Origin of the sequence: Xanthobacter sp. SG618, from assembly GCF_012932745.1 — a bacterium.
Classification (GTDB): domain Bacteria; phylum Pseudomonadota; class Alphaproteobacteria; order Rhizobiales; family Xanthobacteraceae; genus Xanthobacter; species Xanthobacter flavus.
Genome location: NZ_JABBHL010000001.1, coordinates 334,109 through 448,237, shown reverse-complemented (window position 1 = coordinate 448,237; position 114,129 = coordinate 334,109). Strand labels below are relative to the sequence as shown.

104 protein-coding genes and 1 tRNA gene (2 of these 105 only partly in view) are annotated in these 114,129 nt (G+C 67.9%); 77 read left to right on the top strand and 28 right to left on the bottom strand.

Annotated elements, in window-relative coordinates:
- Together FHT36_RS02165 and FHT36_RS02160 are read left to right on the top strand one after the other, a co-directional pair.
- Positions 1-542: the 3' portion of a gamma-glutamylcyclotransferase family protein gene (locus tag FHT36_RS02165; RefSeq protein WP_246701978.1), read on the top strand. The gene continues 274 nt to the left of window position 1, outside the view; only the last 542 of its 816 coding nucleotides appear in the window; its start codon lies beyond the left edge, outside the window; its stop codon occupies positions 540-542.
- 94 nt (positions 543-636) lie between these two features.
- On the top strand, positions 637-1,593 hold the full coding sequence (locus tag FHT36_RS02160) for an AEC family transporter (protein WP_169120725.1): 957 nt from the start codon (positions 637-639) through the stop codon (positions 1,591-1,593).
- Between the two features lie 17 nt (positions 1,594-1,610).
- Here FHT36_RS02160 and FHT36_RS02155 read toward each other — a convergent pair whose 3' ends face one another.
- Positions 1,611-2,789, bottom strand: a complete 1,179-nt coding sequence (locus tag FHT36_RS02155) for a UbiH/UbiF family hydroxylase (RefSeq protein ID WP_169120723.1) — start codon at positions 2,787-2,789, stop codon at positions 1,611-1,613.
- 194 nt (positions 2,790-2,983) lie between these two features.
- Between FHT36_RS02155 and FHT36_RS02150 the strand changes: the two genes are divergently transcribed.
- From FHT36_RS02150 to FHT36_RS02090, 13 genes are all read left to right on the top strand, one after another.
- Positions 2,984-3,739 carry a TerC family protein gene (locus FHT36_RS02150; RefSeq protein WP_169120721.1) on the top strand — a complete coding sequence of 252 codons (756 nt, stop codon included), beginning with the start codon at positions 2,984-2,986 and terminating at the stop codon, positions 3,737-3,739.
- Positions 3,736-4,491 (top strand): SDR family oxidoreductase, encoded by a 756-nt coding sequence (locus FHT36_RS02145; protein ID WP_169120719.1) that lies wholly within the window; start codon positions 3,736-3,738, stop codon positions 4,489-4,491. The genes FHT36_RS02150 and FHT36_RS02145 overlap by 4 nt, the downstream gene beginning before the upstream one ends.
- 68 nt (positions 4,492-4,559) lie before the next feature.
- Positions 4,560-5,534 (top strand): quinone oxidoreductase, encoded by a 975-nt coding sequence (locus FHT36_RS02140; protein ID WP_169121468.1) that lies wholly within the window; start codon positions 4,560-4,562, stop codon positions 5,532-5,534.
- 186 nt (positions 5,535-5,720) lie between these two features.
- Entirely contained in the window at positions 5,721-7,931 is a 2,211-nt protein-coding gene (locus tag FHT36_RS02135) for a bifunctional (p)ppGpp synthetase/guanosine-3',5'-bis(diphosphate) 3'-pyrophosphohydrolase (protein ID WP_169120717.1), read from the top strand.
- A gap of 26 nt (positions 7,932-7,957) precedes the next feature.
- On the top strand, positions 7,958-8,728 hold the full coding sequence (locus tag FHT36_RS02130) for a pyridoxine 5'-phosphate synthase (protein WP_169120715.1): 771 nt from the start codon (positions 7,958-7,960) through the stop codon (positions 8,726-8,728).
- The gene (gene acpS, locus FHT36_RS02125; protein ID WP_169120713.1) at positions 8,725-9,132 is read left to right on the top strand and encodes a holo-ACP synthase; all 408 of its coding nucleotides are present in this window, start codon (positions 8,725-8,727) and stop codon (positions 9,130-9,132) included. Before FHT36_RS02130 ends, acpS begins: the two co-directional genes overlap by 4 nt.
- Positions 9,133-9,289: 157 nt before the next feature.
- Positions 9,290-10,042 (top strand): signal peptidase I, encoded by a 753-nt coding sequence (lepB, locus tag FHT36_RS02120; protein ID WP_029558371.1) that lies wholly within the window; start codon positions 9,290-9,292, stop codon positions 10,040-10,042.
- Positions 10,012-10,749 carry a ribonuclease III gene (rnc, locus tag FHT36_RS02115; RefSeq protein WP_169120711.1) on the top strand — a complete coding sequence of 246 codons (738 nt, stop codon included), beginning with the start codon at positions 10,012-10,014 and terminating at the stop codon, positions 10,747-10,749. Before lepB ends, rnc begins: the two co-directional genes overlap by 31 nt.
- Positions 10,749-11,888 (top strand): GTPase Era, encoded by a 1,140-nt coding sequence (era, locus tag FHT36_RS02110; protein ID WP_246701977.1) that lies wholly within the window; start codon positions 10,749-10,751, stop codon positions 11,886-11,888. The genes rnc and era overlap by 1 nt, the downstream gene beginning before the upstream one ends.
- A gap of 110 nt (positions 11,889-11,998) precedes the next feature.
- Positions 11,999-12,577 (top strand): flavodoxin family protein, encoded by a 579-nt coding sequence (locus FHT36_RS02105; RefSeq protein ID WP_169120709.1) that lies wholly within the window; start codon positions 11,999-12,001, stop codon positions 12,575-12,577.
- 105 nt (positions 12,578-12,682) lie between these two features.
- The gene (gene glmU / locus FHT36_RS02100) at positions 12,683-14,053 is read left to right on the top strand and encodes a bifunctional UDP-N-acetylglucosamine diphosphorylase/glucosamine-1-phosphate N-acetyltransferase GlmU (RefSeq protein ID WP_169120707.1); all 1,371 of its coding nucleotides are present in this window, start codon (positions 12,683-12,685) and stop codon (positions 14,051-14,053) included.
- Positions 14,054-14,202: 149 nt separating this feature from the next.
- On the top strand, positions 14,203-16,026 hold the full coding sequence (gene glmS, locus FHT36_RS02095) for a glutamine--fructose-6-phosphate transaminase (isomerizing) (RefSeq protein ID WP_169120705.1): 1,824 nt from the start codon (positions 14,203-14,205) through the stop codon (positions 16,024-16,026).
- A 118-nt stretch (positions 16,027-16,144) separates the two neighbouring features.
- Positions 16,145-17,323 (top strand): diguanylate cyclase, encoded by a 1,179-nt coding sequence (locus tag FHT36_RS02090; RefSeq protein ID WP_169120703.1) that lies wholly within the window; start codon positions 16,145-16,147, stop codon positions 17,321-17,323.
- Between the two features lie 12 nt (positions 17,324-17,335).
- On the opposite strand, the gene FHT36_RS02085 is transcribed toward FHT36_RS02090, so the two are convergent.
- Positions 17,336-17,788, bottom strand: coding sequence for a YbaN family protein (locus FHT36_RS02085; protein WP_246701976.1), 453 nt, complete (start codon positions 17,786-17,788; stop codon positions 17,336-17,338).
- A gap of 17 nt (positions 17,789-17,805) precedes the next feature.
- A complete protein-coding gene (gene recG, locus FHT36_RS02080; RefSeq protein ID WP_169120699.1) occupies positions 17,806-19,899 on the bottom strand; it encodes an ATP-dependent DNA helicase RecG in 2,094 nt (697 codons plus the stop codon).
- A 143-nt stretch (positions 19,900-20,042) separates the two neighbouring features.
- Here recG and FHT36_RS02075 point away from each other — a divergent pair, with 143 nt between their 5' ends.
- From FHT36_RS02075 to FHT36_RS02065, 3 genes are all read left to right on the top strand, one after another.
- Complete coding sequence (locus tag FHT36_RS02075) at positions 20,043-20,702, top strand: protein-L-isoaspartate(D-aspartate) O-methyltransferase (protein ID WP_169120697.1); 660 nt, start codon at positions 20,043-20,045, stop codon at positions 20,700-20,702.
- A gap of 100 nt (positions 20,703-20,802) precedes the next feature.
- Positions 20,803-22,077: an alpha/beta hydrolase gene (locus FHT36_RS02070; RefSeq protein WP_229644614.1), complete on the top strand. Its 1,275-nt coding sequence runs from the start codon at positions 20,803-20,805 to the stop codon at positions 22,075-22,077.
- 389 nt (positions 22,078-22,466) lie between these two features.
- Complete coding sequence (locus tag FHT36_RS02065) at positions 22,467-23,471, top strand: M23 family metallopeptidase (protein WP_246701975.1); 1,005 nt, start codon at positions 22,467-22,469, stop codon at positions 23,469-23,471.
- Between the two features lie 68 nt (positions 23,472-23,539).
- Here FHT36_RS02065 and FHT36_RS02060 read toward each other — a convergent pair whose 3' ends face one another.
- The 3 genes from FHT36_RS02060 to FHT36_RS02050 all read right to left on the bottom strand — a co-directional run bounded on the left by FHT36_RS02060 (position 23,540) and on the right by FHT36_RS02050 (position 27,837).
- Positions 23,540-25,048, bottom strand: coding sequence for a carboxypeptidase M32 (locus FHT36_RS02060; RefSeq protein ID WP_169120693.1), 1,509 nt, complete (start codon positions 25,046-25,048; stop codon positions 23,540-23,542).
- A gap of 205 nt (positions 25,049-25,253) precedes the next feature.
- A complete protein-coding gene (locus FHT36_RS02055; protein WP_029558383.1) occupies positions 25,254-25,589 on the bottom strand; it encodes an antibiotic biosynthesis monooxygenase in 336 nt (111 codons plus the stop codon).
- A 40-nt stretch (positions 25,590-25,629) separates the two neighbouring features.
- Positions 25,630-27,837 (bottom strand): TonB-dependent hemoglobin/transferrin/lactoferrin family receptor, encoded by a 2,208-nt coding sequence (locus FHT36_RS02050; RefSeq protein WP_246701974.1) that lies wholly within the window; start codon positions 27,835-27,837, stop codon positions 25,630-25,632.
- Between the two features lie 381 nt (positions 27,838-28,218).
- Between FHT36_RS02050 and FHT36_RS02045 the strand changes: the two genes are divergently transcribed.
- Genes FHT36_RS02045 through FHT36_RS02035 form a run of 3 tightly spaced genes read left to right on the top strand, consistent with a single transcriptional unit; the run spans position 28,219 to position 30,940 of the window.
- Entirely contained in the window at positions 28,219-29,079 is an 861-nt protein-coding gene (locus tag FHT36_RS02045) for a hemin ABC transporter substrate-binding protein (protein WP_407077057.1), read from the top strand.
- Positions 29,076-30,161, top strand: a complete 1,086-nt coding sequence (locus FHT36_RS02040; RefSeq protein WP_210257533.1) for an iron ABC transporter permease — start codon at positions 29,076-29,078, stop codon at positions 30,159-30,161. Before FHT36_RS02045 ends, FHT36_RS02040 begins: the two co-directional genes overlap by 4 nt.
- Positions 30,162-30,163: 2 nt before the next feature.
- Entirely contained in the window at positions 30,164-30,940 is a 777-nt protein-coding gene (locus tag FHT36_RS02035) for a heme ABC transporter ATP-binding protein (protein ID WP_169120689.1), read from the top strand.
- 36 nt (positions 30,941-30,976) lie between these two features.
- Here the strand turns inward: FHT36_RS02035 and FHT36_RS02030 are convergent, their stop codons facing one another.
- Complete coding sequence (locus FHT36_RS02030; RefSeq protein ID WP_169120687.1) at positions 30,977-31,450, bottom strand: peroxiredoxin; 474 nt, start codon at positions 31,448-31,450, stop codon at positions 30,977-30,979.
- A gap of 259 nt (positions 31,451-31,709) precedes the next feature.
- On the opposite strand from FHT36_RS02030, the gene FHT36_RS02025 reads away from it, so the two are divergent.
- From FHT36_RS02025 to FHT36_RS01975, 11 genes are all read left to right on the top strand, one after another.
- A complete protein-coding gene (locus FHT36_RS02025; protein WP_169120685.1) occupies positions 31,710-35,207 on the top strand; it encodes a DUF3971 domain-containing protein in 3,498 nt (1,165 codons plus the stop codon).
- A gap of 302 nt (positions 35,208-35,509) precedes the next feature.
- Positions 35,510-37,651, top strand: a complete 2,142-nt coding sequence (locus tag FHT36_RS02020; RefSeq protein ID WP_169120683.1) for a sodium-translocating pyrophosphatase — start codon at positions 35,510-35,512, stop codon at positions 37,649-37,651.
- Between the two features lie 95 nt (positions 37,652-37,746).
- On the top strand, positions 37,747-38,376 hold the full coding sequence (locus FHT36_RS02015) for a trimeric intracellular cation channel family protein (protein WP_169121463.1): 630 nt from the start codon (positions 37,747-37,749) through the stop codon (positions 38,374-38,376).
- Between the two features lie 61 nt (positions 38,377-38,437).
- Entirely contained in the window at positions 38,438-39,736 is a 1,299-nt protein-coding gene (locus tag FHT36_RS02010; RefSeq protein WP_210257532.1) for an NCS2 family permease, read from the top strand.
- A 321-nt stretch (positions 39,737-40,057) separates the two neighbouring features.
- Entirely contained in the window at positions 40,058-40,489 is a 432-nt protein-coding gene (gene secG, locus FHT36_RS02005) for a preprotein translocase subunit SecG (RefSeq protein ID WP_169120681.1), read from the top strand.
- A gap of 117 nt (positions 40,490-40,606) precedes the next feature.
- A complete protein-coding gene (locus FHT36_RS02000; RefSeq protein ID WP_024279177.1) occupies positions 40,607-42,235 on the top strand; it encodes a CTP synthase in 1,629 nt (542 codons plus the stop codon).
- Between the two features lie 224 nt (positions 42,236-42,459).
- On the top strand, positions 42,460-43,332 hold the full coding sequence (locus tag FHT36_RS01995; RefSeq protein ID WP_169120679.1) for a VOC family protein: 873 nt from the start codon (positions 42,460-42,462) through the stop codon (positions 43,330-43,332).
- A gap of 132 nt (positions 43,333-43,464) precedes the next feature.
- Complete coding sequence (gene sugE, locus FHT36_RS01990) at positions 43,465-43,782, top strand: quaternary ammonium compound efflux SMR transporter SugE (protein WP_169120677.1); 318 nt, start codon at positions 43,465-43,467, stop codon at positions 43,780-43,782.
- 212 nt (positions 43,783-43,994) lie between these two features.
- Entirely contained in the window at positions 43,995-44,861 is an 867-nt protein-coding gene (gene kdsA / locus FHT36_RS01985) for a 3-deoxy-8-phosphooctulonate synthase (RefSeq protein ID WP_169120675.1), read from the top strand.
- Positions 44,862-45,050: 189 nt separating this feature from the next.
- Positions 45,051-46,421 carry a glutamate--cysteine ligase gene (locus FHT36_RS01980; protein WP_169120673.1) on the top strand — a complete coding sequence of 457 codons (1,371 nt, stop codon included), beginning with the start codon at positions 45,051-45,053 and terminating at the stop codon, positions 46,419-46,421.
- Between the two features lie 203 nt (positions 46,422-46,624).
- Positions 46,625-47,551: a DMT family transporter gene (locus tag FHT36_RS01975; RefSeq protein WP_169120671.1), complete on the top strand. Its 927-nt coding sequence runs from the start codon at positions 46,625-46,627 to the stop codon at positions 47,549-47,551.
- A 5-nt stretch (positions 47,552-47,556) separates the two neighbouring features.
- Here the strand turns inward: FHT36_RS01975 and FHT36_RS01970 are convergent, their stop codons facing one another.
- The 5 genes from FHT36_RS01970 to FHT36_RS01950 form a co-directional block, all read right to left on the bottom strand.
- Entirely contained in the window at positions 47,557-48,756 is a 1,200-nt protein-coding gene (locus FHT36_RS01970) for an amidohydrolase family protein (RefSeq protein WP_169120669.1), read from the bottom strand.
- A gap of 104 nt (positions 48,757-48,860) precedes the next feature.
- Complete coding sequence (locus FHT36_RS01965; protein ID WP_169120660.1) at positions 48,861-49,634, bottom strand: ferredoxin--NADP reductase; 774 nt, start codon at positions 49,632-49,634, stop codon at positions 48,861-48,863.
- An 18-nt stretch (positions 49,635-49,652) separates the two neighbouring features.
- Entirely contained in the window at positions 49,653-49,985 is a 333-nt protein-coding gene (fdxA, locus tag FHT36_RS01960; RefSeq protein WP_169120658.1) for a ferredoxin FdxA, read from the bottom strand.
- 292 nt (positions 49,986-50,277) lie between these two features.
- The gene (locus FHT36_RS01955; RefSeq protein WP_348644365.1) at positions 50,278-53,823 is read right to left on the bottom strand and encodes a molybdopterin cofactor-binding domain-containing protein; all 3,546 of its coding nucleotides are present in this window, start codon (positions 53,821-53,823) and stop codon (positions 50,278-50,280) included.
- Positions 53,820-54,308: a (2Fe-2S)-binding protein gene (locus FHT36_RS01950; protein ID WP_169120656.1), complete on the bottom strand. Its 489-nt coding sequence runs from the start codon at positions 54,306-54,308 to the stop codon at positions 53,820-53,822. The genes FHT36_RS01955 and FHT36_RS01950 overlap by 4 nt, the downstream gene beginning before the upstream one ends.
- Positions 54,309-54,613: 305 nt before the next feature.
- On the opposite strand from FHT36_RS01950, the gene FHT36_RS01945 reads away from it, so the two are divergent.
- The 23 genes from FHT36_RS01945 (at position 54,614) to FHT36_RS01835 (ending at position 76,891) form a co-directional block, all read left to right on the top strand.
- Entirely contained in the window at positions 54,614-56,095 is a 1,482-nt protein-coding gene (locus tag FHT36_RS01945; protein WP_169120654.1) for a 6-hydroxynicotinate reductase, read from the top strand.
- A 70-nt stretch (positions 56,096-56,165) separates the two neighbouring features.
- Positions 56,166-57,101: a UPF0280 family protein gene (locus FHT36_RS01940; RefSeq protein ID WP_169121460.1), complete on the top strand. Its 936-nt coding sequence runs from the start codon at positions 56,166-56,168 to the stop codon at positions 57,099-57,101.
- Positions 57,094-57,678 (top strand): amino acid synthesis family protein, encoded by a 585-nt coding sequence (locus FHT36_RS01935; RefSeq protein WP_029558411.1) that lies wholly within the window; start codon positions 57,094-57,096, stop codon positions 57,676-57,678. Before FHT36_RS01940 ends, FHT36_RS01935 begins: the two co-directional genes overlap by 8 nt.
- Entirely contained in the window at positions 57,675-58,259 is a 585-nt protein-coding gene (locus FHT36_RS01930; protein ID WP_169120651.1) for an amino acid synthesis family protein, read from the top strand. Before FHT36_RS01935 ends, FHT36_RS01930 begins: the two co-directional genes overlap by 4 nt.
- Before the next feature lie 52 nt (positions 58,260-58,311).
- On the top strand, positions 58,312-59,508 hold the full coding sequence (locus FHT36_RS01925; protein WP_169120649.1) for an ABC transporter substrate-binding protein: 1,197 nt from the start codon (positions 58,312-58,314) through the stop codon (positions 59,506-59,508).
- A gap of 269 nt (positions 59,509-59,777) precedes the next feature.
- Complete coding sequence (locus tag FHT36_RS01920; protein ID WP_169120647.1) at positions 59,778-61,667, top strand: ABC transporter permease; 1,890 nt, start codon at positions 59,778-59,780, stop codon at positions 61,665-61,667.
- Positions 61,667-62,449, top strand: a complete 783-nt coding sequence (locus FHT36_RS01915) for an ABC transporter ATP-binding protein (RefSeq protein ID WP_169120645.1) — start codon at positions 61,667-61,669, stop codon at positions 62,447-62,449. Before FHT36_RS01920 ends, FHT36_RS01915 begins: the two co-directional genes overlap by 1 nt.
- Positions 62,446-63,150, top strand: coding sequence for an ABC transporter ATP-binding protein (locus FHT36_RS01910; RefSeq protein ID WP_169120643.1), 705 nt, complete (start codon positions 62,446-62,448; stop codon positions 63,148-63,150). Before FHT36_RS01915 ends, FHT36_RS01910 begins: the two co-directional genes overlap by 4 nt.
- Positions 63,151-63,153: 3 nt before the next feature.
- On the top strand, positions 63,154-63,693 hold the full coding sequence (locus tag FHT36_RS01905; protein ID WP_169120641.1) for a MarR family winged helix-turn-helix transcriptional regulator: 540 nt from the start codon (positions 63,154-63,156) through the stop codon (positions 63,691-63,693).
- A gap of 312 nt (positions 63,694-64,005) precedes the next feature.
- The gene (ahpC, locus tag FHT36_RS01900; protein WP_024279157.1) at positions 64,006-64,569 is read left to right on the top strand and encodes an alkyl hydroperoxide reductase subunit C; all 564 of its coding nucleotides are present in this window, start codon (positions 64,006-64,008) and stop codon (positions 64,567-64,569) included.
- Between the two features lie 168 nt (positions 64,570-64,737).
- Positions 64,738-66,327, top strand: a complete 1,590-nt coding sequence (gene ahpF / locus FHT36_RS01895) for an alkyl hydroperoxide reductase subunit F (protein WP_169120639.1) — start codon at positions 64,738-64,740, stop codon at positions 66,325-66,327.
- 25 nt (positions 66,328-66,352) lie between these two features.
- Complete coding sequence (locus FHT36_RS01890; RefSeq protein ID WP_169120637.1) at positions 66,353-67,261, top strand: LysR substrate-binding domain-containing protein; 909 nt, start codon at positions 66,353-66,355, stop codon at positions 67,259-67,261.
- A gap of 153 nt (positions 67,262-67,414) precedes the next feature.
- Positions 67,415-68,992: an ATP-binding protein gene (locus FHT36_RS01885; RefSeq protein ID WP_169120635.1), complete on the top strand. Its 1,578-nt coding sequence runs from the start codon at positions 67,415-67,417 to the stop codon at positions 68,990-68,992.
- Entirely contained in the window at positions 68,989-69,609 is a 621-nt protein-coding gene (locus FHT36_RS01880) for a response regulator (protein WP_169120633.1), read from the top strand. The genes FHT36_RS01885 and FHT36_RS01880 overlap by 4 nt, the downstream gene beginning before the upstream one ends.
- Before the next feature lie 107 nt (positions 69,610-69,716).
- Entirely contained in the window at positions 69,717-70,211 is a 495-nt protein-coding gene (locus FHT36_RS01875) for a heme-binding protein (RefSeq protein WP_169120631.1), read from the top strand.
- A 115-nt stretch (positions 70,212-70,326) separates the two neighbouring features.
- A complete protein-coding gene (greA, locus tag FHT36_RS01870) occupies positions 70,327-70,803 on the top strand; it encodes a transcription elongation factor GreA (RefSeq protein WP_169120629.1) in 477 nt (158 codons plus the stop codon).
- Between the two features lie 151 nt (positions 70,804-70,954).
- Complete coding sequence (locus tag FHT36_RS01865) at positions 70,955-72,079, top strand: LacI family DNA-binding transcriptional regulator (RefSeq protein ID WP_210257531.1); 1,125 nt, start codon at positions 70,955-70,957, stop codon at positions 72,077-72,079.
- Positions 72,076-72,750 (top strand): amino acid ABC transporter permease, encoded by a 675-nt coding sequence (locus FHT36_RS01860; RefSeq protein ID WP_169120627.1) that lies wholly within the window; start codon positions 72,076-72,078, stop codon positions 72,748-72,750. Before FHT36_RS01865 ends, FHT36_RS01860 begins: the two co-directional genes overlap by 4 nt.
- A 13-nt stretch (positions 72,751-72,763) precedes the next feature.
- Complete coding sequence (locus FHT36_RS01855) at positions 72,764-73,417, top strand: amino acid ABC transporter permease (protein ID WP_169120625.1); 654 nt, start codon at positions 72,764-72,766, stop codon at positions 73,415-73,417.
- Positions 73,418-73,481: 64 nt separating this feature from the next.
- Positions 73,482-74,297 (top strand): transporter substrate-binding domain-containing protein, encoded by an 816-nt coding sequence (locus FHT36_RS01850; RefSeq protein ID WP_169120623.1) that lies wholly within the window; start codon positions 73,482-73,484, stop codon positions 74,295-74,297.
- Between the two features lie 242 nt (positions 74,298-74,539).
- Positions 74,540-75,319 carry an amino acid ABC transporter ATP-binding protein gene (locus tag FHT36_RS01845; protein ID WP_281408732.1) on the top strand — a complete coding sequence of 260 codons (780 nt, stop codon included), beginning with the start codon at positions 74,540-74,542 and terminating at the stop codon, positions 75,317-75,319.
- A 4-nt stretch (positions 75,320-75,323) separates the two neighbouring features.
- Positions 75,324-76,244, top strand: coding sequence for a 2-dehydro-3-deoxygalactonokinase (locus tag FHT36_RS01840; protein ID WP_169120621.1), 921 nt, complete (start codon positions 75,324-75,326; stop codon positions 76,242-76,244).
- A gap of 17 nt (positions 76,245-76,261) precedes the next feature.
- Positions 76,262-76,891 carry a 2-dehydro-3-deoxy-6-phosphogalactonate aldolase gene (locus FHT36_RS01835; RefSeq protein ID WP_169120619.1) on the top strand — a complete coding sequence of 210 codons (630 nt, stop codon included), beginning with the start codon at positions 76,262-76,264 and terminating at the stop codon, positions 76,889-76,891.
- On the opposite strand, the gene FHT36_RS01830 is transcribed toward FHT36_RS01835, so the two are convergent.
- The 3 genes from FHT36_RS01830 to FHT36_RS01820 form a co-directional block, all read right to left on the bottom strand.
- A complete protein-coding gene (locus tag FHT36_RS01830) occupies positions 76,888-77,670 on the bottom strand; it encodes an FCD domain-containing protein (protein WP_169120617.1) in 783 nt (260 codons plus the stop codon). The genes FHT36_RS01835 and FHT36_RS01830 overlap by 4 nt on opposite strands.
- 175 nt (positions 77,671-77,845) lie before the next feature.
- Positions 77,846-79,537, bottom strand: a complete 1,692-nt coding sequence (gene lldP, locus FHT36_RS01825) for an L-lactate permease (protein WP_169120615.1) — start codon at positions 79,535-79,537, stop codon at positions 77,846-77,848.
- Positions 79,538-79,887: 350 nt separating this feature from the next.
- Positions 79,888-80,034, bottom strand: coding sequence for a hypothetical protein (locus FHT36_RS01820; protein WP_169120613.1), 147 nt, complete (start codon positions 80,032-80,034; stop codon positions 79,888-79,890).
- A 64-nt stretch (positions 80,035-80,098) separates the two neighbouring features.
- Between FHT36_RS01820 and FHT36_RS01815 the strand changes: the two genes are divergently transcribed.
- The 4 genes from FHT36_RS01815 (at position 80,099) to FHT36_RS01800 (ending at position 83,859) form a co-directional block, all read left to right on the top strand.
- Complete coding sequence (locus FHT36_RS01815) at positions 80,099-80,371, top strand: phage terminase large subunit family protein (protein ID WP_169120611.1); 273 nt, start codon at positions 80,099-80,101, stop codon at positions 80,369-80,371.
- 4 nt (positions 80,372-80,375) lie between these two features.
- Positions 80,376-80,645, top strand: coding sequence for a phage tail assembly protein (locus FHT36_RS01810; RefSeq protein ID WP_169120609.1), 270 nt, complete (start codon positions 80,376-80,378; stop codon positions 80,643-80,645).
- Between the two features lie 134 nt (positions 80,646-80,779).
- A complete protein-coding gene (locus FHT36_RS01805) occupies positions 80,780-83,203 on the top strand; it encodes a hypothetical protein (protein ID WP_169120607.1) in 2,424 nt (807 codons plus the stop codon).
- Between the two features lie 275 nt (positions 83,204-83,478).
- Positions 83,479-83,859 (top strand): hypothetical protein, encoded by a 381-nt coding sequence (locus FHT36_RS01800; RefSeq protein ID WP_169120605.1) that lies wholly within the window; start codon positions 83,479-83,481, stop codon positions 83,857-83,859.
- An 885-nt stretch (positions 83,860-84,744) separates the two neighbouring features.
- On the opposite strand, the gene FHT36_RS01795 is transcribed toward FHT36_RS01800, so the two are convergent.
- Both FHT36_RS01795 and FHT36_RS01790 read right to left on the bottom strand, forming a co-directional pair.
- A complete protein-coding gene (locus FHT36_RS01795) occupies positions 84,745-85,971 on the bottom strand; it encodes a site-specific integrase (RefSeq protein ID WP_169120603.1) in 1,227 nt (408 codons plus the stop codon).
- Positions 85,972-86,127: 156 nt separating this feature from the next.
- A tRNA-Ser gene (locus FHT36_RS01790) sits at positions 86,128-86,217 on the bottom strand.
- A 353-nt stretch (positions 86,218-86,570) separates the two neighbouring features.
- Between FHT36_RS01790 and FHT36_RS01785 the strand changes: the two genes are divergently transcribed.
- From FHT36_RS01785 to FHT36_RS01760, 6 genes are all read left to right on the top strand, one after another.
- Complete coding sequence (locus FHT36_RS01785) at positions 86,571-87,431, top strand: septal ring lytic transglycosylase RlpA family protein (protein WP_169120601.1); 861 nt, start codon at positions 86,571-86,573, stop codon at positions 87,429-87,431.
- Between the two features lie 169 nt (positions 87,432-87,600).
- On the top strand, positions 87,601-88,839 hold the full coding sequence (locus FHT36_RS01780) for a D-alanyl-D-alanine carboxypeptidase family protein (RefSeq protein WP_169120599.1): 1,239 nt from the start codon (positions 87,601-87,603) through the stop codon (positions 88,837-88,839).
- Positions 88,836-89,498 (top strand): dTMP kinase, encoded by a 663-nt coding sequence (gene tmk, locus FHT36_RS01775; RefSeq protein WP_169120597.1) that lies wholly within the window; start codon positions 88,836-88,838, stop codon positions 89,496-89,498. The genes FHT36_RS01780 and tmk overlap by 4 nt, the downstream gene beginning before the upstream one ends.
- Positions 89,495-90,526 (top strand): DNA polymerase III subunit delta', encoded by a 1,032-nt coding sequence (locus FHT36_RS01770; protein ID WP_024279130.1) that lies wholly within the window; start codon positions 89,495-89,497, stop codon positions 90,524-90,526. Before tmk ends, FHT36_RS01770 begins: the two co-directional genes overlap by 4 nt.
- Before the next feature lie 44 nt (positions 90,527-90,570).
- Complete coding sequence (metG, locus tag FHT36_RS01765; protein WP_169120595.1) at positions 90,571-92,124, top strand: methionine--tRNA ligase; 1,554 nt, start codon at positions 90,571-90,573, stop codon at positions 92,122-92,124.
- Positions 92,125-92,216: 92 nt separating this feature from the next.
- Positions 92,217-92,726 carry a hypothetical protein gene (locus FHT36_RS01760; RefSeq protein WP_169120593.1) on the top strand — a complete coding sequence of 170 codons (510 nt, stop codon included), beginning with the start codon at positions 92,217-92,219 and terminating at the stop codon, positions 92,724-92,726.
- Positions 92,727-92,735: 9 nt separating this feature from the next.
- On the opposite strand, the gene FHT36_RS01755 is transcribed toward FHT36_RS01760, so the two are convergent.
- Entirely contained in the window at positions 92,736-93,317 is a 582-nt protein-coding gene (locus FHT36_RS01755) for a biotin transporter BioY (protein WP_169120591.1), read from the bottom strand.
- A gap of 166 nt (positions 93,318-93,483) precedes the next feature.
- Here FHT36_RS01755 and FHT36_RS01750 point away from each other — a divergent pair, with 166 nt between their 5' ends.
- The 3 genes from FHT36_RS01750 (at position 93,484) to FHT36_RS01740 (ending at position 96,193) form a co-directional block, all read left to right on the top strand.
- The gene (locus FHT36_RS01750; protein ID WP_169120589.1) at positions 93,484-94,260 is read left to right on the top strand and encodes a TatD family hydrolase; all 777 of its coding nucleotides are present in this window, start codon (positions 93,484-93,486) and stop codon (positions 94,258-94,260) included.
- Positions 94,261-94,277: 17 nt separating this feature from the next.
- Complete coding sequence (locus FHT36_RS01745) at positions 94,278-94,817, top strand: CoA-binding protein (protein ID WP_169120587.1); 540 nt, start codon at positions 94,278-94,280, stop codon at positions 94,815-94,817.
- Positions 94,818-94,888: 71 nt separating this feature from the next.
- Positions 94,889-96,193, top strand: coding sequence for an O-acetylhomoserine aminocarboxypropyltransferase (locus tag FHT36_RS01740; protein WP_169120585.1), 1,305 nt, complete (start codon positions 94,889-94,891; stop codon positions 96,191-96,193).
- 56 nt (positions 96,194-96,249) lie between these two features.
- Here the strand turns inward: FHT36_RS01740 and FHT36_RS01735 are convergent, their stop codons facing one another.
- Positions 96,250-97,149 (bottom strand): LysR family transcriptional regulator, encoded by a 900-nt coding sequence (locus FHT36_RS01735; RefSeq protein ID WP_169120583.1) that lies wholly within the window; start codon positions 97,147-97,149, stop codon positions 96,250-96,252.
- 97 nt (positions 97,150-97,246) lie between these two features.
- Between FHT36_RS01735 and FHT36_RS01730 the strand changes: the two genes are divergently transcribed.
- Positions 97,247-97,687, top strand: a complete 441-nt coding sequence (locus FHT36_RS01730) for a CidA/LrgA family protein (protein ID WP_169120581.1) — start codon at positions 97,247-97,249, stop codon at positions 97,685-97,687.
- On the top strand, positions 97,674-98,369 hold the full coding sequence (locus tag FHT36_RS01725; RefSeq protein WP_169120579.1) for an LrgB family protein: 696 nt from the start codon (positions 97,674-97,676) through the stop codon (positions 98,367-98,369). The genes FHT36_RS01730 and FHT36_RS01725 overlap by 14 nt, the downstream gene beginning before the upstream one ends.
- On the opposite strand, the gene FHT36_RS01720 is transcribed toward FHT36_RS01725, so the two are convergent.
- Positions 98,366-99,448, bottom strand: a complete 1,083-nt coding sequence (locus tag FHT36_RS01720; RefSeq protein ID WP_169120577.1) for a COX15/CtaA family protein — start codon at positions 99,446-99,448, stop codon at positions 98,366-98,368. The two genes, FHT36_RS01725 and FHT36_RS01720, sit on opposite strands and share 4 nt — an antisense overlap.
- Before the next feature lie 144 nt (positions 99,449-99,592).
- Between FHT36_RS01720 and FHT36_RS01715 the strand changes: the two genes are divergently transcribed.
- Positions 99,593-99,805: a DUF2842 domain-containing protein gene (locus FHT36_RS01715; protein ID WP_169120575.1), complete on the top strand. Its 213-nt coding sequence runs from the start codon at positions 99,593-99,595 to the stop codon at positions 99,803-99,805.
- A 124-nt stretch (positions 99,806-99,929) separates the two neighbouring features.
- On the opposite strand, the gene FHT36_RS01710 is transcribed toward FHT36_RS01715, so the two are convergent.
- From FHT36_RS01710 to FHT36_RS01700, 3 genes are all read right to left on the bottom strand, one after another.
- Positions 99,930-101,399, bottom strand: a complete 1,470-nt coding sequence (locus FHT36_RS01710) for a hypothetical protein (protein ID WP_169120573.1) — start codon at positions 101,397-101,399, stop codon at positions 99,930-99,932.
- Positions 101,400-101,483: 84 nt separating this feature from the next.
- A complete protein-coding gene (locus tag FHT36_RS01705) occupies positions 101,484-102,554 on the bottom strand; it encodes a rhomboid family intramembrane serine protease (RefSeq protein ID WP_169120571.1) in 1,071 nt (356 codons plus the stop codon).
- A gap of 53 nt (positions 102,555-102,607) precedes the next feature.
- Entirely contained in the window at positions 102,608-103,429 is an 822-nt protein-coding gene (locus FHT36_RS01700) for an enoyl-CoA hydratase (protein ID WP_169120569.1), read from the bottom strand.
- Between the two features lie 105 nt (positions 103,430-103,534).
- Here FHT36_RS01700 and FHT36_RS01695 point away from each other — a divergent pair, with 105 nt between their 5' ends.
- From FHT36_RS01695 to rpsI, 3 genes are all read left to right on the top strand, one after another.
- The gene (locus tag FHT36_RS01695; RefSeq protein ID WP_407077056.1) at positions 103,535-103,975 is read left to right on the top strand and encodes a PaaI family thioesterase; all 441 of its coding nucleotides are present in this window, start codon (positions 103,535-103,537) and stop codon (positions 103,973-103,975) included.
- 198 nt (positions 103,976-104,173) lie between these two features.
- Positions 104,174-104,635, top strand: a complete 462-nt coding sequence (gene rplM, locus FHT36_RS01690) for a 50S ribosomal protein L13 (RefSeq protein ID WP_168457757.1) — start codon at positions 104,174-104,176, stop codon at positions 104,633-104,635.
- 1 nt (position 104,636) lies between these two features.
- A complete protein-coding gene (gene rpsI, locus FHT36_RS01685) occupies positions 104,637-105,116 on the top strand; it encodes a 30S ribosomal protein S9 (protein ID WP_038193505.1) in 480 nt (159 codons plus the stop codon).
- Between the two features lie 81 nt (positions 105,117-105,197).
- On the opposite strand, the gene FHT36_RS01680 is transcribed toward rpsI, so the two are convergent.
- Complete coding sequence (locus FHT36_RS01680) at positions 105,198-105,548, bottom strand: cupin domain-containing protein (RefSeq protein WP_169120567.1); 351 nt, start codon at positions 105,546-105,548, stop codon at positions 105,198-105,200.
- A gap of 190 nt (positions 105,549-105,738) precedes the next feature.
- Positions 105,739-106,062, bottom strand: coding sequence for a hypothetical protein (locus FHT36_RS01675; protein ID WP_169120565.1), 324 nt, complete (start codon positions 106,060-106,062; stop codon positions 105,739-105,741).
- Between the two features lie 185 nt (positions 106,063-106,247).
- On the opposite strand from FHT36_RS01675, the gene FHT36_RS01670 reads away from it, so the two are divergent.
- Positions 106,248-107,045, top strand: coding sequence for a hypothetical protein (locus FHT36_RS01670; RefSeq protein ID WP_169120563.1), 798 nt, complete (start codon positions 106,248-106,250; stop codon positions 107,043-107,045).
- A 103-nt stretch (positions 107,046-107,148) separates the two neighbouring features.
- On the opposite strand, the gene FHT36_RS01665 is transcribed toward FHT36_RS01670, so the two are convergent.
- Positions 107,149-107,340 carry a hypothetical protein gene (locus tag FHT36_RS01665; RefSeq protein WP_024279109.1) on the bottom strand — a complete coding sequence of 64 codons (192 nt, stop codon included), beginning with the start codon at positions 107,338-107,340 and terminating at the stop codon, positions 107,149-107,151.
- Between the two features lie 244 nt (positions 107,341-107,584).
- On the opposite strand from FHT36_RS01665, the gene FHT36_RS01660 reads away from it, so the two are divergent.
- Complete coding sequence (locus tag FHT36_RS01660; protein ID WP_169120561.1) at positions 107,585-108,727, top strand: AI-2E family transporter; 1,143 nt, start codon at positions 107,585-107,587, stop codon at positions 108,725-108,727.
- A gap of 72 nt (positions 108,728-108,799) precedes the next feature.
- Complete coding sequence (locus FHT36_RS01655; RefSeq protein ID WP_169120559.1) at positions 108,800-110,287, top strand: sensor domain-containing diguanylate cyclase; 1,488 nt, start codon at positions 108,800-108,802, stop codon at positions 110,285-110,287.
- Positions 110,288-110,302: 15 nt separating this feature from the next.
- On the opposite strand, the gene FHT36_RS01650 is transcribed toward FHT36_RS01655, so the two are convergent.
- Entirely contained in the window at positions 110,303-112,099 is a 1,797-nt protein-coding gene (locus tag FHT36_RS01650; RefSeq protein WP_169120550.1) for a chloride channel protein, read from the bottom strand.
- A gap of 3 nt (positions 112,100-112,102) precedes the next feature.
- Positions 112,103-114,129, bottom strand: the 3' portion of a protein-coding gene (gene parC, locus FHT36_RS01645; protein WP_169120548.1) for a DNA topoisomerase IV subunit A. 211 nt of this gene lie beyond the right edge of the window; only the last 2,027 of its 2,238 coding nucleotides appear in the window; the start codon falls outside the window, past its right edge; its stop codon occupies positions 112,103-112,105.

Sequence of the window (114,129 nt, the reverse complement as noted above, 5' to 3'; positions counted from 1 at the left end):
CCGCCCTCGGCATCCGGCCGCGCATGCCGGGCGAGGAGCCGGGCAGCATCAACGGCGTCATCTTCCCCGTGAAGGACGAAGCCGAGCTTGCCGCCTTCGATGCCCGCGAGGGCGGCTATGACCGGGTGGAGCTGGACCAGGCCCATGTGGAGGCCATCGACTGGGAGGGCCTGCCCCGCGTCGGCAAGATCTGGGTCTATGTGCCCAAGGAGTCCGCCGGCAAGGGGCCGGCTGATCTTCAGCAGCCGGACGTGAACTTCCCGCTGCTCCAGTCCTATATCGACGTGGTGATGCAGGGCTCGCTGGACGAGGGGCCGGACTTCGCGCGCGAGCTCATCGAGACGACGCTCGACTGGAGCCCCTTCTGGCTCGATGACCGGCCCATCGCCCGCCGTGCCTGGGCCGACACGCCCCGTTCCGGCGCCATCGACCGGCTGCTTGCGACGGTGGAGCCGGCGGCGAGCCAGTTCCGCAACCGGCTCTATCCGGAGCTCTATGCCGTGCGGCATCTGATGGGCAAGGCCGCGACGCCGCCGCGCTGATCGGCGCTCGCGCTTTTCATCTGTCGCCGGGATTTGTAGGAAGGGGGCACCCCGTTGCCTCCCTCCTCCGCCTTCCGGCCAGCTTCCGGCGATCATGAGCGACCTCTTCGGCCTCGCCTTTCCCTTCTTCGGCCTGATCCTCCTCGGCTATTTCTGCGGCCGCAGGGTGAAGCTGCCCGAGGCGGGCCTCGCCTGGCTTTCCTTCTTCATCATCTATGTGGCGCTGCCGGCGCTGTTCTATCGCATCGTTGCGCAGACGCCGTTCCACGAGCTGGCGAATCCCGCCTTCATCTTGGCCGTGCTGGCCTCCACCGCCACCATGTCCCTGCTGGCGCTGGGCGTCGGCCTCTGGTTCCGAAAGGGCAATATCGGCGAGGCGGCCATCGCGCTCACGGCCGGTGCCTATGCCAATGTGGGCTATATGGGCCCGGGCCTGACGCTCGCCGCCTTCGGACAGGCCGCCGCAAGCCCGGCCGCGCTCATCTTCGCCACCGACAGCGTGTTCTTCTTCACGGTCGTGCCGCTGCTGATGGCGACGCGCGGGCGGGGAGAGAGCCTCGGCCACACCTTCGTGCTCATCGCCAAGAGAGTGCTCACCCACCCCTTCAACATCGCCACGCTACTGGGCGTGCTGGCGGCGGCGCTCGAATTCAAGGAGCCGGACGCCCTCTCGCGGATGCTGGACTATCTGAAGAACGCGGCCGCGCCCTGCGCCCTGTTCACCCTCGGCGTGACCGTGGCGCTGCGGCCGCTGAAGCGCGTGCCGGTGGAACTCGCGCCGCTCCTGAGCCTGAAGCTGTTCGTCCACCCGTTCGTGGCTCTGGTCTCGCTCTCGGTGTTCGGGCCGTTCTCGCCGGTGTGGGAGCATACGCTTCTGCTCATGGCCGCGCTGCCGCCCGCGCTGAACGTGTTCGTGCTGGCGCGGCAATACCATGTGTTCGTGGAGGAGGCGTCCACCGCCGTCCTCCTCGGAACCCTATCGTCGGTCGTGACGGTGACGCTGATGCTCTATTTGCTGCGCGAGAACCTCATCCCGCTCAGCCTTTTTTGAGGCTTACGCGGCAAACCTCATGCCGCCTTGTCGCCGATGCCGAGGCGCATCAGCCTCCGCCGCAGCGGGCCGACGCGATCAAGCAGATAGAGGCCGAAGCCGCGCACGCTCTGCACCGGCACAAGATCGGACAGGAGCGAGCGGTTGAGCAGGTCCACGGCGGTCATGCGGCCGCTGATGTCGCGCTGGCGCTTGTCCGCATAGCGGGCGAGCACCTCCCGGCTGCCGGGATCGCGGCCCGTCGCGACCGCATCCGCTGCGAGACTGACCAAGGCCGCCGCATCCCTGAGGCCGAGATTCAGCCCCTGCGCGCCGATGGGCGGCATGATGTGGGCGGCTTCGCTCAGCAGAGCCACACGGTCGCCGACGAGGCTTTCCGCCGTCTCCGCCGCCAGCGGGAAGGCGCCGCGGCCGCCTTCCATCTCGAACCGGCCGAGCACGGAGGAGGCGCGCGCCTCCAGCTCCCGTGCCAGCACTTCGTCGCTGAGGCCGAGCAGGCGGATCGCCTCGCGCTCGGTGACCACGCAGACGATGGAGGAGCGGTCGCCCGTGAGCGGCACCAGGGTGAAGGGGCCGCTCTCGGTGTGGAATTCGGTGGAGGTGTCCTCGTGGGGCCGCGTGTGTTGCACGGTGGCGGTGAAGGCCACCTGCGGATAGGCGCGGTTGCGCATCTTGATGCCGGCGGCGGCCCGCACCGTGGACTGGCGCCCGTCCGCCCCGGCGACCAGACGGGCGGCGAGGCTCGTTCCATCCGCCAGCTTCAGAGTGACGGCATCCGGCCCGAAATCGATGCGCTCCACGGAGGTGCGGGCGATGTGGAGGTTGGGCATCTCCATCGCCGCGGCGAGGAGGCCGTTGCGCAGGGCGTCGTTCTCGATGTTGTAGCCGAAGGCGTCGAGGCCGATCTCGGCGGAGCGGAAGGTCACTTCCGGCGCGCGGACGAGCCGGCGCGTGGCGTCCGCGATGCGCATGTCGCGCAGCGGCGCGGCACGGGGCGCGATCTGCTCCCACACGCCGAACTCTTCCAGGATGCGCACCGAGCCTTCCAGCAGCGCCGTGGTGCGGTGGTCCGCGCCGCGATCGGGGCCGGTGACGAGCGCGGTCGAGACGCCCCGCGCGGCGAGGCCGATGGCGGTGGCAAGTCCGGCGGGACCCGCGCCGACGACGACCACCTCGTGCATCACGTCGTGTTCCATCGCTGCCTCCTCATGGTCGGATCCCGGGACACTAGAGCCGACTTTGCCGCGGCGAAAGCTGCGGAGATGCCGCGGATACGTGCGGGACGCGGCCGCGGACCAGCGCGTGCGCGCCTGGTGTTGCTGTGCTTCGCACTTGCAGTCGCGCCGCGTTCCGATCAGCCTTCGCGAATCTGGGGCAGGGGAGCGCGCCGATGTTGGACTGGATCACGTCGCCGGAAGCCTGGGCGGCGCTGGTAACGCTGACGGCCATGGAGATCGTGCTCGGCATCGACAATGTCGTGTTCATCTCGCTGGTGGTGCAGCGCCTGCCGCCGGCCGAGGCGTTGAGGGCGAGGCAGATCGGCCTTTCCGCCGCGCTCCTGTTGCGCATCGGCCTGCTGTTCGCCCTCTCCTGGCTCATCGGCCTCAGAGAATCCCTGTTCACCGCGTTCGGGCATGAGTTCTCCTGGCGCGACATCATCCTCATCGGCGGCGGCGCATTCCTGATCGCCAAGGCGACGTCCGAGATGCACGGCGCCCTCGAAGGCGAGGACGAGCCGAGCGAGGAGAGCGTGGCCGGCGCCGCCAAGCGGGCCTTTGCCGGGATTGTCGTGCAGGTGATCCTGCTCGATCTGGTCTTCTCGGTGGATTCCATTCTCACCGCCATCGGCATGGCCGAGCACCTCGCCATCATGGTGCTGGCCGTCATCATCGCGGTCGGCATCATGTTCGTGGCCTCCGGCCCGCTCTCCGCCTTCATCGCCACCCATCCCACCACCAAGATGCTGGCGCTCGCCTTCCTGGTGCTGATCGGCGTGACGCTGGTTGCCGACGGCTTCGGCGCCCACATCTCCAAGGGCTACATCTATGCGGCCATGGCCTTCTCGGTGATGGTGGAGGTGCTGAACGTCGCCGCCGCCGGTAGGCGCAAGCGGCGGATCGTGGTGCACAGGGGAGGCGAGCAATGAACGCGGACAAGGTTCTGCTGGTCACGGGCGGCAGCCGGGGCATCGGCGCGGCCTGCGTGCGGCGCGCGGCCGAAGCCGGCTACGGGCGCATTGCCATCAACTACACCCGCGACGCGGCAGCGGCGGACGATGTGGCCGCCGAGGCGCGGGCGCTCGGGGCGCAGGTGCTGGTCGTCAAGGGCGACATGGCCCGGCCGAAGGACATCTCGCGTCTCTATGAGGAGGTGGACGCCAATCTCGGTGCCGTCACCGACCTCGTGAACAATGCCGGCATCACCGGCCGCGCTGGCCCCTTCGCCGATGCCGACCCGGCCGAGATGGCCCGCGTCATCGATCTCAACGTGACGGGGGCGATCCTCGTGGCGCAGCAGGCGGTGCGGCGCATGTCCACCGCGCGGGGCGGCAAGGGCGGCGCCATCGTCAACATCTCCTCCATGGCGGCGACGCTCGGCTCGGCGGGCGAATATGTCTGGTACGCCGCCAGCAAGGGCGCCATCGACAGCTTCACGCTGGGGCTCGGGCGTGAGGTGGCGCGCGAGGGCATCCGGGTGAATGCCATCGCCCCGGGCCTCATCGCCACCGACATCCACGACACGAGCGGTGTCGTCGGGCGCCTGGAGCGACTCGCGCCCTCCGTCCCGATCGGCCGGCCCGGCACGGCCGAGGAGGTGGCCGAGGCGGTGCTGTTCCTGCTGTCGGAGGCGGCGAGCTATACCACGGGCGCGGTGCTCAAGATTTCGGGAGGCCGCTGACCGCGCTTGCGGCCCACTCGGCCCGCCCTATGATCCGGGCAATCTCGGGAGGATAGGGGTTGGTGGTCATGGTCCATGCGGTTCAGGTGCATCAGACGGGCGGTCCCGAGGTGCTCACCTATGAAGAGGTGGTGGTTCCCCCGCCGGGGCCGGGCCAGGTGCAGGTGCGCCACACCGCCATCGGCCTCAATTTCATCGACGTCTATTTCCGCACCGGCCTCTACAAGGCCGCGACGATGCCCTTCATTCCCGGCAATGAGGGCGCCGGTGTCGTCGAGGCGGTCGGTCCCGACGTGACCGATTTTCACCCCGGCGACCGCGTGGCCTATGCCATGACCATCGGTGCCTATGCGGAGCTGCGGAACGTTCCCGCCGCGGCGCTGGTCCACCTGCCCGCCGCCATCGACGACCGCACCGCCGCGGCCATGATGCTCAAGGGCATGACGGCGCAGTATCTCGTGCGCCGCACCCACCACATCAAGCCGGGCGACGTGATTCTCGTGCAGGCGGCCGCCGGCGGCGTTGGCCTCATCCTGTGCCAGTGGGCCAAGCACCTCGGCGCCACCGTGATCGGCACCGTCGGCTCGAAGGACAAGGGCGAGCTTGCCCTCGCCAATGGCTGCGACGAGGTGATTCTGTACCGGGACGAGGACTTCGTTCACCGGGTGAAGGAGATCACCTCCGGCAAGCTGTGCGACGTGGTCTATGACGGCGTCGGTCAGGCGACCTATCCCGCCTCCCTCGACTGCCTGAAGCCGCTCGGCCTGTTCGTCAGCTTCGGCAACGCCTCGGGCGCCATCAAGAACTTCGACCTGCTGCACCTGTCGGCCAAGGGCTCGCTGTTCGCCACCCGCCCGACGCTCGGCACCTTCGTCGCCAAGCGGGCCGACCTCATCGCCACCGCCAACGACCTGTTCGAGGCGGTGCTGACCGGCGCGGTGAAGATCCCGATCCACCAGACCTATGCGCTGAAGGATGTGCAGAAGGCGCACCGCGACCTGGAAGGCCGCAACACCACCGGGGCGACGCTGCTTCTGCCGTGAGATTGGCGCCTCCCTCTTCCGCATGGGGAGGGGGAGGCAGGCGGATCAAGGCATGCGCGACATTCCCACACCCATGCAGTGACAATGGCTTGCGCATCCCGCCCCTCCTCATGATATCTACGGTTCAACAAGGATGGGGCGGTCGCGCTGACCCGCTCCGCCGTGCTGCGACGGATCGTTCCGGCCATGATGCGCCAATACGAACTCGTCGAGCGCGTTCGACGGTATAATCCCAACACCGACGAGGCGCTGCTCGACCGCGCCTATGTCTACGCCATGAGGGCGCACGGCAGTCAGCTGCGTGCGTCCGGCGATCCCTATTTCTCCCATCCGCTCGAAGTCGCGGCGATCCTCACCGATCTCAAGCTGGACGACGCCACCATCGTCTCGGCCCTGCTGCACGACACCATCGAGGACACCAGCGCCACCAAGGCGGAGATCGAGCGGCTGTTCGGCCACCAGATCGCGACGCTGGTGGAGGGGCTGACCAAGATCAAGAAGCTCGACCTCGTCTCCAAGCAGGCGAAGCAGGCCGAGAATCTCCGCAAGCTGCTGCTCGCCATCGCCGACGACGTGCGGGTGCTCCTCGTGAAGCTCGCCGACCGCCTCCACAACATGCGCACCCTGAAATGGGTGCCGCCGGAGAAGCGGGACCGGGTGGCGCAGGAGACGCTGGACATCTACGCGCCGCTGGCTGCCCGCATGGGTATGCAGGACATGCGCGAGGAGCTGGAGGATCTCGCCTTCCGCCAGCTCTCCCCGGAAGCCTATGAGAGCATCACCACCCGCGTCTCCGAACTGCGGCAGTTCAACGGCCCGGTGGTGCAGGAGATCGAGCGCGAGCTGAAGGACGAACTCGCCCGGCGTGGCATCGTGGCCGAGGTCAAGGGACGCGAGAAGCGGCCCTTTTCCATCTGGGGCAAGATGGAGCGCAAGGCCATCGGCTTCGAGCAATTGTCGGATCTCTACGGCTTCCGCGTGCTCGTCTCCTCGGTGGAGGACTGCTACCGGGCGCTGGGCGTCGTCCACACCAAGTGGGCCATCGTGCCCGGCCGGTTCAAGGACTACATCTCCACCCCCAAGCCGAACGACTACCGTTCGCTGCACACGACGGTTGTCGGCCCGCGCCGCCAGCGCGTCGAAATGCAGATCCGCACCAAGGACATGGAGGAGATCGCCGAATACGGCATCGCCGCCCATGCCCTCTACAAGGATGCCTCGGGCGCGCCGGGGGAGATGCTCTCCCACGAGAGCCGCGCCTATGCCTGGCTGCGCAAGACCATCGAGAACCTGTCGCAGGGGCTCTCGCCCGAGGAATTCCTTGAGCACACCAAGCTCGAGCTGTTCCACGACCAGGTGTTCTGCTTCACCCCCAAGGGCCGACTCATCGCCTTGCCGCGCAAGGCGACGCCCATCGATTTCGCCTATGCGGTGCATACCGACGTGGGCAACACGGCGGTGGGGTGCAAGATCAACGGCACCATCGCGCCGCTGGTGTCGGAACTGAAGAACGGCGACGAGGTGGAGATCATCACCTCCAAGGCGCAGACGCCGCCGGGGGCGTGGGAAACCATCGCCGTCACCGGCAAGGCGCGCGCCGCGGTGCGCCGTGCCACCCGTGCCGCCGTGCGCGCCCAATATGCCGGCCTCGGCCGCAAGATCACCGAGCGGGCCTTCACCCGCGTCGGCAAGCCCTTCACCGAAGATGCCGTGGCCAAGGCGACGCCCCGGCTCGCCCGCGCCTCGGCGGAGGACGTGTTCGCTGCCATCGGCCGGGGCGAGATCAAGACCGACGATGTGATCCGCGCCGTCTATCCCGACTGGGTGCCGCCCCGCCCCGAGGAGCGGGCGGAGCGCGCCGCCAGCGGCGAGGGCTGGTTCGAGCTGAAGCGCGGGCACAACCTCAAGTTCAAGATTCCCGAGGGCACCACGTCGGAACGGCTGGACGCCATCCCCATCCGCGGTATCAATGGCGACCTGCCCGTGCGCTTCGCACCGGATGGGGGCGCTGTGCCCGGGGACCGTATCGTCGGCATCCTCACGCCCGGCGAGGGCATCACCATCTATCCGATCCAGTCGGCGTCGCTGCAGGGCTTCGAGGACGCGCCCGAGCGCTGGCTGGACGTGCGGTGGGACGTGGACGAATTGTCCGACGGGCGCTTCCCCGCCCGCATCATCGTCACCGCCCGCAACGAGCCCGGCTCGCTGGCGCAGATCGCCGGCGCCATCGGCGACCGGGGCGGCAATATCGACGGGCTGCAGATGCATGCGCGCTCGGCCGATTTCCACGAGATGGTGATCGACGTGGAGGTGTTCGATCTCAGGCACCTCAACGCCATCATCGCCGACCTCAAGGCCCGCGAGGTGGTCTCGCAGGTGGAGCGCGTGAACGGCTGAGGCCGGCGCGGACGGGAGCAAGCGAAATGGCGGTGCTGAAGCCGGTGCGGCTCGGGGTGAACGTCGACCACGTGGCGACCGTGCGCAACGCGCGGGGCGGCCTCCTGCCGGATCCGGTGCGCGCCGCTCTTCTCGCCGCCGCTGCGGGGGCAGATGGAATCACCGCCCATCTGCGCGAGGACCGGCGCCATATCCGCGATGCCGACATGGCGCGGCTGAAGGCCGAGATCGACCTGCCGCTGAATTTCGAGATGGCCGCCACGGAGGAGATGGTGGGCATCGCCGTCTCCGTCCGCCCCAATGCCTGCTGCCTCGTGCCGGAGCGGCGGGAGGAGCGCACCACCGAGGGCGGGCTCGACGCGGCAGGGCTCGCCGCCGAGCTTGGTCCGCGCATCGCGCGGCTGAAGGCGGTCGGCATCCGCGTCTCCCTCTTCATAGCGGCGGAGGAGCGGCAGATCGCAGCGGCGGCCACCCTCGGCGCCGATATCGTGGAACTGCATACCGGCGGCTGGTGTGACGCGGTGGCGGAAGGCCGCACGGCGGAGGCCGAGGCCGAGTTCGCGCGGCTGAAGGCCGGGGCGCGGCAGGCCCACGCCCTCGGACTGGAGGTCCATGCCGGCCACGGACTCGACTACGCGACGGCCGAACGCATCGCGGCGTTTCCCGAGATCGTGGAGCTGAACATCGGCCATTTCCTCATCGGCGAGGCCATCTTCGTCGGGCTGGAGGCGGCCATCCGCACCATGCGGGCGGCCATTGCCGCCGGGCGGGCGGCCGCACAGGGCGAGGCGGCATGATCCTCGGCATCGGCTCCGACTTCTCGGACGCGCGCCGCATCGCCAAATCCATCGAGCGGTTCGGCGACCGGTTCCTGAACCGCGTCTTCACGCCCGTCGAGCGGGCGAAGGCAGATCGACGCAAGCTGAGGGCGGAGACCTATGCCAAGCGCTTCGCGGCCAAGGAAGCCTGCGCCAAGGCGCTGGGTACCGGGCTGAGCCGGGGGGTGTTCTGGCGCGACATGGGGGTCGTCAACCTGCCCTCTGGCCAGCCGACGCTGGTGCTGACCGGCGGCGCGGCGCGGCGGCTCGCGCAGATGGTGCCGGACGGGTACGAGCCGCATATCCACCTCTCCCTCACCGACGAGGGACCGCTCACCGCCGCCTATGTCATCATCTCGGCGGTGCCCCGCTCCGGCGCCTGACGCTGGAGGAGGTCGAGGGCGTGCGTTGCCGGGAGGCCGGGAAGCCTCTATAGGGGCGGTCTTGCCTGTCGAGACCGGCGCGCATCTGCCGGTATCTCCTCAGTTTCGGCGCAGTTTGTCGTACCCTGCGCCTCATTTGGGAAACCTTGGACACCCGATGACCGCGACCAGCGATTCCAAGAAGGACGGCGGCTTTCTCGAAACCGTCCGGGTGATTGTCCACGCGCTGCTGATCGCGCTGGTGATCCGGACCTTCCTCTTCCAGCCGTTCAACATCCCCTCCGGGTCGATGAAGGACACGCTGCTGATCGGCGACTACCTGTTCGTCTCCAAGTACAGCTACGGCTATTCCCACTTCTCGATTCCCTTCTCGCCCAACCTGTTCTCCGGCCGCATCTTCGGGTCCGAGCCGACCCGCGGTGACGTGGTGGTGTTCAAGCTGCCGAAGGACAACGAGACCGACTACATCAAGCGCGTGGTCGGCATGCCCGGCGACAAGATCCAGATGATCAACGGTCTCCTGCACATCAACGGCGTGCCGGTGCAGCGCGAGCGCCTGTCGGACGTGAGCGAGGACGACGGCTCCGGCCGCAAGGTGCCGGTGAAGCGCTGGCGCGAGACGCTGCCGAACGGCGTCTCCTACGAGACGCTGGACCTGGTGGACAACGGCTTCTACGACAACACGCCCGTCTATGAGGTGCCGCTCGGGCACTTCTTCATGATGGGCGACAACCGGGACAATTCCGCCGACAGCCGCGTGCTGAGCCAGGTGGGCTATGTTCCGTTCGAGAATCTCATCGGCAAGGCGCAGCTGATCTTCTTCTCGATCGACGAGGGCGCTTCTGCGTGGCAGGTTTGGACATGGCCTTGGACGGTGCGATGGGATCGGCTGTTCACACGGGTACACTGAACGGGGCAGGGCGGGATCTCGCCCATCTCGAGGAGCGGATCGGCTACCGCTTCCGCGATCGCTCCATCCTTGAGCTGGCCCTGTCCCACATCAGCGCCGTGAAGGGCGAGGCGCCGCGCCTGCGCTCCTACCAGCGGGTGGAATTCCTGGGCGACCACGTGCTCGGCTCGGTGGTGTCGCACATGCTCTATCTCGCCTTCCCGGAAGGCGAGGAGGGGGAATTGTCGCGCCGGCTCGCCGAGCTGGTGCGCGAGGAGGCCTGCGCGGAGGTCGCCGAGGACATGGACCTCGGCCCGTTCATCCGCCTCGGCCCCGGCGAAAGCCAATCCGGTGCGCACAAGCGCCGCGCCATCCTCGCCGACGTCGCCGAGGGCGTGGTGGCGGCGGTGTTCCTCGATGGCGGGTATGAGGCGGCCCACGCTTTGGTGGAGCGCTTCTGGCGTCCGCGCCTGGAGGCCCCGCGCCGGCCGCTGCGCGATGCCAAGACCGTGCTGCAGGAATGGGCGCAGGCTCGCGGCCTGCCGCCGCCCGTCTATCGCGAGGTGATGCGCTCCGGCCCGGACCACGCACCCCGCTTCACCGTGGCGGTGGACCTGCCCGGCCTCGTCTCGGCGCAGGCGGATGGCGCCTCCAAGCAGAATGCACAGAAGGCGGCCGCTGCCGCCTTCCTCGTCCGTGAGGGCGTTTGGGAGAAGGACGAGGCCTGATGGCACCGAGGAAGAAGGCGGGCGCCGACACGGCCGCCCTGGATCAAAACCCTGCCGTTGCGGAAGAGGAAGCCCTCGCCGCCGCCGCGTCGCAGGAGGATGTCGCCGAAGAGGATATCGCGGAGGATGAACTCCTCGATGATGATCTTCCGGAGGACGATCTTCCTGAGGACGACGAGGAGGTCGATTTCGACGACGAGCTGGACCGGGAGGAGCGTGGCCCCCTCGCGCCGCTCGAAGGTCCGACCCGCTGTGGCTTCGTCGCTTTGCTCGGCGCGCCCAATGCCGGCAAGTCCACGCTGACCAACGCGCTGGTGGGCACCAAGGTGTCCATCGTCTCGCACAAGGTGCAGACGACGCGCTCCATCGTGCGCGGTATCGCGCTGGACGGCGCGGCGCAGGTGGTGCTGGTGGACACCCCCGGCATCTTCGCGCCCAAGCGCCGGCTGGAGCGGGCCATGGTGTCGAGCGCCTGGACCCATGCCGCCGACGCCGACGTAATCGCGCTGCTGGTGGATGCCAACCGCGGCCTCGATGAGGATATCGAGGCGCTGCTCGGCCAGCTGAAGGACATCCGCAAGCCACGTGCCCTCATCCTCAACAAGATCGACCTGATCCGCCGCGACAGCCTGCTGGCGTTGGCCGCCGCAATCACCGAGCGGGTGCCGTTCGACCGGGTGTTCATGGTCTCCGCGCTCACGGGCGATGGCGTGGTGGATGTGCGCCGCTGGTTCGCCGAGACGGTGCCGCCCGGCCCCTGGCTCTATCCCGAGGATCAGGTTTCGGATGCGCCCATGCGCATGCTCGCAGCCGAGATCACCCGCGAGAAGATGTTCCTGCGCCTGCACGATGAACTGCCTTACCGCTCCACGGTGGAAACCGAGAGCTGGAAGGAATTGCGCAACGGCTCCGTCCGCATCGAGCAGACGATCTTCGTGGAGCGCGAAAGCCAGCGGAAGATCGTGCTCGGCAAGGGTGGAAACACCATCAAGACCATCTCGACCGAATCCCGGAAGGAGATCTCCGAGATCATCGAACAGCCCGTGCATCTCTTCCTGTTCGTGAAGGTGCGCGAAAGCTGGGCGGATGATCCCGAGCGCTACCGCGAGATGGGGCTGGAATTCCCCAAGGGCGCCTGAGCACGCTGTCGTGCGTTTGCGAAAGCGCAAGGCTGGATTGCGATCTTACGGCTGGATGTGGGCATCCATGCACGGCATAACCGGTGGCGAACCCAACGGGGAGACGTGTCATGTCCAAGCCAGTCGTCGCGATCGTGTATCACTCGGGCTACGGCCACACCAAGGCGGTGGCTGAATCCGTGCTCGCCGGCATCAAGGAAGTCGATGCGGTCGAGGGCGTCCTCGTCTCCGTGGACGAAGTGGACGAGAAGTGGGACGTGCTGGACGGCGCCGCCGCCATCATCTTCGGGGCGCCGATCTACATGGGCAACGTCTCCGCCGGCTTCCAGGCGTTCGCCGAGAAGTCCTCCAAGCGCTGGTTCGAGATGAAGTGGAAGGACAAGCTGGCCGCCGGCTTCGTCAATTCCGGCGCGCAGAACGGTGACAAGCACCAGGGCATCCATGCGATGTTCGGCCTGTCGCAGCAGCACGGCATGGTCTGGGTGGGCCTTGGCCTGCATCCCGGCAACAACAATTCCAAGGGCTCGCTGGAAGACCTGAACCGCCTCGGCGGCTTCGCCGGCGCCTATGCCCAGTCCAACATCGATGAAGGCCCGGACGTGGTGCCGCCCGCCACCGACCGCCGCACCGCCGCCCATCTCGGCCGCCGCGTCGCCGAGGCGACCCTGCGCTGGACCCGCGGCGCCTGAGAATCGCCATCTGCGGCGCGCTTGCGTCTCGCCTTCTCCCCGCTTCCGCTTGCTGCGGCGGCGGGGTAATGGGGGGCGGAACGCTAGCGCCGCGGAGGAATCGCGATGAGTGACCGGAGCCTGCTCGTGGTGGTGCTCGCCGCCGGGGAAGGGACGCGCATGAAGTCGCGCCTCCCCAAGGTGCTCCACAAGGTCGCCGGCCGCACCATGCTTCATCATGTGCTGGCGGCGACCCGCGCCGCCGGCGCCACGCGCACCGCCGGCGCCACGCGCACCGCCGTGGTGGTCGGCCCCGGCCGCGAGGATGTCGCCGCAGAGGCGACTCGCATCGTGCCGGACGCGCAGGTGTTCGTGCAGACCGAACGGCTCGGCACAGCCCACGCCGTGCTCGCCGCCCGCGCCGCGCTGGAGCAGGGCGCCGACGATGTGCTCGTGCTCTATGCCGACACCCCGCTGGTGCGCCCCGAAACGCTGGCCCGCCTGCGCGCGCCGCTGGCCGAGGGCGCTGCGGTCGCCGCGCTTGGCTTCGAGCCGGAAGATCCCACCGGCTACGGCCGCCTCGTCACCTCCGGCGACGAACTCGTCGCCATCCGCGAGGAGAAGGACGCGACCGCCGCCGAGAAGGCGGTTCGCTTCTGCAATGCCGGGCTGATGGCGCTCTCGGGCAAGGAGGCCCTCTCCATCCTTGACCGGATCGGCAACGCCAATTCCAAGGGCGAATATTATCTCACCGACGCCGTGGAAATCGCCCGTGCAGACGGGCGCTCCGCCGTTGCGGCGAAGGCGGACGTGGACGAGGTGGCCGGCGTCAACAGCCGCATCCAGCTCGCCGAGGCCGAGGCCATCCTGCAAAAGCGCCTGCGCCTGTCCGCCATGGCCGAGGGCGTCACGCTGATCGCGCCGGAGACGGTGTTCTTCTCTGCCGACACCGTGCTCGGCCGCGATGTCATCGTTGAGCCCCACGTGGTGTTCGGGCCGGGCGTCACGGTCGGCGACGATGTGGTGATCCACGCCTTCTGCCATCTTGAAGGCGCGCAGCTTGCGCCCGGCGTCTCCATCGGCCCCTATGCGCGGCTGCGGCCGGGCACGCGGCTGGATGAGGGCGTGCGCATCGGCAATTTCGTGGAGACCAAGGCCGCCCATATCGAGAGCGGGGCCAAGGTGAACCACCTGTCCTATGTGGGCGATGCCCATGTGGGCGCGGGAGCCAATCTCGGCGCCGGCACCATCACCTGCAATTATGACGGCTTCTTCAAGTATCGCACCGAGATCGGCGCGGGGGCCTTCATCGGCGTCAATTCCGCCTTGGTGGCTCCGGTGACGATCGGCGCGGGGGCCTATGTGGGGACGGGTGCCGTCATCACCTCCGACGTGCCGGAAGATGCGCTCGCCATCGCCCGCAGCCGGCAGGTGGTGAAAGAGGGCTGGGCCAAGGATTTCCGCGCCGCGCGGGCCGACGCGAAGAAGAAGGGCTAGCCTTCGCCTGACACCAACGGAAAGGCGATGTGATTCCGGCCTTGGCTCCTTGCGGGTTAGGAACGGTCCATTCAGTTTTTGCAGTGCACCTTGGGCGCGACTGTCAGCCGGGCCCAATCAGGGCGCCACCAACATCGGAGCTAGATCGCATGTGCGGGATCGTCGGCATTCTGGGCAAGAGCGCCGTCGCGGACAAGGTGGTCGAATCCCTCCGGCGCCTGGAATACCGCGGCTATGATTCCGCCGGCATCGCGACACTGGAGAACGGGCACCTCGAGATCTGCCGCGCCGAAGGCAAGCTGCGCAATCTCGAGAACAAGCTCGACAAGCACCCGCTCAAGGGCCACGCCGGCATCGGGCACACCCGCTGGGCGACCCACGGCAAGCCCTCCGAGCGCAACGCCCATCCCCACGGCACCAAGCGCGTGGCGGTGGTCCACAACGGCATTATCGAGAATTTCCGCGAGCTGAAGGAAGACCTCAAGGCCGCCGGCGTCGTCTTCAGGAGCGACACGGACACCGAGGTCGTCGCCCAGCTGGTGGACCGCGAACTGCTCTCCGGCAAGGAGCCGGTTGCGGCTGTTGCGGCGGTACTGCCGCGCCTCAAGGGCGCCTTTGCGCTCGCCTTCCTGTTCGACGGCAAGACCGACCTGATGATCGCCGCCCGCCGCGGCTCCCCGCTCGCCATCGGCTACGGCAATGGCGAGATGTTCCTCGGCTCGGACGCCATCGCCCTCGGCCCGTTCACCGATCGGATCGCCTATCTGGAAGAAGGCGACTGGGCCGTGCTCACCCGCGAGGGCGCGGAAATCCGCGACGAGACGGGGCGCATCGTCGAGCGCGCCGTGCAGAAGGTGCCGGCCGGTGCCCTCCTCGTGGACAAGGGCAACCATCGCCACTTCATGGCGAAGGAGATCTACGAGCAGCCGGAGGTCATCTCCCACACCTTCGGCCACTATCTCGACCTCGCCGACGAGACCGTCTCGCTGCCCGAGCTGCCGTTCGACGCCAAGGAGGTGCAGCACATCTCCATCACCGCCTGCGGCACGGCGCTCTATGCCGGCGCGGTGGCGGAATACTGGCTGGAGCGTTTCGGCCGCGTGCCGGTCTCCACCGACATCGCATCCGAGTTCCGCTATCGCGAGACGCCGCTGGCACCGGGGGGCGTCACCATCGTCATCTCCCAGTCGGGCGAGACGGCGGATACGCTCGCTTCGCTGCGCTACGCCAAGGAGTGCGGGCAGAAGGTGGTGGCCGTGGTGAACGTGCCCACCTCCACCATCGCCCGCGAGGCGGACGTGGTGCTGCCGATCCTCGCCGGTCCGGAAATCGGCGTCGCCTCCACCAAGGCCTTCACCTGCCAGCTGGCGACCCTCGCCTGCCTGTCCGTCGCGTTCGGCCGCGCCAAGGGGGTGCTGTCGGCGGAGGATGAGCACAAGCTGGTCCGTGCCTTCATGGAAGTGCCCCGCCTGATGACCGAGGCGCTGAAGCTCTCGCCCGAGATCGAGGTGCTGGCCCGCACGCTGGCAAAGGCGCGGGACGTGCTCTATCTCGGCCGCGGCACCAATTATCCGCTGGCACTGGAAGGCGCGCTGAAGCTCAAGGAAATCTCCTACATCCACGCCGAGGGCTATGCCGGCGGTGAGCTGAAGCACGGCCCCATCGCGCTCATCGACGAGAAGATGCCCGTGGTGGTCATCGCCCCCCATGACCGCATCTTCGACAAGACCGTCTCCAACATGGAGGAGGTGGCGGCGCGCGGCGGCAAGATCATCCTCGTGACCGACCCCAAGGGGGCGGAGGCCGCGCCGGTGAATGCGGTTCAGAAGCTGATCCTGCCGGAGATGCCGGCGACCGTGTGCCCCATGGTCTATTCCATCCCGGTGCAGCTGATCGCCTACCATACGGCCGTCATCATGGGCACGGACGTGGACCAGCCGCGCAACCTCGCCAAATCCGTAACGGTGGAATAGGCGGTGACGTTGCGCAATCCGCCCGCAGGCGTCTGAAAAGTGTTGCGCCGGACCTCGATTCGGCGCCTTGATTCTCTGAGTTTAGCCAACGCTTGAGCTTGGGTCCGGACGCCGGTCGATGCCTGCTGCGACCTTCCCGATCGTCATGAATGCCGTAGTGGCGGCGCTGTTCGCTGCGAGCTACCTCGCGCTGGCGCTGCTGCACCGTGGCAATACGGCCCCCCTGTGGTTCGCCGCCAGCTTCGGCGCCATCGTCATCACGCCGCTCGCGTTGCTGGCGCAGTCCTACACCGGCTGGGTGGTCTTGTTCGCGCCGGTGATCTACCTGTCCTTCGCCGCCTGCCTTATCCTGATGGTGCCGGGACTGGCGGTGCTCTATCGCAAGCCCATCCCGTGGGGGCTGGTGACGGTGCTGGGCATCGTCACCGTCGTGAGCGCCGCGCTGGCGCTGCAACTGCCGGTCAACACGCTCGTGCGGGTGGTGAGCTACCAGACGCCGTTCGTGCTCGCGACGGCGGCGAGCTGCTGGGTGGTGCTGCGCGACAGCCCCCGCCGGCTGCGTGATCTTCTCCTCGCCGGCCTGTTCGCGCTGCTGTGCATGCACGTGCCCCTCAAGGCCGCGCTGGCGATCAGCCTGCACACGGGGCCGCACCAGATCAATTACATGGATACGCCGTTCGCGGTAGTGGCCCAGATCAGCACCGGCATCCTGATGGTCGCCACCGGGCTGCTGATTCTGGTGATCTCGGTGCTCGAACTGGTGCGGGAGACGCTGGAGGTGGCGGATACGGATGCCCTGTCCGGTCTCCTCAACCGCCGCGGGTTCGAGCAGCGCGCCTCGGACCTCGTGCACGGGCGGACCGGGGCGGCGCCGTTCGCTCTGCTCCTCATCGACATCGACCACTTCAAGGCCATCAACGACACGTTCGGCCACGGCGTGGGCGACCAGACCATCCGCGGCTTCGGCGACATGCTCCAGCACACGCTGCCGCAGTCCGCGCTCATCGGCCGGGTGGGCGGCGAGGAGTTCGCCATCCTGCTGGAGCGCGCTTCGCCCGAGATGGCGCGGCTGCAGGCGGAATCTGTGCGCCTCGCCATCATCGGCCATGACGATCCGGACGTGCCGCCCTTCACCGTCAGCATCGGCGTTGCGCTGGCCTCGCGGGAAGAGCCGCTGCTCGCCACGCTGGAGCGGGCGGATGCGGCCCTCTACGAGGCGAAGCGCTCCGGTCGCAACCGGGTCTGCTGCGCGGAGGAGGAAACACTCCCCCACAACGTGGTCCCGCTGCGCCGCTGAGGGAGCCGCGCGCTACCGGTTCGGCCGCGTCGCGATGAACACCGCAAGCACCGTGAACAGCACGCCGAGAAAGGCGAGCACGAAGGTCGGCGCGCCCAAATACCAGCTGCCGGTGAAGGTGCCGATGAAGCTCGACAGGGCGAACAGCTTCACCATGGGCGGGATCGCCCCGGTTTCCCGCCAGCGCACGACGCCGGGGCCGAGCCAGCGGTGATTGAGGAGCCAGACCTCGAATTTCGGCGACGAGCGGGTGAAGCACCAGGCGGCGAGGATCAGGAACACCGTGCCCGGCAGCATGGGCACCACCATGCCGATGGCGCCGATGACGAGGAAGACGAAGCCGGCCGCGAACAGGAGCTTGCGGTAGATCGCGTCGCGGCTCCAGCGCCCGGCGGCCAGTGTCTCGCTCTGCGTCAGCCGGGTGTCCTGCGGGGGCGGGGGAGGGGCATCGTCGTCGGCGGCCATGGCCGGACCATGGCGCCTCATCCGGCGGAGAGCAAGCGCACCGCCGCATCCCGCTCTTGCAGGTGCAGCAGCGTGTGCAGCACCCGCGCGGACGGCAAAGCGAGATCGGGATCGGCCCGCACCTGCGTCGCCGCGGCGTTGCGCGCAGCCTCAACCTCGCCGCCGTGCCATTCCATGCGCGCGAGCCGGAAGCCGGGCAGGCCGCTCTGCCGCGTGCCCAGCACGTCGCCCTCACCGCGCAGGCGCAGATCCTCTTCCGCGAGGCGGAACCCGTCCTGGCTCTCGCGCAGGATGGCGAGGCGCGCCTTCGCCGTCTCGCCCAGCGGGTGACGGTAGAGCAGCAGGCACACGGACGGCTTGTCCCCGCGCCCGACGCGGCCGCGCAGCTGGTGCAGCTGGGCGAGGCCGAAGCGCTCGGCGTGCTCGATGACCATCACGGTCGCCTCGGGCACGTTCACGCCCACCTCGATCACGGTCGTGGCCACCAGCAGCCGCGTCTCGCCGCGGGCAAAGCGGCCCATGGCCTCGTCCTTGGCGGCGCCGGACATGCGGCCATGCACCAGCCCGACCGATGCGCCGAAGATGGATTGCAGCGTCTCGTAGCGTTCCGTCGCTGCGGCGAGGTCGGAGGTGTCGGTCTCTTCCACCAGCGGGCAGATCCAGTAGGCGCGGGCACCGGAGGCCAATGCCCGGCCGACCCCGGCCACCACCTCGTCCAGCCGGTCGAGGGGCAAGGCGCGGGTGTCGATGGCCTGCCGGCCCGGAGGCTTCTCGCGCAGCTCGCTGGAGTCCATGTCGCCGAACAGGGTGAGGACGAGGGTGCGGGGGATGGGCGTCGCCGTCATCACCAGCATGTCGACCGCCTCACCCTTGCGCGCCAGCGTCAGGCGCTGCTCGACGCCGAAGCGGTGCTGCTCGTCCACCACCGCAAGGGCGAGGTCGTTGAACACCACGTCGTCCTGAATCAGGGCATGGGTGCCGATCACGAGATCGGTGCGGCCGAAGGCGAGTTCCGTGAGGATGGCCTCGCGGGCGCGGCCCTTTTCCCGGCCGGTGAGGATGGCGGTGGAGAGCCCTGCGGCCGCGGCCAACGGGGCGATGGTTTCCAGATGCTGGCGGGCGAGGATCTCGGTGGGCGCCATCAGCGCCGTCTGCCGGCCGGCCTCGGCCACCGTGGCGGCGGCCATCAAGGCGACAACCGTCTTGCCGGAGCCGACATCGCCCTGAAGCAGCCGCAGCATCCGCGTGTCGGCGGCGAGGTCCGCCCGGATGGCGGCGATGGCCTGCTCCTGCGCGCCGGTCAGCCTGAAGGGCAGGGCATCCGCGAGGCGGGTGGCGATGTGTCCGTCGCCCACCGTGGAGCGCCCGCCGGCCTTCTCCTCCTGCGCCCGCACGAGGGCCAATGTGAGCTGGTGCGCCAGCAACTCGTCGAACGCGAGCCGTCGCCATGGCCCGCCGGCCGGCGTCGCCTCATGCGGCGAGGCTGGCTTGTGGATGCGCATCAGCGCGTCGCGGAAGGAGGGCCAGCCGCGCGCGGCGCGCAGTTCGTCCGGGATCCACTCGGGCAGATCCGGCACGCGCTGGAGGGCGGCCTCGATGGCCCGGCGCAGATGGCCGGAGGCGAGGCCCTCCACCAGCGGATAGACCTGTTCCACCGCCGGCAGCCGCTCGACCCCAGCGGCATCGAGGATGCGGTCGGGATGGGTCATCTGCCGCATCCCGTCATAGAGGGAGATGCGGCCACACAGCCAGCGCTTTGACCCCACGGGCAGCATCCGCTCGATGCGCGCGGGCTCAATCTTGAAATGCACCACGACCATGTCGCCGCTGGCATCGGAGACATAGGTGCGGTGCGGCGCCCGGCTGCCGGGCGGGGGCGGCTGGTGGGCATCCACCGTCACTTCCACCGTCACGTCGGTCTCGGGAATGGCTTCCGCGAGCAGGGGGCGGGCGCGGCGGTCCACGAAGCCGGACGGCATGTGGAACAGAAGGTCGATCACCCGCGGCATGTCCCGACCCAGCAGGCGCGCATACGGCTTCATCAGCTTGGGGCCGATGCCGGAGAGGCTGTCGAGCGGCGCGAAGAGGGGGGACAGGACATCGGGGCGCATGGCGGCGCGAGGGTGTCCGATCGGCCGTTGCGGCGCAAGCCGGGGCAGGGCGCGCCGGATGGGAAGATGGTGGAAAGGCACCGGCTGGAGATCGGCGGCAATCTGCTATAGGTTTCAACAGTTAGGCGGAGATGGACACCGGAATGAGTACCGGCGAGGGCGACGGCGAGCAGGCGGAACGTGCGGCCTTCATCCTCCGGCTGCGCCAGCGTGGGATCAGGGATCTCGCGGTGCTGCGCGCCATCGAGCTTGTGCCGCGGCCGCTGTTCGTGGATCCCATGATGCGCCGCCACGCCTATGACGACGTGGCGCTGCCCATCGCCTGCGGCCAGACCATGTCGCAGCCGAGCCTCGTCGCCGCCATGACGGAAGCCCTCGGCGTCACCGCCGACCAGACCGTGCTGGAGGTGGGCACCGGCTCCGGCTACCAGGCCGCCGTGCTCTCCCATCTCGCCGCCCGCGTGGTGACGGTGGACCGCTATCGTTCCCTCGTCAGCGAGGCGCAGACGCGGTTCGAGGTGCTCGGCCTGCGCAACGTCACCGCCTATGTGGGAGACGGCATGAACGGCATGCCCGCCCGGGCGCCGTTCGATCGCATCCTCGTCACCGCAGCGGCAACCGACATTCCCGCGGCACTGATGGACCAGCTCAAGCTCGGCGGCGTCATCGTCGCGCCCCTCGGTGCGCCGGAGGAGGTGCAGACGCTGGTTCGCATCGTCAAGGAGCAGTCCGGCCGCAGCCGCACCGACCTGATGAAGGTGCGCTTTGTACCGCTCGTTCCGGGCGCGGCGGCCACACTCTGAGCGAAAGCAGCGCTTTCACGGTGTCGTGGTGCCGACGCCCGTTGCGGGGGCGCGAGCCCTCGTCTATCGGATCGGGAGTTGCGTTCCGGGGGATCAAGAATTGAAGGTCGTTTCCGGCCGTGGGCGGCATGTTCTGGCGTGTGCGCTGCTGTTCGGCCTGCTGACAGGCTGCGCCGGGCGCCCTGATGGCGCGCTCATTCCCGTGCCCGATGCGGTTCCCGGCACGTCCCGCGTGGACATGGTCGTCGCTACCGTCCGTGAGCGGTCCGATGGCCCGGACATCTTCAACGGCGAGCGCGCCCGCACGCCGAGCTATGCCGAGATCGAGGTCTCCATTCCGCCCGCCGGCGCCCGCAAGATCGGCGACGTGCAGTGGCCACGGAGCATTCCCGGTAACCCAGCGACGGACTTCGTCACCACCAAGCTCGACGACCTGACGCAGGATCAGGCGATCACGTGGTTCCACAACCGCATCAACCGCACACCCGGCCGGCAAGCGCTGGTGTTCGTGCACGGCTACAACCAGCGCTTCGACGATGCGGTGTTCCGCTTCGCCCAGATCATCCACGATTCCGGGGCGCCGGTGACGCCGGTGCTGTTCACCTGGCCCTCGCGCGGCAGCCTGCTCGCCTACGGCTATGACCGCGAAAGCACGTCCTTCTCGCGGGATGCCCTCGAGCGGCTGCTCACCTTCATGGCCAAGGACCCGAACGTCGGCGAGATTTCGATCCTCGCCCACTCCATGGGCAACGTCGTGACGCTGGAGGCGCTCAGGCAGATGGCGATCCGCAATGGCCGCATCCTGCCCAAGATCAAGTATGTGATGCTGGCGGCGCCGGACGTGGACGTCGACGTCTTCTCCACCTTCTTCAACGAGATCGGCAAGACCAGCCAGCGTCCGGATTTCACCCTCTTCGTCTCGCAGGATGACAGGGCACTCGCCGTGTCCCGCCGGGTTTGGGGCGACGTGCCGCGTGTCGGCGCCGTGGATCCGGAGCAGGAGCCGTTCCGCACCGAGTTCGAGAAGAACAACATCAACGTGGTGGACCTGACCAAGCTCAGGACCAACGATCCCCTGGCCCACGGCAAGTTCGCCGCGAGCCCGAAGGTTGTGCAGGCCATCGGCGCCCGCCTTGCGGAGGGCCAGACCATGACCGACTCCCGCGTCGGCGTCGGCGAGCACATCATCAAGGCCACCTCGGACGCCGCCGCAACCGTCGGCACCGCCGCCGGCCTCGTCATCGCCGCGCCCGTTGCAGTGGTGGACGAGAACACCCGCTCCCACTACGGCCAGCATGTGAACCAGCTGGGCCGCTCGGTGTCGGACACCGCCGAGAGCGGCGCCAGCGTGGTCACCGCCCCCAAGGGCAACTGACGAAACGGCAGGTCGGGGTCTCCGACCTGTTGCAGGTTTGTCACGGGGGAGTCGAAAGTTCGGCAGGACGACGCCGAAGATGCGCCATTTAAGCCGCCGTTTACGCATGGGCCCCTTAACTGCGGGCCGTAATGTTTGCGTGCGAGTTCGGTCACATGCGTACTTCCTGCGGGACTCACGGGCGTAACGTCTTCGCGCGGCTGGCACTGATCGGGCTCGTGTCCGGAACGGTCGCAGGCTGTAGTTCGGATACGCTTCGCTTTTCTGCCGACTCTCCCCAGCCGCCGGCCGGGACCCCCGTCGCGGGCTATCAGGGCCAGCCTGGGGGCTATCCGCCTGCAGGCAGCGGGGATGTCACCGGCTCCCTCGGCTCCGGCCGTGTGGAAGCCATGCCGGCGCCCCCGCCGGGTCAGGCCGCCGCGCCCGGCTACCAGCCCTCCTCCTACGCCTCGACCGGCCCGGGCCAGCCGCTCTACGGCGCGCCCGGCTACGCGGCTGCGCCCGCCGCGGCTCCGGCCGCCCGCGGCCCCACGGCCGGCACCCATGTGGTGGTGGCCGGCGAGACGCTCGGCTCCATTTCGCGCATGTACAACGTCTCGGTGGCGTCGCTGACCATCGCCAACAACATCCCGGCCGGCGGCACCGTCCGCACCGGGCAGACGCTCATCATTCCGCCCGGCGGCAATGGCGCGTCCCAGGCCAAGGCCGCGCAGGCTGCTGCCCAGACCACCGCCGCCGCCAAGCCGCCGCAGCTTGCCGCTGCGGCTCCGGTCGCCAGCACGCTGCAGGTTCCCGGCTCGACGAAGCCTGCCACGGTCGCCGCCGCGCCGGCTCCGGCGCTGACTGCCGCTCCTGCCGCCAAGCCGACCCCGGCCACCGCTGCCGCCAAGCCCGCCGGCTCTGCCCCGACGCAGGCGGTCGCCAAGTCCGCCGCGCCCGAGCCCAAGGTCGAGACGGCCGCCAAGGTGACCCCGGTGGAGGATGCGGACGATGGCCCGCGGGCTTCCGGCTCCGGTCCCCAGTTCCGCGCTCCGGTGCGCGGACGCGTCATCGCCTCCTTCGGTCCCAAGCCCGGCGGCGCCCACAATGACGGCGTGAACTTCGCCGTGCCGGAAGGCACTGCGGTGCGCGCTGCGGAGGACGGCACCGTGGCCTATGCCGGCAACGAGCTGAAGGGCTACGGCAACCTCGTGCTCATCAAGCACGCGGATGGCTACGTGACCGCCTATGCCAACAACAGCGAACTGACGGTGAAGCGCGGCGACACCGTGCGGCGCGGCCAGATCGTGGCCAAGGCCGGCCAGAGCGGCAATGTGGGTTCGCCCCAGCTACACTTCGAAATCCGCAAGGGTTCGACCCCGGTGGACCCGAGCCGCTACGTCGCCGGTCTCTGACGCGGGCTTCATCCCAAAACGAGACGGCCGGGCATCTGCCCGGCCGTTTTGCATTTGGGGGATGCGCTTCAGGCTGCTGCCGAATGCTCCATGTCGCCGCCATAGCGCCGGCGCAGGTGAGCCTTGAACACCGAGGCATCGAGCGGGCGCCCGGTGGCGCGGGTGAGCAGTTCGTCCGTCTCCAGCAGCGAGGCCTGACCATGCACGTTCACGCGCAGCCACGCCAGCAGGGGCGCGAAATCCCCCTTGGCGATGCCGGGCAAAATGCCGGGATCGGCGCGGCAGGCGGCATCGAACAGCTGCGCGGCGGTCATTGCGCCGAGCGTGTAGGTGGGGAAATAGCCCCAGCCGCCGCCCGGCCAGTGGATGTCCTGGAGGCAGCCCAGCCGGTCGTCGGGCGGCGTCACGCCGAGCAGGGACTTCATCCCGTCGGCCCACGCGCCGGGCAGGTCGGCGAGCTTCATCTCGCCGCCGATCAGCGCCTTCTCCAGCCGGTAGCGCAGGATGACGTGGGCGGGGTAGGTCACCTCGTCCGCATCCACCCGGATGAAGCCGCGCTCCACCTTGGTGTAGAGCCGCCACAGGGCATCCGCCTCCCAGGCCGGGCCGGAGCCGTTGAAGGCGGCGCGCATGCGCGGGGCGGCGAAGGTGAGGAATTCCCGGCTGCGGCAGGCCTGCATCTCCATGAGCAGCGACTGGCTCTCATGGATGCTCATGGAGCGCGCCTGCCCCACCGGCTGGTGGATGTAGTCCTGCGGGCGGCCCTGCTCATAGAGCGCGTGGCCGGTCTCGTGCAGCACGCCCATGAGGGCGCGGGAGAAGTCGCTCTCGTCGTAGCGGGTGGTGATGCGTACGTCGTTGTCGGCGCCGCCGCAGAAGGGATGGGCGGAGACATCCAGCCGGCCGCGCTCGAAATCGAAGCCCACCGTCTTCATCAGCTCCAGCCCAAGCTGGCGCTGCGCCTCCACGGCGAAAGGGCCCTCCAGCGCGGGCGTCGCCGGCCGGCGAGCCTGGATCTCCAGCACTTCCTCGGTGAAGCCGGGCAGGAACTGGGCGAGGTCGTCGAACAGCGCATCGATGCGCGCCGAGCGGCCACCGGGCTCGTAGCCGTTGAGCAGGGCATCGTAGGGGGAGAGGCCGAGCTTCTCGCCTTTCACCCGGCCGATCTCGCGCTGGAGCCGAAGCACCTCCTCCAGATAGGGCAGGAGGGCCGGGAAGTCGGCGTCCGCCCGCGCCTTGCGCCAGGCCATCTCGCAGCGGGATGAGGCGCGGCTGGAGGCCTCCACCAGGTCGGCGGGCACGGCCGTGTCCACGGTGAAGCTGCGGGTGATCTCGCGCACATTGGCGCGCTCCCACGGGCCGAGGTCTTCGCTCTCCGACGCGGCGATCCAGTCGCCGATGCGCGGGTCGGTCGCCATGTTGTGGTGGAGCACGCGCAGCAAGGCGAGGCTCTCCGCGCGGGTGGAGGCGGCCCCCTTGGGCATCATGGTGTCGCTGTCCCACTGGAGGATGCCGATGCCGTTGGCGAGCGCCGCGGCACGGTCGAAATGGGCTGCGAGGTCGGAATAGGCCGTCATGGCGCGATCCTGTTGGCTCTGGGGCCGGGAAAAGGGCCAAGACGGTAGCCAAGCGGAGCCGGCAAGGAAAGGCCGGACGCTGAGCCCCATTTGTCCGGACAATCCTCCCCTCTCCTCCTGCCGCGAAACCCGGCAAAAGAAACCCGGCGCGGACATTCGGTCCGGCCGGGCTGGAGGTAACACCGTGGTTCGGGTCGGTGGGCCCTCAGGCCGCCTTCTCGCCGGGGGTGAGCGAGAGCACCGACTCAAATCCTTCAAACTCCGGACCGCCGATATAGTTCACGCGGTTGGATGACGCACCCGCGTCGCGGTGGGCGAGGCGGAAGGCCTCGGACTTGGTCCAGGCCTCGAAATCGGCCTTCCCGGCCCAGACGGTGTGGGAGATGTAAAGGGTATATTCCTCCTTCTCCGGCCCGCGGCACAGGTCGAAGGCAACGAAGCCGGGCACGGCGGCAATGTAGGTGTCGCGCTCGCGCCAGACCCGCTCGAACTCGGCCTCGGACCCGTGCTTCACCTTGAACCTGTTAGTGGCAATGAACATTTCGACACTCCGTGTTGCAATGGGATGGGCTGGTGGCCGCCTATTTCACCGGATAGGGCGTCGCCGCCGCGATGGTGTCGGCGCCGATCTTGAACTTGAGGCCGGCCTTCGCGGTGATGCCAGCGCTCGGCAGGAACTGCTGGTACTGAACGTACTGCTCGTTGAAGAGGTTCTCAACGGAGAGCTGGGCGAGCACGTTCGGATCCTGCTGGTAGCCGAGATAGACGTTCACGAGGTTGAAGCTCGGCGTCGGCTCGTAGGGGGAATCGGCGGGCAGGTCAGCCGCGGTCTTGGCCGCCACCCACTGCCAGCGCACCGAGACGGTGAGCTTGTTGTCGAAGAAGCGCGCGCCCAGCGTGGTGGCGATGGTGTTGGGCATCACGTTGGCGAGGGGCTGGCCGTTGTTGGTGTTCTCGCCCTCGGACACGGTGGCGTTGAAGCCCGCGAACCAGACGCCGGCGTCGTAATTGCTCTCGAACTCGAAGCCGCGCAGGCGGGCGTTGGCGATGTTCTGGTACTGGTAGTTGGCATAGGTGCCGAACGGCGTCTTGTCGTAGCCGACCAGCTCGATGTAATCCTCCACATCGTTCTGGTAGACGTTGGCCTTGGCGCGGAACTTGTCGCCCTTGGTGAAGATGTCGTCGAACCGGAGATTGAGACCGATTTCCTTGTTCTTGCCAATTTCCGGCTTGAGATAGGGGTTCGGCACGAAGCAGAACACGCCGAAGCTGCCATCCGGGCAGAAGACCAGCGGGATGTTCGGCGGGTGCGCGCCGTTCACCAGCGTCTCGGTGACGGCGGGCGCGCGATATCCTTCCGCGAAGGTGCCGTAGAGCGTCACCCACTGCCACGGCGTCAGGCCCACCGTGATCTTGGGCGAGAGGTGGTCGCCGCTGGTGGAAACGCCGTCGCCGCTCAGATTGTAGGTGTCGTAGCGCAGCGCGCCGATGGCCTCGAACCAGGTGGAATAATTGGCCTTCCACTGGATGAAGGCGCCGCCCACGCCACGCTCGCCGGACGGGTTGTAGCCGTCGCCGAAGCCGTAATTGTCCACGTTGTCCACGTCATCGTGGAAATAGTCGCCACCGATGGTGATGGCGTTGCGGATGTCGGCGAAGGTGAAGCGCGAGGTGTTGTTGATGTCGAAGCCCAGGGTGTCGATGGTGAAATAGCGGGGATCGCCGACCGAGCCGGTGATGGAGCTGGGCGTGCCCGCCACCTTCAGCTGATCCTGCTTCACCCGGTTCCAGTAGATCTGGCTGCGCCAGTCGAAAATGTTGTCGTCGGGGTTGGTGTAGTTCCAGCTCGCCGTCAGGGTCTGGTTGAGAACGGTTGTGCCGTACTGGGTGGAGCCGGAGGGAATCTCGTTGTTCACCAGCGCGGCGTTGTAGGTGGTGTAATCGGCGCTGTAATTGATGCCGGTGATCTTCACCTCGTGATGGTCCGCCGGCCGGAAGGTCAGCTTGGCGACGCCGGTCCAGATGTCGGAGCCGGTGCCGGGCACCACGTTGCCGTCGCCGTCCGTATAGTCGCCCTGCGAGCGGTAGGTGCCGCCGAAGAACAGGTCGATGTTCGGGTTCACTTTCGCCGCCGCGAACAGGGCGCCGTAGCCCATCGGCCCGTTGGAGCCGAACTCACCGGCGGATTCCACACCCCAGGTCTGGCTGGGCTTGATGATGTCGTTGGCGTCCTTGGTGCGGAAGGTCACCACGCCGCCGATGGCGCCGGAGCCGTAGATGTTGGCCACCGGGCCGCGCACCACGTCCACGTCCGCCAGAAGTCCGGGCTCCAGGAAGAAGGAACCGGCGCCGGTGCCGTGGCCCAGCTGGGTGAAGTTCTGCCGCGCGCCGTCGATGAACACCGCAACGCGGCCGTAATCCTCCATGCCGCGGATATTGATGGAAGCCTGCGTGGAATTGCCGTTCTGGATGACGGTGGTGCCCGGCATGCCGAAGAACACGTCCTGCGTGCGCGACGGCATCAGCTGTTCGAGATCGTCCGGCCGCACCACGCTGATCGCGGCGAGCGCGTCGATGGCGCGCTCTTCCGTGAGGCTGGCGGCCACCGTGATGGTGTCGAGGGAGATGGCAGTCGTGTCGTCGGTCGGGCCGGCATCCGGCGCGCTCTGGGCGCGCAGCGGCGTGGCCATCAGGACGGCACAGAGAGCCACGCCCGCGAGCAGCGCCTCTTTCCCGCGGCGATGTCCTTCGCCCTTGAACACGGCCATGCGCTGCGGTTCTCCCGCCATGATCTTCTCCCCGGCTGATGTTCGGAGGCTGGCTGGCGTCGATCCGGAAGCCGGGGACGTGGCGGGCCGCAGGCGTGTTGCCTGACACGATTTGGCTACCGTTGCGCCACGGGAGCGTCAAGAAGAATACATCCAACTTGCCAATGAACTGAAATAACGTCAGAGACTGTTGCGTGTCCGGCACGTAAAGGCGTGATCGATCGATATTGGAATAAATAAAAGAAAGGCGAATCGTCCTCGTGAAGACTCGCCATTCGAAAATGGAGTTGCTCTAATTCCATGTTGTTCCGGCCTCAGAAAGCTATCCGCGCGTGCCGCCGTGCGGCGCGTCTTGCCGTCCTTGGTGCGGCCGTCGCTGTCCTTGTTGCCGTAACCGGCTTGGTGCCACGGGGCGCGGCGGCCCAGCCGCAAGGGGCAACGCAGCCGCGGATCGTCTCCATCGGCGGCGCGGTGACCGAGATCCTGTTTGCGCTCGGCCTCGGCGATCGCGTGGTGGCGGTGGACCAGACCAGCCGCTATCCGGCCGCCGCCCGCCGCCTGCCGGATGTGGGCTATGCGCGCGCATTGTCGCCGGAGGGCGTGCTCTCGGTGGGACCGACGCTGATCCTCGCCATGGAAGGCGCCGGGCCGCCCTCCACCATGGAGGTGCTGAAGCAGGCTTCTGTGCCGGTGGTCGTCATCCCGGACGGGCACGACAGGGAGGCCGTGCTGCGCAAGATCGCGGCGGTGGCGAAGGCGGTGGGCGCGGAGGAAAAGGGCAGGGCGCTCGCAGCCGAGGTGTCGGACGATTTCGCCGCGCTCGATGCCATGGTGAAGGCGCTGCCGGAGCGACCTCGCGCGGTGTTCGTGCTGTCCGCCTCGGGCGGGGCGGCGGTGGTGGGCGGCTCGGATACCAGTGCCGATGCCATCCTGAAGCTCGCGGGCCTCACCAACGCCATGGCGCAGATCAAGGGCTTCAAGCCGGCGCTGGACGAGGCCGCCATGTCGGCGGAGCCGGAGGCGGTGGTGGTGATGCGCGGCGGCGGGCAGGTGCTCGACGCCGCCACCGTCTTCGCTCTGCCCGCCTTCGCCGGAACGCCCGCCGCGCGGGACAAGCGCCTCGTGGCGCTGCCCGGCTCCTATCTGCTCGGCTTCGGCCCCCGCACGCCGCGCGCGGCGCGCGATCTCGCGGCGGCGCTGCACCCGGGCGCGAAGCTGCCGGAGCTGCCGGCCCGGTCCTGGAGCGCGGAGCCGGACCAATGAGCATGGATGGCGTTGCCATGGCCACGGCGGAGGCGGGAACGCGCGGGCGTCCGGTGACGGCGGGGCTCACCCTGTTCGCGGTGCTGGCGGTTGCGGCCTTCGTCGGCGCGCTCGCCATCGGCCCGTTCACCATCGCCCCCGGCCGGGTGTTCGCCGTGCTGTGGGACTGGATCACCGGCGCGGCGCCGGCCGGTTCATTGCGCGAGCGCATCGTGGTTCTGGATGTGCGCCTGCCCCGCGCTATCGTCGGTGCGCTGGCCGGCTCGGGCATGGCCGTGGCGGGGGCGCTGATGCAGGGCGTGTTCCGCAATCCGCTCGCCGATCCCAGCCTTGTCGGCGTGGCGCCGGGGGCGGCGCTGGCGGCGGTGGCCTTCGTCGTGTTCGGCGCGCCGCTCCTCGCATTGTTGCCGCAGCCGCTGCAGGTGGTGGGGCTGCCGCTCGCCGCCTTCGCGGGCGGGCTGGTGACCACCCTCGTCATCGCGCGGCTCGCGGAGCATGACGGGCGCACCTCCGTGGCGACGCTTCTCTTCGCCGGCCTGGCCCTCGGGGCGCTGGCCAGCGCCGGCACGGGGGTGATGGTGTTCCTCGCCTCCGAACAGCAGACGCGGGATTTCCTGTTCTGGACCCTCGGCAGTCTCGGCGGCGCCACCTGGATGAAGGCGGCGCTCGCCGCGCCCTTCGTGCTGGGCCTTCTCGCCATCGCCGTCGGCCTTGCGCGGGGGCTCGATGCGCTGGCGCTGGGCGAGGCGGAGGCGTTTCACGCCGGCGTCTCGGTGGAGCGGCTGAAGCGCACCGCCGTTGTCGCCGTCGCGGCGGGGGTGGGGGCGGCCGTGGCGGCGACGGGTGTCGTCGGTTTCGTCGGGCTGGTGGTGCCGCATCTCGCGCGGCTGGTGATCGGGCCATCCCACCGCGCGCTGGTGCCGGCCTCGGCCTTGCTCGGGGCGGCGGTGCTGCTCGGCGCAGATATTCTCGCCCGCATGATCGCCGCTCCGGCCGAACTGCCGCTGGGCGTCGTGACTGCACTGGTCGGCGCGCCCTTCTTCCTGTGGCTGCTGCTGAAGCGCCGGGCGTTCGTGGGGTGAACATGTATCGCGCAGAGACTGTCACCGTCACCGCCTCCAGCCGCCGCCTCGTGGATGGCGCGAGCATCACCGTGCGGCCGGGGCGCGTCACAGTGCTGGTGGGGCCGAACGGCGCCGGCAAGTCGACCCTGCTCAAGGCCATGTCCGGCGAGCACCGGCTCGCCACCGGGCAGGTGACGCTGGACGGCGTTTCCATCCACGACATGCGACCGCTGGAGCTGGCGCGGCGCCGGGCGGTGCTGCCGCAGGCGGCGGAGGTGGCCTTTCCGTTCACCGCCGCCGAGGTCATCACCGCCGGCCTCATGGCCGGGGAGGGGCATGATCGCGCCCGCATCCTGCGCCTGCTGGCGCGGGTGGACCTGCCCGGCTTCGCCGACCGGCGCTATGACAGCCTGTCAGGGGGCGAGCGGCAGCGGGTGCAACTCGCCCGCATCCTCGCCCAGCTGGACGCAGGCAAGCCCGACGCGCCGGGCTATCTCTTCCTCGACGAGCCCACCGCCAGCCTCGACCTCGCCCACCAGCTCACCGTGCTGAACATCGCCCGCGCCCATGCAGATGCGGGCGGGGGCGTGCTGGCGGTGCTGCATGACCTCAACCTCGCCGCCATGGTGGCCAACGAGATCGTGGTGCTGGCGGGAGGGCGGGTCCGTGCGGCGGGTCCGGTGGCGGAGGTGCTGACCGAGCCGGTGCTGGCGGACGCCTTCGGCATCCGCCTGCGAATCGGGGTGGCCCCGCCCGGCCCCTTCATCCTGCCGCAGAACGTGCAGGCGGCGCAGTAGGGGCAGGCCCGGCGGGCTCCTTGCTCTGAGCCAGGCTCAGCCCAGCTCTTGGGCGGCCTTCAGGACATCGGCGGCGTGGCCGTCCACCTTCACCTTGGGCCAGGTCTTCGCCACCTTGCCGTCGCGGCCGATGAGGATCGTGGCGCGCTCGATGCCCATGTACTTGCGCCCGTACATGCTTTTTTCCACCCACACGCCATAGGCCTCGAGCATGGCCTTGTCGGGGTCGGAGCCCAGCGCGAAGCCCAGGCTGTACTTGTCGCGGAACTTGTCCTGCGCCTTCACCTGGTCGGCGGAGACGCCGAGGATGTCGGTGTCGGCCGCGGCGAACTCCGCCTTCAGGCCGTTGAAGGCAATGGCTTCCTTGGTGCAGCCGGGCGTGTCAGCCTTGGGGTAGAAATAGACCACCAGCTTGCGGCCCTTGAAATCCTTCAAAGAAACGGTACCGCCCCCATCACGGGTGAGCGAGAAAGCAGGCGCCTTGGCGCCAACCTCCGGGAAACTGGACATTCCGCCTTCCTTTCGACGTGTTCGGCGCCATACGGGGCTGCTCAAATGCAAGCCCACAAGATGGCCGCCTTCTTGGGCCAGATGGTATCATCGAGGGAGTTGATCCACCTCATCTTTACGAGACGAGAGCAGGTTAGGGTCATTTCTTGCGGGCCGGAGGCGAATCGAAGCGCAATCCGGAGGGCACCGCGGGACCATCACCGGGTTGCGGACGAACGGCCGGGAACGGCCGAAGCGGTAGAGGGAAGGTCCAGACGGAATGGAGTTTCGGCAGGAGAGGCCGGCGGGGGCGCGGCGCGAGCCTAAGCGGTCCCGCTTCCGGGGCATTGTCGGTGCGCTGACCCCGCGCAGCCGTGCCGCGCGCCTGTTTACCGGCCTGTGCCTCGTCCTGATCGCCCTCGGCGGCGTCGCCGCCGTCACCCTCTACGTGCTCATTGCCACCGGCATGGTCACCGCCAACCTCGCCACGCCCTATATTGAGCGGGCGCTGGAAGAGCGTATCGGCGGCGGCCACAAGGTGAGCATCGGCGCGACAACCATGGAGACGGTCGGCCACGGTGCGACCGTCGTGGTGGTACACGATATTCGCGTCACCGGCCCCGACGGCCAGCTGGTCGCCAGCGCGCCGAGCGCCGAGGTGGAGCTGGAAGGCTCCATCCTGTCGCTCATGCCGAAGGCACGGCGCATCGATCTGGTGGGCGCGGAAATGACCGTGCGCATCGCCCCCACCGGACAGGTGGCGGTGGCCACCGGCCGAGGCGCGAAAGCCATTCCGGCCGGCCCATCCCCCCGCACCGGGGCAAATCCCGCCGCTACGCCTTCCGCCACTCCGGCCGCCGCGCCCGAGCAGACGGCACCGGCTGCGGCCGATGCGGCCTCCGCCGGCGATATCGATCCGCTGAAGCCTGTCGCGCTCACCCGTTGGATGGCGGACCTCGAAACCGCTGGTTTCGATGGCGGTGCCCTGGCGGACGTGGGCCTCAAGGACGGCACGGTGATCGTAGAGAACGAGGGGGCCGGCCGCCGTATCGTCTTCCAGCACATGAGCGTCCGGCTGGCGCGTCCGCGCGGGGGCGGCGCGGAGCTGACCTTCACCACCCAGTCGCCGCAGGGCGTCGCGACCGCCGTCGCCCGCGTCAGCCCCGCCCAGGATGGCCAACGCGGCATCGACGTGTCCATCCGGAACGTCTCGACCCGCGATCTGCTGCACGCCTTCGTGCAGGACCAGCGACGCTTCTATATCGACACCCCGCTCAACGCCTCCTTCTCCGCGCGCGTTGCCCTCGACGGCGCGCTCACGTCCGCGGATGCGAGCCTCGACCTCGGCGCCGGCGCGCTGGGCAGCGGCGAGGACCCGGAAGAGCGCTTCGTCATCGACCGCGCCCGCATTGTGGCCAAGCTGGATGTGGCGCGCCGGGTGATCGTGGTCGCCCCCATCGAGGCGGTGAAGAGCCAGAATCTCATCGAATTGGCGGGCGAAATCCACGTGCCGGCCAAGGCGCAGGAGCCCTGGCCGTTCCAGATGGGGCCGAAGCAGATCGTGTTTCAGGGCCCGGAGATGCCCGAGCCCCCGCTCGTCATCACCAAGGTGGACGTGTCCGGCCGGTTCGATCCGCCGAGCCGCCAGATCGTGGTGGACCAGGGCCTGCTGGGCGCCTCCACCGCGAGCTTCAGCTTCACCGCCTTGTTCGATTTCGGCGTGCCCATTCCCTACCTGAAGTTCGATGGCGTCGCCTCGTCCATGCCGGTGGCGACGGTTAAGCGATTCTGGCCGGTGAACATCGCGCCGCCCGCCCGCCAGTTCGCGGTGGAGAACGTCTCCGGCGGCACGGCGGAAGGCATCTCGGTCGCGGTGAAACTGCCGCTCGACCTCATCGGCCAGAAGCAGGTGCCGCTCCCCGAGGACGGCGTGCGCTTCACCATCACCGGCAAGGGCGTGACGATCCGGCCGGTGAAGGGCCTGCCGCCCATCACCAATTCCAGCCTCGCCATCCTCGTCACCGGCCGCTCGGTGCGCATCACCATGCCCGACGGCACGGTGGTGACGCCGCAGAACCGCAAGATTGCGGTGAGCGACGGGGTGATGCTGATTCCCGATTATTTCCCGCGCGAGCCCTCCGCGCAGATCCGGGTGAATTTCAACGGCCCCGCCGACGCTGGCATCGAGGTGCTGGGCATGGAGCCGCTGAAGGGGCCCCAGGGCACCGCCTTCGATCCCTCCACCACGCGCGGCCGGCTCTCGGCGCTGCTGCAGGTGAACATGATCTTCCGCAAGGTGCCGCTGCCGGAGGATCTCGACTATTCGCTGGAGGCGAACCTCACCGACTTCGGCGTGGACAAGGTGTTCCGCGGCCAAAGGCTGGAGGGCGCGACGGTGAAGGCCTTCGCCTCGCCCGCCGGCATCGTCCTGCGCGGCGAGGGCAAGCTCGCCGGAGCGCCGCTCGCCTTCGAGTACGAGAAGAAGAAGGACGCGGCCGATTCGGACATCCGCGTCTCCGCCACCCTCGACGATGCCGCCCGCGGCAAGCTGGGCGTGGACATTCCCGGCGTCAGCGGTCCCGTGACCGTTCGGCTGGTGGGCACCACCAACAACAAGGACACCCGGGCGAGCATCGAAGGCGACCTGACCCAGGCGCGGATCGCCGATCTCATTCCCGGCCTCAGCAAGCCCGCCGGCAAGCCGCTCAAGGCCCGCTTCACGGTGAACGACAAGGGCAACTCCGTCCGCCTCGACGACATGGTGATCGACGGCTCGGGCACCCTGCTCAAGGGCAACATCGAACTGTCCGACAACGGCGAGCTTTTGGGCGCGGCCTTCCCGACCTTCCAGCTCTCCGACGGCGACAAGGCGTCGGCCAAGGCGGAGCGCGTCGGCTCGGTGTTGAAGATCCGCATCACCGGCGAGGTGATGGACGCCCGCGGCATCATGAAGAGCCTCGTCAGCGGCCCGCCCACGGACAAGCGCAAGTCGCAGGACGTGGACGTGGAGGCCCGCATCGGCGCGCTCACCGGCAATAATGGCGAGGTGCTGCGCCAGTTCGACCTCTCCACCACGCGGCGCGGCGTCGAGATGCGGGATTTCACCCTCACCGCCAAGACGGGCCGGGACGGCACGGTGGCCGGCGAGATGCGCACCTGGCAGGGGCGCGAGCGGGCGCTGCAGGTCACCACCTCGGATGCCGGCGCGCTGTTCCGCTTCCTGGACATCTACGCCAAGATGCAGGGCGGTGAGGCGTGGCTGGTGGTTGATCCCCCGCGCAGCGACAACACGCCGCAGGAAGGCGTGCTGCACCTCAGCGACTTCTCCATCAAGGGCGAGCCCGGCCTCGAACGCCTCTCCAGCGCTGCCCGCGACAGCTCCGGCCGCATCGAGAACGGCACCGCCGCCTTCGAGAAGGCGCAGGCCCAGTTCTCCCGCTCGACCGGCAAGATCGTCTTCAAGGAAGGCGCCATCTGGGGCCCCTCGGTGGGTGCCACCTTCGACGGCTCGCTGGATTTCGCCGCCGACCGCATCAACATGCGCGGCACCTTCGTGCCGGCCTACGCGCTCAACAACATATTCTCCAAGCTGCCGGTCATCGGCCTGTTCCTCGGCGGGGGACCCAATGAGGGCCTGGTGGGCGTGACCTTCGAGGTCGTCGGCCCGCTGTCCACGGGACCGACTCTGCGCATCAACCCCATCTCGGCCGTGGCGCCGGGCTTCCTGCGCAAGATCTTCGAATTCCGCGATTCGACCGGAACCCCGCCCACTCGGTGAGGGTCGCGTTCCCCGGACCAGCGACGGCAGGCCGGAGCGCCGATCCGGGGTACAGGGGAAATGACGGCGAAGCCGGCAAGGCCTGAAGGTCTCCCCGCTGGAGCCGCCTTCGGCGAAGCTTTGCGCGGGGTCCCGGATCACATTCCGCTGCGCTCCATGCGTCCGGGGCAATTGTGCGACGGTCTCATGAAACCGCCCCAAGGTGCGACGCTTTGCCCAAACGCCCCTTGCGATGGCCCACGGCACCCCTCACACTCCGCCCATAAACATAATTGGCAGGAAACGTAGTGAGGGTGGGATAGATGCTGGCTCTGGTGCTCATCATCGTCTGCGGCCTCTTGGCCGTGGCGTACGGCGTATGGACGATCAAAGGGTTGATGGAGGCGGACCCGGGAACCGCCAGGATGCAGGAGATCGCGTCCGCCATCGCTGAAGGCGCGCAGGCCTATTTGCGCCGGCAATACGCCACCATCGGCGTCGTCGGTGCGGTCATCTTCGTCCTCGTGGGCGTGTTCCTCGGCTGGCTGGTGGCCATCGGCTTCGCGCTGGGCGCCATTCTCTCCGGCCTTGCCGGCTTCATCGGCATGAACGTCTCGGTACGCGCCAACGTGCGCACCGCGCAGGCTGCGACGCTCTCGCTGGCCGGCGGCCTCGACCTCGCCTTCAAGGCGGGCGCGGTCACCGGCCTTCTGGTGGCCGGCCTCGCGCTGCTCGGCGTCAGCGTCTACTTCCTCGTCCTCACCGGCTTCCTCGGCTTCGCGCCGAACAGCCGCACGGTGGTGGACGCGCTGGTGGCGCTGGGCTTCGGTGCCTCGCTCATCTCCATCTTCGCCCGTCTCGGCGGCGGCATCTTCACCAAGGGCGCGGACGTGGGCGGCGACCTCGTCGGCAAGGTGGAAGCCGGCATTCCCGAGGACGACCCGCGCAACCCGGCCACCATCGCCGACAACGTGGGCGACAATGTCGGCGACTGCGCCGGCATGGCGGCCGACCTGTTCGAGACCTATGCGGTGACGGTGGTCGCCACCATGGTGCTCGCGGCCATCTTCTTCGCCGCGAACCCGGCGACGCTCGCCACCATGATCGTCTATCCGCTGGCCATCGGCGGCGCGTGCATCCTCACCTCCATCGCCGGCACCTATTTCGTGCGGCTGGGGGCGAACTCCTCCATCATGGGCGCGCTCTACAAGGGCCTCATGGCGACGGCGGGCTTCTCCGTCATCGCGCTGGCGGTGGTGACCTGGCTGCTGCCCGGGTTCGGGCCGATCCAGGGGGCCGGCTATACCGGCACGGCGCTGTTCCTCAGCGGCCTCGTCGGCCTCGCGGTGACCGGCGCCATCGTCGTCATCACCGAATACTACACCGGCACCGGCTATCGCCCGGTCGTGTCCATCGCCCAGGCCTCGGTCACCGGGCACGGCACCAACATCATCCAGGGCCTCGCCGTCTCGCTGGAATCGACGGCGCTCCCGACCCTCGTCATCATCGCCGGCATCCTGTGCGCCTACGGCCTTGCCGGCCTGTTCGGCATCGCCATCGCCGCCACCACCATGCTCGGCGTCGCTGGCATGATCGTGGCCCTCGATGCCTTCGGCCCGGTGACGGACAATGCCGGCGGCATCGCCGAGATGGCGGGCCTGCCCAAGGAGGTGCGCCAGTCCACCGACGCCCTCGACGCGGTGGGCAACACCACCAAGGCGGTGACGAAGGGCTACGCCATCGGCTCCGCCGGCCTCGGCGCGCTGGTGCTGTTCGCCGCCTACAACCAGGACCTCAAGTTCTTCATCTCGCAGGCGGCGCCGGGCTCCTACTTCGCGGGGGTCGCGCCCAACTTCTCGCTGGAGAACCCCTATGTGGTGGTCGGCCTGCTGTTCGGCGGCCTGCTGCCCTATCTCTTCGGCGCCATGGGCATGACAGCCGTGGGCCGCGCGGCCGGCGCCATCGTGGAAGAGGTGCGCCGGCAGTTCCGCGAGAAGCCGGGCATCATGGCCGGCACTGAGAAGCCGGACTATTCCCGCGCCGTGGACATGCTGACCAAGGCAGCGATCAAGGAGATGATCATCCCCTCGCTGCTACCGGTGCTCTCGCCCATCGTCGTCTATTTCGTCATCTACTTCGTGGCGGGCGGCGGCGTGGCGGGCAAGTCGGCGGCCTTCTCGGCGGTGGGCGCGATGCTGCTCGGTGTCATCGTCACCGGCCTGTTCGTCGCCATCTCCATGACCTCGGGCGGCGGCGCCTGGGACAATGCCAAGAAGTCGTTCGAGGACGGCTTCGTGGACAAGGATGGCGTGCGCCACATGAAGGGCTCTGAAGCCCACAAGGCCTCCGTCACCGGCGACACCGTGGGCGATCCCTACAAGGACACGGCGGGACCCGCCGTGAACCCGATGATCAAGATCACCAACATCGTCGCGCTGCTGCTGCTGGCGGTGCTGGGGCACTGAACCGCCCCGGTTCGCCGGGGACGACACCAAGGCTGCCGCCTGTCCCTGCCGGGGCAGGCGGCGTTTTTGCGCGGGGGCCGATCCTGAATTCGTACATCTCGCCGCAGACCCTGCTCCACATCCTCTATCTCGTCGCCATCGTGGCCGAGGCCATGACGGCGGCGCTCGCCGCCGGGCGGCGGGAGATGGACTGGGTGGGCGTGTTCCTGCTCGGCTGCGTCACCGCGCTGGGCGGCGGCTCGGTGCGGGACGTGCTGCTCGGCAACTACCCGCTGTCATGGGTCGCGCACCCCTCCTACCTCATCGTCACCGGCGGGGCGGCGCTGGGCACGGTCTTCCTCGCCCGCGTCATGGACCATCTGCGGCAGGTGTTCCTCTTCCTCGATGCGGTGGGGCTCGTGGTGTTCACCGTCATCGGCTGCAACGTGGCCATCGGGCTGGGCTTGCCGGTGATCGTGGTGATCGCGGCGGGCATGATCACGGGCTGCGTCGGCGGCGTGCTGCGGGACGTGCTGTGCAACGAGGTGCCGCTGCTGTTCCGCGCCGAGCTCTACGCGACGGTGTCGATTCTCACGGGGCTGCTCTACGTGGCCGGGCCGCTGGCCGGGCTGCCGCAGCCCCTCACCATGGCCATCGCCATGGCCGCGGGCCTGACCCTGCGCCTGCTGGCGCTGCGCTTCGGCTGGAGCATGCCGAAATTCGTCTACACGAAGGACCTGCATTAGCGCCTGCACCGCGCGAACGTTGCTGCTAGCCTCTGCCCGGATACGGGCAGGGCGGCTTCACATGCGCGGACTGATCGAGCGCGTCTTCCAGCTGGAAGCGCATGGCACCACCATTCCGACCGAGGTGGTGGCGGGCATCACCACCTTCCTCACCATGGCCTATATCGTGGTGGTGAACCCGCAGATCATGGCGCAGGCCGGCATCGATGCCGGGGCGGCCTTTACCGCAACCTGCCTCTCGGCAGCGTTCGGCTCGGCCATGATGGGCATCATCGCCAACTACCCCATCGCCGTGGCGCCGGCCATGGGCATCAACGCCTATTTCACCTTCACCGTGGTGCTGGGCATGGGCGTGCCGTGGCAGCAGGCGCTGGGGGCGGTGTTCGTCTCCGGCGTGCTGTTTCTCGCGCTCAGCCTGTTCAAGGTGCGGGAATGGCTGCTCAATTCCATTCCCATGTCGCTCAAGCTCGGCATGGGCACGGGCATCGGCCTGTTTCTCGCGCTGCTCGGCCTGAAGGGTATGGGCGTGGTAGTGGCAAGCCCGGTGACGCTTGTGGCGCTCGGCAACCTTGCCGCTCCGCCCACCTTCATCGCCTGCGGCGGCTTCCTGCTCATGAGCGGCCTTGCGGCGCGGGGCGTGCCGGGGGCGATCCTCATCGGCATTGCGGCAGCGACACTGGCCGGCGTGCCGTTCGGCCTCGTCTCCTTCTCCGGCATCGTCTCGGCCCCGCCCTCGCTCGCACCGACGCTGCTCCAGCTCGACATTGCAGGCGTGCTGCGTCTCTCCATGACCGGGGTGATCGCGGCGCTGTTCCTGCTCGTGCTGCTGGACAATATGGGCACGCTGATCGCCACCCTCTACAAGGGCGGGCTGATGCGGGAGGACGGCTCCGTGCCGCGCCTCGGCCGGGTGCTGATCGCCGATTCGGGCGGCGCCATCGTCGGCTCGGCGCTTGGCACCTCTACGCTCACCTCCTACATCGAAAGCGCTGCCGGCATCGAGGCGGGCGGGCGCACCGGGCTCACCGCCGTGGTGGTGGCGCTCATGTTCCTCGCTTGCCTGCTGTTCGCGCCCCTGGCGCTCGCGGTGCCGGGCTACGCGACTGCGCCGGCGCTGCTGGTGGTCGCCCTCGCCATGATCGGCGCCATGGGCGACCTGCCGTGGGATGACGCCGCCGAAGCCTTCCCCGCTGCCGCGACGGCGCTGGCGGTGGTCTTCACCTTCTCCATCGCCACGGGAATCGGCCTCGGCTTCATCACCTACGTGGCGGTGAACCTCATCGCCGGCCGCTGGCGGCGGATCAGCGGTGCGGTGTGGGTGATCGCGATCGCGTCGGCGGTGTTGCTGGTGATCGAGTAGGGGCGAGAGAGGGAAGGGCGGACCATGACGGGGGAGGGCATCCATCGCTGCCGTTTCGTCGTCATGCTACGGGCCTACTCGTCGCCGGAAGGGTCCCCCGCCCGGCCGGCGGCCCGCCGGGTGAAGGCCAATATGCCCAATCTTTCGTCACGCCTGCAGACGCGGCTGATGACGGGAGTCGAGCATAAGCAATAGCGGGGCCGGGTTGCGCGCATCGCAGGCATCGCGCCGCTCCCGCTCTTCCCTCCCGGCGTCCGATCGTGTAGGGAACCCGCGACCTGCGCGCCGGGGCACCGCTCTGGCGCGAACGTGATGGATTCCATGCAGACGGTTCTCATCGTAATTCACCTGATGGTGGTGCTCGCCCTGATCGGCGTGGTGCTCATCCAGCGCTCGGAAGGCGGCGGCCTTGGCATCGGCGGGGGCGGCGGCGGTTCGGGCGGCGGCTTCTTCACCGCGCGTGGCACGGCCAACGTGCTCACCCGCGCCACCGCGATTCTCGCGCTGATCTTCTTCATCACCTCCCTGTCGCTGACCATCGTGGCCGGCTGGGGGCGCTCTCCGCGCTCCATCCTGCCGCCGGCGCAGCAGAATCAGGGTGGGCCGCAGGTGCCGCAGAGCGGTGGTTCGATTCTCGACCAACTGCGCCAGCAGGCTCCGGCTGCTCCGCAGGGTACCGCTGCCCCTCAGGGTGAGGCCGCTCCGGCTGCGCCCGCAGCGCCGTCCGGCCCGCAGGTTCCGCAGTCCAAGTGATCCGTTCCAGGTGATGTCGCGGCTTCGGCCGCGACATTCCTTCTCCACAGGCGAGGCGAGGCCGGACCCGGTTTCGCCCTCGCCGAATCGCGTTTGCACGAGGTAAGGTCGAGGCCCATGGCGCGCTACATCTTCATCACCGGCGGCGTCGTGTCTTCCCTGGGCAAGGGCCTCGCCTCCGCAGCACTCGGCGCTCTTCTCCAGGCGCGCGGATACACTGTCCGCCTTCGCAAGCTCGACCCCTATCTGAACGTCGATCCGGGCACGATGAGCCCGTATCAGCATGGCGAGGTGTTCGTGACCGATGACGGGGCCGAAACGGACCTCGATCTCGGCCACTACGAGCGGTTCACCGGGCATCCGGCGACCAAGCAGGACAACATCACCACCGGCCGCATCTACCAGGACATCCTGGCCAAGGAGCGCCGTGGCGACTATCTCGGCGCCACCATCCAGGTGATTCCCCACGTCACCAACGCGATCAAGGACTTCGTGCTGGAAGGCAACGAAGGCTTCGACTTCGTGCTGATCGAGGTGGGCGGCACGGTAGGCGACATCGAGGGCCTGCCCTTCTTCGAGGCCACCCGCCAGCTCAAGAACGAGTTGCCCCGCGGCCACGCCATCTTCATCCACCTCACCCTGATGCCGTACATCCCCTCGGCCGGTGAGCTGAAGACCAAGCCGACGCAGCATTCGGTGAAGGAGCTGCGCTCCATCGGCATCCAGCCGGACATCCTGCTCTGCCGCACCGACCGCGAGATCCCGCGCGAGGAGCGCCGCAAGCTCTCGCTGTTCTGTAATGTGCGCGAGACGGCGGTGATCGAGGCGCGGGACGTCGACAACATCTACGCCGTGCCCTCCGCCTACCATGCGGAAGGCCTCGACAAGGAAGTGCTGGCCGCCTTCAACATCGAGCCGGCCCCCGCGCCGAATCTCAAGCGCTGGACCGACATCGAGACCCGCGTGCGCAACCCCGAGGGCGAGGTCACCATCGCCATCGTCGGCAAGTACACGGGCCTGAAGGACGCCTACAAGTCGCTGATCGAGGCCCTCGCCCACGGCGGCATCGCCAACAAGGTGAAGGTCAATCTCGACTGGATCGAGAGCGAGACCTTCGAGCGCGAGGACCCCGCGCCCTTCCTGGAGCACGTCCACGGCATCCTCGTGCCCGGCGGCTTCGGCCAGCGCGGCGCCGAGGGCAAGATTCGCGCGGCCCAGTTCGCCCGCGAGCGGCAGGTGCCCTATTTCGGCATCTGCTTCGGCATGCAGATGGCGGTGATCGAGGCGGCGCGGAACCTCGCCGGCATCGAGAAGGCCAATTCCACCGAGTTCGGCGCCACCCCCGAGCCGGTGGTGGGCCTGCTCACCGAATGGCTGCGCGGCAACGAGCTGGAGCGGCGCAACGCCGCCGGGGACCTCGGCGGCACCATGCGGCTCGGCGCCTACCATGCGGTGCTGGAGCCCGAGACCAAGGTGGAAGGCGTCTATGGCCGGCGCGACATCTCCGAGCGCCACCGTCACCGCTACGAGGTGAACACCGCCTATCGCGAGCGTCTGGAGCAGCACGGGCTGAAGTTCTCCGGCATGTCGCCGGACGGGCTGCTGCCGGAGATCGTGGAATATCCGGAGCATCCGTGGTTCATCGGCGTGCAGTTCCATCCGGAGCTGAAGTCGCGGCCGTTCGAGCCGCACCCGCTGTTCGCGTCCTTCATTCGCGCCGCCAAGGATCAGAGCCGGCTCGTCTGAGCCGTTTCTTTGCAATGGCTTAGGGCGCCGTCCCGGGTTTTCTTCCTCCGGGCGGTAGCCACGTCGCGGCAATTCGCACTAAGCTCCGGCCGGGCCGTCGGGGGGATGCGCCCGCCAACCAGGCGACGCGCGGCCCCTTGCCGTAGCGTTCCTTCCCATGATTCTGCCGTTGCGGAATGCGCGCCCGATGGGGTCGCAGCATCGGCCCGATGAGAGGAGAAGCCATGCGACGCGGCCTCGACCACGTTGTGCACCTCGTCCGCGATCTCGACGCAGCTGGCGAAATCTACGACCTCCTGGGCTTCACCGTGGGTGCCCGCAACCGCCACCCGTGGGGCACGGAAAACCGCATCATTCAGACGCCCGGCTTCTTCATCGAGCTGTTGCAGATCGTCGAGCCGGAGAAGATCCCCGCCGCGCAGGGCAGCGCCTTTTCCTTCGGCGCTTTCAACCAGGATTTCCTCGCCCGCCTCGGGGAGGGCCTCTCCATGCTGGTGCTGGAGGGCTCGGACGCGACGCACGAGAAGGCCGCCTTCGATGCGGACGGCTTCGGCGGGTTCGACATCTTCGATTTCGGCCGCAAGGCGCGTCGACCGGACGGGCAGGAGGTGGAGGTGGGCTTCCGCCTCGCCTTCGCCCGCGATCCCGCGAGCCCGGATTTCGGCGCCTTCACCTGCACCCAGCTCAATCCCGAGAATTTCTGGTCGCCCGACCTCCAGCGCCATTCCAACCAGGTGACGAGTGTCGCCGGCGTGGTGCTGGTGGCCGATGCGCCGGCCGAGCACCAGGCGTTTCTCGAAACCTTCTCCGGCTGTTCGGTACAGCGCGCGCTCGATGCCTGGTACGTGGCGCAGACGCCGCGCGGCTCCATCGACGTGATGTCCCGCGAGATGTTCACCGAGCGCTACGGCGTGCCCGCCCCGGGGGGACCCGGCCTGCGCCTCGCCGCCATCCGCTTTTCCACCCCCGGAGCGCCGGAGCTGCGCCGCTCGCTTGCCGCGCGCCGCATGGTGGAAGAGGCCATCGACGGCATCGTCGTCGTGCCGCCGCGTGCCGCTCTGGGGGCTACCCTGGTTTTCGAGCTGACGCCGGCCTGAGGGTATCGGTTTCACTATCAGGAAAATCATATTACGTCGGACCGGGCGGAGGCCTCCGCCCCCGGGCACGGACGACCGTGACCCTCCTTTGTCGCGCGGCGGGGACGACCCCGCCTCTCGTGGTGTCTGCCCATGGCATGGGTCTATCTGTTCATCGCCGGCCTCACCGAAATCGCGTGGGCCATCGGAATGAAGCAATCGGAAGGGTTTACCCGGCTCTGGCCGAGCTTGTTCACGCTCGGCGCCATCGGGGTGAGCCTGCTGCTTTTGTCCCTCGCGCTCCGGGGCATCCCCATCGGCACGGCCTATGCCGTGTGGGCGGGAATCGGCACGGTGGGCACGGCGGTCGCCGGCATCCTGTTCTTCTCCGAATCGACCGACCTGCTGCGCCTCGCTTCCATCGGCCTCATCGCCGCCGGTATCGTCGGCCTCAAGCTGGTCACGCACTGAACGGCCTTCCCGATCGGCCTTTGCGCGGTCCGGCCTGCTCGCAGCGCCGGACCGCGCGCATTCGCGATTTAGCGAAATGGGGAAAATGCTCTATCAAGGGCGCGCTCCGGCCGCGTCGCCCCGTGCAGCGGCCGGAAAGCTGAATTTATTCTGAGGCTTAAGGACGCTTCCGGTCTGCTGGCGGCGTTCCATGAGCCGTTGAGGGATCGCCCATGACCGTCGCCCCGCCGCCCGTCGCCCCGCAGAGCATCGTCGAGGCCGGCCCCGTGCGCTTCGGCAATGTCCTGCCGCTGACGCTCATCGCCGGCCCCTGCCAGATGGAAAGCCGCGCCCACGCGCTGGAGGTCGCCGCCGCGCTCAAGGAGATCGCGACGCGCCGCAACATCGGCCTCGTCTTCAAGACCTCCTTCGACAAGGCGAACCGCACCTCCCTCTCGGCTGCCCGTGGCCTCGGCCTTCAGGCGGCGCTGCCGGTGTTCGGCGAGATCAAGGAGAGCCTCGGCCTGCCGGTGCTTACCGACGTGCACGAGATCGACCAATGCGCCGCCGCCGCCGAGGTGGTGGACGTGCTGCAGATTCCCGCCTTCCTCTGCCGCCAGACCGACCTTCTCGTTGCCGCCGCCCGCACGGGCCGGGTGGTGAACGTGAAGAAGGGCCAGTTCCTCGCACCGTGGGACATGGCCAACGTGGTCAACAAGCTGACCGGCGCCGGCAATGGCCGCGTGCTGGTGACGGAGCGGGGCGTCTCCTTCGGCTACAACACTCTCGTTTCCGACATGCGCGGCCTACCGATCCTCGCCAAGACCACCGGCGCGCCGGTGGTGTTCGACGCCACCCATTCCGTGCAGCAGCCGGGCGGGCAGGGTACTTCCTCCGGCGGGCAGCGCGAGTTCGTGCCAGTTCTGGCCCGCGCAGCCGTTGCCGTGGGCGTCGCGGCCGTGTTCATCGAGACCCATCCAGACCCGGACAAGGCGCCCTCCGATGGGCCGAACATGGTGCCCCTGGCGAAACTGGAGGAATTGATTACCACCCTTCAGGCCTTCGACGCGGTTGCGAAAGCAAATCCCGTCACCATCTGAGCGGAACCTTGGCCTTCCTTCCGTGCGGTGCGGCGCGCGGACGAGGGCCGGTCCCGCTTGTTCGCCTGTCTGAAGTCCCTGCCGTTCCAGTCCCCGCCTTTCCCGCCCCCGTCGGCCCCGACCCCACGCGCTTGCCTTGACCGAGGTGCCGTGTATGGTCTCGCGCCCCTCCGCTTGAAGAGCTTCCTGATGGCCCGCGACACGCTCGACGCGACCCCGATTTCCGACCGCGGCGAACTCGTCGCCTGGATGGAAGGGGGCTCGAAGCCGGAGCGGTCCTTCCGGATCGGCACGGAGCACGAGAAGATCCCCTTCACCATGGGCCGCCACGAGCCCGTGCCCTATGAGGGGCCGAAGGGTATTCGCAAGCTGCTGGAGGGGATGCGCTCCTTGCTCGGCTGGGAGCCGATCATGGAGGGCGAGACCATCATCGGCCTCGCCGATGTCACCGGCGGCGGGGCCATCTCGCTGGAGCCCGGCGGGCAATTCGAGCTGTCCGGGGCGCCGCTGCGCACCATCCACGAGACCTGCTCGGAGCTGAACGCCCACCTCGCCCAGGTGCGAGAAGTGGCGACGCCGCTCGGCATCGGCTTCCTCGCCATCGGCATGAGCCCCAAGTGGTCGCGCTCCGAGACGCCGGTGATGCCCAAGGGCCGCTACAAGATCATGTCCAACTACATGCCGAAGGTCGGCACGCTCGGCCTCGACATGATGTTCCGCACCTGCACCGTGCAGGTGAACCTCGACTTCTCCTCCGAAGCCGACATGGTGAAGAAGATGCGCGTGGGCCTGGCGCTCCAGCCGGTGGCCACCGCCCTGTTCGCCAACTCGCCCTTCACCGAGGGCAAGCCCAATGGCTTCCTCTCCTTCCGCTCCGAGATCTGGCGCGACACCGACAATGCCCGCTCCGGCATGCTGCCCTTCGCCTTCGAGGAGGGATTCGGCTTCGAGCGCTATGTGGACTACGCTCTCGACGTGCCCATGTATTTCGTGAAGCGCGGCGACCATTACGTGGACGTTGCGGGCACCTCGTTCCGTGATCTTCTCGCCGGCCGGCATCCCCTGCTGCCGGGAGAGACGGCGACGCTCTCCGACTGGATCAACCACCTCTCCACCATCTTCCCCGAGGTGCGCCTGAAGCGCTTCCTGGAGATGCGCGGCGCCGACGCCGGCCCCTCCATCAATCTCTGCGCGCTGCCGGCCTTCTGGGTGGGCCTGCTCTATGACCAGCAGAGCCTCGATGCGGCTTGGGATCTGGTGAAGGACTGGACCGCCGAGGATCGCCAGACGCTTCGGGACGACGTTCCCCGCCTCGCCCTCAAGGCCGAGATCCGCGGCCGGCCGCTGCGCGAGATCGCGCGCGAGGTCCTCAAGCTGTCGCAGGCCGGCCTCAAGCGGCGCGGCTTCCATGACCGGCTGGGGCGCGACGAGACGCGATTCCTGGAGCCGCTGGAACAGGCGGTGCTCACCGGCCGCGCCCCGGCGGAGGAACTGCTGGAGCTGTACCACGGGCCGTGGAACGGCTCGGTGGAGCCGGCATTCGACGCGCTCGCCTACTGATCCAAGCTCCCTGCATCCTGGCGACGCACTGCGCGGGGCTGCCATGCGCTCAGGTCATGGCTGGGAATCGTCTAGCGCCGGGCCGCTCAGGCGCTGATCTTCCGCCCCTCACCGTGGCTCAGCTCAGGCTGGTCGCGCGCCCGCCGCGCGTTGCCGGGGGCAGGGTGACCGCATAGGGTGCACCACCCTCCGGATTCCACTCCATGCATGCCCCACCGCCCCGTACCGACGGACCGCTCGGCCCGCGCGAGCTTCTGCTTTACGCGGTCTGCGTGCTCATTTTCGGCACGGGCTGGCTGCCGCTGAAGCTGCAGCTCGGCGTGGTCGCGCCGGAGGTCTCCGGCGTCTGGCGCTTCGCCGTGGCTGGCTCGGTGATGCTGGGCTTCGTGCTCGTCACGGGCGGGCGGCTCGCCTTCGGCTGGCGCGACCATGTGCTGTTCGCGGGGCTGGGCGCGACGCTGTTCTCGCTCAATTTCGTCAGCTTCTACTATGCCGGCTACCACCTGCCCTCGGGGCTGATGTCCGTCATCTTCGCTCTGTCGGCCATCATCATCCCCGTCCTCTCCGCGCTGTTCCTGCGCGTGCCGCTGCGCCGGCAGATCCTCGGCGGCGCGGTGGCGGGCGTGGTCGGGCTTGCGCTGGTGTTCGGCCCGAGCCTTTCGGAAGGCAAGGGCATCGACGGGGCCGGGGAGGGGCTGGCGCTGGGCCTTGCCGGCACCTTCTTTTTCTCGGTCGGCAGCCTGCTCACCGGCGTCGCCGGGCGGCGGCAATATCCCATCGCCTCGCTGACCACCTGGGGCTTCTTCTACGGCATGCTCGTGTTGCTGGGGATCGCCCTCGTCCACGGCGTGCCGTTCCGGTTCGACTGGAGCCCCGTCTATGTGGGCTCCCTTGCATGCCTCATCATCGTCCAGACGCTGGCGGGCTTTGCCGCCTACAACATGCTGGTGCGGCGCATCGGGGCTAACCGGGCCGGCTACGGCACAGTGGTGTTCCCGCTGGTGGCGCTCGCCATCTCAACCGTGTTCGAGGGCTACCACTGGACGCTGATCTCCGCCGGCGGCATCGCGCTGGTGCTCGCCGGCGTGCTGCTGGTGCTGCGACCCAACCCGGCCCCGCCGGTGGTGTGAGGGCGTCAGCCCTTCACGATCACCGGCATGCGCGTGGCGGGCGGCGTGTTGCGCGAGCGCTGGGTGCGCACGATGCCGTCGATGATGGTCATGCACACGCCGGGCAGGTCGCCGAGGCGCACGCTGTCGAGCAAGGTGGTGCCGGGTGAGTGCTGCGCCTTGTCCATCAGCACGAAATCCGCCGCGCGCCCCACCTCGATCAGGCCGGAATCGAGCGCCCGCATCCGTGCCGTGTTGCCGGTGGCGAGGCAGAAGGCCTCTTCGGCGGGTAGTTCGCCGAGGGAGGAGAGCATGGACACCATGCGCAGGATGCCGAGCGGCTGCACGCCGGAGCCGGCAGGCCCATCCGTGCCGAGGATGACGCGCTGCAGTTCGCCCAGCTCGCGGGCGAGGCGCAGCGTGTAGAGGGCCGAGCGTTCGTTGCCGTTATGGACGATCTCGAGGCCGCGCTTGCAACCCTCGCAGATGCAGCGGATCTGGTTGTCCGGCAGCGCGGTGTGGCCGCCATTGATGTGGCCCACCACATCGGTGTCCGCCTCCAGCACCACGTCCTTGTCGATGAGGCCGGAGCCGGGGATGGAGGGGCCGCCGGTGTGGATGGTGGACTGGATGCCGTACTTGCGCGCCCATCCTACCATCTTGCGGGCGGTGGGGCCGTCCTTCACGCCGCCGAGGCCGACCTCGCCGAGCAGCTTCACGCCGGCGGCGGCCAGTTCCTTGAAATCGTCCTCCACCATCTCGTTCTCGATGACCGGCGCGCCGGCATGCACCTTCACGCCGGACGGGCGGAAGGCCGAGAAGGCGCGCTGGGCGGTGATGGCGAGGGCCTTCACTCCCACCACGTCCCGCGCGCGGCCGGGATAATGCACCTCGCCGGCCGAGATCATGGTGGTGACGCCGCCATGGAGCGAGGAATCGATCCAGTTGATCTGGCTCTGGCGCGGCGTCCAGTCGCCGGCCACGGGGTGGACATGGCTGTCGATGAGGCCGGGGGTCAGCGTGGTGCCGTTGGCGTCGATGAGGGTGGTCGCGCCCTCGGTGTCCACGTCCTTCTCGCGGCCAATGGCGGTGATGCGCCCGTCCAGCGCCACCACCGTGTCGGCGTCCAGAATGGGCTTTGCCAGGTCGCCGCTGAGGAGAAGGCCGATGTTGCGGATCACCAACTTGGTGGGGCCGGCGGGACCCTGGGGCGCGTCGTGGGCCATGCTCTCGTCTCCGGAGGGGGCGCGGCGACGCGCGCCTTTCTGTTTGTAGGCATATGAAGTTTACGCCCGCGCCGGGCCGCTGAAAACCGGGCGCGGGGCGGATTTCACCGCTCGGCGAAAGCCTTTTCGATGACGAAATGCCCCGGCTCGCTGCCCGAGCCTTCGGCAAAGCCGCGGGATTCCAGCAGGGTCTTCAGGTCCACCATCATGGCCGGCGAGCCGCAGATCATTACGCGGTCAGTAGCGGCATCGAGCGGCGGGAGGCCCACGTCCGCGCAGAGCTTGCCACTCTCCAGCAGGGTGGAGATGCGGCCCGTGTTGCGGAAGGGCTCGCGGGTCACGGTGGGGTAATAGAGCAGCTTGGCGGCGATCTCCTCGCCAAGGAATTCGTGGGCCGGCAGCTCCTGTGTGATGAGGTCCTCATAGGCAAGGTCGGCCACGTTCCGGCAGCCGTGCACCAGCACCACCTTCTCGAAGCGCTCGTAGGTCTCGGGATCGCGGATCACCGAGAGGAAGGGGGCTAGGCCCGTGCCCGTGCCGAGCAGATAGAGGTTCTTGCCGGGTAGGAGATTGTCCATCACCAGCGTGCCGGTGGCCTTGCGGCCGACCGTGATCGCGTCGCCCACCTGGATGTGCTGCAGGCGGGAGGTGAGGGGGCCGTTCGGCACCTTGATGGAGAAGAACTCCAGCGTCTCCGCCCAGGCCGGGCTCACCACCGAATAGGCGCGCAGCAGCGGACGGCCGTCCACCTTCAGGCCGATCATGGTGAATTCGCCGGTGCGGAAGCGGAAGCCGGGATCGCGGGTGGTGGTGAAGCTGAACAGGCGGTCGGTCCAGTGATGGACGCTGAGCACCTGCTCCTCAAAGAAATTGCTCATGGTGGTCTCGGGGAGGTTCTAGAGGCTGGCAGGATCGGCGGAGAGGAGGGCGCGCTTGTCCGGCGTGTCCTTCCAGGCATCGGCATCGGCCGGCGGCGCGCCCTTTTCGGTGATGTTGGGCCACACCGCCGCATATTCGGCATTGAGCGCAGTCCATTCGGCGGCGCGCGGGTCGCTGTCCGGGAAGATGGCGGCTGCCGGGCATTCCGGCTCGCAGACGCCGCAGTCGATGCACTCGTCGGGATGGATCACCAGCATGTTCGCGCCGGCATAGAAGCAATCCACCGGGCACACCGCGACGCAATCCATGTAGGTGCAGCGGATGCAGCCTTCGGTCACCACATAGGCCATGGGAATGCCCTCGGCATATTGTTTGTGTACAAATGAAAATAGAGTCGGGTTGCGAAGACTGTCAACGGCTTGCCGGACGCCGGATGCGGCTCTTTTGGGCAGCGGGGCGGGATATTTTGGGCAGGGCGGGACGCTCTTCCATTCACCTCCCGTCATCCCCCGGCTTGTCCGGGGGATCCACGGTGTGGCGGGGCCGGCTGCTGGGCATCATGCAGTCGGCAGGCGGCAAGTGGATGCCCCGGACAAGCCGGGGCATGACGGCAGTGAAAAGCAAAGGCCGGGAGCGTTCGTTTCAATGCGTCGGCGCCGCCCGCAATCTCGCCACCGTCCCCTCCAGCCCCTCCCACGCCGGTGCATCCGGCGCGAATTTGGCGCGCATGTAGCGCACGAGGTCGGCCACCTGCGCGTTATCGAGGCTGTCGCGGAAGGCGGGCATGTCGCCCAGCTCCGGCGCGGCGGGCTTGGGGATGCCTTCGAGAATGACGCGGATGAGATTGTCCGGCCGGGCCGCATGGACATTGGTGTTCAGTGCCAGCGCCGGGCGCGCGCCGAACAGGGTCGGCCCCTCCGGCGCATGGCAGGCGGCGCAAGCGCCGGCGAACAGGCGGCCGCCCACCGTGTCCATGGGGCGGAGCGAGGCTTCGGCCTTCGCCTCCAGCGTCGCCGCCGTGACGGGATCGGCGATGGTGGGGCCGGAGAGCGAGGAGAGATAGACCGCCATGGCGCGCACGTCGGCGTCCGGCACTTCGGACAGCGCATGTACCACCGGCGCCATGGGGCCGGCCGCGGTGCCGTGGAAGCGGGAGAACCCGGTGCGCAGATAGGTGAAGAGCTCGTCCTCTGTCCAAGGAATGGGCGCCTTGGACAGCTCCGTGAGCGCCGGTGCCTCCCATCCGTCCGCGACGCCGCCGGCAAGGTAGGCCGCGCCGCCCTTTTCCGCCCCAAGCGCATTGCGCGGCGTATGGCAGGCACCGCAATGGCCGAGGCCTTCCACGAGATAGCGCCCCCGGTTCCATTGCGGCGAGCGCGCCGGTTCCGCCTGAAGCTGGCCAGGGCGGTGGAACAGGAAATTCCAGCCGGCCATCAGCGGGCGGATGTTGAAGGGAAAGGTCATCCGGTTTTCCGGCGGGGCCGCCGTCACCGCCGGTTGGGACATGAGGAAAGCGTAGAGCGCCTGCATGTCGGCATCGCTGATGCGGCTGAAGGCTGTGTAGGGGAAGGCGGGATAGAGGTGGCGTCCGTCCCGCCCTACGCCCTCGCGCATGGCACGCTCGAAGGCGGCATAGGACCATGCGCCGATGCCCGTCGTCACATCCGGCGTCAGATTGGTGGAATAGACCGTGCCGAAGGGCGTGTGCAGCGGCCGCCCGCCGGCATTGGCGATGCCGCCTTCCGCCGTGTGGCAGACCGCGCAATCCCCCAGCGCCGCCAGCACCTTGCCGCGCGCGATCATGTCCGCCGAGAAGGCGGCTGGATCGGGCGGGGCGATGGGGGCGATGGCGCCGCGAATGGGCAGCGCCAGCGTCGCCATGCCCAGAGCGCCGGCGAGCGCCGCGCCGGCCATGGCGAACCAGGGACGGCGCTTCCTCTCCTTCACCGGGCGGGGCGGGGCCTCGCCGGCCAGGGCCGCGCGCACGCGGTCCGGCGTGAAGGGCGGTTCGCGCAGGCGCACGCCGGTGGCGTCGAAAATGGCGTTGGCGATGGCCGCAGCGCTCGGCACAGAGGCGGATTCGCCGGAGCCCAAAGGCGGGTCGTCCGGCCGGGGCATAAGCACCACGTTGATGACCGGCACTTCCGGGAAGGTGAGGATGGGATAGGCACCCCACTCCCGGCTGGTCACCGCCTGCTCGTCGAAGGTCACCTGCTCCTTCAGCGCGCGCGAGGTGGACTGGATGACGTTGCCGTGGATCTGGTGCTCGATGCCCGCCGGGTTGATCATCAGCCCGGAATCCTGGCCCACGGTGACGCGCTTCACCGCCACGTCCCCGGTCGCCGTATTCACTTCCACATCCGCCACCCAGGCGGACCATGCGGCGCCGTAGCCGGGGAATTTGGAGTGGACATAGAGGGCATAGGCGAAGCCCTGCCCGCGCACGATGTCGCCCTCCACCACCTCCTGCCGCGGCCCGGTGCGCTTCTGCCAGCCGGCGCGCTCGGCGGTGGCTTTCACCAGGTCCACCGCGCGCGGATCGTGGAGGTGGCGCAGGCGATAATCCACCGGATCGACGCCGGCCGCCGCGGCCAGCTCGTCCACATAGCTCTCGTGGGCGAAGCTGTTGGGCAGGGCGGAGACGCCGCGCAGCCAAGAGGCGCGCACGATGGGCGCCACGTCGTCCACCGCCACGCGCATCACGTCATAGGCATAGGGCGGGATCGCGGTACGGTCGCCCATCTCGTAGACGGGATTGTCCGCCGGCACCCGGCCAGTCAGCAGCAGCGCGAGGGTGACGGCGGCGTTGGAGGGGTAGCGGGTGAGGAAATCGTAGAAGGCGGGTGTGCCGTCCGCGTTGATGCCGCCCTTCACCTCCATGAGCTGGCCGGCGCCCTTGGGCTCCCAGGCGTGCTCCTGCTCGCGGGTGAGCTGCACCCGCACCGGCCGGCCCACGGCGCGGGAGAGCAAGGCGGCATCGGCGGCCACGTCGTCCGCACAATTGCGGCCATAGCAGCCCGCCGCCTCGAAGCGGATGATCTCGATGTCCTCCTCGGGTAGCCCGAGCAGGAGGGAGATGTCGGTGCGCAGCCAATAGGGGTTCTGCGTGCCCGCCCAGATGGTCGCGCTGTCCTCGCGCACGTCGGCGACGGCGCAGGAGGGGCCGATGGAGGCGTGCATCTGGTAGGGCCAGACGTAAGTCGCCTCAAGCACCTGCGCGGCATCCGCGCGGGCGGTGTCCAGGTTGCCCTGTTCGTGGAGAAGGCGCGTCTTCGCCTTCTCGGCTCCGCGCAGGGCCTCCTCGGTGCGGGAGAGGTCGGGGAGGGCAGGGGTGTCCCGCCATTCGGCCTTCAGCACGCGGGCGGCCTCGGCGGCCTGTTCCTCGCGCTCGGCGACGACGCCGATGAAGTCGCCCATGGTGACGACCGCCACCACCCCCGGAACATGGGCGACGGAGTGCTCGTCCACCCGGATCAGGCTCTTGCCCACGAACGGCCCGGCATCGATGCCGGCATAAGGCGGGCGAACCACGCGGCCGTGCAGCATGCCCGGCACGCGCACGTCGTGGACATAGGTGAAGGTGCCCGTCGCCTTGGCCGGAATATCCACCCGCGGCACGCGGCGGCCGACGATGCGGTGCTCGCTCGCCGGCTTCACCGCCGTTTCCTGGTGGAGCATCAGCCGGTCGGCGCGGCCCTTGAGCAGGTCGGCATAGGAGAGGCCCGTGTTGCGCCCATCCTTTGGACGGACGATGCCCTCCTCCACCGCCAGCTTGTCGGCGGGAATGCTCAATGCCTCCGCCGCGAGCGTCACCAGATGGGCGCGGGCCTGCGCCGCCGCGTGGCGCAGCGGGCGGGCGGAGACCTGGATGGAATCGGAGGCGATGGTGCCGCCCTGGTTCGGCGCGACGCCGGTATGGCCGAGCACCATGGTGACGCGATCGAGCACCACATCCAGCTCCTCGGCGACGATCTGGGCCAGCGCCGTGCGGATGCCGGTGCCGAGGTCCACATGGCCGTTGAAGGCGGTGACGGTGCCGGTGTCGTCCACCAGCAGGAACAGGTCGAGGGCGCCGTCCTTCGGCGCTGCGCTCGGCACGAGGCCGTGCACCACCTGCGCCGGCCGCAGGATGGCGAGATTACCGGTGGCGGCGAGCAGCGCCGCGGGATCGGGCCGCGGCTCGCTCACGGCTGGGCCTCCACGCTCTCGCTGGAACCGGCAGCCGCGCGCAGGACCGCGCGCAGGATCTCAACATGCGTCCCGCAACGGCACAGGTTGTAGCGCAGCGCCGCGCGGGCCTCGGCCTCGGTGGGGGAGGGATTGCGCGCGAGGAAAGCGACCGTGGTCATGATCATGCCGTTGAGACAATAGCCGCACTGGGCCGCCTGCTCGGCGATGAAGGCGGCCTGCACAGGGTGCAGCGTGCCCTGTGTCGCGAGCCCCTCCAGCGTCGTCACTGCGCGCCCCTCGGCCGTGCCCAGCGTGGTGACGCAGGAGCGCGTGGCGCGGCCATCCATCAGCACCGTGCAGGCGCCGCATTCCCCGAGGCCGCAGCCGAACTTGGGGCCGTTCAGCCCGAGGTCGTTGCGCAGCACGTAGATCAGCGGCGTCTCGCGCGGCAACGCGAAGGCGTGGGTTTCGCCGTTGACCTGGAGTAGGATGGGGGCGGACATCTCGAAGGAACCGCTCAGCCTTTGCCGCAAGAAACCGGGACCGGGACCGGCCCGCCACAGAGTGGATTGTTTCTATACTAATGATCGAGCGTCAAGCGCGCGGGACGCTCAAAACGCAGGCTCCCGGCGGCCGCCCGAAGCGCGGGGGCGGCGGAAAAATGCTGCAAGCGCAAAAGAATGACAGCAGTGCTGCCTCTTCGTGCGGCCTGCCCGTTCCTTGTGCTTGACACTCGGGGCCGACGCGATTTTCATTAGTGTACATATGAAATCGGATGCCCCCGACGCGGGGCCGGAGCCGGGGTCCCATGGCCGAAGAGTCCACCATCACCGCCCGCGCCGAGGATGACAAGATCCGCTGCGATGCGTGCCCGGTCATGTGTTACATCCGGCCCGGCCTCACTGGCGCCTGCGACCGCTACGCCAACCGCGACGGCGAACTGATCCGCGTCGATCCCCACATCGTCCTCGACCGCACCCTGGCGCAGGGCGGGAAGGTTGTGCCTTTCGATCGCGGCGGCGACTGGGACGGGCGGCTCGTGGCGGGCGGTGAGTCCTTCGTCACCGCCGTGGGCTCCGGCACCACCTATCCCGACTACAAGCCCGCGCCCTTCATCGTCTCCGCCGAAGTGAACGGCGTGGACATGGTGACCGTCGTCACCGAAGGCATCTTCAGCTATGCCGGCGCGAAGGTGAAGATCGACACGGATCGCTTCCTCGGCCCCGAGCAGTCGGCGGTCCGGGTGGACGGCGAGGCGGTGGGCCATGTCACCACCAGCGAATACGGCTCGCAGATGCTGTCGCTCGGCGGTGTGCATCACCTCACCGGCGGCTCCAAGAAGGAAGGCCGCGTCACTTGCGAGGCGCTGCTGGAGCTGTGCAACGGCAAGGCCGTGGAACTCGCCATCGACGGCGGCGCCACCCTCGTGGTGCAGGCCGGCAAGCCGCCCATCGTGAACGGCGCCGAGGAGGCGCGCATGCGGGTGGGCTGCGGCTCCGCCACCATCGGCATGTTCGCCAAGCAGTGGCACGGGAAGGTGGACGAGGTGGTGGTGGTGGACGACCACATCACCGGCGTCCTCTCCGAGCATCAGGCCGGCAAGCTCCTGGGCATTCGTGATACCGGCATCCGCATGAAGGGCCGCCGGTCCACGCCCGGCCGCTACTTCCAGGTGGCCGAGCCGGGTCTCGGCTGGGGCGGCACCAACATTTCCGATCCGCTCTCCATCCTCGGCGCGTTCGACGCCAAGCTGGCGTGGCCGGGCCTGCGCCTGCTGCTCGTCTCCACCACCGGCGAGCACTACGGCTATTACGTGCTCGACGAGCATCTGGTGCCCGTTGAAACCGAAGTCCCCGCCGATCTCTATCCCTCCGTGGAGCGCATCCGCGAGAATTGCGAGCCGGCGCTCGCCTCCGTGCTGTTCATGGCCGGTGCCGGCGGCTCGCTGCGCGCGGGGGTGACGGAAAATCCGGTGCGGCTGACCCGCTCGGTGAAGGATTCCATCACCCGCGTCACCTGCGGCGGCGCGCCTGTCTATGTCTGGCCGGGCGGCGGCATCACCTTCATGGTGGATGTGACCCACGTGCCGGAGAACGGCTTCGGCTATGTGCCGACCCCGGCGCTGGTGGCGCCCATCGAATTCACGCTGCCGCTCGCCGCCTATGCGGCGCTGGGCGGGCATATGGACCATGTGCGCCCGGCAACCTCGGTGATCGAGCGCGAGGCGGTGCGCGAGATGGCGCCCTTCTCCGATATTCCGTGGCCGCTGGCGGCCCGGTCGCAGGGCTGAGGCCATGCTGCGCCCCGCCGACATCCCCGCTCAAGCGCCCCGGGCCGCGATTCCTGCCGCGACGCCCGCGATGCCGGTGCAGCGGCGCCTGCCGCAGGCGGGGCTGCTGGCGGACGGGCGTCGGCTGCATCTCAATGACGGCCCCATCGACCTCGTGATCGAGGCCGATGGCCCGGCGGATGTGGTGGCCTCCGCCTATCGCGCGGCGACCGAACGTCTCGCGGGCCTTCTCGATACGCTGTGCGGAGAACTCTCCTTGCTTCGCCGGCCTGCCCATCCCGGGCCTTGCCCCCTTCAGGGCCCGGTGGCGCGACGCATGTGGGCGGCGGTGTCGCCCCATGCGCGCGCCGTTTTCATCACCCCCATGGCGGCCGTCGCCGGGGCGGTGGCGGAAGAGGTGCTCGCCGCCATGGTGCGGCCGGGCCTCACCCGCGCCTTCGTCAACAATGGCGGCGACATCGCGCTTTATCTTTCGCCCGGCACCGAGCTGGTGGCGGGTATCGTGGATCGGCCGGACCGCCCGCGCGTGGTCGGCTCTGCCCGCATCACGGCGGATGGCCCGGTGCGCGGCATCGCCACCTCGGGCTGGCGCGGGCGTAGCTTCTCTCTCGGCATCGCCGATGCCGTGACCGTGCTGGCGCCCACCGCCGCGGCGGCGGATGCGGCGGCCACCGTCATCGCCAATGCGGTGAACCTGCCCGCCCATCCCGGCATCGTCCGCGTGCCGGCGCGCGAGGTGCTGCCCGACAGCGATCTCGGCCTGCTGAAAGTGACGCGCCACGTGCCGGAACTGACGCCCGCCGAGCGGGACGAGGCGCTGGCCGAAGGCCTCGCGGTTGCCGGCGCGCTGGTGGCGCGCGGCCTCATCACCGCCGCTGCGCTGCACCTGCAGGGTGCCAGCGTCTCCACCTGTCCGGTGGGGGATGCCGCAGTGTCATCCCGTCCCATTACCCTTTCTCCAGTTACCTTTGCCGCAGAACAAGAAAGAGGCGTCGCCCATGCCTGAGGTCAAGATCCGCAAGCAGGTCCGCATCCTGGAGGAGATCTTCCACGAGGGCGGCCCCGCCGCCGCCACCCCGCGCAAGCGCGGCGCCATCGTGACGGTGATCGAGAACCCGTTCGCCGGCCGCTATGTGGAAGACATCGCCGGCTTCATGGAAGACCTGAAGCCGCTGGGCGCCGCCATGGCCAAGGAACTCCTTGCCGCGCTTGGCGGTGATGCCAAGGCCATCGACGGCTACGGCAAGGGCGCCATCGTCGGCGCCGCCGGCGAGATCGAGCACGGCGCGCTCTGGCACGTGCCGGGCGGCTACGCCATGCGTGAGGCGCTGGGCGATGCAAAGGCCATCGTGCCTTCCACCAAGAAGGTGGGCGGACCGGGCACAAGGCTCGATGTGCCGGTGACCCATGTGAACGCCTCCTACGTGCGCTCGCATTTCGACGCCATGGAAGTGGGCGTGTCCGACGCCCCCAAGGCCGACGAGATCGCGCTTGTGTTGGTCATGACCTGCGGCCCGCGCGTCCATGCCCGCGTCGGTGGCCTCGCGGCGGAAGCCATCAAGGGCGAGGACGGCCTGCGATGAGCGCGAACATCCGCAAGATCGTCACCATCGTCGAGGAGACGCGGACCGAGATGGGCCGCCCCGTCTCCCCGCCCACCCGTCGCGCGGCGGCCATTGCGGTGATCGAGAACCCGTTCGCCGGCCGCTATGTGGAAGACCTCGCCGACCTCATCGCCATGGGCGACGAGCTGGGCGGCCTCCTCGCCCGGAAGGCGGTGGAGGCGCTCGGCATCGAGGGGCCAGCGGCCGAGAGCTACGGCAAGGCGGCGCTGGTGGGCGAGAATGGCGAGCTGGAGCACGCCGCCGCTTTGCTGCACCCCAAGATGGGCGCGCCGGTGCGCGCTGTGCTGGGCAAGGGCGCGGCGCTCATCCCCTCGTCCAAGCGGCGCGGCGGCCTCGGGGCTGAACTGGACATCCCGCTCGGCCACAAGGATGCGGCCTTCGTGCGCAGCCATTTCGACGGCATGATCGTCAGCGTGTCGGATGCGCCGCGGGCGAACGAGATCGTGGTCGCCGTGGCGGTCACGGATTCCGGCCGGCCGCTGCCGCGCGTCGGCGGACTGAAGAAGGACGAGATCAAGGGCGAGGACGGGCTGAGATAGGCCACGTCCCGCACGCGGACGGTTCATGGGAAATCATAAAAGGGGAATGGACATGAAGAAGCTGGTCGCGGCATCCCTCGCCGCTCTCCTCCTCGCCGCAGGCGGGGCGCGGGCGCAGCAGGGCGAGATCAAGGTAGGCGAGATCAATTCCTATTCGGCGCTGCCCGCCTTTCTCGATCCCTATCGCAAGGGGATGGATCTGGCGCTGAAGGAAGTGAACGATGCCGGTGGCATCAAGGGCAAGAAGCTCGTCATCATCTCCAAGGACGACGGCGGCAAGCCGGCCGATGCGCTCACTGCCGCCAACGAGCTGGTCTCGCGCGACGGCGTGGTGATGATCGCCGGCGGCTTCCTCTCCAATGTCGGCCTCGCGCTCGCCGACTTCGCCAAGCAGAAGCAGGTGATGTACCTGGCCGCCGAGCCGCTCACCGACGCGCTCGTCTGGTCGAAGGGCAACGACTACACCTTCCGCCTGCGCACCTCGAACTACATGCAGGCCGCCATGCTGGCGGAAGAGGCGGCGAAGCTCCCGGCCAAGCGCTGGGCCACCATCGCCCCCAACTACGAGTTCGGCCAGTCCTTCGTCGCGGTGTTCAAGGAGCTTCTGAAGAAGCGCAAGCCGGACGTGGAGTTCGTCGCCGAGCAGTGGCCGCCGCTGAACAAGATCGACGCTGGCCCTGTGCTCCAGGCCATCGACGCCGCCAATCCCGAGGCCATCCTCAACGCCACCTTCGCCGGCGACCTCGTGAAGCTGGTGCGTGAGGGCAATACCCGCGGCATCTTCAAGAACCGCGTCGTGGTCAGCTATCTCACCGGCGAGCCGGAATATCTCGACCCGCTGAAGACCGAGACCCCCGAGGGCTGGATCGTCACCGGCTATCCCTGGTACGGCATCAAGACCGCCGAGCACCAGGCGTTCCTCGACGCCTACCAGCAGCTCCACAAGGACTATCCGCGCCTCGGCTCCATCGTTGGCTACTCGACCGTGAAGTCCATCGCCGCGGCGCTGAAGGCGACCGACGACTACTCCACCGCCGGCCTCGTCAAGGCGATGAAGAACCTCAAGGTCTCCACCCCCTTCGGCGATGTCGTCTACCGGGCGGCCGACCACCAGTCGACCATGGGCGCCTATATCGGCACGACCTCGCAGAAGGACGGGCAGGGCATCATGGTGAACTTCCAGTTCAAGCCCGGTGCCGACTATCTGCCGAGCGAAGCCGAAGCCGCGAAGCTGCGCCCGGCGAACTGAGGGCGGCCTTCGTCGGTCGTCACGATGCGAACCCTCTCCCCTCGCGGGAGAGGGCAGGGTGAGGGGGAGGGGCATCGGAATTCCGGTGCCGCCCTTCTTGCCCGGCGCCTGACCCCCTCACCCCGATCCCTCTCCCGCAAGGGGAGAGGGGGGGCAAACACGGCGCGGGCGGCGCCAGTCAGCCGCCCCCGCATAATCGGCCCCGGCCCTCGACGGCAGGTGGTCCAAAAAGACCAAAACTCCCAGCAGGTGAACGAGAGGCTGAAGCCGTGGAATTTCTTCTGGTCCAGGCCCTGAGCGGGCTCGCCAGCGCCGCGTCGCTGTTTCTGGTGGCGTCGGGACTGTCGATCATCTTCGGCGTCACGCGCATCGTGAACTTCGCCCATGGCGCCTTCTATATGCTGGGCGCCTATGTGGCCTACACGCTGACGACGCGCTTTGCCGGGCCGCTCGGCTTCTGGGGCGCTATCGTCGCGGCGGCGATCATCGTCGCGATCCTCGGCGCGCTGATGGAGATGGTGCTGCTGCGGCGCATCTATCAGGCGCCGGAACTCTTCCAGCTCCTCGCCACCTTCGGCGTGACGCTGATGGTGCAGGACCTCGTTGTGGTGATCTGGGGGCCGGAAGACCTGCTCGGCCCGCGCGCCCCCGGCTTCACCGGCGCCATAAGCCTGTTCGGCCGCATGGTGCCCACCTACGATCTCTTCATGATGACCCTCGGCCCGGTGGTGCTCGGCATCCTCTGGCTGCTGTTCCACAAGACCCGCTGGGGCGTGCTGGTGCGCGCAGCGACGCAGGACCGTGAGATGGTCGCGGCGCTGGGCGTGAACCAGAAATGGCTGTTCACCGGCGTGTTCGCGCTGGGCGTCTTCCTCGCCGCCCTCGGCGGCGCGTTGCAGATCCCGCGCACCACGGTCACCCATGCCATGGACCTCTCCATCATCGTGGAGGTGTTCGTGGTGGTGGTGATCGGCGGCCTCGGCTCGGTGACGGGCGCGTTCGTCGCCGCCATCATCGTCGCCGAGCTGAACGCCTTCGGCATTCTCATCCTGCCCCAGATCTCGCTCATCACCGTCTTCCTGGTGATGGCGGTGGTGCTGGTGGTGCGGCCCTGGGGCCTGTTCGGCAAGCCGGAGACCGCGCCCCGCACTGCCGCGGGCCTCACCATCCGTCCCTGGCGCCCCTTCACGCAGATGGAGCGGGCCGGCGTGGCGCTGGTGGTGGTCGCCGTGGCTGCGCTGCCCTTCTTCCTCGGCAACTATGCCCTCACGGTGGGCGCGGAAATCCTCATCTACGTGCTGTTCGCGGCCAGCCTGCATTTCATGATGACGGTGGGCGGTCTCGCCTCCTTCGGCCACGCCGCCTATTTCGGCCTCGGCGCCTATGGCGCGGCCTTCCTGGTGAAATACATGGGCGCGCCCATGGAAGCGGCGCTGATCGTCGGCCCGCTGCTGGGCCTCGCCGGGGCGGTGCTGTTCGGCTGGTTCTGCGTGCGGCTCTCGGGCGTCTATTTCGCCATGCTGACGCTGGCCTTCGCGCAGATCGCCTGGTCCATCGCCTTCCAGTGGGTGGACGTGACCGGCGGCGACAACGGCCTGCTCGGCATCTGGCCGGCGAGCTGGGCGTCGCGGCCGGCCGGCTTCTTCTGGCTGGCGCTGGGCATCGCGGTGGTGGGTGTCGCCGTGCTCAGGATGCTCGTGTTCTCGCCGTTCGGCTATGGGCTGAGAGCGGTGCGCGACAGCGCGCTGCGCTCCGAGGCCATCGGCCTCAACCGGCAGCGGATGCAATGGGCGGCCTTCATCGTCGCCGGCACCTTCGCCGGGCTGGCGGGCGCGCTGTTCGCCTTCCTCAAGGGCTCTGTCTTCCCCGATTACATGGCCATCCCCACCTCGGTGGACGGCCTCGTGATGGTGCTGCTCGGCGGTGTCGAGACGGTCTCCGGCGCGGTGGTGGGCGCGGTACTCTACAAGGCGCTCGCCATCTGGCTGATGAGCCAGACCGACCTCTCCAAGCTGGTGCTGGGCGGCGTCATCGTTGTCATCGTGCTCGCCTTCCCCAAGGGGGTCGTGGGCTTCATCGAGGACCTGCGCCATCGCTGGCCCCGCAAGGGCAACGGCGCCGGTGCGCCGGTTGGCGCCACCAAAGCGGAGGCCGCGTGATGAGCCCGCTACTCGAAGTCAAAGACCTGATGAAGTCCTATGGCGGCGTCCATGCCGTGCGGGGCGTGTCCTTCACGGTGGAGGCGGGCCAGATGCTCGCCCTCATCGGCCCCAACGGCGCCGGCAAGAGCACCTGCTTCAACATGCTCAACGGCCAGATCCCGCCCGATGCCGGCACCGTGCGCATCGAGGGCAAGGACATCAAGGGCCTGCCGCCGCGCGCCGTGTGGCGGCTCGGCGTCGGCCGCACCTTCCAGATCACCGCCACCTTCGCCTCCATGACGGTGCGCGAGAACGTGCAGGTGGCGCTCATCTCCTTCCACGGGCTCATCTCCCGCGTGTTCGGCTTCGCCGGTGCGGCCTGCCGGGAGGAGGCGGATGCGCTGCTCGCCCTCGTCGGCCTCACCACCCAGGCGGAGCGGCCGTGCGGGGAACTCGCCTATGGCGACCTGAAGCGGCTTGAACTGGCGGTGGCGCTGGCCAACCAGCCGCGCCTCCTCCTCATGGACGAGCCCACCGCCGGCATGGCGCCGCGCGAGCGCGTGGAGCTGATGCGCCTGACCGCCGAGATCGCCCGCGCCAAGGGCATCGGTGTGCTCTTCACCGAGCACGACATGGACGTGGTGTTCGAGCATGCCGACGAGGTGATGGTGCTCAATCGCGGCCAGCTCATCGCCCGCGGCACTCCGGCCGAGGTGCGGCGCGACCCGCAGGTGCGCGCCATCTATCTCGGCGAAGGACTGCTCTACGACGCACGGCACCGCGAGGGGACTGCGGCATGAAACTTCAGGTCTCGAACCTCAACAGCCATTACGGCCCCGCCCACATCCTCTATGACGTGGGCCTCGAGATCGGTGCCGGCGAGGTGGTGGCGCTGCTCGGCCGCAACGGGGCAGGCAAGAGCACGACCTTCCGCTCCATCGTTGGCCTCGTGCCCCAGCGCGAGGGCACGGTGATGTTCGACGGCGCGGACGTCTCGCGCCTGCCGACCTACGAGATCGTGCGGCGCGGCCTCGGCTACGTGCCGGAGGACCGGCGCATTTTCAGCCATCTGACGGTGGAGGAGAATTTCGAGGTGGGCCGGCAGGCGCCGCGCCCGGGCGTCGCCACCTGGACGCCGGACATGCTCTACAAGCTCTTCCCCAACCTCGGCGAGATGCGGAAGCGGCCCGGCGGGCAGATGAGTGGCGGCGAGCAGCAGATGCTCACCATCGGCCGCACCTTGATGGGCAACCCCTCCCTCGTGCTGCTGGATGAGCCATCCGAGGGCCTCGCGCCCAAGATCGTGGAGCAGATGGCCGACGCCATCCTTGCCATGAAGGGGGAGGGGCTCTCGGTGGTCATCTCCGAGCAGAACCTGCATTTCGCCAAGCTGATCTCGGATCGCGCCTACATCATCGAGAAGGGCCGCATCCGCTTTTCCGGTACCATCGCGGATCTGGAGGCAAATCCGGAAATCCGCGACGCCTATCTGGCGGTCTGAGCCATGGCGTCCGAAGTCAAGCCTGTGCGAACCCCGCGCGCCCGCAAGGCCCTGCCGGCGCCGGTGAACAGCCCGGCACATGATGCCGCCCCCCTGCAGGTCCGCCGGCCCGTGCGGCGCACGCGGACCAATGCGCCCTACGTGCTGGACGAACAGGTGGGCTTCATGCTGCGCCAGGTGGGCCAGCGCCACGCCGCCATCTTCGCCGCGCGCATCGGCGACGATCTGACCATGACCCAGTGGGCGGCCCTGTCGAAGCTCGCCGAGACCGGCCCCTGCTCGCAGAACCTCCTCGGGCGACTCACCGCCATGGATGCCGCCACCATCAAGGGCGTGGTGGACCGCCTCGTGCGCCGCGGCTTCGTGGAGACCCGGCCGGACACCGAGGACGGCCGCTTGCTGGTGGTGGTGCTCACCTCCGCCGGTGAGGAGGCCGTGGCGCGCGCCAGCGTGAACGCCTTCGCCATCACCGAGGAAACGCTTGCGCCGCTGGATGCCGCCGAGCGCGCCATGCTTCTGAAGCTGCTGGACCGGCTGCGCTAGGCGCCGCGTCCATCATCCCGAGAGAGGGATTCGTGCCGCGCGCCTCTGCGCGGCTCGGACGGCTGCGCGCGACCTTCCCGATGGTAAAATGCGCGCTTCTGTCGCAGCGCGTCAACGTCAGCCAAGCCATGGGCTGAACCCTCGCCAACCTCTTGTTTCGCGCGCGAAATCAGGCGTATGGCTGCCCAATTGATAGATTGAAGCTATCGATATCGCGAAACTTATCTATTTCACTTATGGCATCGGCCCCCATATGTTGCACTGCGATGGCTTCGGCCCGTCGTAGCGCAAACACCCCATCGAGGAATTGCCATGTCGCTCGTCAATACTAAGATCAAGCCTTTCACGACGCAGGCTTTCAAGGATGGCAAGTTCATCCAGGTTTCGGACACCGATCTTGCCGGCAAGTGGGCCGTCTTCTTCTTCTACCCGGCCGACTTCACCTTCGTCTGCCCGACCGAGCTGGGCGATCTTGCCGATCACTATGGCGAGTTCCAGAAGCTCGGCGTCGAGATCTACTCGGTCTCCACCGACACACACTTCACTCACAAGGCGTGGCACGATTCCTCCGAGACCATCGGCAAGGTGAAGTACACCATGCTCGGTGACCCGGCCGGCGTGATCACCAACAACTTCGGCGTGATGCGCGAAGGCCAAGGCCTCGCCGACCGCGGCACCTTCGTGGTGGACCCGAACGGCGTCATCCAGGCCGTGGAAGTCACCGCCGAGGGCATCGGCCGTGACGCCGCCGACCTGTTGCGGAAGATCAAGGCTGCCCAGTACGTCGCCTCCCATCCTGGCGAGGTCTGCCCTGCCAAGTGGCAGGAAGGCGAGAAGACGCTGGCGCCCTCCCTCGATCTCGTCGGCAAGATCTGAGGTTTTACGACCCGATCCGGCCTTGAGGCTTTTGCCTTGAGGCCCCACCGGCTCCCGAAAGGGAGGCGCCCCGACCGTCCGCCGCGGCCTTGAGCCTGCGGCGGACGTGGCCCGTTTGTTTCCCGTCGGACCGAAGGTTCGGCGCGCATTGCCTGCCGGAGGATTGCCATGCTCGACTCTGCCATGAAGACCCAGCTCAAGGCCTATCTGGAGCGCGTGGTCCGCCCCGTCGAAATCACCGCCGCGGTGGATGGCGGGCCGAAGTCGAAGGAAATGAGCGAGCTTCTGGCCGATATCGCCGAGCTGTCCGACAAGATCACCGTGCGGGAGCACCAGGAGCCGGGCGCGCGCGTGCCGTCCTTCTCCCTGTCGAGCCCCGGCCACGACATTTCCCTCACCTTCGCCGGCCTGCCCATGGGCCACGAATTCACCTCCCTCGTGCTGGCGCTGCTGCAGGTGGGCGGCTATCCGCCCAAGGTGGAGGAGGCGGTCATCGAGCAGGTGAAGGCGCTCGACGGCGACTTCGTGTTCGAGACCTATTTCTCCCAGTCCTGCCAGAACTGCCCGGACGTGGTGCAGGCGCTGAACCTGATGGCCGTGCTGAACCCGCGGGTGAAGCATGTGGCCGTCGACGGCGCGCTGTTTCAGGCTGAGGTCGATGCGCGGCAGGTGATGAGTGTGCCCACCGTCTATCTCAACGGCGAGGTCTTCGGACAGGGCCGCATGGGCATCGAGGAGATCGTCGCTAAGCTCGACACCGGCGCGGCCGCCCGCGACGCCAAGCGCATGGGTGAGATGAACCGCTTCGACGTGCTGGTGGTGGGCGGTGGCCCGGCCGGCGCCACGGCGGCGGTCTATGCCGCCCGCAAGGGCATCCGCACCGGCGTCGCCGCCGAGCGCTTCGGCGGGCAGGTGCTGGACACCATGGCCATCGAGAATTTCATCTCCGTTCCCTACACCGAGGGGCCGAAGCTCGCCGCCGCGCTGGAGCAGCACGTGCGCGAGTATGAGGTGGAGATCCTGAACCTCCAGCGCGCCGTCAAGCTCGTTCCGGGCAAGGACGTGGTGGAGGTGGAGTTTGCCAACGGAGCCAGCCTGCGCTCGCGCACCGTCATCCTCGCCACCGGCGCCCGCTGGCGGCAGATGAACGTGCCCGGCGAGGACGCCTATCGCAACAAGGGCGTGGCCTACTGCCCCCATTGCGACGGTCCGCTGTTCAAGGGCAAGCGCGTGGCGGTCATCGGCGGCGGCAATTCCGGCGTGGAAGCGGCCATCGACCTCGCCGGCATCGTCGCCCACGTCACGCTGATCGAGTTCGACAGCGCGCTGCGCGCCGATGACGTGCTCCAGCGCAAGCTCAAGAGCCTGTCCAACGTCACCATCCTGACCTCCGCCCGCACCACCGAGGTGCTGGGCGACGGCCAGAAGGTGAGCGGCCTTACCTACGAGAACCGCAACACCGGCGACATCCACAAGGTGGAGCTGGAAGGCATCTTCGTGCAGATCGGCCTCCTGCCCAACACCGAGTGGCTCAAGGGCGTGGTGGACCTCTCTCCGCGCGGCGAGATCGTCGTGGACGCCCACGGCCAGACCTCGGTGCCCGGCGTGTTCGCGGCCGGCGACTGCACCACGGTGCCCTACAAGCAGATCGTGATCGCGCTGGGCGAAGGAGCGAAGGCCTCGCTCTCCGCCTTCGATCACCTCATCCGCACCAGCGCCCCCGCAGAGGACAAGGAGGCGGCCGTCAGGGCCGCCTGACCGGGCCGGCGGCGGGGCGGACATCATGACCCTGCGCGAGCTGCAATATCTTCTCGCCCTTGCCGACACCCGCAGCTTCCGCCGGGCGGCGGAGCTATGCAGCGTCAGCCAGCCCACCCTCTCCACCCAGATCCGCAAGCTGGAGGAGGAACTGGGCGTGGCCCTCATCGAGCGCACGCCACGCAAGGCCATGCTCACCCCCGCCGGCCGCGACGCGGTGGAGCGGGCGCGGCGTATCCTCACCGAGGTCGACCAGCTGAAGGAGGCGGCCCACCGCAGCCGCTTCGCCGAGGGCGGGGCGCTGAAGCTCGGCGTGTTCCCCACCCTCGGGCCCTATCTCCTGCCGCATGTGGTGCCGCTGATCCGCCAGCGGTTTCCCGAGCTGGAACTGCTGCTGTTCGAGGAGAAGAGCGCCAACCTGATCCAGCGGCTGAATCTCGGCACGCTGGACGCCGCCTTCCTCGCGCTGCCGGTGCATGACAGCCATTTCCACAGCGAGTTCCTGTTCGAGGAACCCTTCCTCCTCGCCGTCCCCGGCACCCACAGCCTGGCCCGGCGGGATACGCTGGGGGTGGCGGAGCTGGCCGGGCAGAACCTGATGCTGCTGGAGGAGGGGCATTGCCTGCGCGACCAGGCGCTGGACGTGTGCCACCAGTCCGGCGCGCGGGAGAAGTCCGAGTTCCGCGCCACCAGCCTCGAAACCCTGCGCCAGATGGTGGCGGCGGGCGTCGGTATCACGCTCCTGCCCATGCTGGCGACCCGCAATCCGGTGCCTCCGGCACAGAATATCCATCTGCTCGCGTTCTCGGATTCCCGCCCCAGCCGGCAGATCGCGCTGCTCTGGCGCAAGACTTCGGCGCTGGGGCAACTGCTGCATCAGGTGGCCGATATCTGCCGCGGGCTACCGGAAGACCTGCTGACGTTGCGCCACTGAGCGGCCCTCCATTGTGCCGTTGCGGTAGCCCTTGCCGCGCGCGTTGAATTTTGCGCGCGCACGCTTTTCGTCGATTTTCGCGCCCCTCAACCGGTGCTAGAAGGCTGGAGTCCGAGCCGGCAAATCAGCCCCCAGGGGAGGGAGGTCGAAGCAGTGATCCGGCGTACCTTCGCCTTCAGGTCCGTCGCTGCTCTCCTTTTGGTCTGGGTCGGTCTCGTCGCGGTTTTCGCGATGCTGATGATCCGGAACAACCTCTCGCGTGCCGATGCGGAGGTCGAGGCCGAGGGTGTCGCCCTGCACCGGCTTCTGTCCCAGCGCGTCGCCCAGCACGATGCCCATCTCACCAGCCTTGCCGCCCTCGTTCAGGCGAGCGATCCGCCGCCTGCCGAGACGGTCCGGCAGGTGGCGACGGGCATCATGCGCTATTACCGCCGCATCCTCTCCATAAGGGTGCTGGAGATGACCCCCGATCAGGTCATTGAGACGCTGGTCGCGGTGCCGGGCGAGATGGAGGGCACGGTGATGCCCCGGTTCGCCCAGCTGGTCTTCGGCCAGAGGGCGGGGGAGGCGCGCTATTATGTGGAAGCCGATCGCCCCGAGCACTATTTCCTCGGCAAGCGCGCGGGCAGCGACCGGCGCCTCGCCATCATCCTGGAGATCGATCCCAACGGCCTGCTGACGCCGGAGGAACGGCTTTCCAGCGACCGCATCAGCCTGAGCCTCGGGCCCTTCGCGCTGACCGGGAGCGCGCCCGCAGTGGAGCCCGGCGCCTTCGCGACGCTCACCTTCTTCCGACCGGCTGACAGCACCACCCAGCCGGTCAATCTCGGCATCGAGCGGCCGGTCTCCTTCTACAAAGCCGTCGCACCGGTGCCGGTCGCGGCCTTTGCCCTGTTCTCGCTCCTCGCCTTGTTTGCCGGGCGCTACACGCTGATCCAGCGGCACGAGGCGCGCCATTCCCAGCAGCTCGCCGCGCTGGCGGAGGAGCGCAGCCGCCTGCTGGAACGCGAGACGCAGCTCGCCCATGCCGCGCGGGTCAATTCGCTGGGCGAGCTCGCCTCCGGCATCGCCCACGAGCTCACCCAGCCGCTCACCGCCCTGTTGAGCCAGAGCCAGGCGGCGCTGCGCCTGACCGGTCCCGATGGCGATCCCGCCCGGCTCTCCGAGGCGCTGGATGCCAATGTGCGGGAGGCGCGCCGGGCGGGCGAGATCCTGCGCCGGATGCGGGACTACATCGCCCGCCGTGCCAGCGAGCGCACGCCCATCGACATCACCGACGTGGTGGACGACGCCGCGACCCTCGCGCGCGCTGACCTTTCCCGCCGGGGCATCACGCTGGAGCTGGATCTGGAACGCCCCATGCCCCGGGCCAATGCGGACCCGGTGGAGTTGGAGCAGGTGCTGCACAACCTCATCCGCAACGCGGCGGACAGCCTTGAGGAGCGAGACGGGCCGGACAAGCGTATCCTCATCCGCACCTTCGATGCTGGTGAGACGGTGGCGATCCGCGTCAGCGATACCGGCAAGGGCATTTCGGCGGACGTGCTGCCCCGGCTGTTCGAGCCCTTCTTCACCACCAAGAATGAGGGCATGGGGCTGGGACTCTCGCTGTGCGCCACCCTGGTGGAGCGCGCGGGCGGCACCATCGAGGCCGAGGCCCGGCCGGGGCAGGGGGCATCGTTCCTCATCAGCCTTCCCGCCCTGGCGGAACGCCGGCTGGCGGCGCAGTGAGCGCTCCCCGCATCTATCTCGTCGATGACGATGCCGCCGTGCGGCAGGCCCTCACGCTGCTCCTCTCCACCTACGGCATGACGGTGGAAGCCTTCGCCGATCCCGAGACCTTCCTCGCCCATGTGGACCCGGAACGCCCCGGCTGCCTGCTGCTCGACCTCAGGATGCCCATGATCTCCGGCATCCAACTGAAGGAAAAGCTCGCCGCCCGCGGCATCGACTGGCCGGCGGTGATGATTACCGGCCATGGCGACGTCAATGCCTGTCGTCGCGCCTTCCGGGCCGGGGTGGTGGATTTCCTCACCAAGCCGGTGGACGAGCAGGTTCTGCTCGATGCCCTCGGCACCGCCGCCCGCGCCCTCGACGCCCTCATGGAGCGGCGCGAGGCGGCGTCCCTCCTCGCCAGCCTGACGGAGCGCGAGCGCGAGGTTCTGGACATGGTATGCCGCGGCTGGGCGACGAAGGAGATCGCCGCGGCGCTCAGCGTTTCCCCCCGCACCATCGACGCCCACCGGGCGAACATCGCCGAGAAGCTCGGCACCTCCTCCGTGGCGGATTTCGTGCGGATGACGCTCAACTCCCGCGTGCTCGGTAGTTCTACCGATTCCGCCCGGTGAGGCGACGGATTCAGCTGGGAGCTAGGCCGGCCTAGAGAAGCTCTGCGCCATCGCCCGGCGCAGAAGAATCTCCGGTCGCTTACGCGGCCGCCAAGAAAGGGCCGATGATGAAACGCCTTCTCCTCGCCGCCGCCGTCTCCGCCTCCTTCGCCACGCTTGCCGGCCCCGTCGCGGCCCAGGCGCTGCAGGAACGGAACATGCCGCTGGCGATCGCCCTCGACATCGCCCGCGAGGGCGTCGCGGCCTGCGCGGCGCAGGGCTACAACGTGTCGGTGGCGGTGGTTGACCGCGCCGGCGTCCTGAGGGCCTTCGCCCGCGCCGACAATGCCGGCCCGCATACGGTCGAGGCGGCGCGCCGCAAGGCCTTCACCTCCGCCTCCACCCGCACCCCGACCACGGTGATTGTCGAGAACGTGCAGAAAAACCCCGCCTCTGCGCAGCTCGTGGCCATCGACGGCTTCCTGGTGCTGGGTGGAGGCGTGCCGGTGAAGGTGGGCAACGAGACCATCGGCGCGGTGGGCATCGGCGGCGCCCCCGGCGGCAACCTGGACGAGGCCTGCGCCATCGCCGCCATCGCCAAGGTCGAATCCCAGCTCAAGTGAGATGGGCCACCGGCCGTCGCGCGGCGGCCGGTTGCAAGCTTGATCCCGGATGCTTAGGTCAATGGTCCTCCTGACTTTGGGGGACGATGCCTCAAGCTCCGGGATTTGCTTTTGAATGTCCGTCGCCTTCACGCGTGAAACCGACCTCGAAGCCACCGCCGCCGACCTTCCGGACCGGCCCATCTCGCCGCACCCGAATCTCGTGACGGCGAGCGGCCTTGCCGCGCTCGATGCCGCGCTGGCCGAGGCGCGCGCCGCCTATTCCGAGGCGCAGATGGGCGATGTGCAGGCCGACCGCATGGCCATGGCGCGGGCGACGCGCGACCTGCGCTATTACGGCGCCCGCCGCGCCAGCGCCCAGCTCATCGAGACGCCCGCCCATCCCGAGACCGTCCAGTTCGGCACCACCGTGATCCTCGATCGCGAGGACGGTCGGCGCCAGACCTTCCGTATCGTCGGCGAGGACGAGGCCGACCCGGCCAAGGGCTCGGTGTCCTATGTCTCGCCCATCGCCGCCGCCGTGATGGGCAAGGCCGTGGGCGATGTGGCGCTGGTGGCGGGGCGCGAGGTCGAGGTCGTCGCCATCGCCTGATACCCGCGGCGATGCCGGCTCGCGTGCCCGGAGCGTTGCGGCGCAGCATTTAGATCGATCTAAATTTTCGTTGACCACACCCTGCGCCTTCTCCTAGACAAAGGCCGTCGAGAGGTCCGCCAAGGACCCGGAACTGCCGGGGAGGCTGCGCGTGGAGGGTGCCAAGGGGCCGCAGGGCCGCCGCTTGCCGGCCGCCCGCGATGCTGCCGAACCGGCCGATCTGCCTGATGAGGCGCCGCTCGCCGGCGTCCTGCGGGTGCGGCTGAAGGACGTGGCGGCCCATGCCGGCGTCTCCCGCGCCACGGTCTCCCTCGTCCTGCGCAAGAGCCCGCTGGTGAAGGCGGAGACCCGCGCCAAGGTCGAGGAGGCCATGGCCGGCCTCGGCTATGTCTACAATCGCAGCGCCGCCAACCTGCGCTCCGGCGCCTCGCGCACGGTGGGCCTCGTCCTGTGCGAGATCACCACCCCCAACTTCGCCCAGCTCACCGCCGGCATCGACGAGGTACTGGGCACCGAAGGCTACATGGCCTTCATCGGCAACGCCGCCGAGGACGCCGCTCGCCAGCGCGAGGTGCTGGTGCGGATGCAGGAGCACGGCGTCGACGGGCTGGTGGTGGTCGCGTCCGAGAACACCCGCGCCGATGCGCTGGAGGAGGGGGCCTGCGCGCGCATGCCCTGTGTCCTCGCGCAGCGCCGCGTAGAGGGCTTTCCCGCCGATTATGTCGGTCCGGACTACGGCGCCGGCATGGAGCTCATCACCGAGCATCTGATCGGGCTGGGCCACAGGAACATCGCCTTTATCGGCGGCGTGCGCCGCATCGCGCCGCTGGCCGAGCGCATGGCCGGCTTCCACCGCGCCCTGCGCCGCCACAAGCTGAAGAGCGGCGCCGTGGTGCCCTGCGCGGTCATCGACCGCTCGTCGGGCTATACCGCGGCGCGCGAGCTGCTGGCCAAGGGCGACATTCCCTCGGCCATCGTCTGCTACAACGACGTGGTGGCCTTCGGCGTCATGCTCGCCCTCGACGAGCGCGGCCTGGTGCCGGGCCGCGACGTGGCCGTCGTGGGCTGCGATGACGTGGACGAGGCGGGCCTGCACCGCCCCGCGCTCACCACCTTCACCACCGATCCCCGCGTCGTCGGGCGCGAGGCCGCGCGGCTGCTGCTGCGCCGCATCGCCCATCCCGATCGCCCGCGGGAAGAGATCATCGTGCCGCCGCGCCTTGTCATCCGCCAGTCGTGCGGCGCGGCCAATCGCCCGACAGGAGGCGCAAGATGAACTACGTCTTCCAGTTCGGAGACGTCTTCAACGCATGGCCCGAGCTGCTGCTCGGCGCGTGGCTGACGATCCGTCTCTCGGGCCTTGCCATGATGCTCGGGCTCGCCGTGGCGGTGCTCTGCGCGCTGGGCAAGACGCAGGGGCCGCGGCCTGTGCGCTGGCTGGTGGACGTCTATGTGGAGGTGATCCGCAACACGCCCTTCCTGGTGCAAATCTTCCTCATCTTCTTCGGCCTGCCGCGCGCCGGCATCCGGCTCGACGCCAACGAGGCGGCGCTGCTCGCCATGGTCGTCAATGCCGGCGCCTATTGCACCGAGATCGTGCGCGCGGGCATCGAGACCATCCACAAGGGGCAGATCGAGGCGGGGCTGGCGCTGGGCCTCAAGCGGCTGCAGATCTTCCTCTATGTGGTGCTGTTCCCGGCGCTGAAGGCGATCTATCCCTCGCTCACCAGCCAGTTCATCCTGCTGATGCTGACCTCCTCCGTCGTTTCCGCCATCTCGGCAGAGGAACTGACCGCGGTCGCCAACAACCTGCAATCGCAGACCTTCCGCTCGTTCGAGATCTATATCGTCGTGACGGGCATGTATTTCGCCATGTCGCTGATGTTCGCCGGCGCATTCGCCCTCATCTACCGCGCGGTGTTCGCGCGGACAGATGCCGCACGCTGAGGAGGGGAGCGACATGATCCGCCAGTTCACCTCCGCCGAATTCCTCTTCCTCGTCTCCGCCGTGCGCTGGACGCTGCTGCTCTCGGCCATCGCCTTCGTCGGCGGGGCGACGCTGGGGCTCGTCGTGGCGCTGGCGCGCACCTCACCGTGGCAGTGGCTGCGGGCGACGGCCGGGGCCTACATCCTCGTCTTCCAGGGCACGCCGCTGCTGATGCAGCTCTTCCTCGTCTTCTTCGGCGCCACCATGGTCGGTGCCTCGGTGGACCCGCTGGCGGCGGCTGCGATCGGCCTCACGCTGAATGCCGCCGCCTTCCTCGGCGAGATCTGGCGGGGCTGCATCCAGGCCATTCCCAAGGGCCAGTGGGAGGCCTCCACCGCCCTCGGCCTGCATTATGTGACGCGGATGCGCGAGATCATCCTGCCCCAGGCGGCGAAGATCGCGGTGGCGCCCACGGTCGGCTTCCTCGTGCTGCTGGTGAAGAGCACGTCGCTCGCCTCCATCATCGGCTTCGTGGAACTGACCCGCGCCGGGCAGATCGTGAACAACGCGACCTTCCGGCCGTTCCTGGTGTTCGGCATCGTCGCGGCCATCTACTTCGCCCTGTGCTGGCCGCTCTCGCTCTATGCCCGCCACCTCGAAAAGCGTTTCGGCACCGTGTCGCGGTGACGGTTCAGGTTGACCCTCAAGACAAAGGCCGCCCCGGACGCGGCGCAGACGGAGGAATAAGACGATGACTTTCGGCACCATTCTGAAGAGCGCGCGCGGCGCCGTCGCGGCGCTGGGCCTTGCGGCGCTCGCCGCCACCGGCCTCTCCCACGGCGCCTCGGCGCAGAGCATCGACGACATCCTGTCGAAGAAGAAGCTCACCGTCGGCATGCTGGTGGACGTGGCGCCCTTCGGCCTGCTCGACACCCAGGGCAAGCCGGAAGGCTATGATGCCGATGTCGCCCGCCTCATGGGCAAGTATCTCGGCGTCGAGGTGGAACTGGTGCCGGTGACCGGGCCGAACCGCATCCCCTATCTGCTCACCAACAAGGTGGACGTGCTCATCGCCGTGTTCGGCATCACCCCCGAGCGCGCCAAGCAGGTGATGTTCTCCATCCCCTATTCCACCATCGAGATCCAGCTGATCGGTCCCAAGAAGACCGAGATCAAGAGCATGGACCAGACGGTGGGCAAGAAGATCGCCGTGGCCCGCGCTTCCACCCAGGACACCGCGCTGACCGCCGCCGTGCCGAAGGGCGCCACCATCATGCGCTTCGACGACGACGCCACCGCCGCCCAGGCCTTCATCTCCGGCCAGGTGGACCTGCTCGGCGCCAACAACCTCATCGGCACCCAGCTCGCCGAGGCGAACCCGGACATGGGCATCGAGAAGAAGATCACGCTTCGCAGCCAGTATAACGGCATCACCGTGCGCCGCGGCTCCACCGATTTCCTGCAGTGGATCAACACCTTCCTCTACTTCGTGAAGAACAATGGCGAGCTCGACGCCATCAATCAGAAGTGGTTCAAGGTTCCCCTGCCCACCATGCCGACGTTCTGAGGAATGTGCCCTGTTCCCCGGACCAGCGACACCGCAGGTGGAGCGCCGATCCGGGGAACAGGGAAAAGTTCGGCGCAGCCGGCGATACGTTCGGCTGTCGCCGCCATTGCCGCCTGCGGCGAACCGTTGCGCCGGGCCCCGGCTCTCCTTCCGCTGATCGCTCCAGTCGGCCGGGGCGCGAGAGCGGTGCGATGGACGCGGGCGTCAGGGCATACCGGAATAGACACGAGAAGGGCTTTGCCATGCTCACTCCCGCCCCTGCTGACAGCACGCCCGCCGGCGAGCGCCCCGTCATGATCCGCATGGCGGGCGTGGAGAAATATTACGGCACCTACCACGCTCTGAAGGCCGTGAACCTCGATGTGCACCAGGGCGAGCGCATCGTGATCTGCGGGCCGTCGGGCTCCGGCAAGTCCACCCTCATCCGCTGCATCAACGCGCTGGAGCATCACCAGGGCGGCGAGATCGTGGTGGATGGCACGCAGGTCGGCAAATCCTCGCGCGGGCTCGACAAGGTGCGCGCTGAGGTGGGCATGGTGTTCCAGAGCTTCAACCTGTTCCCGCACCTCACCGTGCTTCAGAACTGCACGCTGGCGCCCCGCAAGGTGCGCGGCCTCTCGCCCAAGGAGGCCGAGGCCATCGCCATGAAGTATCTGGAGCGCGTGCGCATTCCCGAGCAGGCGAACAAGTATCCAGGCCAGCTTTCCGGCGGCCAGCAGCAGCGCGTGGCCATCGCCCGCGCCCTGTGCATGGCGCCCAAGGTGATGCTGTTCGATGAGCCCACCTCCGCCCTCGATCCCGAGATGGTGAAGGAGGTGCTGGACACCATGATTTCCCTCGCCCATGACGGCATGACCATGATCTGCGTGACCCACGAGATGGGCTTTGCGCGGCAGGTGGCCGACCGGGTGATCTTCATGGACAAGGGCGAGATCGTGGAGGAGGGGCCGCCCGCCACCTTCTTCGCCAACCCGAAGAGCGAACGCACGCGCACCTTCCTCGGCCAGATCCTGCATCACTGAGCCCATGACGCCCGCGCTCATCCGTCCCGCGCTCATCACCTGCGATTGGGGAACCTCCTCGCTCCGCGCCTATCTCATGGCGGCGGACGGACAGGTGCTGGCCACCAGCGCGAGCGGGCAGGGCATCATGGCGCTCGGCGGCGCGACCTTCCCCGAGGTTCTGGCGGCCATCGCCGGCGACTGGGCGCGCGACCATGGCCCGCTGCCGGTGCTGCTCTCCGGCATGGTGGGCAGCCGGCAGGGCTGGGTGGAAGCGCCCTATGCGCGCTGTCCCGCCGGCCTGCCGGATCTCTCTGCCGCCCTCGCCGAGGTGCCGGCCCAGCCCGGCTTCGGCCGCATCGCCATCGTGCCCGGCGTGCTCAAGGATGACGACACCGCGCCGGACGTAATCCGCGGCGAGGAGGTGGAGGTGCTCGGCGCCCTCGCACGCCTCGGCGTCGCGGACGGTCTGTTCGTGCTGCCGGGCACCCATTCCAAATGGGTGCGGGTCGAGGCGGGCCGCATCGCCACCTTCGCCACCTACATGACCGGCGAGGTGTTCGCCGCGCTCAAGGGCCATACCATCCTCGGCCGCATGATGGAGGAGGGCGCCTTCTCCGCCGAAGGCTTCCGCCGGGGTGTGGAAGCGGCGGCGGAACTCGAAGGGCCGGGGGCGTTGCTCGGCCGCCTGTTCTCGCTGCGCGCGCTGGGCCTCACCGGGCGGCTGGCGGGGGCGGACAGCGCGGACATGCTCTCCGGCCTCCTCATCGGCGCCGAACTGCGCGACGCCTCGGCCGGCGAGCCCTTCACGCTGGTGGCCAACCCCGCCCTCGCCGCGCGCTATGCGGAAGCTGCAACCATCCTCGGCCTGCCCCACGCCCGCGCGCCGGAGGGCTGCGGCCCGGCCGGACAGCACGCGGTGGCGAAGGCGGCTGGCTTCATCTGATTTCAGGAGTGCGATCCATGCCCACCTTCAAGGACGCCCTTGCCGCCTGTCCTCTCGTCGCCATTCTGCGCGGGCTGAAGCCGGACGAGGCTCTGGACATAGGCGCGGCGCTGGTGGGGGCGGGCTTCACCATCATCGAGGTGCCGCTTAACTCGCCGCAGCCGCTGGACTCGATCCGCATCCTCGCCGACGCCTTCGGCGACCGGGCGCTGATCGGCGCAGGGACAGTGCTGACGCCAGAAGACGTGGCGGCGGTGAAGGCGGCGGGCGGTCAGCTCATCGTCATGCCCCATGCGGACCTCGCCGTGATCCGCGCCGCCAAGGCGGCCGGCCTCGTCTGCACGCCGGGCGTCGCCACCCCCACCGAAGCCTTCGCCGCCCGCGCCGCTGGCGCCGACGCCCTGAAGCTGTTCCCGGCCGAGGGCATCCCGCCTCACCTCGTAAAGGCGTGGCGCGCGGTGCTCACCGACATTCCCCTCCTGCCCGTTGGTGGCATCGACACCACCAACATGGCCGCCTACCGCGCGGCCGGGGCGGAGGGCTTTGGCATCGGCTCGGCCTTGTTCAAGCCGGGCAAGGCGGTGGAAGCCATCGCGGCGGACGCGCACGCGCTTGTGGCGGCGGCGCGGGACGTGTTCGGTCGCTAGATCCGCGCGGTGCGGCGCAGGGAGTCCGCGCGCTCGCGGCGGGCGCGCTCCTCGTCGATGGTGCGGATGGTCTGGGCGACGAAGGCCAGATGATCGTCGGAGGCCCGGCGGGCGGCATCGGCATCGCCGGCGGCGATGGTGTCCATCAGCGTCTGGTGCTGGGCGGAGAGCCGCTCATAGGTGCGGGGCACGATATAGAGCTTGTCGAGGCTCTCGGAGATGCTGCTCTGCAAAAGCCCGAACATGCTCGACATGACCGAGCGCAGCACCGCATTGTGCGAGGCATCGGCGATGGCAAGGTGGAAGGCGGCGTCCGCACGGGCCTCGGCCACCGCGTCGCCCTTCTCGTGATAGGCCGAGAGCTGGTCGATGCAGCGCCGGATGGCGTCGAGATCGTCCGGCGTCGCCCTAAGCGCGGCGTGGTAGGCGGCCTGGCCCTCCAGCCCGCGCCGCACTTCCAGAACGTCATGGCCGAAGCCGGGATTGCCCGCCACCACTGACGCCAGCGGATCGGCGATGGTGGCGGCTGTCCAGCGCGCCTCGGCCGGCTCGGCGATGATGTTGCCGCCCTTGCGGATGGTGATCCGCCCCCGCGCGCCGAGTCGCATCAGGGCTTCGCGCAGGGTGTTGCGCGAGGCACCCAGCATTTCGGAGAGGGCGCGCTCGGAGGGAAGCCGGTCCCCCACGGCAAGGCCGCGCGCCTCGATCAGCGCCTCGATCGCGAGCTCGACCCGGTCAGCCACGCGCTGGGCGGAGGAAGGGGAGGGGGACGGCGCCATCGATGAGAGCCCTGTCTGGGTCCGAGCCGGAGGAGATCGGGCCGGACAAGCCGGCTATGCGGGCTCCACTATGTCGGGCTGCCGCACCGACTTCCAGCCCGCAACGCGCATTGTCCCGGTGCTGCGGGGCACCGGGACAATGGTCCAGTCAGTCGGAGTCTTGCGCGCCTCGCCGTTAGGGGATCATCCACGGCGTCAGGTAGGCCTGAATGGTGGTCATGATGCCGACGATGGCTGCCAGCGCGAGGCTGTGCTTGACGGTGAAGCGGAACAGGTCCGACTCCCGGCCGATCAGCCCGGCCGCCGCGCAGGCGATGGCGATGGACTGGGGCGAGATCATCTTGCCGGTGACGCCGCCGGTAGTGTTGACCGCCACGAGGAGCACGTCGCTCACCCCGATCTGGTGCGCGGTGGTGGCCTGCAGCGAGGCAAACAGCGCGTTGGCCGAGGTGTCCGAGCCGGTGAGGAACACACCGAGCCAGCCGAGGAAGGGCGAGAAGAAGGTGAAGCTCGGCCCGGTCTCGGACAGCGCGAGGCCGAGGGTGGACGAGAGGCCCGAGTAATTGGCGATGAAGGCGAAGGCCAGCACCATGCCGATGGAGTAGATCGGGATCAGCAGGCCCTTGATGGTCGAGACGAAGGTGGAAACGGCGCGCGACGGCTTCATGCCGAGGAAGACGACCGACACGATGGCGGCGAGGAAGATCGCCGTGCCCGTGGCGGAGAGCCAGTCGAACTTGTAGTCGGCGGCGAAGGGCTTCGCGGCGGTGACGATGGGCGGCAGCTTCACGACCATGTTGTGCAGGAACGGCACGCTGAAATGCGCGACCATTCCCTCCAGGGCGCCGCCCGCCGCGAACAGGGCTTTGAAGGGCGGGATGCTCCAGATGGTCACGAACACCGTGAGGATCAGGAACGGCGACCAGGCGCGGACGATCTGGCCGGCAGTGTAGGTGACGGCCGGCTCGACGGCGGCGACGGCGGGCGCCGGGGCGGCACCGTGGTCCAGACCGCTCTTGGTGTTCGCCTCGGTCTCGAAGCGGAAGATGCGGCGGGGCTGCCAGAAGCGCAGGAACAGCGGCAGGGTGATGAGGGTGGCGAGCGCCGCGGTGATATCGGGTAGCTCGGGGCCGACGAAGTTGGCGGTCAGGAACTGAACGGTGGCGAAGGAGCCGCCGGCGACGAGGATCGCGGGCCACGTCTCACGCACGCCGCGCGTGCCGTCCATGATGAGGATGAGCCAGAAGGGCACCAGCACCGAGAGGAAGGGCAGCTGGCGGCCGGCCATCTGGCCGATGTGGAAGGGGTCGAGCCCCGTGACCTGCCCGGCGACGATGATCGGGATGCCCATGGCGCCGAAGGCGACCGGCGCGGTGTTGGCGATCAGGCAGAGGCCGGCGGCATAGAGCGGCTTGAAGCCGAGGCCCACGAGCAGGGCGGCGGTGATGGCCACCGGCGCTCCGAACCCCGCCGCGCCTTCAAGGAAGGCGCCGAATGCGAAGCCCACGAGGAGCAGTTGCAGGCGCTGGTCTTCCGTAACGGAGAGGATGGAGCGCCGGATGATCTCGAACTGGCCTGTCTCAACGGAAACTTTGTAGAGAAAGACCGCGCCGATGATGATCCAGGCGATCGGCCACAATCCGTAGAAGAAACCGAACACGCCCGCGGCCAGCGCCATCTGCACCGGCATGCCGTAAAGCAGGATCGCGACGCCGAGCGCAAGAAGAACCGTGATGGTCCCGGCCACATAACCTTTCAGCTTGAGCCGGGTCAGGGCGACAAAAAAGAAGATGATCGGGATCGCGGCGCCGAGGCTCGACAGCCACATGTTCGCCATCGGGTTATAAATCTGGTTCCAGACCCCCACGTTATCCCCCTCTTGTTATTTGGTACTACCAAAATTGCCGATAGTTTGAATTGGTACTGCCTAATTCAGAAAACGATGTCAAACAGAATTGCAATCAATCAATTTGGTCCAACCAAATGGGGGGACTGACGGGAGGTTCCCGGGTGCGGCGGGCGCGCGGAGTGGATCGCCGAATGGGGCGCTACTTCAGGAAGTTGGAGGGGTGGATCGCGAGCGGAGGCATTCCCCTGGGCTGGGACGCGCGGCGGCCTCGGCTCGGCCCTGTTCAGACGCTCATGGCAGGGCCGGGCCGTCTCGCGGCCCCGTATGCGCCCACGACGGCGCGGAAGGAGCGGTGAAGGATCAGACCCTCACCGGAGCCATGCCCCCGTCTTCACCGCCGTAAGGATGGTCGCCGCGTAGACGATCGGCGCCAGGGAAAGCGCCGCGAAATAGAGCGCGAGCCTGTGCAGAGAGGCGCTGCCGGTGGCGACCATGTCCGCGCCCGTCTTGGGCACCTCACCCCTGCCGATGGCGCGGCCATAGAGGAAGAGGTGCGCGACGCACTCAAGGGTGCAGCCGATGCTTCTTGAGATCGAGCGCCGCGCCCGCGCTGCCCTTCTCCCACCGCCCCGCCTGCCGCTCTCGGACTGGATCGAGCAGCATGTCGTGTTGCCTCCGGACGTGTCGGCACTTCCCGGCCCCGTCCGGCTGTACCCCTTTCAGCGCGGCATTGCCGACGCCATGACCGATCCCACGGTGGAGCGAGTCACGCTGGTGAAGTCTGTCCGCCTCGGGTTCACCACGGTGCCGCGGCAGGCCCGCGTTATCCCCCCTTCATTCCCGAGGAGATGAGACCATGACTGCAATCACGTTGAAGCGCCCCGTTGAGTTCGAGGGCCGCACCTATTCCACCCTCGATATCGAGGAGCCCACCGTGGGCGGCATCGAAGCCTATGAGAAGGCGCAGGCCTCCGGAGCGACCGAGACCGCCGCCCTTGTCGCCATGCTCGTGGTGGAAACCGGATGGCCGGAAGGTGCCCTGCGCAAGGTGCGCTCCAGCGACTTCAAGGTTATTGCGGGCGCCCTGTTCCCTTTGGCCGAACCCGCTGGAGACACTGGCGCCTGATGGCCGCGGACGTGATGCACGTCCTGCATATCCCCCTCGATACGCTCCGCCGGGAAAGGTGGAGCGACTTCGTCGCCTGGCATCAGGAGACAGCCCGCCTTGTGAAGGCGACACACAGACAGAGGTGAGCCCCGATGGCCCGCACCGAAACCGCTGCCCTCATTCTCCAGCTCGTGGACCAGATCAGCGGCCCCGCGAAGACGGCGGCCAAAGCCCTTACGGGACTGGAGAAGGAGCTTGCCGACCTCCGGGCCAAGGCCTCCAAGATTGATGAGTTCAAGAACGCGAGCCGCGCCCTCGATCAGGCGTCGCTCGCATTCAAGCGCTCGAAAGACGAGGTGGCGCGCCTCAAGGCGGAGATGGCGAACGTCGCCAGCCCGACGCGGCAAATGCAACAGGCGCTGTCACAGGCCCAGCGTGCGGCCGACCGGGCCAAGCAATCGTTCATGGAACAGGGGCGGGCGGCCCGTCAGGCGGCCAAGGATCTGTCCGCAGCCGGCATCGCGAAAAACCAGATCGCCGCGACCGAGGCCACCCTTGCCCGCCAGCTTGACGCCACCACCGCCGCCATGCGGCGGCAGGCGGCAGAGGCGAAGAAAAACCACACCGCCAGCATGCAGCGCGCCCGCGAGGCATCCCGTTCCGGGGGTATGGGCGTTGGGCAAGCTGGCCTGATCGGTGGGTTCGTGGGCGGTGCTGTAGGGGCCGGCGTCGCCATGGTGGGGCATCAGGTGGTTCGCGCGGGCGAAGCCACGGCGGAACGAGCTGATGAAATCGCCACTGCGCGGAACGCTTTCCGTGCCTCGGGTGCATCTCCTGCCGAAATCGCACGCGCCGACCGTCTCGCGGCGGAGGTTGCCACCCGCAATCCCGGCGTTAGCCGCGGGAAGGTGCTGGAGTGGCTCCGGGAAAATCGAGGGTATACGGGCGGGGATGCCGGAAAGGAGCGCGACCTTGCCCACACCCTCGCGCGCGGCGACATGGCGCTTCGGGCTTCGGGCCTGAAGGACGGCCTTTCGCCCTTCGATGCCCTGAACGTCGCCAAGACGGTAGAGGGCACGGGCCGGGCCGGTGATCCCGAGGCCATGCGCAAATGGCTCGACTTCTTCGTCAAGGCCAAGCAGACGTTCGGAACGCAGTTCGACAGCTCCGCCATGCGCGATTTTGTCGCGAACGCCAAGTCCGCCGGCCTCGCGCTATCGGACGATGAGCTTCAGAAGCGCTTCATCCGCACCACGACCGGCAACGCCTCGCGAGTCGGTAATGAGACAGCCCAGACGCTGAACAGCATCGGCGGCGGCAAGATGACGCCGCAGTCCGCGAACTGGCTGGCGAACCAAGGCATCATCCGCCGCGAACAGATCAAGAAGGGCGCGGGCGGCAAGTTCTTCCTGGATGGCTCGGTTCGCGGGGCCGACCTCCTGGCGACGGACCCGACCGAATGGGCCATGTCCGTCCTGAAACCGGCTCTCGATAAGAACGGCGCCGTTTCCCATGAGCGGGTGAAGGCCCGAATGGAGGAGTTCCGCGCCTCCACCCTCCGGACGGACCCGAATGCGAAGATCGATGAGCACGCCCTTGAGGAGCGGGCTCTACACTCCCTGTATGCGCAGGCCCTCCAGAACAGCGGCTTCCGTTCCACTGTGGTGGACGACCTCGCGCACTCCCTCGCCAACTCCAGCCTGATCGAGCGCGATCAGCGGAACCTCAACAACGCCGCGGGCTTGAACGCAGCGGCCACCGTGGGACAGGCGCCCGGTGCCGCCTTGGCGGAGTTCACCAACGCCGTCACGGAATTTGCTGGTGTGGTCGCCTCTCCAGCCGTGGCGAAGGCTGGAGAGGCCCTGCATTCCCTCGCGGGGAGCATCGCAGGCGCGACCGCGTGGCTGGAGGGCTGGCGCAACGGCAAGAGCGAAGATCCGACCAAGCCCGGCTCAAACGCCGTGACCGTGCCCCGCACGGGCGCTGCGCGCCTCGGCTTCCGGAACACGGGGGCGACGGATACCATCCTACCTCAGACTGGCGCCGCCCGGCTTGGCTGGCGTCCGCAGGGACAGGCGGCAGGACAAGAGGCCGGCGCGGCGACAGGCCAAGGAATGGCCAAAGGCCTCGCTGGTGAGGCTCCCGCGGTCCAGTCCGAGATGCAGCAGATCATGAACATCCTGAGGCAACAGGGAGCGCAAGGCGTGTGGGTGCCGGTTCATCCCCAGGCGGCGCCGTCCGGCCCTTCAGAGGCGGCTCCGGTTGAGAAGCCCTTAGGTGAAGGGGGGATCGGCCACCGCGCCGCAGGCGGCCCAGTGGACGCCTATTCGCCCTACTATGTGGGGGAGCGCGGCCCTGAACTGTTCGTTCCCGATCAGGCTGGGAAGATTATCCCGAACCACCAGCTCGGGGGCGATGCCCCTCCAGTCGGCCGCACCGTGACCATGAGCCCAACGTTTCACGTCAGGGGCGGTAACACGGACGAGGTGGTGCAGAAGGTGGTGGCCCACCTTGAGCGCATGTACCAAGAGGCATCGCGGGGCCTTCTGGGTGACTACGGCCTCGACACCGCATGATCGCAGCTTAGAGCTAGCCTTCCTGCTCTTGCAAATGCATCTGCGACAACGAGAAGCGCATGCCCCACGCCAATGGAAAATCACAGCCGATTAAAGATCGGCACTAGCCCTTGTCCTCAAGCCCTTGCAAACTCCAAGAGAAAGGGGAGTGCGAGTCGCTGCATTTTGCAGGCCGATGGCATCGCTTGCACGTAAGGGTTCATTTACTCAACCGATGAATGTTGCTACCCCGCATCGGGCTCCGTTGAAGCGGGACCTCCGGTAGGATGGTTATCATGGCTGAGGACAACTGGCTGAACCCCAACGCGGCCCCTCCCGACCAGGAGGTGGCGTTCGATTACGTCAAGTCCTCCGACTTCCGCGTCATCTGGGCGGATGGGGTAATCGGCTCGATAACGCCCCACGGGTTGATCCACTTCGCGCTCTATGCTGAACGCCACTCCATCCCCCGTCGTCAAGTTTTCTCCGTAGAAAAAATTGATGATGAGTCCGGACGACTTGGCGCCGAAATTCTTGAAAAACAGATTTCTCGTGGATCTATCGTCAGGGATATGGCTTGCGATGTTTTTATAAGCGAGCACGCAGCCGAAAACTTGGCAAATTGGCTTCTATCCCGCGTTGAAGAGCTAAGAAAAATCCGAGGGGAAGATAAATGACTTATGCATATAAGTTGCCGTCGTCCAGCGATTGGCCTGACAATATAGCTCTGCGTCGTAGTCCAACGTCATCTGATACAACTGGTCGGTATAAGCCGACTGAGAGGGATTTTTTATCCTCTTTTTATTCGGTTTTGAGGCGCTGGGAAAGTGAGACTAAATTTGTGTCGGACCCATTCCAGATAACTGATCATCCATCCTACAAGGCTTTAGTCCAAAATGCTCATCTCGTCCTGCCATTCATAATCGAAGAGCTGAAGCTGAAGCCATCTCAATTGGTGTGGGTTTTGGATGACGCTATTGGAAGTAGTCCGTACCCAGAAGACGCGGTTGGGAATATTCCTGAAATGGCAGAGGCATGGATAGTATGGGCAGAGCAAAATGGACGCGCTCTATAGATCCGATTTTCCAAGTCTCAAAGATGTGGCTTCCAAGCAAACTAGTAACAAGGATAATAACTACAATTGTATAGCTTGGGCGTTCAAGGATAATCGCAGGTTTTGGTGGCCTCACCGTCGCGCTTACTGGCCGCTAAGCTTTGAGGGGCTTAGCGTTAAGGAGGCGTTCGCCGCCCTTTTTGCTGCTGGTCGGTGGGAGGAGACTGAACTAGCGACGCATGAGGAGGGTTTCGAGAAAGTTGCGCTGTATGAACGGAATGGGGAGCCGACCCACGCCGCTCGGCTCCTCCCCAATGGAAAGTGGACAAGTAAGCTGGGGAGAGACATTGATATATCACATGATTTCAATGACCTAGATGGCCCGGCCTATGGCGCGGTGGCGAAAGTATATAAAAGGCCAATTGCTCCGAGCGAGAGCTGACGCGAGGCGATGGGGCATTCCGCGACATCTAGGGCATGGATTCTTGCCTGTGCTGAAGCGTTTCATTCATGCGGCCCGCGGCTGGCGAGGTTGCGTTTCCAAGAAGTCTGCCCATAGCACCATTAGATCCCGCCGCTTCTCCAGAGCATCGCCCCTCCGATATGCCGCCTCGGTCGCATCGCCGACGGCGTGGGCCAGCGCCGCCTCTATAACCTCACGTGGGAACGGGGTGTGATCGCCTGCCCAATCACGGAACGCAGAGCGGAAGCCGTGCGTAGTGAAGCCTTCCCCGCCATTCCGTTGCAACGTCATCGCCAGTGCCATGTCGGATAGCGCCGAGCCCTTGCGGGCTCCAGGGAAGACAAGCCCCTCAGGCTCCTTGCGCAATTGTTCCATGACCTTGAGGATTTCAATAGTTCGGTCGGGGAGGGGAACCCGATGCGCCCGTCCGCCCTTCATTCGACCGGCTGGGATCGTCCATAGACGCCTCTCCAGATCCATTTCGGACCATGTGGCGCCGCGGACCTCGCCGCTTCGCGCCGCGGTCAAGATGGTGAACTCAAGGGCGTAGCTTCCGATGCCGCGGACAAGCCGCAGCTTCTTGATGAAGGCGGGCACGTCCTTGTAGGGCATGGCCGCATGGTGGCCGCGTTGGAGTTTCTGGCGCTTTGGGAGGAGGTGGGAGAGATGCCCCCGCCACTGTGCCGGATTGTCTCCGGTTCTAAGCCCCCGCACCTTGGCGGCATCCAACACCATCTCAATACGGCCCCGCACTCTCGCTGCCGTTTCCGCTTTGGTGCTCCAGATGGGCTGAAGGATCGCAAGCACCTCATCTGTGCCAATGTCCGATACCGGCTTGTCGCGAAGGCTGGCACAATACCCGCCATCAATCCACGCGCCTTCGCTGTCCTTTTGGACGGAAAGGGTCATGCGCCATTGGTCGAGGTGCTTCGGGTTTCGCCATGAGGCGGCGTGCGCATTGATGTAGTCGGATGCCACCTCGCCGAAGGTGGGCGCCTCCGCCTTCTTGCGGCTCTCCAGCGGATCGCGGCCATCGCGCAACATTGCGCGCATCGCCTCCGCCTTGCGGCGAGCCTCCGCAAGGGACACCTCGGAGGCCGGGCCTAGTCCGGCCTCCCGCTGGCGCTTGTTCAGGGAATAGAGGAACACCCATCGCTTGCGTGTTCCAGTCGGATCAATGGTGAGATACAGCCCGCCACCATCGGCGTGGCGCCCTGGTTTCTTGAGGGTTTGCACCTCACGCGCGGACAGCCGAAATAGGGCCCGTGCCATGCCATCCTCCCGGCCCTAATTAGGGCCCCAATCTTGATGGCTTGCTTGTGCCATACGCGGCTGAACGTGAAAACCCAGGCATGAACGCTAAGGCATTGCTAAAAGGCGGATTTTTGAACGGTACTGAACGGCAAAAGACGTGAAAAAACAATGATCTGGCGGAAGAGGTGGGATTCGAACCCACGGTGGAGTTGCCCCCACGGCGGTTTTCAAGACCGCTGCCTTAAACCACTCGGCCACCCTTCCGGGCCCCGCGTCGGGGCGGGGCTGTTGTGCCGTTCCATCTAGAACAGGTGCGCGGGCGCGTCGAGAGGGGCGGGCACGGGGAGGCGGTTACAGGGAGTGCGGGCGGGGTTCGGGTCGTCCGGATGCTGTCGTTTATGGTATCCTGATGGGCGGCAAGATTGCCGTTTGTTAACCATGGCCGCAGCTGCGCCCCATTTTCGCCGTCATTGGACCCCCTGTTGGCGGAATCTGCCGGGGTCCATGCCGATCACGGCGTGTGCGTTCTGTCTCTGCCGGCGGCAGCAAAAGCGGGGAACCGGGCACGGATGATGATGGGATCGGCGAGGACGCAGCGGAACAGGATCGGTCACCTCATGCGCGCCGTCACCGGCGTGGGGGCAGCGCCATCCATCCGGGGCGTGCGGACCGTGGCGGTCCTGTCGTCGCTCATCGCCATCGCCGGCTGCGGCTCGGTCGAATCCCTCGGCAGCAAGATCGATCCCATCTGGGGCGTTTCCACCAGCCCGCGCGTGATCGCGGAGGGCGAGCAGGTGCCGCGCGGCGGTGGCAGCTACAAGGTGGGCAAGCCATACACCATCGGTGGGCGCACCTATGTGCCGGCCGAGAATCCCAATTACATGGCCGAGGGCACGGCCTCCTGGTACGGCAAGGATTTCCACGGCCGCAAGACCGCCAATGGCGAGATCTTCGACATGGGCTCCATCTCCGCCGCCCACAAGACGCTGCCCATGCCGTCCTACGTGCGGGTGACGAACCTCTCCAACGACCGCTCCATCGTGGTGCGCATCAACAATCGCGGGCCCTATGTGGGCGACCGGCTGATCGACGTCTCCTACAAGACGGCGGAGCTGCTCGGCTTTGCCCAGCGCGGCATGACCAAGGTGCGCGTGGAATATCTCGGCCGCGCGCCGCTGGACGACGACGACGACATCAAGCTCGCCTCCACCCTGCGCACCGATGGCCGCCCGGCCGACCTGATCGAGGGCTCGCCGGTGCGCGTCGCCTCGGCCAAGCCTTTCGTGCCGGAAGGCCCGCCCCTGCGCCGGGTCGCGGCCTCCGCACCGCCGTCGGACGAGGCCCCGGTGCCGCCGTCGCGGCCTTATGATCTTGGCCAGACGAGCGGTTCGGGCCAGGTGGTGGCCAGCGCGGGCTGGTCGCAGGGGGCCGCGCCCGTGTCCGGCCTCGGCTTTGCGGGCGTACCCGGCGAACGCTGAGCCGGCCCGGCTCACCCCCAAGCCGAAGATATCCCCCCAACTCGATTCCCCGAGGGCTTTACCCGGAGCCGGCGCTTCGCGATGATCCCGCCGAATGGGACGTCGAGACCCCAAGCCGCGCTGCGGCCGGGACCGGCGCTGCCCGCGTGCCGTATCCCGGTGGAGCCAGATGTCCGTGTCCTCCCGCTTCGCCCCCCGTCTTGCCGCCGCTCTTGCCCTTCCCGCCGTCGCGCTGGCGCTGATTGGCGCGCTGACCGCGACCCGGCCCGCCGCTGCCCAACAGGCGCAGGGCTTCCAGACCTCGGTTCCCGCCGCCGCGTTGATCGATTTCGAGACCGGCACGATTCTCTACGAGAAGGACGCGGACAAGCGCTTCGCCCCCGGCACGCTGGTGAAGGTGATGACGGCGGATGTCGTCTTCTCCCAGCTCAAGGCCGGCAAGATCGCCCTCGACACCCCCTTCGTCGTGAGCGTGAACGCCTGGAAGCGGGGTGGCGGCCCCTCCGGCGGGGCGGCCATGTTCGCTGAGGTGAACAAGCCGGCCCCTGTGGGTGAGTTGCTCGCCGGCGCGCTGGTGGTCTCGGGCAATGACGCGGCCATCGCGCTGGCCGAGGGCGTCGCCAACACCGAGAGCGAGTTTTCCCAGATGATGAATGCCGAGGCGAAGGCCATCGGCATGGCGAATTCCGAGTTCCACAACGCCACGGGCTTCGCCGATCCCGGCCAGGTCTCCACGGCCCGCGACCTCGGCCTGCTCGCCGCCCACATCATCCGCACCTATCCCACCTACTACCCCGTCTTTGCCCGCCCCAACATCGAGTGGAGCCGCATCAAGCAGCGCAATCGGAACGTGCTGCTGGACGCCGGCATCGGGGCGGATGGCCTTCAGGTGGGCTGGGTGAAGGATGTGGGCTACCACGCCCTCGGCTCTGCGGTGCAGAACGGCCAGCGCCTCATCGTCGCCACCCTCGGCGCCAAGAGCGAGAAGGAGCGGCTGGAGGAGACGCGCAAGCTGCTGGAATGGGGCTTCCAGTCCTTCCGCCAGCGGCAGATCTTCACGGCGGATCAGGAGATCGGCCGTGCGCAGGTGTTCGGCGGCACGCAGGGCTCGGTCGGGCTCGTGGCGAAGGGGGCGGTTTCCATCCTCACGCCGCGCTCGGGCAACGAGCGCATCACCGCCAAGGTGGTCTACACCGGGCCGCTGCGCGCACCGGTGGCGAAGGGCACGGAGGTTGGCCGCATGCAGGTCACGCGCGGGCAGGTGAAGGCGTTGGAAATTCCGCTCTACACCGCCGAGGACGTGCCCGTGGGCTCTCTGACGGATCGCGCCCTCGACGGCGGCATGACGCTGATGGGCGACGGCGTGCGCGATCTCTTCAAGAAGGTGCTGGCGAAGGTCGGCAAATGAGCGGACGTTTCATCACCCTCGAAGGCGGGGAAGGCACGGGCAAGTCCACCCAGGCGCGGCGTCTGGCGCAGCATCTGCGCGCCCTTGGCCGCGAGGTGGTGGAGACGCGCGAGCCCGGCGGCACGCCCGGGGCGGAGGCGCTGCGCCATGTCATCCTCTCCGGGGCGGCCGAGCCTCTCGGGCCTGCAGCGGAGGCGCTGTTGTTCGCCGCCGCGCGGGCGGACCATGTGGCCGGGCTGATCGCTCCGGCACTGGCGGCGGGCAAGATCGTCGTGTGTGACCGCTTCATCGATTCTACCCGCGTCTATCAGGGCGCGGTCGGTGCCGTGGACGCGAGCCTTCTCGATTCGCTCGAAGGTCTATCCGTGGGAACCGTGCGGCCGGACCTCACCCTTGTGCTGGACGTGCCGCCCGAGATCGGCCTTGCCCGTGCCGCCCGTCGCGCGGCGGGCGCGGCGGCCGACCGGTTCGAGAAAGAGGGCGGCGATTATCACGCCGCGGTGCGCGCCGCCTTCCTCGCGCGGGCGGCGGCGGAGCCGGCGCGCTGCGCCCTCATCGATGCTTCGGCGGATGCGGATGCGGTCGCGGCCGCCATCGCCGATGTGGTGGCGGCCCGCCTCGGGCTGGGCGCCTACGAAATCTCGAGCGCGGGCGCATGAGCACGGAGATCGCTGGCGACGTGCTGCCGGGTGCGCCGCATCCGCGCGAGCAGGACCGCCTGTTCGGCCATGCGGCGGTGGAAGCGGACCTGCTGGGCGACTTCCGCGCCGGGCGCCTGCCCCATGCCCTACTCATCGGCGGGCCGGAGGGCATCGGCAAGGCGACATTGGCCTATCGCCTCGCCCGCGTGGTGCTGGCCGGCGGGCCGGAGCCGGGCGCCCATGATCTGAGCCTGTCACCGAGCCATCCGGTGTTCCGGCAGGTGGCCTCCATGAGCCATCCCGACATGCTCGTGCTGCGCCGGGCGCCGGAGGCGGGGGAGGAGAAGATCCCCACCATCATCCCGGCCGAGATGGTGCGCCGGGTGCGCAGCTTCTTCGGTGCCACGGCGGCGGCTGGCGGCTGGCGGGTGTGCATCGTCGATGCGGTGGACGAGCTAAACGCCTTCGGTGCCAATGCCTTGCTGAAGACGCTGGAGGAACCGCCGCCGCGCGCGTTGTTCCTGCTCATCACCCACGCCCCCGGCAAGGTGCTGGCCACCATCCGCTCGCGCTCGCGCCTGCTGCGGCTGCGGGCGCTGGGGGAGGGCGACGTGCTGGCGGCGCTGGATCATCTCTCCACCGAGATCGGCGACCTCAACGCCGCCGAGCTTCCGGCCGCCGCGCAGGCTTCCGGCGGCAGCGTGCGCCGCGCTTTGACGCTGGCGCGGGGGGAGGGGATGGAGGTGCGCCTCGCCACCCTCAAGGCGCTGGACCAGCTGCCGCGCCCCCGGCCGGAGGACCTGCACGCGCTGGGCACCCGGCTCCAGGGCGACCGGGCGGACGGGCTCGACCTATTCGTGGAGGCGGTGAGCGACTATGTGGCGGCGCAGGCCACGCACGCGGACGTGCCCCGTCATCGCCTTGTCCGCCTCGGCGAGGTGTGGGAGAAGGTGCGGCGCAGCGCGACCGAGGCGGATGTCTTCAATCTCGATCGCAAGGCGCTGGTGTTCCGCATCTTTGCCGATCTGGCCGAAGCCGTGCGCTGAAGCCGTCCCGCCACGGGGATCGGGGAAATCGTCCGAGCCTTTCGATGTCCGTCAAGCCGCCGTTCTACATCACCACCGCCATCGCCTATCCCAATGGCGTGCCCCATATGGGCCACGCCTACGAGGCCATCGCGACCGACTGCATCGCGCGGTTCAAGCGGCTGGACGGCTATGACGTGCGCTTCCTCACCGGTACGGACGAGCACGGCATCAAGATGCTGCAGACGGCCCAGAAGGCCGGCCTGACCCCGCGCGAGCTGCTGGAGCGCAACGTCCCCCGCTTCCAGGCGATGGTGGAGACATTCAACCTCTCCAACGACGACTTCATCCGCACCACCGAGGCGCGGCACAAGATTTCCACGCAGGCCATCTGGGAAAAAATGGCGGCGAACGGTGATATCTATAAATCCACGTATGCCGGCTGGTATTCGGTGCGGGATGAAGCCTATTACGCGGAAGACGAGACAACGCTGAACGACGCCGGTGTTCGGCTCGGCCCACAGGGTACGCCCGTGGAATGGGTGGAGGAGGAGAGCTACTTCTTCCGGCTCTCGGCCTATCAGGACCGACTCCTCACTTACTATGCCGAAAACCCGGGGTTTATAGGCCCTGACACCCGCCGAAACGAGGTTGTCAGCTTCGTGTCAGGTGGCCTTCAGGACCTCTCCATCTCCCGCACCACCTTCGACTGGGGCATTCCGGTGCCCGGCGACGACAAGCACATCATGTATGTGTGGGTGGATGCGCTGACGAACTATATCACCGCGCTCGGGTATCCGAACGTGGACGGCGACTTCGCGAAGTACTGGCCGGCGGACGTGCATGTCATCGGCAAGGACATCATTCGTTTCCACGCAGTGTACTGGCCGGCATTTCTCTGGTCCGCGGGGCTGGAAGCGCCGAAACGCGTGTTCGGACATGGCTTTCTCTTCAATCGCGGAGAGAAGATGTCCAAGTCGGTGGGCAACGTCATCGACCCGTTCGACCTTGCCGCCACCTATGGCGTTGATGCCATTCGATATTTCTTCCTGCGGGAGGTCGCGTTCGGCCAGGATGGCTCCTACAGCCACGAGGCCATCGTCAACCGCATGAATGCCGACCTCGCCAACGATCTGGGCAACCTCGCCCAGCGGTCACTGTCGATGATTTCCAAGAATCTCAATGGCTTGGTGCCGACCCCCGGTCCGCTCTCGCCGGAGGACGAGGCCATGCTCGCCCTCGCCGACGGGATGCTCGCAAAGAGCCGCGAGGCCATGGAGGCGCAGGCTATCCATTTGTATCTTAACGCAGTTTGGGCCGTGGTCGCGGAAGCCAACCGCTACTTCGCTGCCCAGGCCCCCTGGGCCCTGCGCAAGACCGATCCCGCCCGCATGGAGACGGTGCTCTGGGTGACCGCCGAGGTGATCCGGCAGGTAGGCATCCTGGTCCAGCCGGTGATGCCGGAGAGTGCCGCCAAGTTGTTGGATCTGGTGGCGATTCCAGCCGGGGAGCGGGGTTTCGACCGGCTCGATCCGGCCTTCCGCCTGCCCGCCGGGTTCGAGCTTCCGACCCCCGCCGGCGTGTTCCCGCGCTATGTGGAGCCGGAAGCCGCCACCTGAGGGCAAACATGGGTTGGCACCGGAAATTTCTTAACCTTGCTAGGGTTTTGTAGTTTACAGCACGCGGGGCTGGGGGAACTGGAGCGGTGGGAATGACGGGCGTGAGATGGGTTTCGGCGGCCGCGGTGGCGCTGGCACTGGCCGGCTGCTCCAGCAGCTACGACCGCGCTCCGGCGCCTTCTCCCAACTATGATCCCGTCCCCCCGGCCATGCCCACGGAGATGCCGCCGCCGGTGCCGGAAGGCCCCGCCGTTCCGCGCATCGAGGTGAAGCTCGCCGGCGCCGACGCCACCCTGGTGCGCGCCCGCATCGCCACCTCCCGCCGCGCCCGGCAATACACCATCACGGTGGACCAGCCGGCCCAACTCATTGCCGAAAAACGCCTTCCTCCGGATGAGGCGATGAAGCGCACCAACGGCCAGAGCCAGGATGCGGCCTTCCGACTGGACTACATCTTCAACACCTCGGGCGGCAACGTCACGGTGTCGCTGGAGGCGTCCATCGTCACCAATCCCGGCCGCCCCGGCGAGCGCGTGCAGCCCATCACCATGCCCGCCCCCGACGCGGACGCGCTGAAGGAAGAGATCAGCTCGGCCCAGTAGCCGCGCTTTTCAACGCTGGCGCGGGGTTCCGGCGAGACGCTCCACGGCGATGACGGTCGCGAGTGCCGCAATGGTCTTCACTGCGGCGCCCGGCAGGAAGGGCAGGAAGCCCTTCTCGAGCGCGAAGACCGGCCCCATCTTCGTCGCGAGCCAGCCGGCCCCCATGACCATCAGCACGAGATGGCCGAGGGCGAGAACGCCGAACAGCGGCAGCGGGCGCAGCCGCGCCCAGGTCTCCTGAAGCCAGCCCACCAGCAGCGTCGTCACCAGAAATCCGACGATGAAGCCACCGGAGGTGCCGGTGAGCATGGCGAGCCCGCTCCGACCGCCCGAGAACACCGGCAGTCCCATCAATCCGGCGAGGAGATAGATCCCGACGGTGAGCCCGCCGAATTGCCAGCCCATGAGGGCCGCCAGCGAGATGAGCACATAGCTCTGCAGCGTGATCGGCACGGGCTGGATGGGGATGGACAGCTGGGCGCTCCAGGCCAGCAGGGCCACGCCCACGACGAGCAAGGCAATCGCCCAGACGTTGGACGCATCAGCGAGCCGAGCCAAAGCGGGGCGGAACGGGGACTGGGTCTTGAACATGAAAAGTCTCGCCATGGGACGAGCCGGCCCGGCCCGCGTCGGCCCCCGCGATACCTTTGCCGGAGCCGTCCGGCAAGGCCCGGCCGCGCGTGCGACGCATGGCCCGGCGCCTCGACGGGGAGGGCCGATGCGCTTATGTGAAGCGCGGAACGTCCGTAGGATCATCATGCTCGTCGACAGCCACTGCCATCTCGATTTCCCCGATTTCGCCGCCGAGCTGCCGGACGTGGTGGCCCGCGCCGAGGCGGCTGGCGTCTCCCATCTCGTCACCATTTCCACGCGGGTGCGGCGCTTCAACGAGATCGCCGCCATCGCGGAGCGGTTCGACAGCGTGAGCTGCTCGGTGGGCACCCACCCCCATCAGGCGGGCGAGGAAACCGACGTCACGGTGAAGGACCTGGTGGACCTCTCCCGCCATCCCAAGGTGGTGGCCATCGGCGAGGTGGGGCTGGACTATCACTACGACCTCGGCCCGCGCGAGGCGCAGGAGCATGGCTTCCGCACGCACATTGCAGCGTCGCGCGAGACCGGCCTGCCGCTGGTGATCCACGCCCGCGAGGCGGACGAGGATGTCGCCGCCATTCTGGAAGAAGAGAGCGCCAAAGGCGCCTTTCCCTTCCTGCTCCACTGCTTCACCGCCGGCCCCGATCTCGCCCGCCGGGCGCTGGCGCTGGGGGGCTACATCTCCTTCTCCGGCGTCGTGACCTTCAAGAAGAGCGAGGATCTGCGCGCCATCGCCTGCGACGTGCCGGCGGACCGCATCCTGGTGGAAACCGATTCCCCGTTCCTCGCGCCCACGCCCCATCGCGGCAAGCGCAACGAGCCCTCCTTCGTGCGCGAGACGGCGAAGGTGCTGGCCGAGGCGCGGGGCGAGCCCTTCGAGACCTTCGCCGCCGCAACCACCCGGAATTTCTACACCTTGTTTTCCAAGGCCGGGCGCTGAACGAGGGAGGAGACGCGGTGAACCACGATCGCTACGACGACGCCTATATCCGCTCCCTCCTCTCCGAGGTGAAGACGATCGCCATCGTCGGCGCCAGCGCCAATGCGGCGCGGCCGTCCTATTTCGTGATGAAGTATCTGTCCGAGCGGGGCTATCGCGTCTATCCGGTCAATCCGGGGCAGGCGGGCAAGACCGTGGTGGGACTCACCTTCGTCGCGTCGCTGAAGGATGTGCCTGAGGCCATCGACATGGTGGATGTGTTCCGCGCGCCCGAGCATGTGCCCGCCGTTCTCGACGAGGTGCTGGCGCTCGATCCCCTGCCCAAGGTGCTGTGGACGCAGCTCGGCGTGCGCAACGACGAGGCCGCCGCCCGCGCCGAGGCCGCCGGGCTCAAGGTAGTGATGAACCGCTGCCCCAAGATCGAGTATGGCCGCCTTTCCGGCGAGATCGGATGGACCGGCGTCAATTCCCGCACCATCTCGTCCCGCCGTCCGCAGCGGCTGGGCAGCGGGGTGCAGCGGCTTTCCATCGCACCGCGTGGACCGAAATCAATCTAATCGGTAGAAGTACGGAATTATCTATCGAAGCCCGCCGGCATAGAAGGTTGGCACTGACGGAGAAAGCGCCCATGTCCGACGACAAAACCCCCGCAGCCCCCCGCGAGCCGGGCTTCGCGACCCTCGCGATCCACGCCGGTGCCCAGCCCGATCCCACGACCGGCGCGCGGGCGACGCCGATCTACCAGACCACCTCGTTCGTCTTCGACGACGTGGACCATGCGGCCTCCCTGTTTGGCCTGCAGGCATTCGGCAACATCTATACCCGCATCACCAACCCCACCAATGCGGTGCTGGAAGAGCGCGTCGCGGCGCTGGAGGGCGGCACGGCGGCCCTTGCGGTCGCGTCCGGCCATGCGGCCCAGCATCTGGTGTTCCACACGCTGCTGACGCCGGGTGACGAGTTCATCGCCTCGCGCAAGCTCTACGGCGGCTCCATCAACCAGTTCTCCCACGCCTTCAAGAGCTTCGGCTGGAACGTAGTGTGGGCGGACCCGGACGATGTGTCCTCGTTCGAGCGGGCGGTGACGCCGAAGACCAAGGCGATCTTCATCGAATCCATCGCCAATCCGGGCGGCGTAGTGACCGATGTCGCCGCCATCTCCGCCATCGCCAAGAAGGCGGGTGTGCCGCTCATCGTCGACAATACGCTGGCGACGCCCTACCTCTGGCAGCCCATCAAGGACGGCGCGGACATCGTCGTGCATTCGGCCACCAAGTTCCTGGGTGGCCACGGCAATTCCATTGGCGGCGTGATCGTGGACGCGGGAACGTTCGACTGGTCGGCCTCGGGCCGCTACCCGTTCCTGAGCGAGCCGCGGCCGGAATATTCCGGCATGGTGCTGCACGAGACCTTCGGCAATTTCGCCTTCGCGATCGCCGCCCGCGTGCTCGGCCTGCGCGACCTCGGGCCGGCGCTCTCGCCCTTCAACGCCTTCCTGATCCTCACCGGCATCGAGACGCTGGCCCTGCGCATGCAGCGGCACAGCGAGAATGCGCTGAAGGTGGCGCAGTGGCTTGCCGCGCACCCCAAGGTGTCCTGGGTGAGCTATCCGGGCCTCGCGACCGACAAGTATCACGCTCTGGCGCAGAAATACCTGCCCAAGGGCGCTGGCGCGGTGTTCACCTTCGGCCTCAAGGGCGGCTATGAGGCCGGCGTGAAGCTGGTGTCGAACGTCGAGCTGTTCTCGCACCTCGCCAATATCGGCGACACGCGCTCGCTCATCATCCATCCCGCCTCCACGACCCATCGCCAGCTGACCGACGAGGGCAAGACGGCGGCGGGTGCCGGGCCGGAAGTGGTGCGCCTGTCCATCGGCATCGAGGACGCGGCGGATATCATCGGCGACCTCGATCAGGCGCTGGCGAAGATCTGATCTTCCATCCGCGCGGGCTCCCTAGAGCCCGCGCGGCTTTCATAGGGCGATGAGGTTCAGCCGGACGGACTTCCGCCGTCGCCATAGACTTCCCGCGTCAGCTCCAGCCAGGCGCGGGCGGCGTGGGAGAGATAGCTGCCCTTTCGCCAGACGATGGCCATGTGCCACTCGGTGCCCGGCTCGGCGAGTTCCGACAGGCGCACCGCCGGCGTCCGGCGCTGGTACGCGATGGTCTTGGGCAGGAAGGCGACGCCCAGCCCCGCGCCCGCAATCTCCACGATGAAGTCGATCTGCCCGCTGCGCGCCGCCACCTGAGGCGAGAAGCCGTTGCGGGCGCAGGCGTCCTCCAGAACCTGGTTCAGCGCGAAACCGCCCTCGAACAGGATGAAGGGGAAGTCGGCGAGGTCGGCGATCGTCACCCGGTCCCGTCCCGCCAGCGGATGGCTCACCGGCAGAACGGCCATAAGCGGCTCGCAGCGCACGGCCTGTCCGTCGAAGCCATCCTTGGCGGGCAGCAGGGAGCCGGCCAGCTCCACTTCGCCCTCCAGCAGCATCTCCTCCAGCCGCTTCGAGCCATGCTCGGTGAGGCGGATTTCGATGCCCGGATAGCGGGAGCGGAAGACCGCGAACAAGGGCGCAAACAGCGTGCTCGCGCCGAGCGGCGGCAGGCCGAGCCGCAGGCTCCCGCGCCTGAGGCCCCTGAGATCCTCCAACTCGGCGACGACACCCTCGCGCTCGGCCAGCAAAGTCAAAGCGCGGCGGTAGACGATCTCGCCCGCGGCCGTGAGTTGGCTGCGATGGCCGATGCGATCGAGCAGCGGCACGCCGAGTTCGTCTTCCAGCTGCTTCACGGCCTTGGAGACCGTGGGTTGGGTGGCATTGAGGACCTTGGCGGCCGGCGAGAAGCCGCCCTGCCGCACCACCTCGACGAAAGCCCTGAGCGTACGAAGTTCCATATCATGCCTATATGGAATGGTCTTTATGCATTCAATTCATTTTCATCATGTTGCGATGCATACTATCTTACTGGCATCGGCACTGGAGGTGCCAGCCATGACCCAGAATCGCTCTGCCCTCAATCACTTGCTCCGTACCGCCCGCCTCGCGCTGCACCGCAGCATGCTGGTTCAGCTCGGCGTGCTCGCCGGCTTCTGGATGGCGGGCGAAGGCGTGGTGCGGCTGGTGAAGCTGCCGGTGCCCGGTGGCATCGTCGGCATGGTGGTCGTGCTCGCCCTCCTGGCGAGCGGCTGGCTGCGTCCGGCCAGCGTGCGGCGCGGGGCGTCCTGGCTGCTGGCGGAAATGCTGCTGTTCTTCGTGCCCGCCGTCATGGCCGTGCTCGATCACAAGGAACTCATCGGCCTTGATGGCCTGAAGATCGCGGCGGTGATCCTGCTCGGCACGGTCACCGTAATGGGCGGCACCGCGCTCGCCGTCGATCTGTGCTGGCGCTGGACCCAGCGCCTGTCGCGGGAGGCGCGCCATGTGGATGCATAATCCACTGTTCGCGACGCTGTTCTGGTCGACCGTTACCATCGGCTCCTATCTCGCCGCGCGGGCCATCGGCCGGCGCTGGCGGTTCTGGTGGACCTCGCCGCTTCTGCTGACGCCCATCGGCGTCGGTGCCGTGGCGCTCAGCCTGCACGCCGGATATGGCGAGTACATCGCCGGCACCCGCTGGCTGCTGCTGATGATGGGGCCGGCGACGGTGGCCTTCGCCATTCCCATCTATGAGCAGCGCGCGCTCATCCGCCGCTACTGGCCGGTGCTGCTGGTCGGCGTCGCGGTGGGCAGCACCCTCGCCATGGGGACGGCGCTGGCCCTCGCGCATCTTCTGGGACTGAGCGATTCCATCGGCCTCAGTCTGATGCCGCGGTCGACCTCCACCCCCTTCGCGATGGCGGTTTCCAGCGACATCGGCGGCGTGCCGGACCTCACCGCCGTGTTCGTCATCCTCACCGGCATCTGCGGTGCGGCGCTGGGCGAGGTGGTGCTGAAGGTGATGCCGCTGCGCTCTTCGCTGGCCCGCGGCGCCCTGTTCGGCATGGGCGCCCACGGAGCCGGCGTTGCCCGGGCGCACCAGATCGGCGGGGAGGAAGGCTCCATCGCCGGTCTCGTGATGGTGCTGGCGGGCCTGTTCAACGTGATGATCGCGCCGCTCGTGGCGGCGCTGGTCTAGGCGGCCGCGGTCACGGCCTTGGCGGCCTTGGGAGCACCGAGGCCGCTCACATGCACCACGGCGAAGATCAGGACGATGGTCGCCCCGAACTGATGGGCCAGGGCGATGTCGATGGGCACCTGATGGATCAGCGTCAGGATGCCCAGCGTCGCCTGCGCCGTCACCAGAGCGAACAGAACCCACGCCCGCTTCGCCGCCCGCCCGCCGCCACGCATGCAATCGAGCGCGTGGACGAGCGCCAGCGCCCAGAGGGCGTAGGCCACCATGCGGTGATCGAACTGCACCGTCAGCGCATTCTCGAACAGGTTGCGCCAGAAGGGCGACATGGCGCCGAGCTGCTCGGCGGCGGGGATGAAGTGGCCGTCCATGAGCGGCCAGGTGTTGTAGGCCATGCCGGCGTCGAGCCCGGCCACCAGTCCGCCGGCGAAGATCTGCACCAGCACGAGAGCGACCAGCATGCGTGCCGTCAGCCGTACCCGGCCGTTCACCGTCTGCCGCCCCTCGCCGGCGAGCGATCGCGCAACGGCGACGATGGCGGCGAGGATCACGCAGGCGAGGGTGAGATGGACCGCAAGGCGATACTGGCTGACGGAGACCCGCTCCGTGAGGCCCGACGCCACCATCCACCAGCCGACGGCGCCCTGCAGCCCGCCGAGGGCGAACAGGCCGAGGCACTTGGCCAGTAGCGATCCGCGCAGCACGCCGCGGAAGGCGAAATAGAGGAAGGGCAGGAAGAAGGCGAAGCCGATGACCCGGCCGAGCAGCCGGTGGCCCCATTCCCACCAATAGATGCGCTTGAACGCCTCCAGCCCCATGCCCTTGTTCAGGATCTCGTACTGGGGAATGGCCTTGTAGCGGTCGAACTCCGCCTGCCAGTCGCCCTGTGACATAGGTGGCAGGGCGCCGGTGACAGGCTTCCATTCGGTGATGGAGAGGCCGGATTCGGTGAGGCGCGTCGCGCCGCCCACGACGACCATGGCCACGATCAGCGCCGCGACGAAATAGAGCCAGAGGCGGACGGCCTTGATCCCGGGGCGGGGACGGTCGGCGATCAGGGTAACGGCTTCGGCGTGCGACATGAGATTCCGGCTCCGCGTGCGCGGTCTTGCTGCGTGGCCCCTCCGGATCGATCCGTTATAGAGAGCCTGTGTGCCGCGCAAGGGAGCGGGTGCCGCATGCCGCTTCGGCATGCAGGCCTCCGCGCGGCAAGGGAGTGATCGCGAATGCCACAACGCCTGCGCAAGCTTGTCGGTACCGTCCTGATGCTGGTGCTGGTCGTGTTCTGGGCGCTGATGGCCATGGCGCTGGCGCAGGGCCGGGTAACCGAACTGCACTGGGCGTTGCAGACGGTGTGCTACGTGCTCCTTGGCAGCCTGTGGGTGCTGCCGGCCGCGCTCATCATTCGCTGGATGGAAAGACCGGATAAAAAGGCCTGATGGCACATCATATTGGCCGGATATCCTCATTCTTCACACGAGCTGTGATCGATGCGTGATCGAGTCCGGAACGCAAAAAAGCCCGGCTGGGGCCGGGCCTTTTCGGGCAATCGTTAGGGTGAGATCAGGCGGCGCCGGCGAGCCGTTCCGGCAGCAGGGGCGGTTCCATTTCCTGGGGCTCCAGGGAGGGCACGGCGAGGTGATCCTCGCTCTCCGGCGCCTCTTCCTCGGCCCGGCCGGAGGCAAGGCAGAGCATCACCACCCGGCCGAATTTCTTGTCCGCGAGAGCGTCGAACGTTTCGACGGCGGCTGTCGGCGGGGCATCGTCGGCATTGAGGCAGACGACAAGCGGATCAAGCCCGGCGATGCGCCGGCCGCCACGGGCAGCCGACAGGCTGGGGGCGGCGACCACCACATAGTCATAAGTCCGCTTGAGGGCTTCCAGCACCAAAGCGAGCCGTTCGGCGCCCACCACGGCGGAGCCGGACAGCACGTCCCGGCCGGGCGGGATCACGTGGGCCCGCGAGCGGGCGTCGCGATGGATGGTCTCGCCAAAGCCCGCGACCCCGAACAACAGCTCGCTCATTCCCGGCGCCCATGGGTCAGAAACGAGGGCGGCAAGGCTCTCGGCGCTGCCGTCCAATGCCACCAGAGCGACCCCGGCATCCTCGGACAGGCGACGGGCCAGGGAGACCGCGCAGGTGGCGGACGCCTCGGGCAAATCGTCGGAGGTGAGAAGAATCAGGCGCGCCTTGCCGCAGGGGGATGCCAGGTGCGCGGCCAGGCGGTCGACCGCCGCATCGGCATCGAGACCGGCGCCTTCGGGACCGCCGATCCAGGTGATGCGATGGCTGTCGTTCAGCTCAACTGGGAGAACGGCGCCATCCACCACGCCTTCCGCTTCGGCGGGGCGGTTGACCGTGCGCCGCGCGATGATGAGCAGGGCGGCCGCAGCCGCGAGCAGCCCGAGGGCGAGCGGGCCGGGAGGCTCGGGGATGAACGAGGCCCGTCCGGGTTCGCCCCGGCGCGGTGTCGGCAGCATGGAAGGTTCGTCCTGCCCCTCGCGCGTTGCGCGATCTAGGGAGAGGAAGGCGGAAACATAGGCGTCGGCCACCCGAACGGCGAGGCCGGGTGTCGCGGCGGAGACGGTGAGGCGCAGCGCACGCCCGCCCTGGGTCGGGGCGACTTCAAGATTTTCCATGAGGCGCCAGGCTGCGGCAACGCTGTCGGATCGCCCTTCGGTTCCTGCGCGGGTGATGCCCAGCCATCCCGTCAGCCCGCCGGCGGCGATGCGGCGCACGTCGTCGTCCGGCAATTGGCGCACGGCGTCATAGGCCAGTTCCCGGGAGCCCAGCATCTGCGCCACGCCGCGCATGGCGCCAGCGGGCGGCTGGGTGCCGACCTCAAAGGCGAGGGTGGTGGTGGCGGAAAAGCGCAGCGGCAGGAAACTGGCGAGCGCAATGAGCGCGAAGAGGATCCACGCGGCCTGCCAGATGCCCGGCCGCCACGCCAGCCGCGCACGCTGGAGCCCGACATCGGGACCCGCCGTGTCGGCCTGCGTCATTCCAAGGTGCGTCGTCTCCAGCTGAGACATGCGCGGCCCTCCCGCGACTCGGACGCAAGACGCGCCAGTCTCATCCAGAGAGCCAGATCATGGTTTATGGAGTGTAAATGCCGGTCACAGGCCGAGGCGCCGGCGTCGTTCTCCCCTGAGGCTGGGTGCGACGAACCCGACATCCGTAACGCCTTTGGCGATGGTGCGGGCCGAGAGGCCAAGCGACAAGGCGAGCATGACGGCCGCCCCGAGCGTCGGCAGGAGACCGGCGTGGCTGCAGAGTGCTGCAATCGCCGGGGCACGGCCGGGCGTCGCGCAGATCGGCTGCGCAAGCCGATCGAGGCCGGCGAACATGGCCGCGGAGTTGAGCAATGCGAGCATCGCCGCTGCGATTGCCAGTCCGTGCTGGCGCATCAGGACGAGATCGATCGCTTTTGCGAAGAGAACCACGGCCAGAAGGACGATGCCCGCGGCCAGCGCACAGGCCCCCGGCGTGGCCGGCAGTGACGATGCAAACAGGGCCGCGCTCGTAGGTGCGACGACAGCCAGAATCATCACGTTGAGCTTGAGCCCCTCGGGGAACTTGCAGGCGAAGACCCGCGCATTGGCCCGCTCGACCAGATCGATGAGGGCGCAGGCAATCAGTCCGCCGGTGAACCCGCCGAGATGCGCGCCCCAGTCGATTCCCCGCGTGCTTAACGACAAGGTTATGTTGAGGCCGATGTTGATGAGGAAGAAGCTCGCCGAAAGCTCGATTTTTCCGAGAATCCAGAGGCAGAACAGCGCTCCGAGCACCCCCGACACCGCTCCCGATGCTCCAACGGATAGATAGGGACCGTGGTGCGTGGCGAGGCTGACAAGCCCGCCCGCGAGCAGTGCGATGGTGTAGATCACCAAGAAATACGTGGCGCCCACCCGACGTTCGAGATGGCCGCCCCAAAGGGCAAGGCACAGCATGTTCGTGAAGAGATGCATGGGGTTCGCGTGGAGGAAGCCATGTGCGACCAGCCGCCAGTACTCGCTGCGAAGCAGTACCAAGGGATAGAGCGCCCCAGCCTGCCACAAGTCCCGCCCGCCCGGTGCCGCGGCACCGGTCCGAAGAGCCATCATGCCGAAGATGGCGATGTTCACGGTGATCAGCAGATAGGTGGCGGCGTGAGGCTGTTCGAAAAAGCCTTGCTTCTGCCCGTGCATATGGGCCCTCCGCTTTGGAACGTGCGTCGCCGAAGCGTAGCCGCAGCAGGTGTCTACCTGTCTTCCCACACGGCTGCACGCTTGGCGAGTACCGCCGAGATGCCTTCGTCCGCATCGCGGGCCAGCATGTTCTCCGCCATGACGCGGGAGGCGTAGGCGTAGGCATCGTCGAGGCCCATCTCGACCTGCGCATAGAAGGCGGCCTTGCCGAGCTTCACCGGCACCTGCGACTTGTCCGCGATCTTGCGGGCGAGGGCCTGCGCGCTTGCTAGCGCTTCGCCGGCCGGCACGACGCGGTTGACGAGGCCCATGCGCAAAGCGTCGTCCGCCTCGGTCCAGTCGCCGAGCAGCAGCATTTCCATGGCGTGCTTGCGCGAGAGGTTGCGCGACAGCGCCACCATGGGCGTGTGGCAGAACAGGCCGATATTGACGCCGGGCGTGCAGAACCGGGCCTTTTCGCCGGCGACGGCGAGGTCGCAGCTCGCCACCAACTGGCAACCGGCAGCCGTGGCCATGCCCTCGACGGCGGCGATCACCGGCTGGGGCAGGCGGACGATGGCCGTCATCAGCGTGGCGCAGCGCTTCAGCACATCCTCGAAATAGGTGCGGCCGCGGTCCGGGTCGGCACGATGGGACTGGATTTCCTTCAGGTCATGCCCGGCGGAATAGACCGGCCCCTCCGCCGCGAGCACCACGGCGCGGGCGGACGAATCTGCCGCCACCTCACCCAGCGCCGCCGTGAGCGCCGCCATCATCGCCTCGGAGAGGGAATTGCGCTGGGCCGGCCGCGACAGGGTGAGCGTCACCACGCCCGCATCATCTGAGCGGCTGACCGGGGCGGGGAGCGAGGCGTTCACGGCGGCAGTTGCGGGCACGGTGTTTCCCTTGGTGTTTCCGGATTTGACGTTCCGGCCGCTATCCTATTCACAAGCGGCGGCCGGCGCGAGCCGGGGCAGGGAAGGGGAACAGACGGGATGACTGTGGCGCGCGATGCGGTGATGACGGTGAAGGAGCTGGAGACCTTCCTCGCGGCCGAGTTCCCGCAGGCCTTCGGGCCGGGCCGCGCGCACCATGTGGAGCGCGTCGGGCTGAAAACCGCGACGGTGCGCCTCGATGCCGACGAGAGCCATCTGCGGCCGGGCGGCACCATCTCCGGGCCCGCCATGATGGCGCTGGCGGATGTAGCAGTTTATGTGGCGCTGCTCGCGCAGATCGGGCCGGTGGCGCTGGCCGTTACGACGAACCTCTCCATCAACTTCCTGCGCAAGCCCGCGCCGGGTCCGCTCTTCGGCGATGCCCGCATCATCAAGCTGGGCAAGCGCCTCGCTGTGGGCGAAGTGGGTATTCGTGGGCCGGGGGACGATGAACTGGTGGCCCATTGCGTCGCGACCTATTCGATCCCGGACCGGCCGAAGGCCTGATCGCCGCCAAGGCAATGCGAAAACGTATGAATTTTAGTGGTGTTATCGCACCATTTTTATAAACGACTGTTTTTGCTATAGTTTTTGCGCCATCGGTGCGTTGACGTGCGGGCGATGCTCCTCTAGAAGCACGCCATCGTCGGACGCCGCTCGGTCCTCATGGGCTGGGCCGTCCGACTTCTCATTCGGAACGAACCCATGAAGACGTATTCGGCCAAACCCGCCGAAATCGAGAAGAAGTGGGTGGTGATCGACGCCAGCGGCCTCGTTGTCGGCCGTCTCGCGACCATCATCGCCATGCGCCTGAAGGGCAAGCACCTGCCCATCTACACCCCCCACGTGGATTGCGGCGACAATGTCGTCGTGGTCAACGCCGAGAAGGCGGTGTTCACGGGCCGCAAGAAGGACCAGAAGGTCTACTACCATCACACCGGCTATGCGGGCGGCATCAAGGAGCGCACCGCGAAGTTCATTCTCGAGGGGCGCTTCCCGGAGCGCGTCATCGAGAAGGCGGTGGAGCGCATGCTCGCCCGCGGCCCGCTCGGCCGCAAGATCATGGGCAACCTGCGCGTCTACAAGGGCCCTGCCCACCCGCACGAGGCCCAGCAGCCGGTCGCCCTCGACGTGGCGGCTCTCAACCGCAAGAACGTGAGGAACTGACATGGCCGAGGTTCTCCAGTCCCTCGACGCTCTCGGCGCAGCGACCGTCTCGGCCCAGCCCGAAGCCCCCGTGCATGTCCAGAAGCTGGACAAGTTCGGCCGCGCCTATGCCACCGGCAAGCGCAAGGACGCCGTGGCCCGCGTGTGGGTTCGCCCCGGCACCGGCAAGATCACCGTCAATGACCGGGACATCGAGGTGTATTTCGCCCGTCCCGTGCTGCGCCTGATGATCAACCAGCCGTTCCAGGTCGCCGCTCGCGAAGGCCAGTACGACGTGGTCGCCACCGTTTCCGGCGGCGGTCTGTCCGGCCAGGCCGGCGCCCTGCGTCACGGCCTCTCCAAGGCGCTCACCTATTACGAGCCCGAGCTGCGCAGCCCCCTCAAGAAGGGCGGCTTCCTGACCCGCGACAGCCGCGTCGTCGAGCGCAAGAAGTACGGCCGCGCCAAGGCCCGCCGTTCGTTCCAGTTCTCGAAGCGCTGATCGCTTCAAGACACGGTTCGAGGATTTTCGAGAGCGGCGGGGCCAGTCCCCGCCGCTTTCTTTTTGGCCTTGCGGTCCAGCTCAGTCGAACCATTCGTCGTCGGGGTCGAAGGCCGGGATGGGAATGTTCAGGATCCGCATGCGGCCGATGGCGCGGTGCCGGCATCCGGGCTTGATGAAGATGGACGTGAGCGGCGAGACCGGCACGCGCGCGCCATCGAGCTCCATCTCCCCTTCGCCTTCGAGGATCACGTAAATCTCGGTCATGTGCTTGTGGTAGTGCACCCGCGCATCCTCGGTGATGTCGGTGAGGTGCACGGTCGCCAGCTTGTTGTCGTCCGTCCCGAATGCGCGGCGTGCGAAGCCGCAGGGGCAGGGCACGGCGGGAAGCTCGTCGAGGCGCGAGATCATGTAGTTGGGCCCGGCGGTCATGGGCGGCTCCCTGAAGCACATGCCGTGCGGCTTGAGTTGCCGCCGGAGGCTGCCGATGCAGCCTTCTGCCTCAGGGATACGTGGCGCCGTCCCTCGTCGTCAAACCCGGCGGCCGACGAGCCGCTCTGGCCGCGCAAACGGAAATGGCCGGGTTGAGGCCCGGCCATCGTCTCAAAAATCGCAATCCGCGTCAGAAGCTCGGAGTGTCGCCATCCAGCGGGCTCCACTGACCATTGTTGGTCGGGTCGCCGGGAGGGCCGGAGCCGTAGCCGCCGGTGAGGTCGGGCGGGAACACGTAGTCGTCGTTGCGATCGTCGCCGATCTTGACGTCGGGACGAATGGCAGGGCCGGGGCCGGGATCGAGATAATTGCCCTGGGGGATGACAGGCAGCTGGATGACGCGGGGCGTCACCACGATGCGCTGCTGGGAGCTCTGGGCCACCGCCTGGACGCCGGCCATGGCGATGAGCGCGAGCAACACGCCGCCCGCCAGCCCATTCGTCCCCAAGCTCATCTCTGCCATTGCAGCGCCCCGCATCCCGCCGGACCCCAAAATCTCCCGGCTGCCGCCTTGAAGCATGTTCGAGGCGGCGTGTGAAGGGGCTCGAACTGGGCTTGTGGCGCGCAGGGTCCGGCACCCCGTCGCATTGGCGAACAGCAGGGGACTCGGCTAGCTTCGCCGTAATGGGAGAGGCGGTGATGCGGACGATCAATTCCCTCAAACGGACGGTCTTGGCTGGCAGCCTCGCGCTCGCGGCCGTGTTTTCCACGAGCCTTCTGACGGCGCTGCCTGCGGCCGCTGTTCCGGCGCGGGTCATTCTCCTGCGGCACGGAGAGAAGGGCGGGCCGCTCCAGCTCTGCAGCATCGGCCAGGAGCGTGCCCGCGCCTTGGTGGATTACTACCTCGGAAAGAACGCCAAGAAGTCGCTCCTGCAGCCCGGGCAAGCGCCGACCGCGATCCTCGGCCTCTCGCTGCACACGCTGGAAACTATCTATCCGGTCGCCGATTCGTGGCAGCAACCGGTCATCTTCTATTCGGTGATGCCGGAGATGGTGGACGGCAAGCTCATCATCCGCCAGGACAAGCTCGCGGAGCGCAATCGGCAGGCTGTCCACGACGTGTTCACCAAGCCTGAATGGGCGGGCGGCACGCTCATCATGGACTGGGAGCATGACCATATCGCCCGCCGTCGCCTCGACATCGAGCTGACGCCGAAGCAGCGGGCGAAGATGCAGGAGAAGCATCCGGGCATGGTGATCCCGACCAAGGAGACCACCCTCTTCGACCTCATGGACCTCGCCGGCATCAAGGTGCCGGACGATTGGCCCGGCGACACCTACGACTATTTCTGGATCATCGATTTCGACCAGGAGAGCGAGCTGCCGTCCGCCTTCACCATGATCAAGCAGGAGTTCGGCCCGCCCTATGAGAACCTGCCCCAGAACGATTGGGGCACGCCCGAGAACATTTCCGCGTCCGCCGGCTGCACCAAGTGAAGCCGGCGGATTGCACGCTCGCGCCCCGACAGGCTGTGTGAACCGCGACAGCCCTGTCGCCTTCGAGCCAAGCCGGGCGTCGGCTTGTCGTCGTCGGAAGGTCCTACTTCTTGACCTTCCGCAGCATCATCTCGATGGCAGTGACGGATTCCGACACGTTGAGCCAGTTCTCCGCCTGCTCGTCGTTCTTGAACTCCCGCCCGAGATTGATGGGTTCGTCGTGTCCTTCCACGTGAAGAAAACACGCCCATTTGCCGCTCGGCAGTTGCTCGACCGTGACCTTGTGGTCGGACATGCTGTGTCCTCGCCTTATCCTTGTTGCTTCAGGGGCTACGGCCAAAACAGGCAGGCCGTGACCCGGAGCGCACGATGCAATCGTCCTGCCATGCGGGAGCGGCCATCCGCCTGACCCCATGCCCTTCCGCGACACCCACGGGCAAATGCCGGCTGGATGCCGTTGCAAGCCTGGCGCATAAGGGGTTCTCTCAAGGTAGGTTGGAGTGGGTTCTGTGGCAGGGAGAGTCCATCCGGACGGGATCATGGAACGACCCCACGAGAGGCGTCAGGACCGGCCCCCGATCCGGGACGGCAGCGAAACGTTCGGCCCCGTACTTCAGCTGGCGCTGCGGTTCGGCACGCTGGCATTGCTGTTCGGCTGGTGCTTCACCATCGTCCAGCCGTTCCTGACCTCCATTCTCTGGGGGCTCATCATCGCCATCGCCTCCCACCCGCTGTTCATCCGCCTGTGCGCGGCGCTCAACGGACGGACGGCGACGGCGGCGACGCTTTTCGTGGTTCTGGCGCTGACACTGCTGGTGCTGCCGGCGATGCTGCTGGCCGATACCCTCGTCAACAGCCTGAAGCTTCTGGCTCACCACATGGCCGACGGCACGCTACGCCTGCCGCCCCCGCCGGACGCCGTCCGCGGCTGGTTTTTGGTCGGGGAACCGCTCTACAGCTTCTGGATGCTCGCCTCGACCAACCTTGACCAGGCGATCAGCTCGGTCGCGTCCGAGCTGACATGGGCCGGCAAGTGGATGCTGGGGTCGGCGACCGGCGTGCTGCTCGGGATACTCGAATTCGTCGTCGCCATCTTCGTGGCCGCGGTCCTGATGGCCAATGCGACCAGCGGCCAGCGCATCGCCGGCGATGTGGTTACCCGCCTCGCCGGCTCGGGAGGGCTGGGCTACGCCGACCTCGCGGTGCGCACCATCCGGAGTGTCAGCAAGGGCATCATCGGCGTCGCGCTGATCCAGTCGCTCCTGGCGGGGCTCGGATTCCTCGCTGCGGACATTCCGGCGGCGGGCCTGTTGGCCCTGCTCTGCCTCATCATCGCCATCGTGCAGCTGCCGCTGGCCATCGTCCTGGTACCGGTGGCGATCTATGCCTTCACCCTGCTCGATCCGATGCCCGCGGTGATCTTCGCCGTGTGGTGCGCCGGCGTCTCGCTCATCGAGCACGTTCTGCGTCCCATCATGCTCGGGCGGGGCGTGGACGTGCCCATGCTGGTGGTCTTCATCGGCGCGATCGGCGGGCTTCTGTCCTCCGGGGTATTGGGCCTGTTCGTCGGCCCGGTGGTGCTGGCGCTGGGCTACACGCTCATCCTGCACTGGCTGGAAGCGGAACCCGCGCGCGCCCTCGATGTGGAGGAGCGCCGGACCGAGAGGCCCGCGGCGGAATAAAAATCGCGAAATTTTGATTCCGGCTAATAACGCGATGCCTTTGATGGTATAGCTAAGGCCTAGGTAAGGCCGATGGACAAGGTTCTCAGACACCTCTCCTCTGGCCGTCTGCTCCGGTTTGTCACGAGTGCACTGATCCTCGCCATTGTGGGGATGCAGTCCTTTGCATTGTGGCGCTCCTATCAGGAAACCTGGCGCGACGGCGAGCGCTATACGGCGAACACAATCTCTGTGCTCGCGGGAGCGATAGAGCGCGACTTCCTTCTGGTTGAATCGAGCCTGACCGGGTTGGCTGAGGCGCTGCGCGAGTCCACGTTGATGGAGCTTCCTGCGGGGCTGCGTCAACGCGTGCTGTTTCGTCGAGCGGGTGATGCCAATGACTTCGGCGTCATGCTGGTGCTGGACGCGCAGGGCAATGTCCTCTTCGACGATGCTGAAGATGACCTGAGTGCACGCAACTTCGCCGATCGAGACTACTTCCGCGTGCATCAGGAGAGCTCGAACGCCGGAGTCTATGTCAGCCGGCCGTTCGTCTCCCGGCTCGCGAGCGCGGCCCCCGCAATCGGGATCAGCCAAAGGCTGAATGCCCCGGACGGCTCATTCGCCGGCGTCGCGGTCGCCTCCATTCGCCTGATCTATTTTCGACAGCTGTTTGAGCGGGTGAAGCTGCCGCCGGGTGGGATCATCCGCCTGACCCTGTCCGACGGCACCGTCGTTCTGCGCTATCCCTCCACGGACGGAAGGGGCAATGTGGGGGACAGCGTTCCCCCCGATCCAAGCCCCCCGGAGAGGGCAGGTACTGCTGATGGCTGGTGGGTGGAAACATCCCGGCTCGATGGCGAACGGCGTTTCCTGCGGACCGCCTATGTCGGGGGATACCCGTTGTCGGTGACAGTGGGTCTTTCCGAGCGCAGGCAGTTCGGAGGCTGGTATCTGCGTGCGGCCATCACCCTTGCGCTCACAGTAACCGTGTCTCTCCTGCTCGCACTGACGGTCTCGGCGCTCGCCACCTCGCTGCGCCGCAGCCGGGAGATGGAGCGCCAGCTGGAACGCATGGCGATCACAGATTCTCTCACCGGCCTGCCCAACCGGCGGGCGCTCGATCTGACGCTGGACGTGGAAATGCAGCGTTCCCGGCGGGAGCGGCGTGAGCTGGCGGTGCTGATGATCGACATCGATCACTTCAAGCGGGTGAACGACACGTATGGCCACGCGGTGGGAGACGCCGTGCTCGCCGAGGTGGCCCACCGGGTCCAGCGCGCGGCATGCCGGCCGGGGGATTTCGTCTGCCGCTATGGCGGGGAGGAATTTGTCGTCGTCCTGCCGGAGACGCCGGCGGCGGGGGCGGAACTGGTGGGCGAGCGCATTCGGGCGGGCGTCGCCGCGACCGCCGTCATGACCCATGGTTTGGCCATCGAAATCACGGTCAGCGTCGGCATCGCCGTCCAGAGGGCGGACGATGGACCCGGGGAGTTGATCGCTCGGAGCGATACGGCCCTCTATACGGCGAAGCGGGCCGGGAGAAACCGCGTGGCGCGGCTTGAGACGTTTGCCGCCTGAGGTCCGTCTGGCCCGTCAGTCTTCCGCGCCAAGTCCCCGCCGCGCCCGCTCTAGCTCCGCCGCATAGCGCTTAAGGACGTGGGATTCGCCCAAGAGGCCCAGCAGATGGCGATTGTCGCGGTCGTCCACCACCGCGAGGTCCTCGGCCTTTGCGGCATCGAAGGCGAGGGCCGCTTCCTTGACGTTCATTGCAGGCAGCAGCACGTGGTCGCGCTGTGTTGCGAGCACGGACACCGCCGTCTCGCCCGGCTCCAGGCTGGCATAGGCCTCGGACAGGCGGAGCAGCCCGCCATAGCCGCCGGCCGCGTCCACCAGCACGACGATACGGGTCGAGCCCAGCGCGTAGCGGGCCCGCAGGGCATCCAGTGTGCCGTCCTGCGGGAAGGTGGGGAAGTCGGTGCGCATCATCTTGGCGACCGTCAAATCGCGCATCCAGCCCACGTCCTGCGCGCCGCGGATGGTCTCGCCGCGCAGGTGCAGGCGCCAGGTGGAGAAGGAGTAGCCGAAGGTTTCCCGAACCGTCAGGGAGGTGACGACCGCCGCCGCCATCACGAAGCCGGAGAGGGAGATGTCCCGCGTCATCTCCAGCACGAGGAAGCTCATGGTGAGCGGCCCGCCGATGACGCCCACCGCCAACGCGCCCATGCCCACAACCGCAGCAACCGATGGATCGAGGTGGAAGCCCGGGAAGGCGATGGCCAGAAGCCCGCCATAGAGCTTGCCCATCAGCGCGCCGAGGAACAGCGAGGCGAAGAAGAGGCCGCCGCGAAAGCCGGAGCCGATTGAGAGGGCGGAGGCGAGAATCTTCAGGCCGAACACGATGGCGACGGAGGCCGTCACCGCGCTGCCCACCTGGGTATGAAGCGCGCCATGGCCATCGGAGAGCACCTGCGGGCTGTAGAGTGCCAGCGCACCGATGCCGATGCCGGCCACCATGGGCCGCAGTGGCGCGGGAATGCGGCTCATGCCGAACAGCGTCTCCACCGTCGTCACGAGGCGCATGATGACGATGGCGACCGCCGCCGCGGCGAGGCCGAGGAACAGGATGGGGAGAATGTCCACCGGCCCGAGGTTCGGGTCGAGCGGCATGTGCAGCGGCTCCACATGGGCACCGAGCAGCCGCGCGGTCATCACCGCCGACACCGTTCCGGCGAGCACCGGGGCCGCCGCGGGAATGGAATAAGAGCCGATGACAATCTCGAAGCCGTAGAAGGCGCCCATCAGCGGCGCATCGAACGCCGCGCCTATGCCCGCCGCCGCGCCCGCGCCGACGAGGATGCGCAGGTCATTGCGCCGGAGCTTGAAGGTCAGTCCCAGCCGGGAGGCGATGCCCGAGCCGATCTGCGAATAGCCGGCCTCAAGCCCGAGCGACGCGCCGAAGCCGTTGGACACCATGGTCTGCAGGGCGACGATGATGCTGTCCGTGAGGGACATCCGCCCGCCATGCAGCGCATTCGCCTCGATGGGATCGACGAAAGGGTGCCGGCGCCAGCGTTTCAGCGCCAGTGCGATCACGCCCATCGCCGCGCCGCCCACAACGGGAACGAGGATCAGCCAGGGTGAGGCGAGGGCAGGGGAGGAGGACAGGCGCTCGCCCGGTGCCAGCCAGTAGAGCACCTCGTGCATCCACTGGGTAGTGGCGCTCATGATGCTGGCCGCAACTCCGGCCAGCACGCCCATGATCGCGGCGATGAGGACGAGCGAGGTCTCCCGTGCCCGGACGATGGACTGCGCCTGATCGACGAGGCGCCGGAGCGCCGCCCGCTCGGCGGGGGCCGGTGCGCGCCCGGTCTCGGGGGAGGGCGCGTCCATGCCTCAGCCGAACGTATTGGTGCGGGGGAACCCCTTGGGCGGCAAACGGCCCGCCGAGGCGCGTTCGCCCTGCCATTCGATGAGATCGGTCACCGTCCAGGTCCGGCCAGAGGTATCCTCCCAAGTCAGGCCGGTGGCCATCGGGAACACCTTGAGGTCGCTGAGGCCCCCGTCCTTGTAGCGCTGGAGGCGCACGCCGCGGCCGCGCGACATTTCGGGGATCTGGTTCAGCGGGAACACCAGCATCTTGCGGTTCTCGCCGATCACCGCCACCCAGTCGCCATCGACGAAACGCACCGCAAGCGCGGCGTCCGGCGGGTCGGTGACGAGCACCTGCTTGCCCTTGCGGGTATTGGCGAGGCAGTCGTCCTCCGGCACCACGAAGCCGCGGCCCTGCTTCGACGCCACCAGGAGCTTGCGGCCGGCCTGGTAGGCGAAGACGGAGACGATCTCCGCCTCCTGCTCCAGGTCGATCATCAGGCGCACGGGCTCGCCGTGGCCACGACCGCCGGGGAGCTTGGAGGCGTCCAGCGTGTAGAAGCGGCCGTTGGAGGCGAACACCATGACCTTGGAGGTGGTCTCCGCGAAAAAGGCGTGGCCGTGGCTGTCGTCGCCCTTGAACTGGAGGTTCGAGACATCCGCCACATGGCCCTTCAGCGCGCGGATCCAGCCCTTTGCGGAGACGACGACGGTGATGGGCTCGCGCTCCACCAGCGCCTCGGTGAAGGCGTCCTCGTGCACGGTCGGCGCGGCGGCGAAGGTGGTGCGGCGCCGGCCGAGCGCGGTCTCGGGGCCATAGGTCTTGCGGGTCTCGCGGATTTCCTTGGAAATCGCCTTCCACTGGGCCGTCTCGGAGGAGACGAGGCGGTTGAGCCCGTCTTGCTCCTTGGAAAGGGCGTCGTGCTCCTTGCGGATTTCCATCTCTTCCAGGCGGCGCAGGGAGCGCAGTCGCATGTTGAGGATGGCTTCCGCCTGCACGTCCGTCAGCTCGAAGGTCTGCATCAGCGAGACCTTCGGCTCGTCCTCCTCGCGGATGATGCGGATCACCTCGTCGAGGTTGAGATAGGCGATGAGGTAGCCGCCCAGCACCTCGAGCCGGTGGGCGATCTGGTCGAGCCGGTAGCGCGAGCGCCGCAGCAGCACGTCGCGGCGGTGGTCCAGCCACTCGCGCAGCGCCTCGGCCAGCGACAGCACCTTGGGGATCTGGCCCTTGACGAGCACGTTCATGTTGAGCGGGATGCGTGCCTCAAGCTCGGTGAGCTTGAACAGGCTCTCCATCAGCACCTCGGCATCCACGGTCCGGGTGCGCGGCTCCAGCACCAGGCGGATGTCCTCGGCGCTCTCGTCGCGGACGTCGGCGAGCAGCGGCAGCTTCTTGTCTGTGAGCAGCTCGGCGATCTTCTCCACGAGGCGGGACTTGGCGACGCCGTAGGGGATCTCCGTCACCACCACCACATAGCCGCCCCGGCCGGTGTCCTCCTTCTCCCAGCGCGCACGGACGCGGAACGAACCGCGGCCCGTCGCATAGGCCTCCGCCACGCCGACCGGATCCTCCACCAGCACGCCGCCGGTGGGGAAGTCCGGGCCGGGCACGAACTTCAGCAGATCGAAGGCGAGCGCTTCCGGATGGTCGATGAGGTGGAGCGCGGCGTCCAGCAGCTCCGCCGCATTGTGGGGCGGGATGGAGGTCGCCATGCCCACGGCGATGCCCTGCGAGCCGTTCGCCAGCAGGTTCGGGAAGGCGGCGGGCAGAACTGCCGGCTCTTCTTCCGATCCGTCATAGGTCGGGCGGAAATCCACCGCGTCCTCGTCGATGCCATCCAGCAGCAACCGGGCGGTCTCGGTGAGGCGGGCCTCCGTGTATCGCATGGCGGCGGCGTTATCGCCGTCGACATTGCCGAAATTGCCCTGGCCATCCACCAGCGGATACCGCTGGGCGAAGTCCTGGGCGAGGCGCACCAGCGCGTCATAGACCGACTGGTCGCCGTGCGGGTGGAACTTGCCGATCACGTCGCCGACCACGCGGGCGG

Bases quoted from the DNA above. Each gene is read 5' to 3' on its own strand.
- FHT36_RS02160 (WP_169120725.1), top strand. From the start codon at position 637: ATGAGCGACCTCTTCGGCCTCGCCTTTCCCTTCTTCGGCCTGATCCTC.
- FHT36_RS02155 (WP_169120723.1), bottom strand. From the start codon at position 2,789: ATGGAACACGACGTGATGCACGAGGTGGTCGTCGTCGGCGCGGGTCCC.
- FHT36_RS02150 (WP_169120721.1), top strand. From the start codon at position 2,984: ATGTTGGACTGGATCACGTCGCCGGAAGCCTGGGCGGCGCTGGTAACG.
- FHT36_RS02145 (WP_169120719.1), top strand. From the start codon at position 3,736: ATGAACGCGGACAAGGTTCTGCTGGTCACGGGCGGCAGCCGGGGCATC.
- FHT36_RS02140 (WP_169121468.1), top strand. From the start codon at position 4,560: ATGGTCCATGCGGTTCAGGTGCATCAGACGGGCGGTCCCGAGGTGCTC.
- FHT36_RS02135 (WP_169120717.1), top strand. From the start codon at position 5,721: ATGATGCGCCAATACGAACTCGTCGAGCGCGTTCGACGGTATAATCCC.
- FHT36_RS02130 (WP_169120715.1), top strand. From the start codon at position 7,958: ATGGCGGTGCTGAAGCCGGTGCGGCTCGGGGTGAACGTCGACCACGTG.
- acpS (WP_169120713.1), top strand. From the start codon at position 8,725: ATGATCCTCGGCATCGGCTCCGACTTCTCGGACGCGCGCCGCATCGCC.
- lepB (WP_029558371.1), top strand. From the start codon at position 9,290: ATGACCGCGACCAGCGATTCCAAGAAGGACGGCGGCTTTCTCGAAACC.
- rnc (WP_169120711.1), top strand. From the start codon at position 10,012: ATGGGATCGGCTGTTCACACGGGTACACTGAACGGGGCAGGGCGGGAT.
- era (WP_246701977.1), top strand. From the start codon at position 10,749: ATGGCACCGAGGAAGAAGGCGGGCGCCGACACGGCCGCCCTGGATCAA.
- FHT36_RS02105 (WP_169120709.1), top strand. From the start codon at position 11,999: ATGTCCAAGCCAGTCGTCGCGATCGTGTATCACTCGGGCTACGGCCAC.
- glmU (WP_169120707.1), top strand. From the start codon at position 12,683: ATGAGTGACCGGAGCCTGCTCGTGGTGGTGCTCGCCGCCGGGGAAGGG.
- glmS (WP_169120705.1), top strand. From the start codon at position 14,203: ATGTGCGGGATCGTCGGCATTCTGGGCAAGAGCGCCGTCGCGGACAAG.
- FHT36_RS02090 (WP_169120703.1), top strand. From the start codon at position 16,145: ATGCCTGCTGCGACCTTCCCGATCGTCATGAATGCCGTAGTGGCGGCG.
- FHT36_RS02085 (WP_246701976.1), bottom strand. From the start codon at position 17,788: ATGGCCGCCGACGACGATGCCCCTCCCCCGCCCCCGCAGGACACCCGG.
- recG (WP_169120699.1), bottom strand. From the start codon at position 19,899: ATGCGCCCCGATGTCCTGTCCCCCCTCTTCGCGCCGCTCGACAGCCTC.
- FHT36_RS02075 (WP_169120697.1), top strand. From the start codon at position 20,043: ATGAGTACCGGCGAGGGCGACGGCGAGCAGGCGGAACGTGCGGCCTTC.
- FHT36_RS02065 (WP_246701975.1), top strand. From the start codon at position 22,467: ATGCCGGCGCCCCCGCCGGGTCAGGCCGCCGCGCCCGGCTACCAGCCC.
- FHT36_RS02060 (WP_169120693.1), bottom strand. From the start codon at position 25,048: ATGACGGCCTATTCCGACCTCGCAGCCCATTTCGACCGTGCCGCGGCG.
- FHT36_RS02055 (WP_029558383.1), bottom strand. From the start codon at position 25,589: ATGTTCATTGCCACTAACAGGTTCAAGGTGAAGCACGGGTCCGAGGCC.
- FHT36_RS02050 (WP_246701974.1), bottom strand. From the start codon at position 27,837: ATGGCGGGAGAACCGCAGCGCATGGCCGTGTTCAAGGGCGAAGGACAT.
- FHT36_RS02040 (WP_210257533.1), top strand. From the start codon at position 29,076: ATGAGCATGGATGGCGTTGCCATGGCCACGGCGGAGGCGGGAACGCGC.
- FHT36_RS02035 (WP_169120689.1), top strand. From the start codon at position 30,164: ATGTATCGCGCAGAGACTGTCACCGTCACCGCCTCCAGCCGCCGCCTC.
- FHT36_RS02030 (WP_169120687.1), bottom strand. From the start codon at position 31,450: ATGTCCAGTTTCCCGGAGGTTGGCGCCAAGGCGCCTGCTTTCTCGCTC.
- FHT36_RS02025 (WP_169120685.1), top strand. From the start codon at position 31,710: ATGGAGTTTCGGCAGGAGAGGCCGGCGGGGGCGCGGCGCGAGCCTAAG.
- FHT36_RS02020 (WP_169120683.1), top strand. From the start codon at position 35,510: ATGCTGGCTCTGGTGCTCATCATCGTCTGCGGCCTCTTGGCCGTGGCG.
- FHT36_RS02010 (WP_210257532.1), top strand. From the start codon at position 38,438: ATGCGCGGACTGATCGAGCGCGTCTTCCAGCTGGAAGCGCATGGCACC.
- secG (WP_169120681.1), top strand. From the start codon at position 40,058: ATGCAGACGGTTCTCATCGTAATTCACCTGATGGTGGTGCTCGCCCTG.
- FHT36_RS02000 (WP_024279177.1), top strand. From the start codon at position 40,607: ATGGCGCGCTACATCTTCATCACCGGCGGCGTCGTGTCTTCCCTGGGC.
- FHT36_RS01995 (WP_169120679.1), top strand. From the start codon at position 42,460: ATGCGACGCGGCCTCGACCACGTTGTGCACCTCGTCCGCGATCTCGAC.
- sugE (WP_169120677.1), top strand. From the start codon at position 43,465: ATGGCATGGGTCTATCTGTTCATCGCCGGCCTCACCGAAATCGCGTGG.
- kdsA (WP_169120675.1), top strand. From the start codon at position 43,995: ATGACCGTCGCCCCGCCGCCCGTCGCCCCGCAGAGCATCGTCGAGGCC.
- FHT36_RS01980 (WP_169120673.1), top strand. From the start codon at position 45,051: ATGGCCCGCGACACGCTCGACGCGACCCCGATTTCCGACCGCGGCGAA.
- FHT36_RS01975 (WP_169120671.1), top strand. From the start codon at position 46,625: ATGCATGCCCCACCGCCCCGTACCGACGGACCGCTCGGCCCGCGCGAG.
- FHT36_RS01970 (WP_169120669.1), bottom strand. From the start codon at position 48,756: ATGGCCCACGACGCGCCCCAGGGTCCCGCCGGCCCCACCAAGTTGGTG.
- FHT36_RS01965 (WP_169120660.1), bottom strand. From the start codon at position 49,634: ATGAGCAATTTCTTTGAGGAGCAGGTGCTCAGCGTCCATCACTGGACC.
- fdxA (WP_169120658.1), bottom strand. From the start codon at position 49,985: ATGGCCTATGTGGTGACCGAAGGCTGCATCCGCTGCACCTACATGGAT.
- FHT36_RS01950 (WP_169120656.1), bottom strand. From the start codon at position 54,308: ATGTCCGCCCCCATCCTACTCCAGGTCAACGGCGAAACCCACGCCTTC.
- FHT36_RS01945 (WP_169120654.1), top strand. From the start codon at position 54,614: ATGGCCGAAGAGTCCACCATCACCGCCCGCGCCGAGGATGACAAGATC.
- FHT36_RS01940 (WP_169121460.1), top strand. From the start codon at position 56,166: ATGCCGGTGCAGCGGCGCCTGCCGCAGGCGGGGCTGCTGGCGGACGGG.
- FHT36_RS01935 (WP_029558411.1), top strand. From the start codon at position 57,094: ATGCCTGAGGTCAAGATCCGCAAGCAGGTCCGCATCCTGGAGGAGATC.
- FHT36_RS01930 (WP_169120651.1), top strand. From the start codon at position 57,675: ATGAGCGCGAACATCCGCAAGATCGTCACCATCGTCGAGGAGACGCGG.
- FHT36_RS01925 (WP_169120649.1), top strand. From the start codon at position 58,312: ATGAAGAAGCTGGTCGCGGCATCCCTCGCCGCTCTCCTCCTCGCCGCA.
- FHT36_RS01915 (WP_169120645.1), top strand. From the start codon at position 61,667: ATGAGCCCGCTACTCGAAGTCAAAGACCTGATGAAGTCCTATGGCGGC.
- FHT36_RS01910 (WP_169120643.1), top strand. From the start codon at position 62,446: ATGAAACTTCAGGTCTCGAACCTCAACAGCCATTACGGCCCCGCCCAC.
- FHT36_RS01905 (WP_169120641.1), top strand. From the start codon at position 63,154: ATGGCGTCCGAAGTCAAGCCTGTGCGAACCCCGCGCGCCCGCAAGGCC.
- ahpC (WP_024279157.1), top strand. From the start codon at position 64,006: ATGTCGCTCGTCAATACTAAGATCAAGCCTTTCACGACGCAGGCTTTC.
- ahpF (WP_169120639.1), top strand. From the start codon at position 64,738: ATGCTCGACTCTGCCATGAAGACCCAGCTCAAGGCCTATCTGGAGCGC.
- FHT36_RS01890 (WP_169120637.1), top strand. From the start codon at position 66,353: ATGACCCTGCGCGAGCTGCAATATCTTCTCGCCCTTGCCGACACCCGC.
- FHT36_RS01875 (WP_169120631.1), top strand. From the start codon at position 69,717: ATGAAACGCCTTCTCCTCGCCGCCGCCGTCTCCGCCTCCTTCGCCACG.
- greA (WP_169120629.1), top strand. From the start codon at position 70,327: ATGTCCGTCGCCTTCACGCGTGAAACCGACCTCGAAGCCACCGCCGCC.
- FHT36_RS01860 (WP_169120627.1), top strand. From the start codon at position 72,076: ATGAACTACGTCTTCCAGTTCGGAGACGTCTTCAACGCATGGCCCGAG.
- FHT36_RS01855 (WP_169120625.1), top strand. From the start codon at position 72,764: ATGATCCGCCAGTTCACCTCCGCCGAATTCCTCTTCCTCGTCTCCGCC.
- FHT36_RS01850 (WP_169120623.1), top strand. From the start codon at position 73,482: ATGACTTTCGGCACCATTCTGAAGAGCGCGCGCGGCGCCGTCGCGGCG.
- FHT36_RS01845 (WP_281408732.1), top strand. From the start codon at position 74,540: ATGCTCACTCCCGCCCCTGCTGACAGCACGCCCGCCGGCGAGCGCCCC.
- FHT36_RS01840 (WP_169120621.1), top strand. From the start codon at position 75,324: ATGACGCCCGCGCTCATCCGTCCCGCGCTCATCACCTGCGATTGGGGA.
- FHT36_RS01835 (WP_169120619.1), top strand. From the start codon at position 76,262: ATGCCCACCTTCAAGGACGCCCTTGCCGCCTGTCCTCTCGTCGCCATT.
- FHT36_RS01830 (WP_169120617.1), bottom strand. From the start codon at position 77,670: ATGGCGCCGTCCCCCTCCCCTTCCTCCGCCCAGCGCGTGGCTGACCGG.
- FHT36_RS01815 (WP_169120611.1), top strand. From the start codon at position 80,099: ATGCTTCTTGAGATCGAGCGCCGCGCCCGCGCTGCCCTTCTCCCACCG.
- FHT36_RS01810 (WP_169120609.1), top strand. From the start codon at position 80,376: ATGACTGCAATCACGTTGAAGCGCCCCGTTGAGTTCGAGGGCCGCACC.
- FHT36_RS01805 (WP_169120607.1), top strand. From the start codon at position 80,780: ATGGCCCGCACCGAAACCGCTGCCCTCATTCTCCAGCTCGTGGACCAG.
- FHT36_RS01800 (WP_169120605.1), top strand. From the start codon at position 83,479: ATGGCTGAGGACAACTGGCTGAACCCCAACGCGGCCCCTCCCGACCAG.
- FHT36_RS01795 (WP_169120603.1), bottom strand. From the start codon at position 85,971: ATGGCACGGGCCCTATTTCGGCTGTCCGCGCGTGAGGTGCAAACCCTC.
- FHT36_RS01785 (WP_169120601.1), top strand. From the start codon at position 86,571: ATGCGCGCCGTCACCGGCGTGGGGGCAGCGCCATCCATCCGGGGCGTG.
- FHT36_RS01780 (WP_169120599.1), top strand. From the start codon at position 87,601: ATGTCCGTGTCCTCCCGCTTCGCCCCCCGTCTTGCCGCCGCTCTTGCC.
- tmk (WP_169120597.1), top strand. From the start codon at position 88,836: ATGAGCGGACGTTTCATCACCCTCGAAGGCGGGGAAGGCACGGGCAAG.
- FHT36_RS01770 (WP_024279130.1), top strand. From the start codon at position 89,495: ATGAGCACGGAGATCGCTGGCGACGTGCTGCCGGGTGCGCCGCATCCG.
- metG (WP_169120595.1), top strand. From the start codon at position 90,571: ATGTCCGTCAAGCCGCCGTTCTACATCACCACCGCCATCGCCTATCCC.
- FHT36_RS01760 (WP_169120593.1), top strand. From the start codon at position 92,217: ATGACGGGCGTGAGATGGGTTTCGGCGGCCGCGGTGGCGCTGGCACTG.
- FHT36_RS01755 (WP_169120591.1), bottom strand. From the start codon at position 93,317: ATGTTCAAGACCCAGTCCCCGTTCCGCCCCGCTTTGGCTCGGCTCGCT.
- FHT36_RS01750 (WP_169120589.1), top strand. From the start codon at position 93,484: ATGCTCGTCGACAGCCACTGCCATCTCGATTTCCCCGATTTCGCCGCC.
- FHT36_RS01740 (WP_169120585.1), top strand. From the start codon at position 94,889: ATGTCCGACGACAAAACCCCCGCAGCCCCCCGCGAGCCGGGCTTCGCG.
- FHT36_RS01735 (WP_169120583.1), bottom strand. From the start codon at position 97,149: ATGGAACTTCGTACGCTCAGGGCTTTCGTCGAGGTGGTGCGGCAGGGC.
- FHT36_RS01730 (WP_169120581.1), top strand. From the start codon at position 97,247: ATGACCCAGAATCGCTCTGCCCTCAATCACTTGCTCCGTACCGCCCGC.
- FHT36_RS01725 (WP_169120579.1), top strand. From the start codon at position 97,674: ATGTGGATGCATAATCCACTGTTCGCGACGCTGTTCTGGTCGACCGTT.
- FHT36_RS01720 (WP_169120577.1), bottom strand. From the start codon at position 99,448: ATGTCGCACGCCGAAGCCGTTACCCTGATCGCCGACCGTCCCCGCCCC.
- FHT36_RS01715 (WP_169120575.1), top strand. From the start codon at position 99,593: ATGCCACAACGCCTGCGCAAGCTTGTCGGTACCGTCCTGATGCTGGTG.
- FHT36_RS01710 (WP_169120573.1), bottom strand. From the start codon at position 101,399: ATGTCTCAGCTGGAGACGACGCACCTTGGAATGACGCAGGCCGACACG.
- FHT36_RS01705 (WP_169120571.1), bottom strand. From the start codon at position 102,554: ATGCACGGGCAGAAGCAAGGCTTTTTCGAACAGCCTCACGCCGCCACC.
- rplM (WP_168457757.1), top strand. From the start codon at position 104,174: ATGAAGACGTATTCGGCCAAACCCGCCGAAATCGAGAAGAAGTGGGTG.
- rpsI (WP_038193505.1), top strand. From the start codon at position 104,637: ATGGCCGAGGTTCTCCAGTCCCTCGACGCTCTCGGCGCAGCGACCGTC.
- FHT36_RS01680 (WP_169120567.1), bottom strand. From the start codon at position 105,548: ATGACCGCCGGGCCCAACTACATGATCTCGCGCCTCGACGAGCTTCCC.
- FHT36_RS01675 (WP_169120565.1), bottom strand. From the start codon at position 106,062: ATGAGCTTGGGGACGAATGGGCTGGCGGGCGGCGTGTTGCTCGCGCTC.
- FHT36_RS01670 (WP_169120563.1), top strand. From the start codon at position 106,248: ATGCGGACGATCAATTCCCTCAAACGGACGGTCTTGGCTGGCAGCCTC.
- FHT36_RS01665 (WP_024279109.1), bottom strand. From the start codon at position 107,340: ATGTCCGACCACAAGGTCACGGTCGAGCAACTGCCGAGCGGCAAATGG.
- FHT36_RS01660 (WP_169120561.1), top strand. From the start codon at position 107,585: ATGGAACGACCCCACGAGAGGCGTCAGGACCGGCCCCCGATCCGGGAC.
- FHT36_RS01655 (WP_169120559.1), top strand. From the start codon at position 108,800: ATGGACAAGGTTCTCAGACACCTCTCCTCTGGCCGTCTGCTCCGGTTT.
- FHT36_RS01650 (WP_169120550.1), bottom strand. From the start codon at position 112,099: ATGGACGCGCCCTCCCCCGAGACCGGGCGCGCACCGGCCCCCGCCGAG.